Here is a 115052-nt window from a genome sequence, read left to right on the forward strand (position 1 = left end):
CGGCGCCTCGGCGTCCAGCCGGGCCAGCCGCGGCGCGAGGGCCGCCAGCAGCCCGACGGTGATCTGCTCGCCCGGGCAGCGGTGGTTGGTGCGCGGATCTCCTCCGCCCTGCGGCACGAACTCGAACGCGCCGATCTCGCGGTCGAGGAAGCGCTCGGGCCGGAATGCGTAGGGGTCTCCCCACAGCTCGGGGTCGTGGTTGGTGCCCCAGAGATCGAGCAGCACCATCGAGTTCTCCGGGATCCGGACGCCGTCCCACTCGGTCGCCTGCGGTGCGCGGCCCCCGATGAACGGCGCGAACGGGTAGAACCGGCGGACCTCGTGCGCCCAGGCCTCCGCGTACGCCGGGTCGCCGCCCGCCAGCCGCGCGCGGTGCTGCGGCCAGCTGATCAGCGCGTGCCCGGAGTAGGCGAGGAACCAGGCGACGGCGGTGGTCGGCCGGATGATGTTGAGCAGCTCGACGGCGGCCGTGTGCCCGTCCAACTGCTCGCCGTCTGCGTCGCGGTGATGGGCGACGACGTCGACGGCCGAACCGGTGGGGACGCTGCGCCTCCCGGCGCGGACGTCGTCGACCAGCGCGGCGAGCCACGCCTCGCGCCGGCCGCGGGCCCGCCGGGCGCGCCAGTGCCGGGGGCCGCCGGTGGCGAAGCCGTCGACCATCGCGGTCAGGTCGGCCGCCAGGGACGGGACCTCGTCATCGGTCACCGGGATGCCGGCCCACCGGGTCACGGACCCCGCCAGCACCTGGGCCGCCTCGTCGAACAGGACGATCTCGCGGCCGGCCCAGGTGGCTGCCGCGTCGTCCCAGGCCTGCGCGGTGCGCTCGACGAGGGCGGTGGCGCCGCCGCCCTGGGGGCCGTCCTCCATGAGCAGGGCGACGAACATGGCCTTGCGCATCCGGTGCAGGTCGCCGTCGAGGGTGTGCACCGCACCCTTGCCGAAGAGCGTGCCCTGCACCGGCTCGGGGAGGGCGTGCGACCGGCGCACGTGGGCCTCGTCGTAGAGGAAGCGGCCCGCGTCGGTGCCCACGATGCCGGTCGCCGGCAGCCCGCCGAGCCGGACGCCGACGGTGCGGCGCCCCCGCGCGCGGCGGGCGTCGGGCAGCCAGCCGTATCCCTTGGCGAACAGCAGCGGGGAGTTCTCCAGGCGCATGGGTGCGGTCTGCCCAGGGCGCTTCCACCTGACACGGGTTGTTCGTCAAGGGCTCATCGGAATCTGTGGACAGGTCGCTGAGCTGGGGAAATGCCTCGGTCGCCATGCTCCGATCCGTTAGAATCGAACACACATTCGAAGCGGTCAGGAGGGGTCATGGGTGAGCTGCAGTCGGCACTGGACGCCCTGTCCGGCGTGGACCTGGACGAGCTCTCCGACGGGCCGCTGCTGGACCACGTGCGGGAGCTGGTCGTCGCGCGGAACCGGATCACCGCCGCGCTGACCCGTGCCGTCCGTCGTGCCGATGTCCGGGCCGCGTGCGAGCACGACGGCGCGAAGACGATGCAGTCCTGGCTGCGCGGGCACCTGCGGATGGCGGCCCCGGCCGCCGGGCGGCTCGTCGGCCAGGGCCGGGCGCTGGACTGCCTGCCGCTGACCGAGGGCCTGTTCACCGACGGAGAACTGGACGCCGACTCCGTCGAGGTGATCGCGGCGATCACCGAGCCCAGGAACCGGGACAAGGCCGCCGCCCAGGGCATCGACCTGGCCTCGGTCGAGGCCGCGCTGCTGCTCGTCGCCACCCACGGCAGCCACCGGGACCTGCGCATCGCCGTGGCCGACTACCTGGCCAAGCTCGACCCCGACGGGCCCGAACCCGACCCCACCGAGGAACGCGCGTTCACGATGGTCCAGCACCCCGACGGCACCTGGACCGTGCACGGCACCCTCGACCCCGTCGGCGGGCAGAAGCTCGCCACCGCCCTGGAATCCACCTCTGCCGCCAGCCGCTGCGCCGGCGACACCCGCAGCCGCGCCCAGCGCGACGGCGACGCCCTCGTCCAGCTCGCTGACAACGCGCTGGCCACCGGGCAGCTCCCGGTGCTGCGCACCGTCAAGCCGCACGTGATCGTCACCATCGGCATCGACGACCTCGTCGACCCCGCCACCTGCCCCGGCGCCGCCACCACCGGTCTCGGCGCCACCATCTCCGCCGCCCGCGCCCGCTGGGCCGCGTGCGACTCCACGATCACCCGGATCGTGCTGGACCCCGACGGACTGCCCATCGACGTCGGCCGCGACCACCGCGTCGTCCCCGCCCACATCCGCAAAGCCGTCGAACTGCGCGACAAGAAATGCGTGTTCGCCGGCTGCGAAGCACCCCGCTGGTACTGCGACGTCCACCACATCATCGAGTGGATGAACGGCGGCCGAACCTCGGTCGGGAACTCCGCGCTGCTGTGCGAACGCCACCACGGCAAGGTCCACCACGGCTACCGCATCGAACGCGACGACACCGCCCCACCCGGCCGGCGATGGCGCACCTACCGCCCCGACGGCACCGAGATCCTCATCCGGACTCCGCTCCTGACCTGAACCCGCACCGGACCTGACACACCCCGACAACGCCACACCCCGCGGCCACACCCGGCCGCGGGGCACCGGCGCGCGCCCGCCCCGTCCTCCCATCGGTCCACGGGAGGGTGCACCGCCGAGCACCGGGGTCACGGTCCGCACCATGGCGGACGACTCCTCCTGGTCGGGCGTGCGGGCCAGGGCGCTACCGGCTCTCGTGGTCGGGCTAGTGGCCGCTGTCGGCCTGCGGGTGGCCGACGACCGGATCGGCACAGCGGCTCTGATCGCCGTATCCGTCCTCACGTTCCTGACCGCCACCCTCCTTCCGGCGCGATCGAGCCAGCGAGACCGCAGCGGGTGGCCGAGGCGGGCCAGGTCCAGGCAGACGCCGTCGGGCATCACGCGGCGACGATCTCCCGGGGGTCGAAGGTGACGCGGATGCGCGCGATCCGCCCACCGGACAGGTGCATCCAGTTGGCCACGGGGGTGGGCGGCGCGACGGTGGTCCGCAGCTCGAACCAGGTGAGGACGTCGTCCCCGTCGATCCAGCGGTGCAGCACGGCGACGTCGTCCAGGATGCGGGCCATCCCCACCAGGCCCGCGACACAGGCGTCCACACCTTCGGCGGTGCCCAGGGGGCCGGCGAAGTCGGCGTCGGGTGCCAGCACCGAGCGCAGGCCCTGCTCGTCGCGGGCGACCCAGGAGCGGAAGTACGTATCGGCCAGCGTGGCCGGATCGGACGTGCTCATGCCTCCACCCTCGGCCGCCACGAGGCAGAAGTCCAAGACGCGCTCACTACCCGTTGCATAACCTGACGTTGTGGAACTCCAGCAGCTGCGCTACGTCGTCGCCGTGGCCGAGGAGGGCAGCTTCACGGGCGCCGCGGCGCGCGAGCGGGTCGCCCAGCCGGCGGTGAGCGCTGCGGTCCGCCGACTGGAGCGGGAGCTCGGTCTGCCGCTGTTCGAGCGGGGACGGCACGGCGCCCGGACGACGTCCGCGGGCGCCGCGGTGGTCACCCGCGCCCGGGAGGCCCTGGCCGCCGTCGACGGCGTGCGCACGGCAGCCGGGGAGCTGACCGGGCTGCTCACCGGTCGGGTGGTCGTCGGCATGGTCGTCGGCTGCGTCTCCGAGGTGCTGGCCGACCTGCTCGCCGCATTCGCCCGCACCCACCCCGGGGTGGAGGTGGCGCTGGAGGAGGGCACCAGCTCCGGCCTGCTCGACCGCCTGGCCGACGGCACGCTGGACCTCGCCTGGGTCGGCCGCGCCGCACCTCCGCCGCCCGGCGTCGCCACAGCGGTCCTGCACGAGGAGGAGCAGGTCGCCGTCGTCCCCGCGGACGACCCGCACCGCGGGGACGTCCTGACGCTCGACGAGCTGCGCACGAGACGGCTGATCGCACTCCCCCGCGGCACCGGCGGCCGGACGGCGCTGGACGAGGCGTGCGCCCGCTCCGGCACGGCACCGACGGTCGCCCTCGAGGCGACCGGGCTGGACATGGTGCTGCGGCTGGCCGCCCGCGGGCTCGGCACCGGCCTCGTGCCCGCGTCGATGGCGGCCGCCGCGACGGTCCCGGTCCGGGTCCTCCGGATCGAACCGCCCGTGCGCTCGCGGATCGAGCTGGCCTGGCGGGCCACCGGCCCCCCATCACCCGCCGGGCGGGCGCTGCTGGCCATCGCCCGCGAGCACGTCAGCCGCGCGTCCGAGGTCTGACGGCGGCGCTCAGCTCAGGACGCCGCAGCCCCCGCCGGAGCAGGCGCAGCCGGCGCACCCGGCGGCCTGCGGCTTCGGCGGCACCGGGCGGGACGCCGCGGCCCTCAGCCCGGCGGACCCGGTCACCAGGACGACGCCGAACACCGCCACGAGGATCGCGGCCACCGAGGTCGCGCCGTTCCGCGCCCGCTCCCAGTCGGCGCCGAACCCGGTGCCGACGAGCAGCAGCGTCACCAGCGCCGACCACACGAGCGCGATGACCCCACCACGACGGGCCACCGGCCCGCGGGACAGCAGCGCGAGCGATCCGGCGAGGAGCCCGAGCGGAGCGACGACCAGCAGCACCCAGCCGGCCAGCGCCCCGGGCACCGCGGCGACCGCCAGCGCGGCGACGCCTGCCACGGCCGTGCCGATGCCGACCGTGCGCATCCGGCGGTCCCCACCGTCCCGGCCGGCGTCGCGGACCACGACCGCTCCGCGCACCGCGCCGAACAGCCCGACCGCGCCCAGCAGCAGCCGCGCACCGCCGTCGCTCCAGAAGGCGGCGACCGCCGCGACCCCCACGAGGGCCACCCCGAGCGCCAGCCACCGGGGCCAGGCCCGCCGGGCCACCTCCGGATCCGCCTGCGCCATCGTCATCGTCGCCGTACCGCTCGCCACGGAGCCAGTGTCCCCCACCGAGCGGCCGGCAGCGGCGCCGCCACCCGCCCGGATGGTCCGGCCGCGTCCAGCGGGCGTGACGATCACCGCTGTGCCAGATTCGACGCACACGGGGGCCTGAGATGAGGGGTACCGGGATGACAGTCGGGTCACCGATGAACGCGGCCGACCGAGCGGGCTCCAGCGACACCCTGGAGAACCTCGCCCGGGTCGGCCTGATCTCCTACGGCGTCGTCCACCTGCTGATCGCGTGGCTGGCGCTGCAACTGGCATGGGGTGGGGGCGGCGGCTCGGCCGACCAGTCCGGCGCCATGGCCACCGTCGCCGACTCCCCCGTCGGCAAGCCGCTGCTGTGGCTGATCGCCGTCGGCATGATCGCGCTGGCGGTCTGGCAGCTGGCCGAGGTGCTGCGCTGGCGACAGGGGCTGTCGGCCTCCGGCGACCAGCGGAAGAAGGCGGTGCAGAAGACGGCGAAGTCGATCGGCAAGGCGGTCGTCTACATCGCCCTCGCCGTCCTCGCGATCCGCTTCGCGACCGGGTCGGGCAGCTCCAGCTCCCAGCAACAGCAGCAGACGACCGCCGGCGTCTTCGGCTGGCCGGGTGGCCGCTGGTGGGTCGCCCTGGCCGGGCTGGCGCTCGTCGGGTCCGGGGTCTACCACGTCTACAAGGGCGTCTCGAAGAAGTTCCTCAAGCAGATCGACCTCGGGTCCGCCTCGCCCGGGACCCGTCGGCTGGTGGAGCGGGTCGGCCTCGTGGGCTTTCCCGGCAAGGGGGTCGCGCTCGCCCTGGTCGGCGGGCTGCTGGTCTACGCGGCCGTCACCTTCGACCCGGAGAAGGCGAGCGGGCTCGACGGCGCCATGCACACCCTGCTCGACGCACCGTTCGGCCGGTTCCTGCTGACCCTGGTGGCGCTGGGCATCGCGGCGTTCGGTGTCTTCTGCCTGATCCGGGCGCGGTACCCCGAGCGCACCTGAGCGGCGGCCCGCAGGATCGGGGGGTGCCCGTCGCCCGTGCCCTGCTCGATCGCGTCACCGGCGCGGTCGAGCGGGCACGGGACGTCACCGACCACCCCGTCCTCGAGGCGTTCGCCCGCGCCGGACTGGTCGCCTACGGACTGCTGCACCTGCTCATCGCCTGGCTGGCGGTCCGGCTGGCCGCCGGGGTGGGCGGGGCCGACGCCGACCAGACCGGCGCGCTGCAGACGGTCGCGGACGGCCCCGGCGGGCGGGTGCTCCTGTGGGTCATCGGCCTCGGGCTGCTGTCGCTGGCGCTGTGGCAGGCCGGCGAGGTGCTGTTGTGGTGGCGCGGCCTGCTCGATCCCCGACGCCGGCGGCGGACGGCGTTCGTGTGCGCGAAGTGCCTGGCCAAGGCCACGGTCTACGCGGCGCTCGGCGTCACCGGGCTGCTGTTCGCCGCCGGCGCGGGCTACGAGGCCGACGACCGGCTGCGCGACCTCACCGACGACGCGCTCGAGATCCCCGGCGGCACCCTCGCCGTCGAGACGGTCGCCGTCGCGGTGCTGGCACTCGGGCTCTACACGCTGTCCCGCGGGGTGACCGGCGGGTTCATGCGCGACATCGACCTGCCCGCTGCGCCCGACCGGTGGGAGCCCGTGATCGAGGTGGTCGGCCGGATCGGCTACCTCGCGAAGGGCGTGGCCTTCGGCCTCGTGGGCGTCTTGCTGTGGCGGGCCGCGCACTCGGCCGACGTCTCGACCGCCACCGGCCTCGACGGCGCCATGACGGCGATCGCGGGGGTGGAGGCCGGCCCGTGGCTGCTGGGCGCGGTCGCGGCCGGGTTCGCGGCGTTCGGGCTGTACGCCCTGGCCCGCGCGCGGTATCCCGACCGCGACCCCTCGAGCTAGGCCTTCGGGCCACCCGCGACGTAGAGCACCTGACCGGACACGAAGCCGGCGCCCTCGCTGACGAAGAACGAGACGGCGTGGGCGATGTCCTCGCCCTGGCCGACGCGCGCCACCGGGATGGCCTGGGCCCGCTCGGCGGCGTAGTCGTCCCACGACCGGCCGAGGCGCTCGGCGGTGGCCCGGGTCATCTCGGTCTCGATGAGGCCCGGTGCGATCGAGTTGGCGGTGACGCCGAACTTGCCGAGCTCGATGGCGAGGGTCTTGGTGAAGCCCTGCAGGCCCGCCTTGGCCGCCGCGTAGTTCGCCTGGCCGCGGTTGCCCAGCGCCGAGGTCGACGAGAGGTTGACGATCCGGCCCCACTTCGCGTCGATCATGTGCTTCTGCGCCGCCCGGGACATGAGGAACGACCCGCGCAGGTGCACCGCCATGACGACGTCCCAGTCGGACTCGGTCATCTTGAACAGCAGGTTGTCGCGGGTCACGCCGGCGTTGTTGACCAGCACCAGCGGCGGGCCGAGCTCGGCGGCGATCCGGTCGACGGCGGACTGGACCTGCTCGGCGTCGCTGACGTCGGCCCCCACGCCCAGGGCGCGGCCGCCGGCGGCCTCGATGGCCTCGACGGTGCCCTTGGTGGCCGCCTCGTCGAGGTCGACCACGGCGACGGCGAAGCCGTCCGTGGCCAGGCGCTTCGCCGTCGCCGCGCCGATGCCCCGTGCCGCACCCGTGACGATGGCGACGCGCTGGGAGGACTCGCTCATGCTGGCTCCTTCTCTCTCAAAGACAACACTAATGGACGCGCAGCGGGCCCCGGTGCAGGGTCCCGCCGCGAGCTTGCGAGCGGTGGGGGGCAGCGGGGCCCTTCGTCAGACGCGCTCGAACAGCGCCGCAAGACCCTGGCCGCCACCGATGCACATCGTCTCCAGGCCGTAGCGGGCCTCGCGACGCGCCATCTCGCGGGTCAGCGTGGCGAGGATCCGCCCGCCCGTCGCGCCGACGGGGTGGCCGAGGGAGATGCCCGAGCCGTTGACGTTCATCCGCTCGAAGTCGCTCTCGGTGAAGCCCCACTCGCGGGTGCAGGCCAGCACCTGGCTGGCGAAGGCCTCGTTGAGCTCGATGAGGTCGACGTCGGAGAGCTTCAGGTCGGCCTGGGCGAGCGCCTTGGCCGTGGCCGGGACCGGGCCGATGCCCATCGTCCTCGGCGGGACCCCGGCCACGGCCCAGGACACCAGCCGGGCCAGCGGGCGCAGGCCCAGCTCGGCGGCCTTCTCCGGCGAGGTGACGATGCAGACCGCCGCGCCGTCGTTCTGGCCGCTGGCGTTGCCGGCGGTGACGGTGGCCTCCGCGTCCTGCTTGCCCATGATCGGCCGCAGCTTGGCGAGGGTCTCGACGCTCGCGTCGGGGCGGATGTGCTCGTCGCGGTCGACGACGGTGTCGCCCTTCCGGCCCGTCACGGTGACCGGGACGATCTCGTCGGCGAACCGGCCGGCCTCGGTGGCCGCGGCGGCCTTCTGGTGGGAGCGGACGGCGAACTCGTCCTGCTCCTCACGGGAGATCTTGTACTCGGCGCGCAGGTTCTCGGCGGTCTCGATCATCCCGCCGGGCACCGGGTGGTTCACTCCGCCGGCGGTGACCCGGCCGCGGGCCAGGCCGTCCTGCAGCAGGACGCCCGGACCGGCCTTGACGCCCCAGCGCATGGCGGTCGAGTAGAACGGCGCGTTGCTCATCGACTCCGCGCCGCCGGCCAGCACGAGCTCCGCGGCCCCGGTCTGCACCGACATGGCCGCGTAGAGGACCGCCTGCAGGCCGGAACCGCAGCGCCGGTCGATCTGCAGGCCCGAGGCGGTGACCGGCAGGCCGGCGTCGAGTGCGGCGACCCGGCCGATCGCCGGGGCCTCCATCGTCGGGTAGCAGTTGCCGAGCAGGACGTCGTCCACCGACTCCGGCGGCAGGCCGGTCCGCTCGATCAGCGCCCGGACCACCGTGCTGGCGAGGTCCTGCACGGGGACGTCGCGCAACGACCCGCCGAAGCCCCCGACGGGGGTCCGCAGGGGCTCACAGATGACGGCATCACGCACGGGAGGACCTCCTCGACTGCGGCGACGCAGTCGGTCGCCTCGGCGACCCGAGTGTCCACCGGGCGGTCCGCGGCGCGGCGCCGGGTACCCGCGGCGCCGTGCTCGGAGGGGTCAGGCGGCGCCGGTCTCGGCGCCGGGCTGGACCCGCTCGACGCCGAGGAGGTCCTCCAGGCCGGTGACCTGGATGGGACGCAGGACCGCGCGGGTGGCGACGAGTACGCGCATCGGGACGCCGATCCGGCCGGCGTGCGCGTGGGCGGTGACGAGGGCGTGCAGGCCGGCGGAGTCCAGGAAGGAGACCTCGGTGAGGTCGATGACGAGCTCGGCCGGCGCGGACGCCAGCTCGGAGTCGAGGCAGGCGGTCAGCCGGGGGGCGGTCGAGCAGTCGACCTCACCGGCGACGGCGACGCGGCCGTCGCCGGAGGAGGTGATCGAGACGAGTTCGGGAGGGGATGTGCCGATCCAGGTTGCGGTCACGAGACGCCTAACGAGGGGCGGGCCCGTACGGAGAACCGTCACCCTCGTGGGGCGCGGCGCGGCGAGGAGCTCGGCTGCGATGCAGCGGCTGACTGTTGAACCGCGGAACCCAGGCTACGGCCGGATCTGCGGGCTTTCAAGGCCGGCCGCCGCTGGTCACCCGTCCGACACCGGCCGGACACCGACCGCGACGGGACGATACTGGAGGTCGTGAACAAGCGCCTGGTGCCCGCCGTGGTGGTGTGGGCGGCCGTCACGGGAGCCGCCTTCCTCCTCCTCGACCCCGTCCTCGCCGCCGCCGTCGCGATCTTCGGGGGCGCTCTGGCGGGCCTCGTCGTCCTCGCCGCCGACTGGGACCAGCACTCCACCTACGAGGACCGGGAGATGGCCCGCACCCTGCGGCGCAAGGAGAAGTGGGTCCGCAACGCCGACGTCCGCGCCCGCGACCGCGCGCGGTGGGAGGCCCACCAGGCGCGCCAGGCCGGACGGACCGATCCCGGCGAGCAGAGCTAGCTCGAAATCCGGTGGACGCGGCGGGAGCCGCGTCCCTACCGTCTCCTCCATGCGCTCCTGAGTCCCTCCCGGCAGCTCCCGCGGGTCGAGCACCGCTCCCCGCCGTCGCGTTCCGCGCGTCCCCCGCTCCTCGCATCCCCCCGTCGCCGGCTGCCCAGGCACCGGCGCGCACCTCCCCGGGAGGTCCCCTTGTCACGCCCTCTGCACGAACTCCCACCCGCCGCCACGGCCGCCCGCGACGGCCTGCCCGCCGCCGAGACCGCCGACTTCGAGCGCCTCGTGCACGCGGTGCTGTCCGCGCCGTCGCCCGCTCTGGGCCCGGTGCTCCGCGCCCAGCTGCCCGGCAACGCCGGGGTCCGCTGGCTCGCCTCGGTGGGGCTCTCCCCCACCACGCGCGTGTCCGCGCTGACGCCGGAGCTCTGGCTCTCGCTGCACCGCTGCTGGCAGGGCACCGCCCGGGTGCCCTCCGGCGGGCCCGGCGGCCGGCGGGGTGGCGGCCGGCCGGCCACCCACGGCCACGCGCCCGGCGCGCACGCCATCCCGCGCTGGCAGTAGACCCGCTACCGAGGGACACCCTCCCGGCTCCAGGAGCCGGGAGGGTGCTCGCGTCTCAGACGCCGTCCTCCGCGGCCAGGGCGTCGGCCCGGTCGGGCTCGGCGAACGCCTCGGCCAGGGCCTGCCGCAGCGGCCACGCACCCGCGCGCCAGGCCAGCGCGCGGCCGAGCGCGGCGGGGCTCCCGTCGATGTGATCGACCCCGTCGTCGCCGGGCCACCAGGGGATCGGGCGGCCCCCGGCGGTGAGCCGGTCGTGCACCGCCACCCGCCCGGTCAGCTCCGGGACCCCCAGCCGGGCCGCGGCGAGGGCCGCACCCGGCAGGTCCGCCCAGCGCAGCACCCGCGTCGGGGGGGCGTCGACCGCGGCCGACACCTCCTCGCCGGCCAGCGGGAGGTCGAGGAGGTCGGCGACCGGGCCCGGCGCACCCCCGGCCGGCACCAGTGCGGCGGTCACGAGTGGGTACAGCCACGGCACGTCGAGGACCAGCACCGGCTCGCGGCGCGGATCGGCCACCCGATCCGGCGCGACGCGCACCCCGACCGGGGGCGGCACGTCGAGGCCGTCCAGCGCTCCCGCCAGGCGCGCGTAGACGGTGCGGAGGACGTCGGTCCGCACCGTCCGACCCGGGTCCCCGAGCCGCTCGAGCAGCTCGGCCGCGGCCTCCGGATCCGCCAGGACGTCGGCCACGGTCGCCGCCGGCGCGAGCAGCTCCAGCACGTCCGGGGGCGCCTGCGCCGGTTCGTACAGTCCCTGTAACTCCGTGCTGCCGGGGGCCCGCAGCCGGTCCGGCCGGCGCCCGCCCAGGACGGGGTGGGTGCGCAGCCACCACCGCAGGTAGCCGGGCACGACGGTGTCGCCGAGCGGCACGTCCGCCCGGGCCTCCGCCGGCAGCGCGGCCAGCATCGGCAGCGCCCGGGCCCAGTCGGTGACCAGTTCGAGGTCTCGGACGGCGACCACCGGCGGCCACAGCGGCGGCGGCCCCGGCGGCAGCCGGTCGAGGACGGCGTCCAGCCAGTCCTCGACCCCGTCGACGTCGAGGTCCTCGGGATCCTCGGCGCGGACGACGGCGAAGGAGTCGAGCACCCCCACCGCCCGCAGGACGGCGGGGTCGTGCGCCGTCGCCGTCCCGGGGTCGAGCACCCCGAGCGCGCCCGGCTGGACGACCTCGGCGAACGGGGACCCGGGGAGCAGCAGCTCACCGGCGGGCGCCCAGCCGCCGGCCGCGTCGGGCAGCGCGAGGTCCGCCAGCCACGCCAGCTCGCCGGGCGCGGGTGACGCCGCGGCCACGAGGGCGAGCACGGCGTCGGCCAGCGGACCGGGGTCGCCGTCGATCTCCTCTGCCGCGTCGACCGACGCCTCGACGGCGGCCCGCACGGCCGGGTCGGCGAGCACCTGCGCCGCGGTGGCCGGCCGCGCACCGAGCCGTTCGAGCAGCCGCCGGGCCGCGGGCGGGCCCGCCACTGCCGGATCGGCCAGCCGCAGTCGCAGGGGGGCCAGTGCCGCCACCGGCAGGCCGGGCTCGGGCAGCAGGACGCCCGCCGGCCCGGGCGCCGTCCGGCCGTCCGCCAGCGGCACCGGCAGCGCGCCGAGCTCCTCGCGCGGCGCTCCGTCGAGCGCCGCGTACAGCTGCGCCCACCACGCGGCCGGACGGTCGATGCCGGTGACGGCGTCGGCGACCTCGGCCGTGTCCACCCGCCGCACGCCGAGCGCGGCCAGCGCCGGGGCGGCCGGCCGCCGCGACCAGGCGTCCGGCAGCAGCCCGGGGACCACCTCGGCCAGGGCGGCGACCCGCTCGGGCGTCGGCTCGGCGAGCACCGCGGCCCGGTCGGCCGGCTGCCGGTCGGCGGGCGCGGCGGCCACGGGGAGCCAGTCGGTCGCGCGCAGCCGGCCGAGCACCGCGGTGCCCAGCGCGGCGTCGAGCTCACCGCCGGCCAGCCCGACCCGCGGCACGAGCGCCAGGACCGCTTCTCCCCCCACCCGCCCGTCAGCCAGGCCGCCCACCAGGTCGGCATAGGCGTCGGCGGCGGCGTCCACCAGCGCGTCCGTGACCGGGCCGGGCAGCACGTGCCGGCGGTCCGGACCGAGCGGGAAGGGCGCGAGGAGCCGCACCGGCAGCGACAGCGGCTCGTCGCTGGGCGTCGGGGCATGCACCGCCTGCGGGAGGGGCAGGGGCGCCGGCGACCCGTCGTCGTCCAGCGGCACCGCCCAGGTGACGGTGAAGGTGCGCCGATCCCGTTCCTCGACGGCGCGGTCCAGGTCCGGCGGCAGCTCGCCGGAACGCTCGGCCAGCCGCCACGTCGTCGTCCGTCCGGCGTCGGTGAGGCGGGCGGTGTCGCCGTCGCGGGCGCAGGAGAGGGTGCGCCGTCCGCCGGCGACCACCTCGATCTCCGCGAGACCGGGGAGGGCGAGCAGCAGCTCGGGGGCCAGCGCGTCGAGCGCGGTCCGCACCGGCCCCCGGGTGCCGGCGCGCAGCGGCAGCACGACCTCGGTGTCGAAGCCGGGCGGGGGCGCCCCGCCGGCCGGCCACGGCAGCCGCAGCACCGGCACGCCGCCGTCGCGCCGCGCCACCTCCTCGGCCAGGACCGGGACGGTGAGCGCCTCGGCCCGGGTCCCGGCCGCGCTGAACCGCACCCCGCCGGAGGTGGAGACGACGGCCGGCTCGTCGGAGACCGCCAGCACCGCGGCGAACCCGACCCCGAACCGGCCGACGCTGCCCGGCTGATCCCGCTTGGCCGAGGCGCGCAGGGTGGCCAGGCCCTCCACCCCCGCCGCGTCCAGCGGGGCGCCGGTGTTCGCCGCCCGCAGCACCTCGCCGTCCGGTCCGTCGGTCAGCTCCAGCCGCAGCCGGCCGGGGACGCCGGCCCGGACCGCCGCGTCGGCGGCGTTCTGGGCGAGCTCCACCAGCAGCCGGTCGCGGTAGCCGCCGCGGACCAGGTCCTCCTCGGCGTTGGCGTCCTCGCGGAACCGGGCGGGCGAGGCCGACCACGCGGTGAGCACCCGCTCCCGGAGCTCGGCGGTCGCGAAGGGGTCGGGCACGCGGGTCAGCATGCCGGGATGAGGTGGCCGACGCCCGTGCGCGGGTACGCCTGCCCCGTGACCCCGACCGCGCCCTCCCTCGCCTCCGCCCTCGACCTGTCGCAGTACCGGCTGCAGGCCCTGCCCGAGGAGGGCTCCGACGAGGACTGGGACGACGACGGCGAGCTGTACGGCCCCGACGGGCGGCGGGTCGAGACCTGGCGGGAGGACTACCCCTACGACGAGCGGCTGGCCCGCCCGGAGTACGACCGGGAGAAGCGCCGGCTGCAGATCGAGCTGCTGCGCTTCCAGTACTGGGTGAAGGAGACCGGCCAGCAGGTCGTCGTCGTCTTCGAGGGGCGCGACGCCGCGGGCAAGGGCGGCACGATCAAGCGCTTCACCGAGCACCTCAACCCGCGCGGCGCGCGGGTGGTCGCGCTGGACAAGCCCTCGGAGCGCGAGCAGACGCAGTGGTACTTCCAGCGGTACGTCAGCCACCTGCCGGCCGCCGGCGAGATCGTGCTGTTCGACCGCTCCTGGTACAACCGCGCCGGCGTCGAGCGGGTGATGGGCTACGCGTCCGAGGAGCAGTACCAGCGGTTCATGCGCCAGGCGCCGGAGTTCGAGCGGATGCTCGTCGACAGCGGCATCACGCTGGTCAAGTTCTGGTTCTCGGTCTCCCGGCGCGAGCAGCGCACCCGGTTCGTCGTCCGGCAGCTGGACCCGGTGCGGCAGTGGAAGCTCTCCCCCACCGACCTGGCCTCCCTGGACCGGTGGGACGACTACACCGCCGCCAAGGAGGCGATGTTCGCCGCCACCGACACCCCGTGGGCGCCGTGGACGGTGATCAAGAGCAACGACAAGAAGCGGGCCCGGCTGGCGGCGATGCGCTTCCTGCTGTTCCGGTCGGACTACGACGGCAAGGACGACGCCGTCGTCGGCCGGCCGGACCCGGCGATCGTGGTCGCCGCCGCCGACGTGCTGGAGGCCGACCGTCAGGCGCTGGAGGCCGAGCCGGCCGCCGGCTGATCAGCCCGGGGCGCCCGACGTCGACATGCCCAGGAGCGCGCCGGCCTCGACCTTGAGCTGCAGGCCGGTGACGTAGCGGGAGGCGTCCGAGGCCAGGAAGAGCACGGCCTCGCTGATGTCGTTGGCGTCGAGCGTGGTCACCGGCATCTTGTGCATCGAGGCGAAGCCGGGCTCGGCGTCGGCCCGGGTCGGGTTCTCCAGGTCCGGCCGGAACATCTTGTACATCATCTCGTTCTGCAGCATCGGGGTGTCGATGTTGCCGGGGTGGACGGCGTTGACCCGGATGCTCTGCGGGGCCAGCTCGGCGGCCAGGTCGTGCACGAACCGGGCGACCTCGCGCTTGGCGAACGCGTAGCCCGCGCCGCCACCACCGCCGGAACCCACGCCGCCCATCATCGCGGCCATCGAGCCGGTGCAGATGATGGAGGCGCCGGCGGAGAGGTGGTCGAAGGCCACCTCCACGGTGGTGATGACCCCGACGAGGTCGACGGTGACCGCGTCGAACCAGGCCCGCGAGCCGTGGCTCGCGCCCAGCGGACTGATCCCGGCGTTGGCGACGACGACGTCGAGCCGCCCCAGCTCGGCGACGCCCGCGTCGACCGCGGTGGCAAGCTGCGCGCGGTCCCGGACGTCGGCCACCCGGGTGACCACCCGCCGGTCGAGGGCCTCGACCTGCCGCGCGGTCTCCGCGAGGTCGGCCTCGGTCGCCATCGGGTAGTCCACGGACCCCATCTGCGCGCAGATGTCCACGGCGATGACGTCGGCGCCCTCCCGTGCCAGCCGGACGGCGTGGCTGCGGCCCTGCCCCCGCGCCGCTCCGGTGATGAACGCGACCTTGCCCTGCAGGCTGCCCGCCATGGTCCGACTCCGCTCCGCTGCGTTTACGAGACGCGACGGATTGTTAGTCGGCGGGAATGCCGGTGTCCAGGCCCGACAGCAGCACGTCGACGAGCGCGTCGGCGTCGTCGGCGGTCATCGGGGCGGTGTGGGCCAGGGCGCGGTAGAGGAGGGCACCCACGAGGGCGTCGGCCACCGCCCCCAGCTCGGCGCCGGCCCGCAGCCGGCCCTCGGCGACCCCCGCCGCGAGCCGGGCGACCAGCGCCGCGTGGAAGGGGCCGGTGAACTGCTCGTACAGGCGGGCGGAGTCGGTGTCCCGGTCGGAGGCGGCCGCGGCCAGCGCCCGGATCACCGCCGCCCCGCCGGGCTCGGCCAGCCAGGCGGCCGCCGCGCGCAGCCAGTCGCGCAGATCGGTGACGACGTCGCCGGTGTCGGCCGGCTCGCGCCCGGCTGGGACGAGGTGGCCCGACAGCGCGGCCTCGGCGACGACCGCGGACTTCGACGGCCACCGGCGGTAGACCGTCTGCTTGCCGACCCCGGCCCGCGCCGCGATGGCCTCCATCGTGAGGCGCTCGTAGCCTCCGGCGACCACCAGCTCGGCGGCCGCGCGGAGGATCGCCTCGTGCGCCCGCGGGCTGCGCGGCCGGCCACGCTGCTTCGCAGGCACGGCGGGGAGCCTAGGGGTGGGCGGGCCGGTCGGTCGCCGGCCCTACGCGCCGGTAACTTCGGCGGTAACGTGCGGCACATGTCGCTCGCCGATGAGCTGGACACCGTCACCGCGTCCACCGCAGGGACTGTCGACCGGCACGCCACCGCCCAGACCTTCGAGTCCACCGACCCGGCCACGGGCGCCGTCGTGGGGGTCTTCCCCGTCCACGACGCGGCGGCCGTCGCCGAGACCGTGGAGCGCGCCCGCCCGGCCGCCCGCGCCTGGGCCGAGCTCGGGTTCGACGGCCGGCGCACCCGGCTGGCCGCCTACCGCGGCTATCTGGCCCGGCGGATGCACGAGCTGGCCGACCTCGTGCACCGCGAGAACGGCAAGACCCACGCCGACGCGATCCTCGAGATCACCCTCGCCATCGACCACCTGGCCTGGGCGGGCAACCACGCGAAAAAGGTGCTCGGCCCGCGTCGCGTCCCGGCCGGGATGCTGGCCGCCAACCACGCCGCCTACCTGGAGTACCAGCCCCTCGGCGTGGTCGGCGTCATCGGCCCGTGGAACTACCCGGTGTTCACGCCGATGGGCTCCATCGCCTACTCGCTGGCCGCCGGCAACGCCGTCGTCTTCAAGCCCTCGGAGCACACCCCTGCCATCGGCGCGTGGCTGGCCGCGGCCTGGCGGGCCGCCGTCCCCGACGCCGCCGACGTCCTCCAGGTGGTCACCGGGTTCGGCGAGACCGGGGCGGCGCTGTGCGGTGCCGGCGTCGGCAAGCTCGCCTTCACCGGCTCCGCGCCGACCGGCCGCAAGGTCATGGCCGCCTGCGCCGAGACGCTGACCCCCGTGCTCATGGAGCTCGGCGGCAAGGACGCGATGATCGTCGACGACGACGCCGACGTGGCCGCCGCCGCCGACGCCGCCGTGTGGGGAGCGATGAGCAACGCCGGGCAGACCTGCATCGGCATCGAGCGGGTCTACGCCACCTCCGCCGTGTACGACCGCTTCGTCGCCGAGGTCACCGCCCAGGCGCGCGACCTGCGCCCCGGCTCGGACGACGACGCCGCCTACGGGCCGATGACCATGGCCTCGCAGACCGACGTCGTCCGCCGGCACCTGGCCGACGCGACGTCCACGGGTGGACGGGTGCTGGTCGGCGGGACGGTCGACGGGCGCTACGTCTCCCCCACCGTGATCGTCGACGCCCCCGAGGACTCCGCCGCCGTCCGTGAGGAGACGTTCGGGCCGACCATCACCATCACGCGGGTCCGCGACGCCGAGGAGGCGCTGGAGCTCACCAACGCCAACGCCCACGGCCTGGCCGGCTCCGTCTACTCCGGCTCGCGGGCGAAGGCGATGGACCTCGCCCGCCGGATGAGAAGCGGCATGACCTCGATCAACTCGGTGCTGACCTTCGCCTCGGTGCCGGCACTGCCCTTCGGCGGCGTCGGCGAGAGCGGCTTCGGCCGGATCCACGGCGAGGACGGGCTCAAGGAGTTCACCCGCGCCAAGGCGATCACCCGCAAGCGGTTCTCGCTGCCGGTCGACCTCATGAGCTTCGGCCGGCCGGCGCAGGCCACCGACGCGCTCGCGCGGGTCATGGGCATGGTGCACGGACGGCACCGGTGAGGAACCTGACCGCCGAGTACGACGTCGTCGTCGTCGGGGCCGGGTCGGCCGGCTGCGCGCTCGCCGGGCGGCTGACCGAGGACCCGTCGCTGCGGGTGCTGGTGCTCGAGGCGGGCGGGTCCGACGACGTCCTCGAGGTGCAGATCCCCGCCGCGCTCTACAAGGTCTGGCGCACCCGGCGGGACTGGAACTACACGACCGAGCCGCAGCCGGGTCTGGGCGGCCGACGGCTGTTCTGGCCGCGCGGGAAGCTGCTCGGCGGCTCCTCGTCGATCAACGCGATGATCTACATCCGCGGTGCTGCGGCCGACTACGACGAGTGGGCGCAGCTGACCGGCGACCCGTCGTGGTCCTACGAGTCGGTGCTCCCGCTGTTCCGCCGGATGGAGGACAACTCCCGCGGCGCCGACGCCTTCCACGGCGCCGGCGGACCGCTGCGCGTCGAGGACCCCCGCTCGCCGCACGCCTGGTCGCGAGCGGCGGTCGAGTCGGCCGTGGCCGCCGGGTACCCGCGCAACGCCGACTTCAACGGCGCCGACCAGGAGGGCGTGGGCCTCTACCAGCTCACCCAGAAGCGCGGCCGGCGCTGGTCGGCGGCCGACGCCTACCTGCACCCGGTCATCGACCGCCCCAACCTGACGGTGCTGACGGGAGCGATGACCACCCGGGTGCTGGTCTCCGGCGGCCGGGCCACCGGCGTCGAGTACCGCCGGGGCGGGCAGCTGCACAGCGTGCACGCGGCCGCCGAGGTCGTGCTCGCCGGCGGGGCGACCAACTCCCCGCAGCTGCTCATGCTCTCGGGGATCGGACCGGGTGGGCATCTGCGCGACGTCGGCGTCGACGTGGTGCACGACCTGCCCGGCGTCGGCAGCGGTCTGCAGGACCACCCGCTGGTGCCCACGATCTGGCACACCCGGCACGGCAAGTCGCTGTTCCGGGCGGAGTCGCCGTCGGGGTACGCGAAGTGGTTCGGCGCCCGCCGCGGTCCGCTCACCTCCAACCTCGCCGAGGCCGGCCTGTTCACCCGGTCCCGGCCGGACCTCGACGCCCCGGACCTGCAGTACCACTTCCTGCCGGTCAAGTTCTGGCGCCAGGCGGAGGTCGACCCCGACGTCGACGCGTTCACCGCCGCGGCCGTGCTGGTGAGGGTTCACTCGCGGGGCTCGGTGCGGCTGCGTTCGGCCGACCCCACGTGGGCGCCGGCCATCGACGCGGGTTACCTCACCGACGAGCGCGACCTCGACGCGCTGGTGTGCGGCGTCGAGAAGGCCCGCGAGATCGCCGCGACCGGGCCGCTGGCCGACGTCCTCGCCGACGAGTGGTCGCCCGGGCCCGCCGTCCGGTCGAGGGAGGCGCTGCGGCAGTCGGTCCGCGACACCCTCGAGTCGCTGTACCACCCGGTGTCCTCGTGCCGGATGGGCACCGACGACCAGTCCGTCGTCGACCCGCAGCTGCGGGTCCACGGGGTCGAGGGGCTGCGGGTGGTCGACGCCTCGGTCATGCCGACGCTGGTCCGGGGGAACACCAACGCTCCGACGATCATGATCGCCGAGCGGGCGGCCGACCTTATCGCCGACCGCACCCTCACCCCCGCCTGAGTGGAGTGCCACAGCGCAGGTTTCCTGCGCTGCGGCACTCCGCTTCAGCCGTGGGCCTGGTCGGCGGCGGCGGTCTGCGGCTCGCTCGGCAGGGTCGAGGGGACGGCGGCGGGCGGCGGGATAGCGCGGGTGATCGACACCGACATCAGCGCCGCGGCCAGGCACAGTCCGCCGGCCAGCACCCAGGCCAGATCGTAGGAGCCGGTGACGTCGCGGATGACGCCGCCGCCGAAGGCCGCGAACGCCGAGCCGATCTGGTGCGAGGCGAACACCCACCCGAACACCACCGGCGCGCGGGACCCGAAGTTCTCCCGGCACAGCGCCAGCGTGGGCGGCACGGTGGCCACCCAGTCCAGGCCGTAGAAGACGATGAACACGACCATGCTCGCGTGCAGGTCCGGCCCGAACAGCGCCGGCAGCAGGAAGAGCGAGGCACCGCGCAGGCCGTAGTAGGCCAGCAGCAGCATCCGCGGGTCGACCCGGTCGGTGAGCCAGCCCGAGAAGATCGTGCCGGCGATGTCGAAGACCCCGACCACGGCGAGCAGCCCGGCCGCCGTGGTCACCGGCATCCCGTGGTCGTGCGCCGCCGGGATGAAGTGCGGCTGAACCAGCCCGTTGGTCGACAGCCCGCAGATGAAGAAGCCGCCGGCCAGCAGCCAGAAGACCCGCGACCGGGACGCCGCCACCAGCCCCTGGACGGCGGTGCGCGCGGCGCCGGAGCGGACCGGGTCGACGTCGTCGGCGGCGGTCCCGCCGTAGGGGACGGCACCGACGTCGCGCGGGCGGTCGCGCAGCAGCCACGCCACCAGCGGGACGACGGCCAGCGCCGCGGCGGTCGTGCCCAGCGATGCCGCGCGCCAGCCCCAGGTGCCGTCGATCCAAGCGACCAGCGGCAGGAAGACCAGCTGCCCGGCCGCGCCACCGGCGGTGAGGACGCCGGACACCAGCCCGCGTCGGGCGACGAACCACCGCCCGGTCACGGTCGCGACCAGCGAGAGCGCCATCGACCCGGCGCCGAGGCCGACCAGCACGCCCCACAGCAGCACCAGCTGCCAGCTCGCGGTCATGAAGACGGTCAGCCCGCTGCCGAGCGCGACCAGCAGCAGCGCGCAGATCACCACCCGGCGGATGCCGAACTTCTCCATCAGCGCGGCCGCGAACGGCGCGGTGAGCCCGTACAGCGCCATGTTCACCGCGACCGCGGCGGAGATCGTCGAGACCGACCAGCCGAACTCGTCGCGCAGGGGGTCGATGAGCACGCCGGGCACCGCGCGGAACGCGGCCGCCCCGACCAGCGCGAGGAAGGTGACCGCGGCGACCCCCCACGCGGGGTGGATGCGGCGGGAGGCCCGGACGGGGGCGATCGGGGGCAGGGCGGTGCTGGTCACGCCGGAGAGCATGACCGCCGGGGGGCGGTCCGACGAGTGGCCCGACAGCCAACATGTGCAAACATCCGGCCATGACCCCAGGCCCGAGTCCGGCCATGACAGGAACGCCGGCGCCGGAGCGGCACGAGGTCGTCGTCCTCGCCCTGCCGAACTGCGTGGCCTTCGAGCTCGGACTGCCCCACCGGCTGCTCGGCTCCGCCGTCGACGCCGACGAGCGCCCGCTCTACCGCGTGCGGGTCGCGACCCTCGACGGCGGCCCCGTCCGCACCTCGGCCGGCTTCAGCGTGCTGCCCGAGCACGACGCCACGGCGCTGGCGACCGCGCGGACCGTCGTCATCCCCGGGGTCTACGGCGGCCCGGCCATGACCGAGGGCCGGGTGTCCGAGGAGCTCGGCTCCGCACTGCGCGACGCGGCGGCCCGCGGCGCCCGCCTGATGTCGATCTGCACCGGCGCCTTCGTGCTCGCCGCCGCCGGGCTGCTCGACGACCGGCCCGCCACCACGCACTGGATGCACGCCGACGCCTTCCGCCGGCACTACCCCGGCGTGCGGCTGGACCCCGGCGTGCTGTTCGTCGACGACGGCGACGTGCTCACCTCCGCCGGCAACGCCGCGGGCATCGACCTGCTCCTGCACCTCGTCCGGCGCGACCACGGCAGCGAGGTCGCCAACCGTGCCGCCCGGCGCAACGTCGTCGCCCCGTGGCGCGAGGGCGGGCAGTCGCAGTTCGTCGAGCGGCCCCTCCCCGAGCCCGGCGGCGCCGGCACCGCGGCCACCCGGGCCTGGGCGGGCGAGCACCTCGGCGAGCCGCTCACCCTGGCCGAGCTCGCCGCCCACGCGCGGATGAGCGTCCGGACCTTCACCCGGCGCTTCCGCGAGGAGACCGGCGTCTCGCCGCTGCGCTGGCTGGCCGCCCAGCGGCTGGCGCTGGCCCGTCAGCTGCTGGAGTCCACCGACGCCTCGGTGGACCGGGTCGCCGCCGACGCAGGGTTCGGCACGCCGGCGTCCCTGCGCCAGCACCTCAGGGCGGCGATCGGCGTCGCCCCGCACGCCTACCGGCGCACCTACCGCGGCGCGACCGCCGGCGACATGTGACCGGACACTCCCCCGTCCGGGGGACGCGCTCGCGGCCCCGTCTGGTTGAGTAGGGGTATCCGGCGCCGATCCGCCGCCCAACCGGGGCAGCAGGATGCGACGTCGGGCCGAGGCTGCGCCACCGAGGTGCGCCCGGTCGTCCGACGTCCCGCTGAAGTCGTTCGCGCCGCCCTGCTCTCCGCAGGTGAGCCGGCGCGCGCCTCCCGCCGGGGATGTCGTGCGGCCACTCGATCGTCGAGGACACCGCTTCCATGAGCTCCCCCCAGAACACCCCCGCCCCCACCGGCTCCGCCGGGGACGGCCGCCCGCGCCGTCGCCGCGGCGGCCGCGGCCGCGGCACCCGCCCGGCCGGCGACCAGCCGCAGGGCACCACGACCACCGCGACCCAGGCCCCGCGCCCGGTGGCCGCGCCCGCACCCGCTCCCGTCGCGCCCGTCGTCCCCGTGGGTGACGTCGCCACCGTGCTGCCCACCGACACCACCTTCGCCGAGCTCGGCGTGCCCGCTCCGCTGGTCGAGGTCCTGACCGCCAGCGGCATCACCGCGCCGTTCCCGATCCAGGTCGCCACGCTGCCCGACACCCTCGCCGGGCGCGACGTGCTCGGCCGCGGCCGCACCGGCTCGGGCAAGACCCTCGCCTTCAGCCTGCCGCTGGTGGCCCGGCTCGCCGCCTCCGACAGCCGCCGGGCGCCGAGGAGGCCCCGGGCGCTGATCCTCGTGCCGACCCGCGAGCTGGCCAACCAGGTCGCCGCCGTCGTGAACCCGCTGGCCACCGCGCTGGGCATGCGCACGACCGTCGTCTTCGGCGGCGTGGGCCAGAACCCGCAGGTGCAGGCGCTGTCGGCCGGAGTCGACGTGCTCATCGCCTGCCCGGGCCGGCTCGAGGACCTCATCGGCCAGGGCCACGCCGACCTCTCCGCCGTCGAGATCACCATCCTCGACGAGGCCGACCACATGGCCGACCTGGGCTTCCTGCCCGGCGTCAAGCGGCTCCTGGACCGGACGCCGAAGGTCGGCCAGCGGCTGCTGTTCTCCGCCACGCTGGACAACGGCGTCGACGTCCTGGTCAAGCGCTACCTGTCCAGCCCGACGACGCACTCGGTCGACCCCGCGGTCGCGCCGGTGTCGACGATGACCCACCACGTCTTCCGGGTCGACGCCGCCGACAAGGGCGAGGTCGTCAAGCAGCTCGCGTCCGGCGAGGGCCGCAGCGTGCTGTTCATGCGCACGAAGCACCAGGCGAAGAAGCTCGCCAAGCAGCTCACCGCCGCCGGGATCCCGGCGGTCGACCTGCACGGCAACCTCAGCCAGAACGCCCGCGAGCGCAACCTCGAGGCCTTCAGCACCGGCGAGACCCGCGTGCTCGTCGCCACGGACATCGCCGCCCGCGGCATCCACGTCGACGACGTCGCGCTGGTCGTGCACGTCGACCCGCCGGCCGAGCACAAGGCCTACCTGCACCGCTCGGGCCGCACCGCCCGCGCCGGTGCCGGCGGCATCGTCGTCACCATCGCCACCCCCGACCAGGCCGGTGAGGTGCGGATGCTGACCCGCCAGGCCGGGATCACCCCCGAGGTGGCGGCCATCAAGCCCGGCGCCCGAGAGATCACCGCGCTGACCGGGCCGGCCGCGCCCTACGTGGAGCCGGCCCCCGCGCCGGCTCCCCAGCCCCAGGGCCAGGGCGGCGGCCGTCGCCGCCGTTCCGGCGGGGGCACCGGGACCACCTCCTCGGCCACGCCGGCCGGGGGCCGGGGCGGTTCCGCCCGGACCGGCGGCTCTGCCCGGAGCGCCGGACCGGCGCGCACCCGCGCCGAGCTGGCCGCCCGCGCGGGCACGCACTCGGCCGCGGCGGTCAGCAGCCGCTCGCGCCGCGCCCGCTGATCGCCGGTCGACCCCCCGGTGCTCCACCGGGGGGTTGACCAGCGGGCCCCGGGGCACAGCACGGTCGGCCGGGCCGCACGGCCCGCCGTCCGACTGATCAGCGAGGTGCCCCCATGGGTCTGCCCATCACCCTGTCCGAGATCGGCCCGCGGATCTCCGCCGGCGCCTTCATCCTCAACAGCGGGCTCGGCAAGCGCGGCGCCGACGAGGCGACCGCCGCCGGCCTGCACGGGTTCGCGGCCGGGACCTATCCGTTCCTCAAGAAGGTCGAGCCGGCGCAGTTCGCGCAGGGCCTGGCCGCGGCCGAGATCGGCATCGGCGCGGCGCTGCTGACGCCGTTCGTGCCGACGTTCCTCGCCGGCGCACTGCTCACCGGCTTCTCCGGCGGGCTGCTCGGGCTGTACCTGAACACGCCGGGCCTGCGGAAGGAAGGCAGCCTCGCGCCGACGCAGGAGGGGCTGGCCGTCGCCAAGGACGTGTGGCTGCTCGGCATCGGCGTCGGACTGCTCACCCGCGGCGCGATCGAGCGGAAGCCGCGGATCACGGTGAAGAAGGCGCGCAAGCAGGCGGACAAGCAGGCCAAGCAGGCCGCCCGCGAGGCCCGGCGCGCCGCCCGCGCGGCCTGACGCCGCACCCCGGGTCGAACCGTCCCGGGGTCGGCCGCCGAAGACCGGGTGACACCGAGGTGCTGCCTCCCGGATGATCGGCTGGACCGGACCCCGGTCTCGGCGAGGTCACGAGCTCCTGGGAGAACCCTGGACGAGGGTTCCGGCAACTGTTTCAAGGTTGCAGGATCTCGGTGGGACGGATGCCGCCCGGCATCCCGTCCGCCGTCCACGAGGAGGAACCCCGTGACCCGTCCGACCGGCAGCACCCGCCGAGCCCGCCGCGCGGGCGTCGGCCTGATCGCCGCCGCCCTCGTCACCCTCTCCGCCTGCGGGAGCGACGACGACGGGGGCGGCGGCGACGACAGCGCGGCGACGAGCAGCAGCTCGTCCTCCGGCGCCGGCTCGTCCTCCAGCCCCAGCGAGACCGCCAGCGGCGCGCCCGGCGCCGGCGCGACCGACGCCGTGCAGACCCTCGCCGTCACCTCCGTGGACTTCGACTTCGAGCTGGACTCGACCGACCTCGCGGCCGGCGACTACACGATCGAGCTCACCAACGGCGGCAGTGCCACCCACGACCTCGTGGTCGAACGCGACGGCGAGGACGTCGCCAAGACCGAGAACGTGAGTCCTGGACAGTCCAGCGCCGTCACCGTCACGCTGGAGCCCGGCGAGTACGTCTTCTACTGCTCGATCGGCAACCACCGCGCCATGGGCATGGAGGTGACGGTGACCGTCACGTGAGCGTGCCGGTGGCCGAGCGCCGCGGCAGCGGCGCCGCCGTCGCACTCCTGCGGATAGCCGGCGCCGGGCTGCTCCTCGCGATCGCCGGCATCCACCTGTACCTCTGGCAGGACGGTTACCGCGACATCCCGGACATCGGCAACGCATTCATGGCGCAGGCCGTGCTCGGGATCGGCGGAGCGCTGCTGCTCCTGGTCTCTCCGGCGCGCTTCGTGCGGGGCGCGGCCGTCCTCGGAGCTCTCTTCTCCGCCGGATCGCTGCTGGCGCTGTTGCTGTCGAGCGTGAAGCTCTTCGGACGCGACCCCGGGATGTTCGACTTCGTGGAGTCCCCGGCAGCGAACCTGTGGGGCGAGACGGTCCTGGTCGAGGTGGCTGGACTGGTGGTCCTCACGGTGCTCGCGGTCGTCGCTCCTCGACTGCGGCGGTGAGCCAGGGGGATCCGCCGGGTCGGGTACCGGCGGATCCCCCGGCCGTCAGTTGCCGCTGGAGAACGCGGCGTCGAAGGCCGCGGCCGGCGGGTCGAAGGCCAGCCGGCGGACGAAGGCCAGCGCCTCGGGCGCGCCGACCAGGCGGTCCATGCCGGCGTCCTCCCACTCCACCGAGATCGGGCCGTCGTAGCCGATCGTGTTGAGCATCCGGAAGCAGGCCTCCCACGGAACGTCGCCGTGTCCGGTGGAGACGAAGTCCCAACCGCGCCGGGGGTCGGCCCACGGCAGGTGCGAGCCCATCCGGCCGTTGCGGCCGTTGCCCACCTGCTTCTTCGCGTCCTTGCAGTCGACGTGGTAGATCCGGTCGCGGAAGTCCCACATGAACCCGACCGGGTCGAGGTCCTGCCAGACGAAGTGGCTCGGGTCCCAGTTCAGCCCGAACGCCTCGCGGTGGCCGATGGCCTCCATCGTGCGGACCGTCGTCCAGTAGTCGTAGGCGATCTCCGACGGGTGCACCTCGTGGGCGAACCGCACGCCGACCTCGTCGAAGACGTCGAGGATCGGGTTCCAGCGGGCCGCGAAGTCGGCGTACCCGTCGTCGATCATCGACTCCGGCACGGGCGGGAACATCGCCACGGTCTTCCAGATCTTGGACCCGGTGAAGCCGACGACGGTCTTCACGCCGAGCCGCGCGGCGGCGCGGGCGGTGGCCTCCATCTCGCGGGCGGCCCGCTGCCGGACGCCCTCGGGGTCACCGTCGCCCCACACCCGCGGGTTGACCATGCCGCGGTGCCGCTCGTCGATCGGGTCGTCGCAGACGGCCTGGCCGTTGAGGTGGTTGGAGATGGCCCACACCGACAGGCCGTGCTTCTCCAGCAGGCCGAGCCGGTCGGCGACGTAGGCGTCGTCCTCCGCGGCACGGACGACGTCGAGGTGGTCGCCCCAGCAGGCGATCTCCAGCCCGTCGTACCCCCAGTCGGAGGCGAGCCGGCACACCTCCTCGAAGGGCAGGTCGGCCCACTGGCCGGTGAACAGGGTGACGGGGCGGGGCATCGATGCTCCTTCAGATCCGGGTGAAGACGGAGTCGTTCGCGGCGCTGCGCTCGACGGCGTCGAGCACCCGCTGCACCTGCAGCCCGTCGGCGAACGACGGCGCCGGGTCGGCGTCCTTGGCGATGGCGGTGATCAGGTCCACGACCTGGTGGGTGAAGCCGTGCTCGTAGCCCAGGCCGTGCCCGGCCGGCCACCACGCGCCGACGTAGGGGTGCTCGGGTTCGGTGACGATGATCCGCCGGAACCCGGCCGTCTCCGCGGGCTCGGTGCCGTCGTAGAACTCCAGGACGTTCATGTCCTCGAAGTCGAACGCCAGGCTGCCCTCGGACCCGTTGAGCTCGATGCGGATCCCGTTCTTGCGGCCCAGGGCGAAGCGGGTGGCCTCGAACGTGGCGACGGCGCCACCGGAGAAGCGGCCGAGGAACAGCGCCGCGTCGTCGACGGTCACCTCGCCCATCCCCTCCCCCGCGACGCCGGACAGCCCGCTGCCGGACGCCGCGAGCGGCCGCTCCCGGACGAAGGTCTCGGTCAGCGCGCTGACGCCGGTGATGACCTCGCCGGTGATGTGCTGGGTGAGGTCGACGATGTGCGCGCCGATGTCGCCGAGCGCGCCCGACCCCGCCTTGTCCTTCTCCAGCCGCCAGGACATCGGCGCCGAGGGGTCGGCGATCCAGTCCTGCAGGTAGGCCGCGCGGACGTGCCGGATCCGGCCGAGCCGGCCCTCGGCGACCAGCTGGCGGGCGAGCGCGACGGCCGGCACCCGCCGGTAGGTGAACCCGACCATCGACCGGACCCCCCGGGCGGCGGCGCGGGCGGCCGCCTCGGCCATGGCCTCGGCCTCGGCCACCGAGTTGGCCAGCGGCTTCTCGCAGAGCACGTGCTTGCCGGCCTCGAGCGCGGCGATGGCGATCTCGGCATGGGTGTCGCCGGGCGTGCAGACGTCGACCAGGCCGACGTCGGGCCGCTCGACGACCCGGCGCCAGTCGGTCTCCACCGACGCCCAGCCCAGGCGGGCCGCGGCGTCGGTGACCCGGGCGCGGTCGCGGCCGGCGAGGACGGTCAGCTGGGGGCGCAGGGGCAGGTCGAAGAAGTGGGGGGCGGTGCGCCACGCCTGCGAGTGGGCCGCGCCCATGAAGGCGTGACCGATCAGGCCCACGCCGAGGGTCGGGCGGTCGGACGAGGTCATGAGGGTGCTCCCGGGGTGGGGTGGAGTCGCTCGGTGACGGAGACCGTCACCGAGCGACTCCGACGACGCGGGTCGGTCAGGACTCGAACGCGTTGTCGATGTACTGGTCGACGTTGTCCGCGGTCACGACGGGGGCGTTGAGGACGACGGTGCGCGGCACCTCGACCTCGACCAGGTCCGACATCGCCTTGTCCTGCGCGATGAGGCGGGCCAGGCGGATGCCGTCGGCGGCCTGGGTGTGCGGGTAGATGACCGTGGCCTCCAGCACCGACTCCCCGGACTGGATCTCCCGCATGGCGTTGGCCGAGCCGGCGCCGCCGACCATGAAGAACTCGTCGCGGCCGGCGTTCTGGATCGCGGCGAGGACGCCGACACCCTGGTCGTCGTCGTGGTTCCAGATCGCGTCGATCTGCGGTGCGGCCTGCAGCAGGTTGGAGGTGACCTCCTCGCCGGACTCGACCGTGAACTCGGCCGCGACGCGGTTGCTCACCTCGAGCCCGCAGTCGCTCAGCGCGTCGGCGAAGCCCTGGCTGCGGTCCTGGGTCAGCGGGAGGGAGTCGATGCCGGCGATCTCGGCGACCACCGCGTCGGGCTGGTCACCCAGCCGCGAGCAGATGTAGGTGCCGGCGGAGACGCCCATGCCGTAGTTGTCGCCGAGGACCGTCGCGCGGGCGGCGAACGGGCTGTCGAACTCGCGGTCGATGTTGATGACCGTGATGCCGGCCTCCATCGCCTCGAGCGCGACCGGCGTCAGGGCGGCGCCGTCGAAGGGCAGCAGCACGATCGCGTCGACGCCGTCGTTGATGAATGTCTCGACCTGGCTGATCTGGGCGGCCACGTCGTTGGTGCCCTCGGCGACCACCAGCTCGACGTCGTCGTAGTTGTCGGCCTCGGCCCGTGCGGCCTCGGTGATGCCGGCCATCCAGCCGTGGTCGGCGGCGGGTGCGGAGAACCCGATGGTGACGGTCTCGCCGGTGTCGTCGTTGTCGCTCACGGCCTGGGTGCCGCCGTCGGACCCCTCGTCGTCGTCGGAGTTGCCGGTGCAGCCGGCCACCAGGGCGCCGGCGCCGACGAGCGCGATAGCGGTGGACGTCAGCCGCCGGAAACGGCGCTGCCTCGTTGCAGACATGTCTTCTCCTCGGGTGGTGGCTCCCTGGCGCGGGACGGCCAGGTGGACGGTGGGGTGCGGGAGGGTCAGCCGGCGCCGGGGCGGTCGCCGCCGGGCGCGCCGGGCACGCTGCCGCCGGTGACGGCGCCGGCCGGGGAGCCGGTGAAGGCGCCCTGTTCGGCCGGCGGGGCGCCGCCGCGGCGGAAGCTGAAGCCGCCGGTGGCCAGCCGCTGCTGCAGGAGGACGGCGGCCACGATGATCACGCCGCGGGCGACGTCCTGCGCGGAGCTGGACAGGTCGTTCAGGGTGAAGACGTTGCCGAGCGTGGTGAAGATGAGGACGCCGAGCACCGAGCCGACGATGGTGCCGCGCCCGCCGATCAGCAGGGTCCCGCCGATGACGACCGCGGCGATGGCGTCGAGCTCGTACAGCTCGCCGTGGCTGGCGCTGCCGGTCGTCGTCCGGGCCATGAGCATGACCGCGGCGATCCCGCAGGTGATGCCCGACAGGACGTAGAGCTTGACCGTGTGCCGCTGCACGCGGATGCCGGCCAGGCGGGCGGCCTCGGCGTTGCCGCCGACGGCGAACGTGCGGCGGCCGAACGTCGTCCGGTTGAGCAGGATCCAGCCGGCGACCGCGACGACGGCGAAGACGATCACGATGACCGGGATCCCGAGCACGTCGGCGGTGAAGAAGTCGAGGAAGTCCCGGTCGCGGATGATCTGCGTCTTGCGGTCGGAGATGATCTCCGCGAGACCGCGCGCGGCGGCCAGCATGGCGAGCGTGGCGATGAAGGCCACGAGCTTGCCGTAGGCGATCACCACGCCGTTGACCAGCCCGGCGCCCGCGCCCACCGCCAGCGCGGTGAAGACCATGACGATCCAGTGGACGTCCTCGGCCATCTGCTGGGTCGCCACCGTCGTGGCCCAGACCGACGAGAGGGCGACCAGGGCCCCCACCGACAGGTCGATCCCGCCGCCGATGATCACGAACGTCATGCCCACGCTGACCACGCCGATGACGGCGGCCAGCCGCAGGATCGTGAGGACGTTGTCCACGTCGGCGAACCGGTCGCCGGCGGTGATGACGCCGACGATGCACAGGATGACCAGGGCGACGACGAGCCCCAGGTTCCGGCCGACCGGTCCGGCCAGGAAACTCCCGCCGCCACGCGTCGGGCCGGCCGGCCCCCCACCGGTCTGCACGGGTGCTGCCGTCGCGGTGCTGCCCTCGCTCATGCCACGTCCCCTTCGTGCTGCGTTGCCGGGACGCCGCCGTGCGTCGTCCCCTCCATGACCAGGTCGAGCACGCGGTGCTCGTCGAGCGCGCCGGCCGGTTCCTCCGCCAGGACGCGCCCCTCGGCGACGACCAGGACCCGGTCGGCCAGGCCCAGGACCTCCGGGATCTCGCTGGAGACGACGACGACCGCGACGCCGCGGTCGGCCAGCGCGCGGATCAACGCGTAGATCTCCGAGCGCGCGCCCACGTCGACGCCACGGGTGGGCTCGTCGAGCAGCAGCACGCGGCAGTCGCGCAGCAGCCAGCGGGCGAGCACGACCTTCTGCTGGTTGCCGCCCGACAGCGTGCGGACCTCGCGGGTGACGTCGCCGGGCCGCACGTCCAGCGCGGTGACCTGCTCCTGGGCGGCGGCGCGCTCGGCGCCCCCGGACAGGAAGCCGCCACGGGCGAAGCGGCTCAGGCTGGAGATGCTGATGTTGTTGGCCACGGACTCGCCGAGCAGCAGCGCCTGGCTCTTGCGCTCCTCGGGGGCCAGGCCCACCCCGGCGGCGACCGCGGCCCCGACGTCCCCGGCCCGGAGCCGCCGGCCGGCCACCCGCACCGACCCGGCGGTGGCGCGGCGGGCGCCGTAGAGGGTCTCGAGGATCTCCGAGCGGCCCGAGCCGACCAGCCCGGCGAGGCCGACGATCTCGCCGGGCCGCACCGTGAACGAGACGTCGGAGAACGACCCCCGCAGGGAGAGGCCCTCGACCGCGAGCAGGGGCTCCTGGCCGGCCGGCAGCGGCGCGGAGCGCTCCGGGAAGACGTACTCGATCGTCCGGCCGGTCATCAGCGTGATGACCTCGCGGGTGGGGGTCTCGCGGGCGGGCAGGCCGGTGGCGACCGTGGCGCCGTCCTTGAGCACGGTGATCCGGTCGCCGATCTGGCGGATCTCCTCCAGGCGGTGGGAGATGTAGACGACCGCCACGCCGTCGGCCGTGAGGTCACGGATGACCCGGAACAGCCGCTCGACCTCCTCGTTGTCGAGGACGGCGGACGGCTCGTCCATGATGATCAGCCGCGCGTCCTGGGACAGGGCGCGGGCGATGCTGACCATCTGCTGGGCGGCGGCAGACAGCGACCCCACCTCCGTGCCGGGCCGGATCTCCGGGTGGCCGAGCCGGGTGAGCAGCGCCGTGGCCGCGCGCGAGGCGTCCGCGGCGCGGGTGAAGCCGAACCGCGACCGCTCCCGACCGAGGAAGACGTTGTCGGCCACCGTCAGCCCGGGGACGAGGTCGAGCTCCTGGTAGATCGTGGCGATGCCCAGCTTCAGGGCCGCCTGGGGGTCCCCCAGGACGACGGGGCTGCCCTGCCAGGTGATCGTCCCTGCGTCGGGCTGGTGCGCGCCGGCGAGGACCTTGATGAGGGTCGACTTGCCGGCGCCGTTCTGGCCGAGCAGGCAGTGCACCTCGCCGGGGCGGACGTCGAGGTCGACGCCGCCCAGCGCGCGGACCCCGGGGAACGTCTTGACGATGCCGTGCATCTCCAGCAGCGAGGGCTGCGCCAGGGACGGGGTCACCGGGCCTCCAGCGGGTCGGGGCGTCAGCGGACGTCGGCCCGCGGATCGCTCCCGCGGCACTTCTGCTCAACGCTGACCATTAGTGCGTGCAGGCGTGAACATATGGGCGGCGTCACATTCCGGTCAAGCGCCGCGGGGACGGTTACCGAACCGCAACGTGCCCGCGCCCCGGGCGACGGCCGGAGATCAGGGGCGGACGGCCCCGGGAGGCCAGCTCAGCGGGCCAGGGCCTGGTGCACCGAGTCGTCGTCGAGGAAGCCCTCGATGGCCATGAGAGCGGCGCCGAGGCGACCGGAGAGGTCCGGCGCGGCGCTGACCGTGATCTCCAGGGACCGGGCGGCCAAGGGCATCGACCGCCGGTAGACCGCCTCGCGGATGCCGGCCAGGAGCGGGATGCCGGCCTGGGCGACCCCGCCGGTCATGACGATCCGGTGCGGGTTGAAGAAGTTGACCAGCGCGGCCAGCACGGTGCCGATCGTGCGCCCGGCGGCCCGCACCAGCTCCAGGGCCCGGCCGTCGCCACGCGCGGCGAGCTCGACGACGTCTCGGGCGCTGGAGACCGGCAGGCCGGCCTCGAGGGCGTCGCGCAGCAGCGCACCCCCGCCGGCCAGCGCCTCCAGGCAGTTGACGTTGCCGCACCGGCAGAGCACCTCGCGCCCGTCGGGCTGGGCGACGTGGATGTGCCCGATGTCGCCGGCGCTGCCCTGGGCGCCCCGGTAGATGCTGCCCTCGACGACCACCCCGCAGCCGATGCCGGTGCCCACCTTCACGACCAGGACGTCCTGGTCGGAGCCGGCCACCCCCATCTCGCCGAGCGCCATGACGTTCACGTCGTTGTCGACGAAGACCGGGCAGTCGTAGCGGCGGAACGCGTGCGGGATCGGGTGGTCGTGCCAGCCGGGCATGATCGGCGGGTGGGACGGCCGGCCGGTCGAGAACTCCACGGGGCCGGGGACGCCCACCCCGACGGCGCGCACGTCGGTACCGGGCAGGCCCGCCTCGGCGAGCACCTGCTCGGCCAGCCGCACGACCTCGGCCAGCACCGGCCCGGGCCCCTCGGCGATGTCGATGTCGTGCCCGGCCGACGCGATCACCTGGGCGGACAGGTCGGTGACGGCGACGTCGACGCTGGTCACCCCGAGGTCGACGGCGAGCACGCAGCCCGCCCGGCTGTTGAAGCGCAGCAGCGTCGGCGGCCGGCCCCCGGTGCTCCAGCCGCGGCCGCCCTCCTCCAGGAAACCCGCGGCGATCAGCTGGTCCACGCGGGCGCTGACGGTGTTGCGCGCGGCACCGGTCAGGGCCACCAGCTCGGCCCGGCTCCGCGCCCGGCCGGTGCGCACGTGGTGCAGCAACGCGCCGGCCGAGGCGGAGGTGGAGGCCATGGCGTCATGGTGACACGCCCGACGCCTCCTCCCCGCCCGGTGCGGGGTCCGCCCCGTCGCGGGCCGCGCGGAGGAGGCGGGCGACGGCGTCCGGGTGCGTCTGCACGGTCATGTGCGCCGCTCCGGGCAGCTCCACCAGCCGGCCGCGCGGCGCCGCGGCGGCCACGGCCGCGGCGAACGGCCCGGAGCAGAGCCGGTCCCGGCTCCCCCGGACCACGGTCACCGGGACGACGACGGCCGCCAGCCGGGCCGCGATCGGATCGGGCGCCGCGCGCCGCCAGAGCGCCGCCATCGCCCGCGGCCCGGTGGTCAGCCACTGGGCGAGCACCAGCGGGGCCTGCCACCACGGCTCGGCCCACGCCGTGGCCAGCCAGCGCCCGGTCAGGCCGCGCACCGAGCGCAGCCGCGGATCGGTGGTGGGCCCCAGCAGGACGACGGCGGCCACACGGACGTCCGTCGCCGCGGCGGCCACCACCTGGCAGCTCTGCGAGTGGCCGACCAGCACCACCGGGCCGGGGCCCAGCTCGGCGAGCAACCGGGCGGCGAGTCCGGCCGGAGGCGGCACCGGACCGCGCAGCCCCATCCCGGGGAGGACGACGACGTCGGCGCCGATCCGACGGCGCACCCGGGCCGAGGAGCGGTGGTCCAGGCCGAGTCCGGGCACGAGGACCAGGCGGGGCGCGGACATCCCCCCGGTCTACCGGCGACGACGTCCGATCGCGATCCGGCCGGGCCCGCGTGAGGACCGGTCCGGCGGGTAGGAGTCCCCACTGTGTCGTGGGTCGCCCGGGTCCCGGCGGTGCGGAACCGAGTGGAAGTGGGAGGATGAAGTCATCATGACGACATCACGAGCGGTCACCCGAACGGACGACAGCGTCGAGGCGACCCACACGTCCGGGCGACCGCGGGTCGTCATCATCGGCTCCGGCTTCGGTGGCCTCTTCGCCGCCAAGGCACTCAAGCGGGCCCCCGTCGACGTCACCGTCATCGGGAAGACGAGCCACCACCTGTTCCAGCCGCTGCTCTACCAGGTGGCCACCGGGATCCTCTCCGAGGGCGAGATCGCCCCGGCCACCCGCGAGATCCTGCGCGGGCAGGAGAACGCCCGGGTGGTGCTGGGCGAGGTCATCGAGATCGACCTGGCCGCCCGCACGGTCACCTCGACCGTGCTGGGCCGGGTCACCGTGCACCCCTACGACGAGCTGATCGTGGCGGCCGGTGCGGGCCAGTCCTACTTCGGCAACGACCGGTTCGCCGAGTTCGCCCCCGGCATGAAGAGCATCGACGACGCGCTCGAGCTGCGCGGCCGGATCTTCGGCGCCTTCGAGCTGGCCGAGATCGCCACCTCCCAGGAGGACATCGACCGGCTGATGACCTTCGTCGTCGTCGGCGCCGGCCCGACCGGGGTGGAGATGGCCGGGCAGATCGCCGAGCTGGCCCGCCGCACCCTGCGCAAGGACTTCCGCAACATCGACCCGACGCAGGCCCGCATCATCCTGCTCGACGGCGCTCCGCAGGTGCTGCCCAGCTTCGGCGAGAAGCTCGGTGACCGCGCCCGCCGCCAGCTCAACGGCATGGGCGTGGAGGTGCAGCTGGGCGCCATGGTCACCGACGTCGACGCCTACGGCCTGGAGGTCAAGGACCCCGACGGCGAGATCCGCCGGATCGAGGCCGCCACCAAGATCTGGGCCGCCGGCGTGCAGGCCTCGGGTCTCGGCCGTGTCCTCGGCGAGCAGTCCGGCGCCGATGTCGACCGCGCCGGGCGCATCTCGGTACAGCCGGACCTCACGCTGCCCGGCCACCCCGAGGTGCACGTCGTCGGCGACATGATGGCGCTGGACAAGCTCCCCGGCGTCGCCCAGGTCGCCATCCAGGGCGGCCAGTACGCGGCGAAGGCGATCACGAACCGGCTCCAGGGCAAGCCCGCGCAGAAGCCCTTCCACTACTTCGACAAGGGCTCCATGGCGACCATCTCGCGGTTCTCCGCGGTCGCCGACATCGGCAGGTTCAAGTTCGAGGGCTTCATCGCCTGGATGCTGTGGCTGGTCGTGCACCTGATGTACATCGTCGGCTTCAAGAGCCGCATCACGACCGTCTTCCACTGGCTGATCAGCTTCCTGGGCCGCGGCCGCTCGCAGCGGGTGGCCACCCAGCAGCAGGTCTACGCCCGGCTGGCGCTCGAGGAACTCGGGCCGGAGTTCTCCGCCTCCAAGACCGGCGGGCAGAAGGACGAGGCTGCCGCCGCGCAGGAGGACGTCACGGAGCGCCGGTCCGCCTGACGAACCCGCGAGCAGTGTGCGGCGAGGGCCCGTTCCGACTCCGGAACGGGCCCTCGGCGCACGGTGCCCGGCGCGCCGCCGGACGGAGCCACGTCAGGCGGAGCCGGGCTCGGCCATCTTCGCGTGCGCGGCGGACTTCACCCGGTCCGGCAGCACGCTGGTGGCCGCGGCCTGCGCCTTGGTCATCAGCGAGCCGGCGACCACCTTGTCCTTGCCGGCCATGAGCGCCTCGAAGCCCTGCTTCGCGACCTGCGCCGGGTCGTCCTTGGGGCCCGTGCCGATCTTCGTGTCCAGCAGGTCGCCGCGCTCGAAGAACTCGGTGTCCGTCGGTCCGGGCATCAGCGAGGTGACGGTGACACCGGTGTCGCGCAGCTCCTGGGCCAGCGCCTCGGACAGCGACTGCAGAAACGACTTCGACGCGTTGTAGACCGCCTGGTAAGGCCCCGGCATCGTCGAGGCGATCGACGAGGTGATCAGCAGCTTCCCCTCGTCACGGGCGGCCATGTCGCGCAGGAAGAGCTTGGCCAGCCGGAAGGTGGCCGTGACGTTCAGGTCGATGATCGCCTGCTCGTCCTCGATCGGGTTCTCCACGAACGGGCCGCCCTTGCCCACACCCGCGTTGAGCGCCACCGCCGCGACGGGCCGTCCGGTCGCGGCCACCGCGGCGTGGAGGCCGGCCACGCCGTCCCGGGTGCGCAGGTCCAAGCGGACGGCGGAGACGTCGACACCCTCGGCGCGGAGCTGGTCCGCGGCGGTGTCGAGTTCGGCGTCCTCGGCGTTGACCACGAGGTCGAAGCCGTGGGTGGCGAACTGGCGGGCGAGCTCGAGACCGATGCCGCTGGAGGCACCGGTGACGACGGCGAGGGGTCGTGAGGTCATGGCGGTACCGGTACCCCGCCGGTCTGCCAGGACACCCGCGATCCCGTGTTCGCCCACGGCGGACCGGCCCCCACAGCGGCTCCGACCGGCGTTCACTCGGAGGCGTAATCGCGTAATCAGGAGGGTCGCCATGGACCGGGACACCGCCGCGCTGGACGCCTACTCGGCGACCGTGACCGCCGTCGCCGCCGAGCTCGCGCCGCACGTCGCCGCCCTGCAGGTCACCGGCCCCGACGGGCGCGGCGGTGCGGGCTCGGCGGTCGTCGTGCCCGGCGACCGGCTGCTGGTCACCAACGCGCACGTGGTCGGCCGGGCGCGCACGGGGCTGGCCGTGTTCTCCGACGGCTCGGAGAGCGCGGTCGACGTGGTGGGCGCCGACCCGCTGTCGGACCTGGCGGTGGTCCGGGCGCGCGACGGCGTGCCCGAGCCGGCCGTCCTCGGGGACGCGGCGGCGTTGCGGGTCGGCCAGCTCGTCGTCGCCGTCGGCAACCCGCTGGGGCTGGCCGGCTCGGTCACCGCGGGCGTGGTCAGTGGCCTGGGACGCTCGCTGCCCACGCGGGACGGCCGGACGGCGCGCGTGGTGGAGGACGTCATCCAGACCGACGCCGCGCTCAACCCCGGCAACTCCGGCGGCGCACTCGCCGACTCCGCCGGCCGGGTGGTCGGCATCAACACCGCCGTCGCCGGGTGGGGCCTGGGACTCGCGGTGCCGGTCAACGACACGACGCGGCGGATCCTCGCCGCGCTGGTCGCCGACGGGCGGGTGCGCCGGGCCTACCTCGGCCTGGTCAGCACCCCCGCTCCGTTGCCCGCCGAACTGGCCGCGCGCACCGGGCGGCGGCGGGGGCTGCGGGTCGTCGACGTCGTCCCCGGCTCCCCGGCGGCGCGGGCCGGCCTGCGCGCCGGCGACTTGGTGCTCGAGGCCGGCCGCTCCCCCGTGGCCGAGGCGCAGAGCCTGCAGCGGCTGCTGTTCGCCGAGGCGGTCGGCACCCCGCTACCGGTGACGGTGCACCGCAACGGCGCGATGGTCGACGTGGTCGCCGTCCCCACCGAGCTCACCGGCTGATCCCGGCGCGTCCCCCCATGGGGGTGGGGCGACCTCCCGACCTGCAGGACCGCCGTCCCCCGGTCGATGCTGTGGGGGACGAGAGGCGGGGACGTGCACGGAGACCGGACCACGGGTGTGGGGCTGCTCGCGCTGCTCTACGGCGTGAGCGGCCTGCTGTGCGCCGTCGGCGCGCTGTGGCCGATGTCCCCGCAGTCGCCGGTCGCCCTGCTGGGCGTCCTGGCCGTCGTCGGCCTCGGCACGTCGGCCGCCCTGTGGCTGCGCCGCACCGACCTCCCCGACCGTGCCGTGCACGCGTCGCTGGCCTGGGTCAGCCTGCTCGTGGGTGTCCTGGCCTGGCAGTCGGCCTCCCCCGCGGGCGTCGTGGGTCTCGGCCCGGCCATGGTCGCCGTCGGCGTGTTCACCGGCCACTTCCTGCCGGCCCGCACCGCCCGCGCCCACGTCGCCCTCCTGCTGGTGAGCGCGACGGTCGGCGCCGTCGCCGCCGCGCCGACGGACTTCGCCTCCCCCTGGGTGACCACGCTGACCACGGTGGTGATCCTCAGCGAGGCCCAGCTCCGCATCTCCGCGCAGCTGCGGCACGCCGCCGGCACCGACCCGCTGACCGGGGTGGCCAACCGCCGCCTCTGGGAGGCCGAGGCCGCGCGGAGCCTGTCGCACGCGATGCGCTCCGGGGAGCCGCTGACCGTCGCCGTCCTCGACCTGGACCACTTCAAGGCCGTCAACGACGGGGACGGGCACTCCGCCGGTGACGAACTGCTGCGCGCGCTGGCCGCCGCCTGGGGGCGTGAGCTGCGCGGGGCGGACCTGCTCGGCCGCTACGGCGGCGACGAGTTCGTGCTCTGCCTGCCGGGTACCGACGGCGACTCCACCGACGAGCTGATCGCGCGCCTGCGGGCGGCCCACCCCGGCTCCTGGTCGGTCGGCACCGCCACCGCGGGCCCCGGCGACACCCTCGCCGACCTGCTGCGTCGCGCCGACCGCGAGCTGTACCGGCACAAGCGGTCCCGCGCCGGCTGACCGGCAGCAGGGTCGCAGGGCCCTGTCCGGACCCCCGCCGCGGACGCCAGGGTGGCCGCACCGCACGGGGCCGGAGGGCTGTGCCATGGGCCGGATCGTCGTCTGCGGGGGCAGTGTCATCGGGTCGTGCACCGCGGCCATGCTGGCCCGGGACGGCCACGAGGTCACGGTGCTGGAGGCCGATCCGGACGGCGCCCCGCCGAACCCGGCCGAGGCGTGGGGTGCCTGGCAGCGCCGCGGCGTGGCGCAGTTCCACCAGCCGCACAACCTGCACGCCCGGTTCCGCGAGGTCTGCGACGCCGAGCTGCCCGGGCTCACCGACCGGCTGCTGGCGGCCGGCTGCGCATCCGTCGACCCGCTCGCCGCCCAGCCACCCACCATCGCCGACCGCGCTCCGCGCCCGGGCGACGAGCGCCTCCGCTTCGTCACCGGACGCCGGCCGGTCGCGGAGTCGGTCGTGACCCGCGCGGCGGAGGAGACCGACGGCGTCGTCGTCCGCCGGGGCGTCCGGGTGGCCGGGCTGCTCACGGGGCCGTCGGCCCTCCCCGGCGTGCCGCACGTGACCGGCGTGCGCACGACGGACGGCGAGGAGCTCGCCGCCGACCTGGTCGTCGACGCCACCGGCCGGCGGACCCGGTTCCCCGAGTGGCTCGCCGCGATCGGCGCTCCCCCGCCGCGGCTGGAGGCCGAGGACCTCGGCTTCGTCTACTACACCCGCTACCTCAGCGGTCCGCAGCAGCCGGTCCGGATGGCGCCGGCGATCGTGCCGATGGGCAGCGTCTCGGTGCTGACCCTGAACGGCGACAACGGCACCTGGTCGGTCACCGTGTTCGGCATGGCCCACGACCCCGCGCTCCGGGCGCTGCGGGATCCCGCCGCCTTCGACCGGGTGGTCCGCGCCTGCCCACCGCAGGCGCACTGGCTCGACGGCCGGCCGCTGGACGGCGTCCTGGCCATGGGCGGCACGCTGGACGCCCACCGCGACCTCGTCGTCGACGGCCGGCCCGTCGTCACGGGGCTCGCCCTCGTCGGCGACGCCTGGGCCTGCACCAACCCCTCCGCCGGCCGGGGGCTGTCCATCGGGATGATCCAGGCGCAGCTGCTCCGGGCGGTGGTCGCCGCCCACCTCGACGACCCGGGAGGGCTGGTCACCGCCCTGGCGGAGGGGACGGCGGCCGCGGCCGAGCCCTTCTACCGCGACCAGGTCGCAGCCGACCACCGCCGGGCGGCGGAGATGCGGGCCCTCGCCGACGGCACGCCGCCTCCCGCGCCCGACCCGCTCGCGACCGCGTTCGCCGCCGCGGCCGGGCGGGACCCCGTGCTGTTCCGCGGGCTGCTGGAGATGGTGCTGTGCCTGGCCCCGCCGAGCGAGGTGCTGGCCCGGCCCGGGATCCGGGAGCGGCTGGTGCGGGCCGGCGCGCCGCCCGGCGACCCGCCCCCCGGCCCCGACCGGACCCGGCTCCTGGCGCTGCTGGCCGGGTGAGTCAGGGGTGGCGCCAGTCGTCCCGGCGGAGGTGCGACCCGGCCATGGGGCCCATCTGCAGCATCCCACCGTCGACCGGCCACGAGGCACCGGTGACGTAGCCGGCCGCCGGCGAGGCGAGGAAGGCGACCACCGCGGCGACCTCGCGGGCGTCACCGGGCCGGCGCAGCGGCACCCCCGGGCGGTCGTGGCCGGGATCGGTCGGGTCCTCGTCCTCCTGGCCGGTCATCGCGGTGGCGATCTCGCCGGGGGCCACCGCGTTCACGGTGATGCCGTGCTCGGCCAGTTCCAGCGCCGCCACCTTCGTGAGCAGCCCCAGCCCGCCCTTCGCCGCGCAGTACGCCGCCGCACCGACCCTGGGAGCGGTCTCGTGGACGCTGGTGATGTTCACGATCCGGCCACCGCGGCCGGCGGCGACCATGCGCCGGGCCGCGCGCTGCAGGCACAGGAACGCGCCGTCGAGGTCGGTGGCCAGGACCTCCCGCCAGGTGCCGAGGTCCAGCTCCAGCAGCGGTGTCGCGTGCCCGGTGCCCGCGTCGTTGACCAGGACGTCGAGGCCACCCAGGGCGTCGGCGAGCTCGTCGACGACGTCGGCGGCCTCGGGCAGGCGGGTCAGGTCCAGCCGGCGGAGCTCGGCCCGCCGCCCCGTCGCCCGCACCTCCTCCACGGTGGCCCGGCCCGCCGCCTCGTCCCGGTACCAGGTGACACCGATGTCGTGGCCCTGCTCGGCGAGCGCGACCGCGACCGCCCGCCCGATGCCCGACTCCGACCCCGTGACCACCGCGACGCGGTGGCTGTGCTCCGTCATGGTCCGACGCTAGGGACTGCCGGGCCCCCCTGCAGCGCGGGAGAAGCGCTCGCCCCACGCCCGCACGCGGTCGGCCAGCTCGGGCGGCTCGAGCACGGTGAACTCGGCCTCCGTGGACCCGAGCGCGAACACCGCCCACTCGAGCGCGTCGGACTCCATCGACACCCGGCTGCCGCCCTCGCCGTCGTCGGTGACGGTGGCCCACCGGCCGATCCGCCGGCGGACCTCGGCCGCCGGCGCCCGCACCACCGCGGTCACCGGCACCCCGGGGCGCATGCCCAGGCCGGCCTGGACGAAGGCGACGACGTCGTCGGCCGGCAGCCGGCGCGGCGCGAACCGCGCTCCGGTGGCCGCCGGCGCGCTCAGCCGGTCGAGGCGGAACGTGCGCCAGTCGCCGCGGCCGGTGTCGTAGGCGACGAGGTACCAGCGTCGGCGCAGCGGCACCAGGCGGAAGGGTTCGACGAGCCGCTCGGAGCGGTCCCCGCCGGCGGCGGTGTAGTCGAAGGAGAGCCGCACCGTGTCCCGGCAGGCCTGGGCGACCGTGGTGAGGGCGGCGGGGTCGACGACGGCGTCCGCGCCGCCCCACGGGACCGCGACCGTGGCCGCGGCGAGCGCGTCGACCCGGCGCCGCAGCCGCGCGGGCAGCACCGGCACGACCTTCGCCAGCGCCCGCACCGACGACTCGGCCATGCCGGCGACGGCGGCCTGCGCCGCGGCCTGCAGCCCGAGGGTCAGCGCCACCGCCTCGTCGTCGTCGAGCACCAGCGGCGGCAGGGACGCGCCGGGGGCCAGCCGGTAGCCGCCGGCCACACCCGGGGTCGCCTCGACGGGATAGCCCAGCTCGCGCAACCGCTCGACGTCGCGGCGCAGCGTGCGCAGCGAGACGTCCAGTCGCTCGGCGAGGGCCGGTCCGGTCCAGTGCCGGCGGTCCTGCATCAGCGAGAGCAGGCGCAGCGTGCGGTTGCCGGTGTCGGCCATGTCCGGAGATCCTCCGCCATCGCGGCCAGGATCTGGCACCGATGGCCGACAGAGTTCCCCCCATCGGATCCCGACGACGAGAGGCGCACCCCATGACCGACACCGTGAGCACCCTGACCCGCGAGCGCGCCGACCTGCTGGAGACGCTGCGCGCGCACCGCTTCTTCCTCCGCTACACCGTGCAGGGGCTGACCGAGGAGCAGGCCCGGCAGCGGACGACCGCCAGCGAGCTGACCCTCGGCGGGCTGCTCAAGCACGTCGCGCACACCGAGAGCGGCTGGGCCGACTTCATCCAGCAGGGTCCCTCGGCGATGGCCGGCCCGGACGACCCGGAGCAGATGGCCCGGTGGCAGGCGGAGTGGCACATGGCCGACGGCGAGACGCTGGCCGACGTGCTGGCCCACTACGCGGAGGTGGCCGCCCGCACCGACGCCCTGGTCGCCGAGCTCCCGGACCTCGACGCCGACCACCCGCTGCCGCCCGCCCCGTGGTTCGAGCCCGGCGCCCGCCGGTCGGCGCGGCGGGTCTTCCTGCACATCGTGGCCGAGACCGCCCAGCACGCCGGGCACGCGGACATCCTGCGGGAGTCCCTCGACGGCCAGAAGACGATGGGCTGACCCACCCACCCACCCACCCACCCTCCTGACGCACAGCGGATTCCCAGCCGCGCACGCTGCGCGACGCCGCGCGCCGCACCGGGCCCTCCGTCCTTGAGCCTCCGACGGCTGCAGGAGGAGCGTTCCGCCCGTCCTGCGCAGCTGAGACACGGGGGACGACTCGAGAGCGAGACGACCATGAGGCGATGGAAGGGCGCCGCGGTAGCCGCGGCGACGGTGGCACTGGTGGCACCACCGACCGCGGCCTATGCGGGCGGCGACGCGGCCGCAGCGGACGGCGGGGTGACGACGGTCATCGGGGGGCTCGAGGGTCCGCGCCAGCTCGACAGCTTCTACCCGGGACACCTCCTCGCGGCGGAGTCGGACTCCGGCGAGATCTCGGTCCTGGACCTCGCCGACGGCGGGGTGAAGACGCTCTTCGCGGTCGGCCCCGCGGGAACGGTCAACCCCCAGGGCATCGGGTACGGCGACGGCCAGCTCTTCATCGCCCTCGGCGAGACGGGCGACCCGGACAACCCCGGACCGCCGCCGGACACGACGCGTCCGCCCACGGCCCCGCGCTGTGAGCTCTCCTCGGCGCTGCCACCCGGCCCGGGACTGCTCGTGACCACTCCGGAGGGGAAGGTCCTCGCCCGGTGCGACCTGTTCGCCGCCGAGCTGTTCTTCAACCCCGACGGCCAGGTCTACTTCGACCCGGCCACCGGTGAGCAGGCGGACTCGATCTCCAACCCGTACGCGGTGCTCGTCCAGGACAGCCGGGTGCTGGTGGCCGACGCCGGCGCGAACACCGTCTGGTCGATCGACCGTCACAACGGCGAGATCGCGCCCTTCTTCGCACTGCCGGTCATCACGGGGGGCGTGTGCGGCCAGACGCCGAACAACACCGCGCCGCCGAGCAACAGCTGTGACCCGACGCCGACCGGAGTGGTCGAGGGCCCGGACGGGACGCTGTACGTCAGCGGCCTCAGCGGCCTGGCACAGGGTGAGGGCCGGATCTACGTGCTCGACCAGCGCGGCACCGTCCTCCGGACGATCGACCAGGGCCTCAACCCGCTCACCGGGATCGCGGTCGACGGTCGCGGCACGATCTTCGCGTCCGAGATCTTCGGGACCGTCGGAGCCGAGTCCTTCTTCACCGACCCGACCCAGGCGGCCGGCCGGCTGGTGCGGATCGACGGCTACGGCAACCGGACGTACGCGCCGGTGGGAACCCCGCAGGGGCTGGAGTTCGTGGACGGCTCGCTGTACGCAGCGGCACTCAGCCTCGGACCGCCGCCGCCGGCTCCGCCGATCGGCCAGGTGGTGCGGGTCGGGCGGGACGCGTTCACGCCCGGTACCTGAGCGGTTGACCTGGGTGCCCGGCGGAGCGATGCGGCTCCGCCGGGCACTCAGCCGCCGTCCTCGAGGTCACGCAGGTGGGCCTCGGCACGGTCACGGGCGGCCGCCGCGTCGCGGGCCTGCCGCTCGGCCGTGGTCCGGTGCCGCTCGGCCCGGCGGAGCTCGGCGGCGACCTCGGTCGCCTCCTCCTCGGCACGGGCGAGCTCGGCGGTCAGCTCCTCGACGCGGGCCTGGAGCCGCTCGTGCCGCTCGTCGAGCTCGCCGGCGCGGTTCCGCTCCTCCGCGGCGCGGGCGGCGGTCTCCTCGGCCAGCGCCGCGGCGGCGTCCGCCTCCTCCCGGGCCCCGGCCAGCTCCCGCAGCCGCTTCTCCTCCGCGGCGCGGCGGGCGGCCTCCTCGCGTTCCTGCCGCTGCTCCTCGCGCGCGCGCCGGTCCCCCTCCCCTGCCGGCGTGGACCGGCGGGCCGGTGCGGGCGCCGGGTCGCGCACGACCCGCAGCTGGGGCCGCATCCCGGTGACGCCGCCCATGCCGCTGTAGGACAGCGGCGAGGTCAGCCGGCCGGCGAGCACCGCCTCCCCGGCTTGCGGATCGGCCATGGCGGCCCGCAGGGTCTCCTCCACCTGGGTGGCGACGGCGGTGCTGATCGGGTGCCCGAGCTCCCGCGCCCGCGCCGAGGCCTGCCGGGTCAGCGCCGAGATCAGCTTGCCGCGCTGGGTGTTGAGCGCACGGAGCTCGTCGCCGGCCAGGGAGTCCTGCGCCTCCCGCAGCAGGCCGCCCAGCTCGATCAGGCCCTCGATCTCCTCGCGATGGGCCCGCACCAGGACGTTGACGGCCCAGGCGGCGGTCGACGGCTTGGGCAGCGCCCCGATGGTCTTGGCCAGTGCCCGGTCGCCGGCCGCACGGGCGTCGTCGACCCGGGCGGTCCGGGCCGCGATGAACTCCTCCGGCGGCACGCCGTACAGCTCGTCGGCGACGTCGTCCAGGCCCGGGTCCGTGTCGGAGTCGGCGTCCACGGGGAGCAGCCTGCCCTGCCGGCGTGGCGATGCCCACATGCCTCCCCCTCGACGCGGGTCGACTGCGAGACGGCGTCTCGGCATGCGACACTCGGCGACCGTGTCCGGACCTGTCGTCACCTCCTCCTCCGCCCGCGACTCCGCGCCGGGGGTCGCGTCGCCGGCCTCGCCCGCCCGGGAGATGTCGACCGGCCTGCGGCAGTGGCTGGTCGTCGTCCTGGCGGTGCTGAGCGGCGCCACCGACGCGATCGGCCTGGTCGCCCTCGGCGGGGCGTTCACCAGCGTCATGACCGGCAACCTGGTCATCCTGGGCGTCTCGGCCAGCACCACCGACGGTGAGCTGGCCACCGCGTCCGGCGGCGCGATCGTGGCCTTCTGCCTCGGCGTCTACGCGGGTGCCCGGCTGGCCGGCAGCGCCCGCGCCGGGGACGCGGTGTGGCCGCGGGCGGTGACCCTCGGACTCGTCGTGGAATTGGTGCTGATGACCGCCTACGGCATCGGCTGGTGGATCAGCGGCGGCGAGCCCGGCACGGTGCTCACTCAGGTGCTGCTCTTCACGATGGCCGCGGCGCTGGGCATCCAGAGCAGCACCGTGCAGCGCTTCGGCGTCAACGGGCTCTCGACGACGTACCTGACCGGCACGTTGACCACCGTGGTCATGAAGCTGGCGGGCGGCAAGGGTCTGCGCGAGGTGCGGGGCTCCCTGCAGATCCTGCTCGGCCTCGTCGTGGGCGCGGCGGCCGGTGCCGGGCTGGTCGAGGTCGCCCCGCTGCTGGCACCGGTGCTGCAGATCGGCTGCCTCGCCGCGGTGATCGTGGTCGCGGTCGTCGTCACCCGCCGTCGGCCGAGCTGACCGTCAGGCCCGGAGCCCGTCCAGGAACTCGAGCACCCGCTCCCAGAACAGCGCCGTCGCGGCGGCGTCGTGCTCGGCGGGCAGCGACGCGTCGGTGAACAGGTGACCGGCGCCGGGATAGGTGAAGCGGGCGACCGCCGCGCCCGAGTCCTCCACCGCGGAGACGAGGGCGGCCTCCCACTCGGACCGGGCGAACGGATCGGCCTCCGTGCGGTGCAGCTGCACGGGGACCGTGCCCGGCCAGGCCTCGGCGCCGAGGAGCTCCAGCGGCAGCGCACCGGCCACGAGGACCGCACCGGAGGTCCGGCGGCGGGTCGCCACGTACTCGGCCATCCCGGTGCCGTTGGACCACCCGAGGACGGCGAAGCCCTCCGGCAGATCCGCGACCGCCGCCTCGGCCCGGGCCATCAGCGCCGGGAAGCCGACCGCCTCGACGTGCCGGCCCGCGGTCTCGTAGTCGTCGAACACCAGGCCGTCGTACTGGTCGACGACGACGGCCTCGTGACCGGCGGACCGGAGCCGCTCGGCCGCATCGGTCACCCCCTGCCGGACACCCAGGGCGGAGTGGAAGAGGACGACGGTGCTCATGGCTGCTCCTCGGTTTCCGGACGGCATCGGCGGCTGGGGCTCAGCCGCAGCTCTCGGCGTCCTCCCCGAGGACGCCGGACAGCGAGAAGTCGCCGGCGAGCGTGTAGGTGCCCGGAGCCGGCGCCCGCAGGGTGATCCACCCGTCCTCGGTCGCCGTGAGGCAGGCAGCGACGTCGGGGTCGACGGCGCTGCGCGCGACGAGGTAGCGGTTGGGGCGCACCTGCACCCGGTGCGCCTCGGTGTCGGGCACCCGGACGACGAGCTCGGCGGGCGAGGCGGAGAGCAGCGCGAGCGGCGCGGCGACGATCGGGCTCGGGTCGGTGACCCGGTACAGCGTCCAGCGCTCGTCGGACCACACCCGCGTCAGGTACGGCAGGCCGGTGCGCACCAGGTGCTGCTCGGGACGGTCCCGCGTCACCGGGTCGGCCGCGACCACGACGTAGGCGACGGCGTTGTCGGCCAGCCACGCCCGGTAGTCGCCGGCGTCCTGCCCGCCCGGCTCGAAGAACTCCTCGTTGAGGTGGTTGTCGGTCTGGTCCTCCCAGCCCCGCGCCAGCGCGACCTCCGGGCCCAGCAGGTGCGAGCCGCCGCGGGACCAGTTGTCGACCAGCTCCACCCGGTGTCCGGTGAGGTCGGGTTGCTGCAGCAGCTCGGTCCGCAGCGCCGCGTAGTCCTCCTCCCGGTACCCGTCGTCGAGCGCGGCGTGCTCGTCGCGGGCGGCCGCGTAGACCGTCCACGCCAGCGCGGGGACCAGGACGAGCAGCAGCGGCCGGCGGTCCCACCGGGACCACGCCAGGACCACCGCCGGCAGCACGAGGTAGGCGAACCGCCCCATGTTCGCGCCCACGCCCGTGGGCACCAGGAACAGCACGAGGGCCGCGCCGGCGAGCAGGGGTGCCAGCCAGCGCTGCGGCGTCCGCCAGAGGGCCGGCCCCACGGCCGCCGCCGTCCCGACGGTCAGCGCGAGCGTCGTCCACGGGAACTGGTAGGCGCCCGGGGCGCCGAACAGGGCGAACGGCACGGCCACCCCGGCGACCGCCCCGGCCAGCGCACCGCGCAGGACCGGGGAGCGGGAGCCCCCGGCGACGAGCAGCGGGGCCGCGACGAGGCCGGCGAAGGCGGGCACCAGGGGGCTGGCCAGCCCGGAGAGCGCGAGGAGCAGTGCGCCGGGGACGGGCCGCCGGGCGCGCAGCGCCAGCACGGCGCCCAGCGCGATCGCCGCGCCGACCCCGAACGCGACCCGGCCGGCGAGCAGGTTGCTCACCGCCGCCGCCGCGACGGCCCAGCGGAACAGGGCGGGGTGCGGCAGGCCCCGGGAGAGCGGGAAGGCCAGTGCGACGACGGCCAGCGGCGCCACCAGCGCCAGGACGCGGGAGCCGACCAGCAGGGAGAGGAACGGGACCAAGGAGGAGTAGCTGCCCGGCGAGATGCCGCCGTACCAGCTGAACCAGTAGGTCAGGCCGACGCCGGAGTCGGCCGCCTGCTCGCGGGCCAGCGCCGCCTGCAGGTCGGCCAGGGGCGGGTCGAGCAGCCACACGACGGTGACCGCCGCGACGGCGACGAGCAGCGGGCCGAGGGCCGTCACCGGCCCCGGCCGCCGCTCCCCGCCGGCGGGCGGTCCGCCGAGCGCGGTCACGCCGCGGCGACCGGCGCCCGCCGGGTGCGGACCAGCCGCGCGACGAGGAGGACGACCGCACCGACGGCCGCGAGCAGGGCGAGGCCCGCGACGACGTCGAGCAGGTAGTGGTTGCCCGTGGCCATGACGGCCATGAAGGTCATGAGCGGGTACAGCACCGCCAGCACGCGCACCCAGGTGCGGCGGACCAGCAGGAAGACGACGATCCCGCACCAGGCCGCCCAGGCGCAGTGCAGCGAGGGCATCGCGGCGAACTGGTTGCTGATCGAGTTGGCGGCGGGCGAGCCGGAGGTGGGCCACCAGCCCCAGGACGACGTCTGCCGCATGACGTCGACGAAGCCCTCGCCCTGCATGAGCCGCGGCGGGGCGGTCGGGAGCAGGTAGAACCCGACGAGGGCGAAGAAGGTGGTCGCCATCCAGATGGTGCTGGCCACCCGGTAGGCGGCGCGGCGGTACCGGTAGAGCCAGATGAGGACCGCGGCGGTCAGGTACAGGTGCCAGGTGGCGTACTGCAGGGCCATGACCGCGGCGAAGAGGTCCGAGCCCTGCGCCCAGTCGTTGAGCCACCGCTCCCACGCCAGGAACGTGGCGTCCTCGAAGCGGAGGATCCAGTCGGCGTTGGCATAGGCCCGGTCGTGCACCTCGCCCACCCCGTTGCGGACGTGCGAGTAGAACTTGTAGAGGCCGTACAGCAGCACGAACTCGAACCACCACGGCAGGCCGGTCGGACGGCGCAGCAGCCTGGCGCGACGGGCCGGCGCCACACCGGGTGCGGTCTCGGGTGCGGCGGGACCCGGCGCGTCAGCGGTCGACCTCGCGCCGCTGACGGCGACTGTGTCGGTCACGCGCAGCCCTCCTCGCCTCGCCGTCCCCACTCCCCTATCGGCCGCCGGGACGCCGTCCGTGACCTTAGCGAGACCCGCCGACACCGGTGAGCGAGTTCCCGGGACCGCGGCAGGGGCGAAGCGGTCTCAGGCGGGGGCGGGCACGTCCCGCCGGGTCTGGATCTGCCGGGCGGCGAGCAGCACCACCCCGCCGACGACGACCAGCAGACCGGCGCCGGCGACCACGTCGAGCAGGAAGTGGTTCCCCGAGCCCATGACGACGAAGAAGGTGCTCAGCGGGTACAGCACGCCGACGACGCGGACCCAGGTACGGCGCACCATCACGAACAGCACCGCCCCGCACCACAGCGCCCACGCGCAGTGCAGCGACGGCATCGCCGCGAACTGGTTGCTGATCGCGTCGCTGGCCGGCGCACCGGAGGACGGCCACCAGCCCCAGCCCGCGGTCTGGCTCATCACGTCGACGAAGCCCTCGCCGCTCAGGAGCCGCGGCGGGGCGGTCGGCATCAGGTAGAAGCCCAGCAGGGCCACGGCCGTGGTCGCCATCAGCGTCGCGCTGACGACCCGGTACTGGTCTCGCCTCCGGCGGTACAGCCAGACCAGGACCGCGGGCGTGACGAGGAAGTGCAGCGTGGCGTAGTGGAGGGCGACCGCCCCGGCGAGCGTCGCGGAGCCCTGCACCCAGTCGTTGAGGCCGCGCTCCCAGGCGATGTCCCAGGCGTCCTCGAACCGCAGGACCGAGAAGGCGTTCCGGTAGGCGATCTCGCTGACGTCGCCGACGCTGTTGCGGACCAGCGAGTAGATGCCGTACAGCGCGGCGAGCAGCAGGATCTCGCACCACCAGGGGAGCCCGCCCGGACCGCGCAGCCGGGGCCGGCGGGTGCGCGCCTCGAGATCGACCGGGCGGACACGGCGCCCCGAGGCGAACGATCCGCCGACGGCCACGATGTCGGTCACGCGCCCCTCCTCGTCTGCCCGTCCAGCTGTCGTTCTCCCCATCGGCCGGTCGGGGGCCCGTCTTGACCCCCTGGACCCCGGCAGGGGCAGGACGACCGGCGACGCCCCTGGCGGTAGGACCCGCCGGATCGGTCGTCCTCATCGGTCGCCGGTGACCGATCCCGCGCCCGGCGACGCTGCGGACGGTCACGATACGCACCGACACCGACAGTCGTGAACAGGTCTTTCCCCCTCGGCGTGCCGCCCGGGGATGACGGACGGTGATCTCGCGACTGCGGGGCTCTCTCGCCTCGCCCGCATCCGTCCGTCGTCGCTGACCTGCCGTACGCCGGCTGAGCGGCGGGCTCGGAGGTCAGATCTCGATCTCGGCCTGCACCCGCGGGATCTCGGCCGGGAGCTCGCGGGCGAGGAACCCGAGCCCGCCGATCGCCGCGGCCAGCCGCTCCCCCGCCCGGCCGTGCAGGTGCGCGGCCCAGACGGCGGCCTGCTCCGGCTCGGCGCCCCGAGCCAGGAGCCCGGCGGTGACGCCGGCCCGGACGTCGCCGGAGCCGGAGACGCCGAGCCCGGCGCCACCGCTCTCGTCGCGCCACAGCCGGCCGTCGGGCGCGGCGATCCACGACACCACCCCACCGACGGCGACGGTGGCCTGCACCTTCGCGGCCAGCTCGAGCGCGGCGCCGGCGAGGTCGTCGTCGACCTCGTCCTGGTCGCGGTGCAGCGTGAGGGCCAGCTCGCTGGGGTTGGGGGTGAGGACGGCCCGCCCCTCCATGCGCCGCAGGCACTCCGCGTCGGCGGTGACGCTGGCGATGCCGAGGGCGTCGAGCACGACCGGGCACTCCAGGTGCGGCAGCAACCGGTCGGTGAGGCGCTGGGCCTCCTCGACGTCGGTCATGCCGGGGCCGACGAGGACGGCGGACGCGCCCTGCGCGAGCTCCTCCAGCCGCTCGACCCCCGACGCGGCCAGCGCGCCGCTCGGCGTCTCCTCCAGGGCGCGGACCAGCGCCTCGGGGAGGGCGACGGAGAGGATGCTCGCGACGCTGGCCGCCGTCGCCACCTGGAGCTTGCCGGCACCGGCGCGCATCGCGGCCTCCGCGGCCAGCAGCACCGCGCCGGGCACCTCGGCGCTGCCGCCGACGATCAGGATCCGGCCGCGGGACTCCTTGCCACCGGTCGGCGTGGGCAGCCGCCAGCCCCGCAGCAGCTGCGGGGTGACCAGCTCGTGGTCGTGGTCGCGGTCAGCCACGACCCACCCCGGGCTCTCCGGTCACGGGTTCCTCCTCGGTGACGGCCTCGTCGGCGCGGGTCAGGTGGGCGACCACGTTGGCCTCGACCAGGCGCAGCCTGCTGCCCTCGCCGGCCTCGTAGCGGGTCACGGAGCAGTTCGCGATCGGCTCGCGGCGGTCCAGGTCGAGCAGCTCCGGCTCGCTGAGCTCCTCCAGCACGTAGCGGAAGACCGTGACCACCGCCTGGTGCGAGGTGATCAGCAGCCGCTCGCCGGCGGCTTCGAGCTGCGCGGTCAGCAGGACGCTGCGCACCCGCAGCGCGACGTCGGCCCAGCTCTCCCCACCAGGTGGGCGGTAGTAGAACTTGCCGAGCAGGTCGCGGCGCGCCGCCTCCTCCGGGTACTCCTCGCGGATCCCGGCGCCGGTCATGCCGTCGAAGGCGCCGAAGTCCCGCTCCCGCAGGCGCTCGTCGTACCGGACCGGCAGGTCCAGCCCGGCCGTCTCGACGGCGATTCGGAGGGTCTCGGCGGCACGGGCGAACGGCGAGCTGAGCAGCGCGGTGGGGCGCTGGTCGGCGGGCAGCTCGCCGAGCCACGCGCCGAGGGCCTCGGCCTGGCCGCGACCGGTGTCGGAGAGGGGGACGTCGGGGTCGCGGACGTCCAGTTCCAGCCGGCCGGCGCCGCTCTCCCCCGCGCGGGCAGCCGACACGTTGCCCTGGCTCTCGCCGTGCCGGACCAGCCAGAGCGCGCTCGGCACAGCTGCCGTGACCATCCGGCCTCCCTCTGCCCGCAGGCGCGCGGGCGGGTGCCCGGCGCCGTGCAGCCCTAGCCGGACAGCGGGTGCGGCAAACGAGGGCCGCAGGTCAGCCGCGGTGCACGTGCTCCACGGCGACGCCGGGCGCGTGCAGCGCCGGGGCGTAGTGGTCGGCGAAGAGGGTCGCCACCAGCTCGCCCCGGCTGGCGACGCCGACCTTGGCGAAGACCGCCTTCAGGTGGTCGCGCACGGTGTGCGGCGACAGGAACAGCTGGGCGGCGATCTCGGGGTTGGACAGCCCACGCGCCACCGCCCGGGTGATCTCCTGCTCCCGCACGGTCAGGCGGTAGGCCTCGACGATGATCGGGGCGAGCTGTGCCGACTTCGCCGGCTCGATCGTGAGGGCCACGGGGCCCGGCTGGCCGTCCACCCCGCGCAGGCAGGAGGCGTGCAGGCTGAGCCAGCGGCCGGTGGCCGCGCGGACGCGGGCGGACGCCGGGCCGCGCTCCCTGCCCTGCTCGACGGCGAGGGCCTGCGCCAGGACCGCCGACACCGGCGTCATCGGCAGGGTCCGCGGCAACCAGCCCGGGCCACCCAGTTCCTGGAACAGCCGCTCGGCCGGTTCGTCCAGCGAGAGCAGCACGCCGTCGGGCCCGTAGAGCGCCGTGCCCGGTCCCAGGTCGGCCGGGACCGCCGCCGCGGTCCGCACCGCGAGCATCCGGAGCGCGTCGCCGAGCACCGGGGCGATGGCGCGGACGAGCTCGACGTCGCGCGCACCGAAGGGAGCACGCCCGCGCTCGCGCATCAGCGAGAGGACGCCCCACGTCGAGGTGCCCACGCGCAGCGCGGCGCGCATCTCGTCGCCGTAGCCCTGCGGGGCGCCGAACTCCCGGTGGCGGGCGCTGCGGCCCGGGTTCCCCCCGGTGACGTCGTAGAGGGTGCCGACGCCGGTGTCGGTGCGGGCGAGGTCGCGGAAGAGCAACGCGTCCTCGACCCGGAACTCGCGCTCCCAGTAGGTCTCGCAGTGCCCGTCCTCGACGTTCTCGATCCGGGCCGGCGCCGTGGCCAGCACCGTGGCCGGGTCGGTGGCGAACCAGAGGGCGCCGTCGAAGGGCACCAGGCGCTGCAGCCGGTCGGACATCTCCCCGAAGAGGCCCGTCGCGTCGTGCCCGCGGGCGCAGGACTCCTCGAGCCCGGCGATGCCTCGTTCGATCGTCGCTGAGTCCACGGCTGCCGCCTTCTCCGGCACCCACTCTGCCGGGATGCGCAGGAGCGAGTGTGGGCGCGCCCGGTGTCCGGCGACAACCCTCCATCTGTAGGGGATCGGGAGGTCGAGGGGTGTCGCGGCGGAGGGGCCCGGCCCGGCAGGTGCCTCCCGGTCGCGGGATGGGCCGGGGACGACGGCGGCCCGAGGGTCGTCCCCAGCGCCGCGGCGACCGCCGCCGGCAGCCCCCAGCTCCCACCGGAGGACCCGCCATGACCACCACCCTGCCCACCACCGTCGTCCCCCGCGCCACCGAGTGGCTGGTGTCGCTGGCGGCCGACCTGGACGGCTCGCTCGTCCTCCCGGGCGACCCGCGGTGGGACGCCGTCCGCGCCGCCTGGCAGGTGGCCGTCGACCAGCAGCCGGCTGCCGTCGCCCTCGTCGGATCGGCGCGCGACGTCGTCACCGTGGTCCGTGCCGCCCGGGCGGCCGGGCTGCGGGTGGCCGCCCAGTCGACCGGGCACAACGCCGGCCCCCTGGGCGACCTGTCGGACACCGTGCTGGTCCGCACCGGTCTGCTCCGCGACGTCACCGTCGACCCCGTCGCGCGCACCGCCCGTGTAGAGGCCGGCGCCGAGTGGGGCGACGTGACCGTCGCGGCGGGCCGGCACGGGCTGGCCGCCCTCGCCGGCTCCTCGCGCGACGTCGGCGTGGCCGGGTACACGCTGGGCGGCGGGCTCAGCTGGCTGGCCCGCTCGCACGGCCTGGCCGCCAACAGCGTCGTGGCGCTCGAGGTGGTGACGGCCGGCGGCCGGCTGATCCGGGTCGACGCCACGCACGACCCTGACCTGTTCTGGGCCCTGCGCGGCGGTGGCGGCAGCTTCGGCGTCGTCACGGCGCTGGAGCTCCGGCTGTTCCCGATCCGGGAGGTGCACGCCGGCATCCTGTTCTTCCCGGTGGAGCGGGCGGCAGAGGTCCTGCAGGCCTGGCGGGAGTGGCTGCCGGGCGTGCCGGAGACCGTCACGTCGGTCGGGCGCATCCTGCGCTTCCCGCCGCTGCCGGACCTGCCCCCGCACCTGTCGGGCCGGTCCTACGTCGTCGTCGAGGCCGCCTGCCAGCTCGACGCCGAGGAGGCCGACGCCCTGCTCGCGCCGCTGCGCGCCCTGGGCCCGTCGCTGGACACCTTCGGCCCCACGCCGGTGACGGAGCTGGGCCTGCTGCACATGGACCCGGACGGGCCGGTCCCGGCGCACGGCGACGGCATGCTGCTGGACGACCTGGACGAGGGCGCGATCGCCGCCTTCACCGGCGCCTCCGCGGCGGCGGGACCGGCGCTGCTGTCGCTGGAGCTCCGCCACCTCGGCGGGGCCGTCCGGCGGGTCGACCTGGCCGGCGGGGCGGTGTCGGCCATCGACGCCGGGTTCGCCCTGTTCGCGGTGGGCATCACGCCGACACCCGAGGCGTCCGCCGCCGTGCGCGGGGCGGTCCGATCGGTCCGGTCCGCCATGGCGCCCTGGTCGACGGGCGGGTGCTACCTGAACTTCGCCGAGGTGGCGCGCTCCGGCGACGAGCTCTTCGGCGCCGCGACCCACGACCGGCTCCGCGCCGTGAAGGCCGCGTACGACCCGGCCGACGTCATCCGGTCCAACCACCCGGTGCGTCCCGCCCGCGGGGAGTGACCCGGCCTGCACGTTGCGGGTGTTCCTCGTGCTCTGCGGGTCCTGCAGGACCCGCACGGCGCGGGGAACACCCGCGTCGTCCCCGGTCAGGCCGAGGCGGCAGTCGCCCCCAGCCGCTGCGGCGTCTCGTCGTCCATCGCGGCGAAGAACCCGCCGACGACGTCGAGCAGGTGGTCCAGCGACTCCGCGCGGTAGAGGACCGGCTGGAAGTGGGTGATGTCGTACTCCGCGGTGCCCATCTCCCGCAGGTCCAGCGGGCGGATGTCGGCCGAGCGGAACTGCTCGATCTCCCCGTAGGAGGAGAGCAGCCCGGCGCCGTAGCAGCGCAGCTCACCGTCCTCGACGATCACGCCGAACTCGCACGAGAACCAGAAGACCTTGGCGAGGAAGCGCAGCGCCGCGTCGTCGGTCAGCCGGCGGGCGGCCTCTCCGGTCAGCCGGTGCAGCTCGGCGAACGGCGGCGACGCGAGTGCCACCCCGTGTCCGATCACCTCGTGCACGAGGTCGGGCTCCGGGGTGTACAGCGGCTGGGACGCGTGCCGGATGTACTGCGTGGAGTGGAAGGTGCGCTCGGCCAGCGCCCCGTAGAACTGCCGGAGCGGCACCAACCCGGGCGCGGGGTCGAAGGTGAACCCGGTGCGGGCGCCCACCCGCGCGGAGACCTCGGTGAGCTGCGGGATCCGGTCGGTCGGCAGCGCGACGTCGTCCCAGGCCTGCAGGTACGCCGAGTGCGCCAGCCGCCGGTGCTTGGCGGTGAGCTCCCGGCAGACCGTGCGCCAGACGGCGTTCTCCTCGTCGGTGTACTCGACGGCCGGCACCGGCTCCCCCGGCCGCCAGTCCAGCGCCACCCGCGCGATCGCGCCCCGGCGGGCGAGGTAGGCCGGGTCGGCGACCCCCGGGTGGTTCGGGGCGAGGTGGACCGTGACCGTCCCGTCGCCGTGCTCCTCGACCGGGGAGTAGAGCTGCGCCTCCTCGAACATGGTCCTCACTCCTCCCGCATCGGATCGGGGACGACGCGGCCGGTGACCTCGCCCAGGGAGATCCGGCTGCCGTCGGTGCCGGGGGCGGTCCCGCTGATGGTGACCTCGTCGCCGTCCTCGAGGAAGGTGCGCGTCGTCCCGCCGGCGAGCGTCAGCGGCTCCGTCCCGCCCCACGAGAGCTCCATGAGCGAGCCGCGCTGGTCGCGCCGTGGCCCGCTGACCGTGCCGGATGCGACGAGGTCGCCGGTGCGCAGCGCGGCGCCGTTGACCGTGAGGTGCGCCAGTTGCTGCGCCGGCGTCCAGTACATGCCGGCGAACGGCGGGCAGCTGACGAGCGCGCCGTTCAGGCGCACTTCGAGGGAGAGGTCCAGGCCCCAGGGGTCGTCGCCGTCGTCGAGGTAGGGCAGCAGCGGGACGTCGCGCGGCGGCGCCGGGACGCGCGCCGCCTCCAGCGCGGCCAGCGGCACGACCCACGGCGACACCGACGTCAGGAAGGACTTGCCGAGGAACGGTCCGAGCGGCGCGTACTCCCAGGCCTGCAGGTCGCGCGCGGACCAGTCGTCGACCAGGCAGACGCCGAAGACGTGCTCGGGGAAGGCACCCAGCGGCACCGGCGTCCCGAGCTCGGACGGCGCGCCGACCACGAAGCCGACCTCGGCCTCGATGTCCAGCCGCCGGGTGGGGCCGGCGGACGGCGGCCCCTCGGGCTCGGCCCGCTGACCGTGTGGGCGGACGACGGGGGTGCCGGAGACGCGCACGGTGCCGGAGCGGCCGTGGTAGCCGACCGGCAGGTGCCGCCAGTTCGGCAGCAGCGGCGGGGAACCCGGGCGCAGGATCCGGCCGAGGTTCTCCGCGTGGTGCCGGGAGCTGTAGAAGTCGACGTAGTCGGCGACCTCGACCGGCAGGTGCATGGTCACGTCGCCCCGCGGGATCAGGTGCGGCTCCACCCGTGCCCGGTACACCTCGTCGGTGAGCCAGTCGGTGACCCGCGCGCGCAGCTCCCGCCACGCCGTCGGCCCCTGGGCGAGGAACGCGTTCAGCGAGCCGGTGGCGTGCACAGGGTCGCCGGTCACGGCGGCGAGGTCGAGGACGGAGTCGCCGATCGCGATCCCGGACCGGGGCGCGGTGCCGGGGGTGGAGAAGACGCCGTGCGGCAGGTTGGCCAGGCCGAAACCGGTGCCCGCCGGCAGGTCGACCCAGCTCATGAGGGCCCCCGGCCCGACCAGCTCCACGCGTACCGGCCGTCGTCGCTCGCGGTGCCGCCCTCCCCCAGGTCCAGCGGGCGGAAGGTGTCGACCATGACGGCGAGCTCGTCGAAGTACTCGGCGCCCAGCGTCGCCTCGACGGCCCCCGGCTGCGGGCCGTGCGGGTGCCCGCCGGGGTGCAGCGAGACCGATCCCCGGCCGATGCCCGAGCCCTTCCGGGCCTCATAGTCGCCGTCGACGTAGAACATGACCTCGTCGCTGTCGACGTTGGAGTGGTAGTAGGGCACCGGGACGGCCAGCGGGTGGTAGTCGACCTTGCGCGGGACGAACGCGCAGATCACGAAGCCCGCGCCCTCGAACACCTGGTGCACCGGCGGCGGCTGGTGCACCCGCCCGGTGATCGGCTCGAACTCGGCGACGTCGAACGCGTAGGGGTAGAGACAGCCGTCCCAGCCGACGACGTCGAACGGGTGCTCGGGCACCACGTGCACCGTGCCGGCCGGACCGCGGTGCTTCACGTAGACCTCGACGTCGGTCCCCTCGGCGAGCAGCGGCTCGGCCGGCGCGCGCAGGTCGCGCTCGCAGTAGGGCGCGGTCTCCAGGAACTGTCCGTACCGCGACAGGTACCGCTTCGGCGGCGCGATGTGCGAGCTCGCCTCGATCACGTAGGTGCGCAGCGGCTCCTCGCCGGTGGGGACCCACCGGTGGGTGGTGGCCCGTGGGACGACGACGAAGTCGCCCTGCCCGACCGCCAGCGCGCCGAACGTCGACTCCAGGGTCGCCGTCCCGCGCTCGACGAAGACGCACTCGTCCCCGATCGCGTTGCGGTAGTAGGGGCTGGTCAGCGAGCTGACGGCGTAGGAGATGCGGACGTCGGGGTTGCCGAGCACCAGCCGCCGGCCGGTCACCGGGTCGGTCCCCTTGTGTTCCTCGCCGGGGAAGAGGTCGTGCAGGCGCAGGTGCCGGGGCAGCAGCGGGGCGTTGGCGGTCAGCGACTGGTCGGGCAGCTCCCACGGGCGGGCGTCGACCAGCGCCGAGGGCAGCCCTCGGTGGTAGAGCAGCGAGGAGTCGGCCGAGAAGCCCTCCTCCCCCACGAGCTCCTCGGCGTACAGCCCGCCGTCGGGACGGCGGAACTGGGTGTGCCGCTTCGGTGGGACCTGTCCCACCCGCCGGTAGTGGGCCATCGCCGGTTCCTCAGAAGTTCCCGCGCCGGGCCTGCTCGCGCTCGATCGCCTCGAACAGCGCCTTGAAGTTGCCCTTGCCGAAACCGAGCGAGCCGTGCCGCTCGATGAGCTCGAGGAAGACGGTGGGCCGGTCGCCGGTCGGCTTGGTGAAGATCTGGAGCAGGTACCCGTCCTCGTCGCGGTCGACCAGGATCCCGCGCGACTGCAGCGCCTCGATCGGTACGCGGACCTCGCCGATGCGGGCCCGGAGCTCGGGGTCCTCGTAGTAGGAGTCCGGGGTGGCGAGGAACTCGATGCCCTCGGCGCGGAGCGCGTCGACCGTGCCGAGGATGTCGCCGGTGGCCAGGGCGACGTGCTGGGCGCCGGGCCCGCCGTAGTACTCCAGGTACTCGTCGATCTGCGAGCGCTTCTTGCCCGGCGCCGGCTCGTTGAGCGGGAACTTCACCCGGTGGTTGCCGTTGGCGACGACCTTGCTCATCAGCGCGGAGTACTCGGTGGCGATGTCGGCGCCGACGAACTCGGCGAGGTTCGTGAAGCCCATGACCCGGTTGTAGAAGGCGACCCACTGGTCCATCGCGCCGAGCTCGACGTTGCCGACGACGTGGTCGATGGCCTGGAACAGCCGGGCCGGTGCGCCGGGGCGCTTGACGTGGGTGGAGGTGCGGGCGACGAAGCCGGGGAGGTGCGGGCCGGAGTACCGCGACCGGTCGACCAGCGTGTGCCGGGTGTCGCCGTAGGCGGCGATGGCCGCGAGACGGACGGTGCCGTGCTCGTCGGTGACGTCGTGCGGCTGCTCGAGGACCGTGGCGCCCATCGCCGCGGCGTGCGCGATGCACTTGTCGACGTCGGGCACGGTGAGCGCGATGTCGACGATGCCGTCGCCGTGCCGCCGGTGGTGGTCGGCGATCGCGCTGGCCGGGTCGTAGGCGCCGGTGAGGACGAACCGGGCGGCGCCGGACCGCAGGACGTAGGCGACGGAGTCGCGGTTGCCGGTCTCCGGGCCCGAGTAGGCGATCAGCTCCATGCCGAACGCCGACTGGTAGTAGTGCGCGGCCTGCGTCGCGTTGCCGACCACCCACACCAGCGAGTCCCAGCCGGAGACCGGGAAGGGGTCGGTCGACGGGTCGTGGTCGACGAGCCCGACGAGCTGCCGGAGCTGCTCGGGGGTCAGCTGCGCCGCGCGCTCGTCGTCGAGGAACTGGTCGAGCGTCATGCGGGTCCCTCCGTCGGGGATGGTCTGTTGCGACGCAGGACACACCGCGGGCACGCTGTTGGGCAACTGGCGTCCCGGATGCTGTGCGGGCTGACCAGCCAGCCCATCTGGGGGCGCTCCGTGCTGGTCTTCCTGACCAGCGGCTGGAGAGGAGACGGCATGGCGCCCGGCGGTGTGCTCGACGCGCTGGACCTGGCGTTGCTGGAGGCGCTGCGGGAGCACCCGCGGGCCGGCGTGCTGGAGCTGTCGCGGCTCACCGGGGTGGCGCGCGGGACCGTGTCGGCCCGGCTGCAGCGGCTGGAGGACGCCGGGGTGGTCACCGGCTACGGGCCGGAGATCGACGTCCGCGCCGCGGGCTTCGGCGTGGAGGCGTTCGTGACCCTGGAGATCGCGCAGGGGGCGATCGAGGCGGTGCAGCGCGACCTGGAGGCGATCCCGGAGGTGCTGGAGGCGCACGCCACGACCGGGCGCGGGGACGTGCTGTGCCGGGTGGCCGCGAGCTCACACGAGGCGCTGCAGCGGACGCTGGTGGAGCTGGACCGGTCCTCGAGCGTGGTCCGGTCGACCAGTGTCATCGCACTGTCCCGGCTGGTGCCGCTCCGCGCCTTGCCGCTGCTGCACACCGAGGCGGCTCCCGACGCCGGACGCTCCGGCCACCGCCGCGACGCCGATCGCTGATCGCTGACCGCCGGCGGCGGTTGCGGTCGGCGCGAGCAGCGGCTCATCCGCTCCAGGTGGCCCGCGCGGCCGGCCCCGCTGCGCAGGATGGTGCGGCCGACACGGATCGATCCGAGACGGCCACCGGCGGCGCAGAGGAGAGACGCAGTGACCGCTCATCCCTCCCAGCGGGACACGTCGACGTCGGACGACGAGGAGCGAGCCTTCGCGTCCGCCTGGCGGCGGCAGCGCCTCGGCGTGGAGGACAGGACGGCGCGCGGCCGGGCGGCCCGCCGGATCACTCCCCGGTTCGTCCACGCAGGGTGGACCCCCGCGCTGGACCGCCCCGACCCCGTCGCGCTCCTGGAACAGCAGGCCCGCACGCGGCTGCCGGAGCTCGTCCCCATCCGCCACGGCCGGATGCTGGCGTCCCCGTTCGCCTTCTTCCGCGGGGCGGCGCTGATCATGGCCGGGGACCTCGCCAGGACGCCGCGGTCCGGCGTCACCGTGCAGTTGTGCGGAGACGCCCACCTCGCGAACTTCGGGTTGTTCGGGACGCCCGAGCGGCGGCTGCTCTTCGACCTCAACGACTTCGACGAGACGCTGCCGGGACCGTGGGAGTGGGACGTCAAGCGGCTCGCGACGAGCTTCGAGGTCCTCGGCCGCGACCGGGGGTTCTCCGCGGCCGACCGTTCCGCGATCGTGACTGCCGCTGTACGGGAGTACCGGGACCGCATGAGGACCGCGGCGGGGATGGGCGGGCTGCAGGCCTGGTACGAGCACCTGGAGGCCGGTGAGCTGCTCCGGATGGTGCGCAAGGAGGTCTCCGTCAAGCGCGTCGGCAAGCGGGTGGCCCACGAGCACGAGGAGATGGTGGCCAAGGCCCTCTCGCGCGACAGCACCCGCGTGCTCGCCAAGCGTGCCGGCACGGTCGACGGCGAACTGCGGATCGTGGCGGACCCGCCGATGATCGTCCCGATCGAGGACCTGGTGCTGGCCGGGACACCCTGGGCCGACCCGGGGCCGATGATCAAGAAGTTGTTGGCGTCCTACCGGCGGACGCTCACGCTGCACCACCACCCCCTCGAGGAGTACCGCTACCAGCACGCGGCGCGGAAGGTCGTCGGCGTCGGCAGCGTGGGGACCCGCTGCTACATCGTGCTGCTCGTCGGCCGGGACGACGGGGACCCGCTCTTCCTGCAGGTCAAGGAGGCCGGCCCCTCGGTCCTCGAGTCCCATCTGAGGCCGAGCACCTACCGGCACCACGGTCAGCGGGTGGTGGCCGGTCAGCGGCTGATGCAGGCCGCGACGGACATCTTCCTCGGCTGGCAGCGGATCAGCGGGCTGGACGGACGGACGCGAGACTTCTACGTGCGGCAGTTCCACGACTGGAAGGGCAGCGCCGACGTCGACACGATGGACGTCCGCGGGGCCACCCTCTACGCGCGGATCTGCGGAGCCACGCTCGGCCGGGCGCACGCGCGCTGGGGCGACCGCATCGCCGTCGCTGCCTACCTGGGGAAGGGGCCGGCGTTCGACGACGCGATCGCGAGGTTCGCCGTCGCCTACGCCGACCAGAACGAGCGCGACCACGCCGTGTTCAGCGCGGCTGTCGCGTCCGGGCGGGTGCCGGTGCTGGCCGGGCAGTGACGCGGTCGGCTCGCCGACGCGGGCCGGCCCGGGCACAGGCGCGGTCCGCACCCCGGAATGGGTGAGATCCCGGATCCTCTGGCCGGGCGGCGGCGCTAGCGTTCGGTCATGAGCGCATCTCCGCCGCGTGCCTCCCGCTCGCTGCTGGCGTCCCTCGTTCTGGGCGCCGCGCTGGTCGCCGCGGTGGGCGTCGTGGGCTGGCTGCTGCTGCTCCTCGTCAAGGGCACCGTCGTCGTGGTGGGCTGGGCGCTCGGCCTGGCGCTGATCGCGCTGCCCCTCCTGCTGGCCCGGCGCATCCTGGGCGGGCACACCGGCGCCGAGCGGCGACAGCGGCTGTGGACCATCGCCCAGGCAGTGGCCATCGGCGTGGCGCTGTGCGCGATCGCGTACTTCGTCGGCGACCACGGCTGGCTGCTGATCGTCGTCCCGGCCGCGGTGATCGCGGTGCTGCGCGGGGTCCGGGGCGTGCAGGCGTACCGAGAAGAGCGCGCCGTCCGCTGATCCGGCCGGACCTGCCGTCCTCGTCACGACCTCCAGCGACCGACCGCGGGAGCCTGGGTTGCCGCCTGTCGGCCATCCGCTCCCGAGCGACCGGGGCGCATCCGGTGCGCAATTGCCGACCGCCGGCAAGCTCTGCGCGCCGAGGTGACCGGCCGCGCCCCTGGGCCGGCCCCTGGTCCGCAGGGATCCTGGAGGCCAGGAGGTGGACTGTGCTGAGCAGTCATGAACGACGGGTCTGGCACGAGATCGAGCGGTCCTACAGGGGGGAGGTCGCCGAGCTCCTGCCGCCCCGCCCGCCCGCGCCGCACCGGGGAACTGCGGCCGGGCATCCCGTGGAGGATGCGCCTGCCGTACTGGTCGGCGGTGCCTCGGCTGCCATCCTGCTGATCCTCCTGGGCGCTCCGCTCCCGGGCATCGCGGTCGCCGCTGCCACGACGCTGGCCTGGCTGCTGTGGTGGAGGTGGCCGCGGCTGCGTGGGCGCGATGCCCGGGCGGGAGTCACGCCCGCCGCCGAGGACTCGGAAGCGCTCGGCCAGGACCACGCGGACCGGCGCTCACCGGCCGGCCGCGCCTGAGGCTGCCGCACCCCGATGCCACCGGCCCGGCACCGCGAGGGCGGTACCGGGCCGGTGGACGGACCTAGGTCAGCTGCAGCCGCTGGTGGAGCCGCAGCCCTCGCAGACGTAGCAGCTGCCGGCGGGGCGCATCTTCGTGCCGCAGGTCATGCACAGCGGCGCGTCGGTGGCGGTCCCGGTCACCAGCTCCAGCAGCTCGGCGGAGCTGTGCGCCTCCTTGATGCCCTTCTTGCCCTCGGCCTTGGCCCCTGTCTGGGCCTCGGCCTGGGCGGGCGTCTCGGTCGGGACCGAGTTGCGCAGCGCCTCGACGTCGACCTCGTCCTCCTCGACCACCGCGGCGGTCGAGGCGGGGGTGTCGTAGCCCGACACCTGCGCCGCGCGCTCCTCGGCGGTGAAGATGCCGAGGTTGGCCCGCTTGTCGACCGACAGGTGGTCCAGCGCCAGGCGACGGAAGATGTAGTCCATCACCGACTGGGCGATCCGGATGTCCGGGTCGTCGGTCATGCCGGCCGGCTCGAAGCGCATGTTGGTGAACTTCTGGATGTAGGTCTCCAGCGGCACACCGTGCTGCAGCGCGATCGAGATGCCGATCGAGAAGGCGTCCATGACACCGGCCAGGGTCGAGCCCTGCTTGCCGAGCTTGAGGAAGACCTCACCGAGGCTGCCATCCTCGTACATGCCGGCGGTCATGTAGCCCTCGGCACCGGCGACGCTGAACGACGTCGTCATGCTGGTGCGCTTCTTGGGCAGGCGCTTGCGCACCGGGTGGGACATGGCGGCCGGTGCCGCGGCGACCTCTGCCGCCTTGGCCTCGGCCTGCTTGCCCTCGTTCTTGCCCTTGCCGTCGGACAGCGGCTGGCCGACCTTGCAGTTGTCGCGGTAGATGGCCAGCGCCTTGAGGCCCATCTTCCAGCCCTGGAAGTAGATGTTCTCGACCTCTTCGACGGTCGCCGTCTCCGGCATGTTGACCGTCTTGCTGATCGCGCCGGAGATGAACGGCTGCACCGCGGCCATCATCCGGACGTGGCCCATCGGGGAGATGGCCCGCTCGCCCATCGCGCAGTCGAACACCTCGTAGTGCTCGGGACGCAGGCTCGGCGCGTTGACGACGTGGCCGTGCTCGGCGATGAACTCGACGATCGCCTCGACCTGCTCGTCCTGGTAGCCCAGGCTGCGGAGGGCCCGCGGCACCGTCTGGTTGACGATCTGCATGGAGCCGCCGCCGACCAGCTTCTTGAACTTGACCAGCGAGAAGTCCGGCTCGATGCCGGTCGTGTCGCAGTCCATCATGAAGCCGATGGTCCCGGTGGGGGCCAGCACGGAGGCCTGGGCGTTGCGCCAGCCGTTGTCGGCGCCGATCTCCAGGCACTCCTGCCACTGGGCGGTGGCGGCCTTGAGCACGTCGGCGTCGTCGGCGCCGACCGGGCGGATGGCGTCGTTGGCCGCCGAGTGCTTGCGCATGACCCGGGCGTGGGCGTCGGCGTTGCGGGCGTAGCCGTCGTAGGCGCCGACGATGCCGGCCAGCTCGGCCGAGCGGCGGTAGGCGGTGCCGGTCATCAGCGAGGTGATGGCGGCGGCCAGCGTCTGCCCGCCACGGGAGTCGTAGGCGTGGCCGGTCGCCATGAGCAGGGCGCCGAGGTTGGCGTAGCCGATGCCCAGCTGGCGGTAGGCGCGGGTGGTCTCACCGATCGGCGCGGTCGGGAAGTCGGCGAAGCAGATGGAGATGTCCATCGCCGTGATGACCAGCTCGACGGACTTGACGAAGTTCTTGGAGTCGAACGTGCCGTCGTCCTTCAGGAACTTCATGAGGTTCAGCGACGCCAGGTTGCACGAGCTGTTGTCCAGGCTCATGTACTCCGAGCAGGGGTTGGACGCGTTGATCCGGCCCGTCTCGGGGTTGGTGTGCCAGTCGTTGATCGTGTCGTCGTACTGGATGCCCGGGTCGGCGCACTCCCACGCGGCCTGGGTGACCTTGCGGAACAGGGTCTTGGCGTCGACGATCTCGAGGACCGAGCCGTCCATGCGGGCGCGCAGGCCGAAGTCGGTGCCCTCCTCGACCGCACGCATGAACTCGTCGGAGACCCGGACCGAGTTGTTGGCGTTCTGGTACTGGACGCTGGTGATGTCCTTGCCGCCGAGGTCCATGTCGTACCCGGCGTCACGCAGCGCGCGGATCTTGTCCTCCTCGCGCGCCTTGGTCTCGATGAACTCCTCGATGTCGGGGTGGTCGATGTCGAGGACGACCATCTTGGCCGCGCGGCGGGTGGCGCCACCGGACTTGATGGTGCCGGCGGAGGCGTCGGCGCCGCGCATGAAGGAGACCGGGCCGGAGGCGGTGCCACCGGAGGAGAGCAGCTCCTTGGAGGAGCGGATGCGGGAGAGGTTCAGGCCGGCGCCGGAGCCGCCCTTGAAGATCAGCCCCTCCTCGCGGTACCAGTTGAGGATCGAGTCCATCTCGTCGTCGACGGCGAGGATGAAGCAGGCGCTGACCTGCTGCGGCGCGCTCGTGCCGACGTTGAACCAGACGGGGCTGTTGAAGCTGAAGTACTGGTGCAGCAGCATCCAGGTCAGCTCGTTCTCGAAGATCTCCGCGTCGCCCTCGGTGGCGAAGTAGCCGTGCTCGCGCCCGGCCGCGCCGTAGGTCAGCACGACCCGGTCGATGAGCTGACGGAGGCTGGTCTCCCGCTGCGGGGTGCCGACGGCGCCACGGAAGTACTTCGTCGTGACGATGTTGGTGGCGTTGATGCTCCACTCGGCGGGGAACTCGACGCCGCGCTGCTCGAAGTTGATCGAGCCGTCCCGCCAGTTGGTCATGACGACGTCACGACGCTCCCAGGTCACCTCGTCGTACGGGTGCACACCGGCGGTGGTGAAGACCCGCTTGACCTTCAGGCCCTTCCCCCGGGTCGGTGCCTTGGCGGCACGACGCGTACGGCCCGACAGGCGGTCCTCGGTCTCGGTCACTGAGCTCTCCCTTGGTGTCTGGAGTGCGGCGGGGGAAGCGCCTTCTCCGGTACTGCTGGTTGGTTGTGTACCCGCTGGTGCTGACAGTTCTCAGGTGGTGCCCGGACGGGCGTCCGGTGTCATCCGTTCGGTCCGGCGTCGGCCGCTGCCGGGCCCCGCGACCCGCCCCGCCGGCGCGTGGCCGGCGGGTCCGGCTGCATGCCGGGCAGCGGCAGCGTCCCGGCGGTGAGGTGCCGGGAGCGCAGCTCGGAGATCTCCTTCTCGAAGTCCTCGATCGAGGTGAAGGCCCGGTAGACGCTGGCGAAGCGCAGGTAGGCCACCTCGTCGAGTTCCCGCAGCGGACGCAGGATCGCCAGCCCGACCTCGTGGGCCGGCACCTCCGCCGCCCCGGTCGCCCGGATCGCGTCCTCCACCTGCTGGGCGAGCTTCTGCAGCTGGTCCTCGTCGACCGGCCGGCCCTGGCAGGCACGGCGCACGCCGGCGACGACCTTGCTGCGGTTGAACGGCTCGCTCACCCCGCTGCGCTTGACGACGGCGAGGACCGCTTCCTCGACCGTGGTGAAGCGACGTCCGCAGGCGGGGCAGGACCGGCGACGACGCGTCGTGGCCCCCTCCTCCGCCTCCCGGGTCTCGATGACCCGGCTGTCCGGGTTGTGGCAGAAGGGGCAACGCACGGCGGTACCTCCTCCTCCGGACTGCACACCTCCCCCGCTGCCCCCGGGACGACCTCCGGCGGTCTCCGGGCGGGGTCGCTGTGGACCCTGCTGGGGACAACCGGTGCACTTCCGGGGGATGGACTGGGGACGCCCTGTGGACGGACTTACATCGGTGCAACTACTAGATGTAGGGGAACCCTAGGCAGGCCTCCACTAGATGTGCAAGAGCGACGCGGCGTGGCGTGTTCCCGTCCCTCGCGCGGATGGCCAGCAGCAGTCAGACACCCCAGCCGTCACACGGACACGCCGGGCAGAGCCGCGCGCAGCGTGCGCATCGGCCCTCGGAGGGTGTAGTGCGTGTCGCCGGACCCGACGGCGGCCGCCCCGTGGCGGGTCAGGCCGAGACGTCGCTCCACGGCCAGCCGGCGACGTCGTCCATCCGGATCGGACGCGTCGACAGGTCGGCCTCTCGCCCCCCGGAGCGGGCTCCCGGGACGGAGGCCGGCCGGCGGGTCTCGTCGGCGGCGCGGTGCCGGCCCACCACCGCCGTCGGAGCAGTCGCCGGCGCGCGGTGCCGCCCCGGGTCGGCCTCGGCGCACCGGATCACCGGGAGCTCCGCAGTGAGGTCGGCGGCGTGCCGGCGGCGGCGACCGGTTCCCGGTGAGGCAGACCCCGAGGGGCCCGACGCCAGCAGCCCGCGCAGCTCGGAGCGGCTCATCATCACGGTCTCGGCCGGCACCTCGGCCCGCCCGGCAGGCGCAGCCGGCGGGAGCGACGTCGGCTCCGGCAGGCGGACCGAGCGCAGGTCGACCCAGCGCACCTGCGGACCGCCACTCCGGACGACGCGCACCTGTGCCTCGCAGCCGCCCGACTCGTCGTGCCGCCACCCGAGGACGGCGCCGGGCCACCAGGCGCCGTCGGCGAGGACCTCGGCGTCGAGGGGCTGGGTGATGGAGGCCGCTGCTCGGCCGCGGGCGTCGACTGGCACGGGCAGAACGGTAGGTCGGACTCCCCACCCCACCCGGGGAGGACGTCGCCGGGAGGTTTGACGAAGATGCGCAGCAGGATTGTGCAGCCCGTCGCGCCGCGACGCCGGCCTCACGGGACCTCCAGCACCTGGCCCGGGACGACCGCGGAACTCTCCAGGTCGTTGAGCCGCTCGATGGCGTCGACGACCGCCCGGACGTCCTCCCCGCGCCCGGTCACCTCGGTGGCGATCGACCACACCGTGTCGCCGGGCTGGACCACGACCTCGGTGCGGCCCGCCAGTTCCAGCTCCCCGCCGCCGCCCAGGACCGCCGACAGCACCAGCACCGCCAGCGCCGCGCCCGCACCGAGGAGCGCCGCGAGGGCGCGCCAGCCGCGTCGGGTGAGCCGCAGCGACACCGGAGCCGCATCCGGCCGGCGGCTGCCGGCGGGACGGGACGTACTCGCACGCACCGGGCGCAGCTCTGGGCGCACACCCCGCCCGCCGGGGCGCGCCGGGTCGCGGCGCGGCGGCGGCCCACCGGCCACCGGACCACCGGCACGCGCCGGGCGAGCGCCCGCCCGTTCCGCCACCGGGCGACCCGGTTCGGCCACCCGCAGCCCCGTGCCACCCCCGGAGAACCCGACGACCCCGCGCTCCGTGCCCGCCACCCCAGCACCTCCTCCACGACGGCCGCCGGCGACACCGGCGACCGAACACGCATTCGAATCGAACGTCTGTGCGATGTCTACCGCACGCCGCCGACAGGATCGACCCGACACGGGCAGTTCGAACATGTGTTTGAGGAAGTGCCGCCGACGCGCTACGGTCCGACCGGGCACCGCCCGAGGTCCACCGCAGCGGCTGCGACCGGGACCAGGGGGTGGACGGACGAGTCGTGGGGACACGACCGGCGAGGAGGAGACGTGGCGGGCACGAGCGGGACGTCGGGGGGACGCGGCGGAGCACGCCGTGCGGGCGGTACGGCCACGGGCACCACAGCGGCCGGCACGTCCGGGACGACCGGGGAGGTCCGCACCTTCCCCGACCGGAGCGAGGCCGGTGACGGGCTGACCCAGCGGCAGCGGCGGGTCCTCGAGGTCATCCGCGACTCGATCGACCGCCGGGGCTACCCGCCGTCCGTCCGGGAGATCGGCGAGGCCGTGGGGCTCTCCTCCGCCTCGTCGGTCGCACACCAGCTGTCGGTGCTGCAGAAGAAGGGCTGGCTGCGCCGGGACCCGAACCGGCCGCGGGCGCTCGACGTGCGCCTGCCGGGCGAGACGGTCGTCGGCAGCGCCGGGGCGGTCCCGCCGCCCGTGGCCGAGGACTCCGCGAGCCCCGTGCCCACCTACGTCCCGCTGGTCGGCCGCATCGCCGCCGGTGGTCCGGTGCTGGCCGAGCAGGCCGTGGAGGACGTCTTCCCGCTCCCCCGCGAGCTGGTCGGCGAGGGCACCCTCTTCATGCTGAAGGTCACCGGTGACTCGATGGTCGAGGCGGCGATCTGCGACGGCGACTGGGTCGTCGTCCGCCAGCAGCCCACGGCCGAGAACGGCGAGATCGTGGCCGCCATGATCGACGGCGAGGCCACGGTAAAGACCTACAAGCGCCGGGACGGCCACGTGTGGCTGTTGCCGCACAACCCGGCGTACGAGCCGATCCCCGGCGACGACGCAACCGTCCTCGGCCGCGTGGTGACGGTGCTCCGGCGGATCTGACCGCCCGCACGGCCGGCGGGTCCGCAGGGACGCGCCGGCCGTGCGGCCTCAGACCCGGGGCGGCGATCCGCGCCGGAGGATGCGGCCCAGGATCCACACCACCACGGTCGCCACGATCGCGGCGACGAGGCCGGCGGCGACGGGCGAGACACCGTCGTCGCTGTCGGTGAGGACGTCGGTGAGCGACCCGTCCGGTGCCCCGGTGGCACCCGCCGGAGCGGGTGCGGCCGGTAGCGGCACCACGGTGACGGCGCTGGGCAGGCCCTCGCTGGCGACGACCAGGGCGGAGCCGTCGGCGGAGAAGCTGACGGCCTCCCCCTGCGGGGACTCCGGCAGCGCGATCCGCAGCGGCGTGCCCGCCAGGGCCGCCGCCACGTCGGAGCCGGCCAGTGGCCAGACATAGGCGTCGGTGTAGGTGCGCAGCGCCAGGGCGTGCCCGTCGGCGGCCACGGCTCCCCCGGTCACCAGCAGCTGCCCGGCCCGGCCCACCGGCCCACCCGGGGTCCCGGTGAGGGTGAGCTCCACGGAGGCGACCTCGACGAGGCCCACCGTCCCGTTCTCCTCCAGCGCGGCGACCGGCCGGTAGACGTCGCTGGCGCCGAAGACCTCCTTGGTCACCACGTACGGCGTGCCGTCGGGCGCCAGGAGCAGTGCCTCGGCGTCCCGCGGCCCGTCCGGGTAGGCGAGCCGGTAGACGCCGGTCGAGCCGTCCGGCCGCAGCGCGATCAGGGCGACCGTCTCGCGGATGGCGTTGTTGTCGCCCGTGTCGGCCAGCCAGACCGTGCCGTCCGGTCCGACGGCGAGGTCCTCGGGGTCGTAGGGATCGACGGCCGCCCGGTGCACGTTCGTGGTCTGGCACGCGGGGTCCAGCGCGTACACGGCGACCTCGTCGCCGCCGTCGTTGATGGCCAGCATGCTGCCGTCGGCGCCGACCACCAGTCCCGAGAGCTCGGTCAACGTGGGGTCGGTGATCTCGCACTGGACCGTCGCGGCGGGCGGTTCCTCCGCGGCGGCCACCGGAGCGGTCAGCGGCAGCGACAGCCCGGCCAGGGCCGCGACGCCCGCCGCGGCACGGGCCCGGCCGCCGACGTGCGGGACCGCCATGCGGTCACGCCAGCGGACGGCCTGCTCGGACACGCACCCAGCGTGACAGGATGAGTGCGTCCAGTGCGTGAACCACGCCCAGCAGCAGAACGCCGAGTGCCGCGCCGACGACGGCGTCACTGAACCAGTGGAAGTCCAGGGCGATCATCGCGAGGGCGCAGACGACCGGCCCGATCACGGCCAGGCCCCAGAGGACGCGCTGCGCGGTGGGCGGCATCCCGAACTGGACGGCCTGCCAGCGCGCCACCCCCCAGAGCAGCACCGCGTTGGCCACGTGCCCCGACGGGTACGAGGCGCCCTCCTCGTGGTGCAGGTACAGGCCGGCGTGCCCGGGGGCGGTCCGACCGATGCCCCACTTGACGCTGTACACGGTGACGCTGAGCAGCAGGAGGGCGACGAGCACCCGGGGCAACGGCAGCAGGGTGTGGCGGCGGACGGCCAGCCAGATGATGAGGCCGGCCAGCACGACGAGCATGGTGCCGCGGCCGCCGATCTGGGTGACCACCCACAACGGCGGGTAGGCCGCGGAGTCGCGCAGGTCCCACTCCGCCACCCAGTCCGACACCCGGACGTCGATCCGCTCGGTGACGCCGCGGCCGAGGACGTCGACGGTGACCACCACGGTGATGAGGGCGGCCAGCAGGAGCGCCCACCACGGCGGGCGCCCCACCGAGACCACCGCGGGGGAACCGGCGACCGGCTCCCCCAGGAACGACGGCCCGGCGGACCGTCGCTCCACGCCGCTGGTCACCCGGTCACGGTACCGGGGCGTGACCGCATCGTGACCTCGGCCGGGCGGGGCCGGCGCGGACCCCGTCAGGCGACCGGGGCGCCGAAGTCCTCGAGCGCCGCCGCCAGGGCGCCGTCCACCCGGGCGGACAGCCGCGTCCCGTCGGCCTCGTGGCTCTCGGTCAGCACCTCGCCGTCGCGGTGCACGCGGGCGACCAGGTCACCGCGGTCGTAGGGCACGAGGACGTCGACCTCGACGTCCGGGTGCGGCAGTCGGGCCGCCAGCACCTCCCGCAGCTGGTCGATCCCCTCGCCGGTGCGGGCCGAGACCCAGACGGCGCCGGGCAGGGCCTGGCGCAGCGTGAGCACGTCCTCCTCGCTCATCGCGTCGACCTTGTTGACGACGATGAGCTCGGGCACCGACCGGGCGTCGATGTCGGCGAGGACCACCCGCACCGCGTCGATCTGGCCGAGCGGGTCGGGATCGGCGCCGTCGACGACGTGCAGCAGCAGGTCGGCGGCGGCCACCTCCTCCAGCGTGGAGCGGAAGGCGTCGACGAGCTGGTGCGGCAGGTGCCGCACGAAGCCGACGGTGTCGGTGAGGGTGAACTCGCGGCCGTCGGGTGACTCCGCGCGCCGGACCGTCGGGTCGAGGGTGGCGAACAACGCGTTCTCCACCAGCACACCCGCGCCGGTCAGCCGGTTGAGCAGGCTCGACTTGCCGGCGTTGGTGTAGCCGGCGATCGCGACGCTGGGCACGGCGTTGCGGTCGCGGTTGGCCCGCTGGGTCTCCCGCGCCGTCGCCATGCCGGCGATCTCGCGGCGCAGCTTGCTCATGCGGGACCGGATGCGCCGCCGGTCGGTCTCGATCTTGGTCTCACCCGGACCGCGGGTACCGATGCCGCCACCACCGGCGACACGGCCACCGGCCTGCCGGGACAGGGACTCACCCCAGCCGCGCAGCCGCGGCAGCATGTACTGCATCTGCGCCAGCTCGACCTGGGCCTTGCCCTCCCGGCTGCTGGCGTGCTGGGCGAAGATGTCGAGGATCAGCGCGGTCCGGTCGACCACCTTGACCTTGAAGATCTTCTCCAGCGCGTTGAGCTGGCCGGGGGTCAGCTCGCCGTCGCAGATGACGGTGTCGGCGCCGGTCGCGGCGACGATGTCGCGGATCTCGTTGGCCTTGCCCGAGCCCACGTAGGTACCGGCATCGGGGGTGGAGCGGCGCTGGCTGACCGCCTCCAGCACCTGGGAACCCGCGGTCTCGGCCAGAGCGGCGAGCTCGGCGAGGGATCGGTCGGCGTCGGCCTGAGTGCCCTCGGTCCAGACGCCCACCAGCACGACGCGCTCCAGGCGCAGCTGGCGGTACTCGACCTCGGTGACGTCGGCGAGCTCGGTGGAGAGCCCGGCGACGCGCCGCAGACCGCCACGCGCCTCGAGGTCGTAGGACCCGGCGGTGTCGTCGGGCTCGTCCCACTGGCCGGCCGGCGCCGGGCGCGGAGTCTGCTCGACAGCGGGGGCGGGGGCGGGCGGGACGGAGCCGCTGGCGCGGTCGGCGCGCTCCTGGGCGTCGGCGAGCACGGCGCGGTTCTGTGCGGTCGTCATCGTCTCCAGCGTGGCATGCCCGTCGAGTCCGGGCACCTGAGTTGTGGCTGCTGCTCGTGTCATCGCCGGGTACAACACCGGCGGAGCCCGCATGCATCCCGGCCGGGCGGGGGTAGGGGTCCCGGCACCGGCATCCCCCGCCGGTCGACGAGGAGGCAGCCGTGAGCACCAGCAGCACCGAGGGCGTCGAGGACCCGGGCGCGGACCCGAGGGGGCTGAACCCGCCGCGGAACCCCTTCGGCGGCGCCGACCAGGACACCGGCCGCGGCGAGCCCCGCGGGACCGGCAACGTCGGGCCGGGCGACAAGCCGGAGGCCCCGACCGACGAGCCGGAGACGCGCGCGGACACGCCCGACTCCCCCTGAGCCAGGTGCACCGGCCGGTCCTCAGACGGCGGGGCTAGCCTCTCGCCGCGATGACGGACGGACGAGACACGGCGGTCGCCCTCCTGACGGCGACCGGTCTCGTCGTCGGGCACGGTGACTCGGCGGCGTGCGCTCCCGTCACCCTCGCCCTCCTGCCCGGACGGGCACTGGCGGTGGTGGGGCCCAACGGTGCGGGCAAGTCCACGGTGCTGCAGACCCTGGTCGGGCTCCTGCCGGCCCTGGACGGCGAGGCGGAGTTCGACGGGCAGCCGGTCGACGAGCGCCGAGCGCAGTACCGCCGCGACGTCGTCGCCGTCCTGGACGAGGACGCGTTCTTCCCGTCGCTCACCGGCCGCGAGCACCTGCTGCTCACCGCGCGCGGCCACGGGGTCGGCGACGCCGAGGACGTCGTCGACCGGGAGATCGCGGCCTTCGGTCTGGCCGAGCGGGCCGACGCCCTGCCCTCGGCACTGTCCTCCGGGCAGCGCCGCCGGCTCGCCCTGGCCGCCGCGTTCGTCCGGCCCGCGCGGCTGATGGTGCTCGACGAACCGGAACGGCGCCTGGACGCCGCCATGCGGACCACGCTGGCGGAGCGGCTGGCGACCCGCCGGGACGACGGCGCGGCGGTGCTCTTCGCCAGTCACGACGCCGCGGTCGTGGCCGCGGTCGCCGACGACGTGCTGCTCGTGGGCGACGAGGAGTGCCGCCTCCTCCCGCCGGACGCGGCCGCCGCGGCGATGGAGCGGTCCTGACCGCCCTGCCCGTCGGGGAGCCCGCGGCGGAGCTGACCGGCCGGGAGGTACGCCGGCTGGTGCGCCGGGCCGAGGCGGCGCTGGCGGACACGACCGTGTGGAGCCGGCTGGGCAGCGCTCTGGACGCGGCGACGACGACCGGCGTGCTGGTCGCCGTGCTCGGTGGGGTGCTGGCGTCCCTCCGGGAGGACATCGCCGCCCGCCCACCCGCGTCCGGCGGTGTGCTGAGCGGCGCTGCCACCGGCACGCTCCTCGGGCTGGTGGCCGTGGCCGCGGCGGTCCTCGTGCTCGACCGGCTGGGTCCGGTCAGCGCCACCCCGGCGGCGGCCGCGTGGTGGCTGCCCCTGCCGGCCTCCCGCCGGGCACTCCTGCGGGGCGAGCTGGTGCGGCTGACCGCCGGGTGCGCCGTCGTGGGGGCGGGACTCGGACTCGTCGGAGCGCTGCTGGGCGAGGCGACCCCGTCCTCCGTCGCGGGCGGGATCGCCGCCGGCGCGGTCGCGGGCGCGGGCCTGGCCGCGGCGACGTCGGTGCTGCAGGCGCGCGGCGGCGCGGGCCGCGCCGGCCCGGTTGCCGGCACCGTGCTGGTGGCGAGCGCGACCGTCGCGGCGGTGCTCGCGACGGCCGCCGCGCGCGGGGTCCTGGACGCCCCCGCGCACGGCCTCTCGCTGGGCGGCGGCGGGTGGGCGCCGCTGGTCCTCGTGCCGCTCGTCGCGGCGCTCGGGGTGGCGGCCGACCGGGGGCTGCCCCGGCTGCGCACCGGGGAGCTGCGGGTGCTCGGCGGCACCGCCGCGTACGCCGGCGCCTCGGTGCTCTCCCTGGACACGCGAGACCTCGGCCGGGCGTTGGCCGGGCGGCGCGAGCGGGCCCCCCGCCGGCCGTGGACCTTCGCGGCCGTCCGCAGCCCGTGGCAGGCGCTGGTCGCCGCCGACCTCGCCACGCTGGTCCGCGGCCGCTGGCAGGCCGGGCAGGTGCTGGTCGGGATCGCGCTGCCCGTCGTCGCCTGCCGCACCCAGGGGCTGAACCAGCTGCCGGTGGTCGTCTGGCTGACCTTCCTCGTCGGCTGGACGCTCGTCGCCGTCGCCGCCGGCCACCCGTCGCGCCAGGCGCAGGCCGCCCCGGCCGTCGACCGGCTCCTCCCGCTCGGCCCGGCGCAGGTGACCTGGACGCGCGCGGTCGTGCCGCTGGCCGTGGCCGCGGTCGCGTGCACGCTCACCGGCCTGCTGGTCGGCCTGGGCAGCGGTGCGCCGGGCTCGTGGACCGCCCTGGCGGCCGCCGGTGCGGCGGGGTGGGCGGCCGCGGCGGTGCGGGGCGCCTACCGGCCGGAGCTGGACTGGGCGGGGCCGGTCATGGCCACCCCGATGGGTGCGGTGCCGGTCGGTGTGGCGGCCACGCTGCTGCAGGGCCTGGACGTCGCCCTGGTCGCGAGCGTGCCGCTGCTCGTGGCGCTGCTGGTGGGCGGGGCGCCGTCCGCGTCACTCGTCGGCGTCCAGCTCCTGTGGGCGCTCGCCGTCGGCAGCGGCGGGATCGCGCTGACCGCCCGGCGGCGCTCGAAGGCCGGCTGAGCGACGGTCAGCCGGCCAGCCACTCGGGAGTGAGCTCACCGGCCGCGACGACGACCGCCGGGCCGCGCAGCACGGTGGTGTCCGGCCCGACGTCGACGGTCAGCCGGCCGCCAGGGACGTCGACCACGACCGTCCCGGCGGACGTGCCCCCGGCCACCAGCGCGGCGTAGGCGGCGGCGCAGGCACCCGTCCCGCACGAGCGGGTCTCCCCCACACCCCGCTCGTGCACCCGCAGCCGGATGTGCGCGTCGGCCCCCTCGGACGCGGCGCGCAGCACGGTGATCAGCTCGACGTTCACGCCCTCGGGGAACAGCGCGGCGTCGAACCGCGGAGGGGTGGCGAGGTCGAGCGCGTCGAGGTCGGCGTCGGTGAGGCAGGCCAGGTGCGGGTTGCCCATCGACACCGCGAGCCCGTCGAACCGCCGGCCGGCCAGCTCGGCCGAGCCGGAGCCGAACTCACGGGCCGGGCCCATGTCGACCCAGTAGACGCCGTCGGCGCCCGCGCCCACCCGGCGGGGACCGCCCCGCGTGCCGACCCAGACGCCGTCGGTGCAGGCGCTGCGGTCGAGCAGGCCCTCGGTGACCAGGACGTGCAGGAACAGCCGGATCCCGTTGCCGCACATCTCGGCCAGCGACCCGTCGGCGTTGCGGTGGTCCATGAACCACTCGCAGCGGGCGAGGTCGTCGCCGAGCACGGCGGGCGCGTCGGGCACGTGCACGCTGCGCACCACCCGCAGGACGCCGTCCCCGCCGAGGCCGGCGCGGCGCTCGCACAACCGGGCGACCATGGCGGCGTCCAGCCGGCTCTCCGGCCAGAGGACGCCGTCCGGATCGGGCAGGACGACGAAGTCGTTCTCCGTGCCGTGCCCGATCAGCACCCGGTTGCTCACGTCCCGATCGTACGGGCGGTGATCGACGCGCCGACCGCGTCGGCCAGGTCGGGGCGGGCCGCGTCGAACCAGGTGGTCGCGACGTCCCGGCGGAACCAGGACCGCTGCCGCCGGACGAAGCGCCGGGTGGTCGTGACCGTGCGCTGCCGCGCCTCCTCGGGGCTCAGGACGCCGTCGAGCTGGTCGAGCACCTGCGCGTACCCCAGCGCGCGGGAGGCGGTCGGCCCCTCGCGCAGGCCGTCGGCGGCGAGGGCCTCCACCTCGGCGACGAACCCGCTCGCCCACATCCGGTCCACCCGCGCGGCGATCCGGTCGTCGAGCTCGGCCGGCTCCCGGTCCAGGCCCACGACGACCGCCGGGTAGTGCGGCCGCGGCTCGGGTAGCGACGCGCGGAAGGGACCGCCGGTCAGCTGCACGACCTCCAGCGCCCGCACGATCCGCCGTCCGTTGCCCGGCAGGATCGCCGCGGCGGCCGCCGGGTCCACGGTGGCCAGCCGCGCGTGCAGCGCGGCGGGGCCGACGTCGGCCAGCTCGGCCTCCAGCCGCGCCCGCAGCTCCGGATCGGTGCCGGGGAAGTCCAGCTCGTCGAGGACGGCGCGCACGTACAGGCCCGAGCCACCCACCAGCAGCGGCACCACCCCGACCGCCCGCAGCCGGTCCACCTCCGCCCGGGCGCGCCGGCGGTACTCGGCGACCGACGCCGGCTGCCGCACGTGCCACAGGTCCAGCAGGTGGTGCGGCACGCCGTCCCGCTCCGTCGCGTCGGGCTTGGCGGTGCCGATGTCCATGCCGCGGTAGAGCTGCATGGAGTCGGCGTTGACCACCTCGCCGCCCAGCCGGTGCGCCAGCGCCACCGCCAGCGCGGTCTTGCCGGTCGCGGTCGGACCCACGACGGCCACGACGGGCGGCGGGGCCGCAGGGGTCACGGTGCCGTCCGGTCGGCCGACCAGGAGGCGACCAGGTAGCCCACGCCGAACGGCGCCTCGTCGAGGCGGAGCTCGGCGACGACGGGGCGACCGGCCAGCGCCCGGCCGACGGCCCGCCACACCGGGACGCCGGCGGCCAGCAGCCGCTCCCCCTCCGCGGCGTCGAGGGCGGCGAGGCCGGCAGCGTCCCCGGCGGCGAGCGCGGCCGCGACCGCGGCGTCGAACGGCTCGGCGGCGTCGTCGAGGTAGCCGGGCGCCTTGACGCTGCGGCGGGCCGACCCGTCGCCGAGGGCGAGCACCCCCACCCCTCCGGGCAGGCCGGCCAGGGCCTCGTCGAGGTCGCCGGGGCCGACGCCGAGCCGCAGCCCCGACCAGCCGGCCTCGTCCAGCAGCCAGGCGCCGACGGTCAGGGCGAGCGGCGTGCGCCGTCCGCCGGGCCGGACCCCGCCGGCGAACGGCACCTCCAGGTCGACGCCGACGCCGCGCAGGTCCCCGGCGTCGCCCGGGCCGTACCGGCCGGTGCCGCCCGGCCCGACGACGACGACGGCCTCCGGTCCCGTCGCGAGCAGCGCCTCGACGGCTTCGGCACAGGCGCGCCGCAGCGCCGTCGTCTCCGGTGTGGCCCGCCCCTCGACCGCGGGGAGGAGCAGCGGCGGGCACGGGCAGAAGGCGACCGACAGCGGCGCGGACGGGGCCGCAGGGGAGGAACCGGCCTGATCAGTCGTCACGTCAGCAGTGTCGCCGATGCGACGTGGGACACTGCGGTGCGTGTCGAGCACGGAGAGCACCGTAGACGGTTCGCAGCAGGTCCCCCCGCCCGCCGAGGCCGGTGAGCCGGCTCGTTCCGAGGCCGTCGCGCCCGAGGCCGGGACCGCGGCCGCACCCAGTCCGGAGGACGCCGGACTGGCCGATCCGACGGGCGCGGAGCAGGTCCCCGCGGAGCCGGTTCCCGCTGAGCCGGCGGCCGAGGAGCCGGTCTCCGAGGAGCCGGTGAGCGAGGAGCCGACGGCCGCCGAGCCGGTCTCCGCGGAGCCGGCGGCCGCCGAGCCGGGAACGGAGGAGCCGGTGACCCCGGGTCCCCTCCCGGAGGAGGCCGCTGCCGTCGTCGCCGCCCCGCCGGCGCCCGGTTCGGTCCCCCCGCACCCCGTCGGCGACAGCTCGGCCGCTCCGGTCACGGCCCCCGCCTCGGACCCCACCCTCTGGGGCCGGGTCGACGAGGAGGGCACCGTCTACGTCCGCACCGCCGAGGGCGAGCGCGCCGTCGGCTCCTGGCAGGCCGGGGAGCCGGCCGCGGGGCTGGCGCACTTCGGACGCCGGTACGACGACCTCGCCACCGAGGTGGGACTGCTCGAGGCCCGCCTCAAGGCCCACACCGGCAACCCCGGCGAGATCAAGACCAAGGCGACCGCGCTCGCCGAGCAGATCCCCACCGCGACCGCGGTCGGCGACCTCGACGGTCTCGCCGCCCGAGCCCGCGCCATCCTGGAGACGGCGGAGGCGGCGGCCGCCGAGTACCGCGCGGAGAAGGCCGCCCAGCGGACGGTGCAGATCGCGCGCAAGGAGGCGCTGGCCGTCGAGGCGGAGCAGATCGCCGCCGAGTCCACCGCGTGGAAGGCCGCCGGCGACCGGCTCAAGGCCATCGTCGAGGAGTGGAAGACCATCCGGGGCATCGACCGGAAGACCGACGAGGCGCTGTGGCAGCGCTTCGCCGCCGCCCGCGACGCCTTCGGCCGGCGCCGGGGCGCGCACTTCGCCTCCCTCGACGCGCAGCGCGGTGAGGCCCGCGCGGCCAAGCAGGAGCTGATCGCCGAGGCGCAGAAGCTGTCGACCTCCACCGAGTGGGGGCCGACCAGCGCGGCGATGCGGTCGCTGATGGACCGCTGGAAGGCCGTTCCCCGCACCGGACGCGACGGCGACGACGACCTGTGGAAGCAGTTCCGCGCCGCCCAGGACGTCTTCTTCGCCGCCCGCACCGAGTCCGACAAGGCCCGCACCAGCGAGGAGCTGGCCAACCAGCAGGCCAAGGAGGAACTGCTGGCCGAGGCGGAGAAGCTCGACCCGGGCAAGGACCTCCGCGGTGCCCAGAACGCGCTGCGCAAGATCCAGGAGCGCTACGACGCGATCGGGCACGTGCCGCGCGGCGCGATGCGCACCCTCGAGGACCGCATGCAGGCCGTCGAGCAGAAGGTCCGCGGCGCCGCCGACGCCGGCCGCGTCCGCACCGCGCCGGAGAACCCGATGGTCACCTCGATGCGGGCCGCGGTCGCCAAGGCCGAGGACCAGCTGGCCAAGGCCGAGGCCGCCGGGGACCAGCGGCGGATCGACGAGGCGAAGGCCAACCTGGCCACCCGCCAGGAGTGGCTGGCCGAGGCGGAGAAGTCCGCCGCGCGCCGCTGAGCTGGGTCAGCATCGAGGCATAGGAGGCTCTCCCCACGTTCTGGCCGCCCTAACGTGGGGATTGCTTCCTATACCTGGCGTGGCGCCTCAGCAGCCGGTGGACACCGGGAGCGGGTCGGGGACGCCGATCCGCGGCATGCCCAGCGAGACGCCCGGGGTGGTCGGCCGGGTGCCTGCCTCGTGCGCGTCGCCGGCTCGCGTGCGCCGGTGGGACAGCAGGGCGCAGTCCGCGACGAGGAAGTGCGGCTTGGCGTCGGTGACCACGGTCTCGACGACGTCGCCCGGACGGACACCGGCCGTGGACGTGAAGTGCACCAGGCGGCCGTCGCGGGCGCGGCCGGACGACCGTCCGGTGGCGGCGTCCTTGCTGCCCTCGCCCGCGGCCACCAGCAGCTCGACGGTGCGGCCGACCTGTGCCCGGTTCTCGGCCCAGCTGATCTCGTCCTGCAGGGCGGTCAGCCGCAGGTAGCGCTCCTGGACGACCTCCTTGGGCAGCTGGCCGTCCATCGTGGCGGCGGGCGTGCCGGGGCGCTTGGAGTACTGGAAGGTGAAGGCGCTGGCGAAGCGGGCCTGCCGGACGACCTCGAGCGTCTGCTCGAAGTCGGCCTCGGTCTCGCCGGGGAAGCCGACGATGATGTCGGTGGTGATCGCCGCGTCGGGCATCGCGGCCCGCACCCGGTCGATGATCCCGAGGTAGCGGTCCTGCCGGTAGCCGCGGCGCATGCGCCGCAGGACGTCGTCCGACCCGGACTGCAGCGGCATGTGCAGCTGGTGGCACACCGCCGGCGTCCCGGCCATGGCCTCGATGACGTCGTCGGTGAACTCGCGCGGATGCGGGCTGGTGAACCGCACCCGCTCCAGGCCGTCGATCGCACCCGTCGCGCGCAGCAGGTCGGCGAAGGCGCCGCGGTCGCGGAACTCCACGCCGTAGGCGTTGACGTTCTGGCCGAGCAGCGTCACCTCGAGCACGCCCTGGTCGACCAGGGCCTGCACCTCGGCCAGGATCTCGCCGGGACGGCGGTCCTTCTCCTTGCCGCGCAGCGCCGGGACGATGCAGAACGTGCAGGTGTTGTTGCAGCCGACGCTGATCGACACCCAGCCGGCGTAGGCCGAGTCCCGCTTGGCCGGCAGCGTGGAGGGGAAGACCTCGAGCGACTCGACGATCTCGACCTGCGCCTCGGCGTTGTGCCGGGCCCGCTCGAGCAGCGCCGGCAGCGACCCGACGTTGTGGGTGCCGAACACCACGTCCACCCACGGCGCCCGCCGCACGATCTCGCCACGGTCCTTCTGGGCGAGGCAGCCGCCGACGGCGATCTGCATCCCCGGCCGGGCGTCCTTCACCGGCCGGAGGTGGCCGAGGTTGCCGTAGAGCCGGTTGTCGGCGTTCTCGCGGACGGCGCAGGTGTTGAGCACGACGACGTCGGCGTCCTCGTCCTCCGGGGCGGCGGTGTAGCCCGCCGCCTCCAGGAGGCCGGAGAGCCGCTCGGAGTCGTGCACGTTCATCTGGCAGCCGTACGTGCGCACCCGGTAGGTGCGGGTGCTCGTGGGGGCCGTGGTTGCGCTGTCCATGTCGCCGACGAGGGTACGGCGCGATCCCGGCCGGCCGAGTCGTTACCGCTTCGTAACGGCATCGGTCACCCGGGGTGATGGCGGACCCCTAGGGTCCGGAGTGTGACCGGCCCCACAGTCGAGCGTCCGCTCGTCCAGCTCACCGGCGTGCAGAAGTGGTTCGGCGACCTGCACGTGCTGCAGGACGTCGACCTGTCGATCGACGCGGGCGAGGTCGTGGTCGTCATCGGCCCCTCCGGCTCGGGCAAGTCGACGCTGTGCCGCGCCATCAACCGCCTGGAACCCATCCAGGAGGGCGAGATCCGGATCGACGGGGAGCTGCTGCCGGAGGAGGGCAAGGCGCTGGCCCGCCTGCGGGCCGACGTCGGGATGGTGTTCCAGAGCTTCAACCTCTTCGCGCACAAGACCGTGCTGCAGAACGTCACGCTCGGCCCGGTCAAGGTGCGTCGCAGGTCCAAGTCCCAGGCAGAGGAGCGGGCCCGCGAGCTGCTGGACCGGGTGGGGGTCGGCAACCAGGCCGACAAGTACCCCGCACAGCTGTCCGGCGGTCAGCAGCAGCGGGTGGCCATCGCGCGCGCCCTGGCGATGGACCCCAAGGTGATGCTCTTCGACGAGCCCACCTCGGCGCTGGACCCCGAGATGATCAACGAGGTCCTCGACGTCATGACCGCGCTGGCGCGCGACGGCATGACCATGGTCGTCGTCACCCACGAGATGGGCTTCGCCCGCCGCGCGGCCAACCGCGTCGTGTTCATGGACGGCGGCCGGATCGTCGAGGCCGCCGAACCGGAGACCTTCTTCACCCGGCCGACGTCGGACCGCGCGAAGGACTTCCTCTCCAAGATCCTCACCCACTGACCTCGCCCTGATCCGAGAGGAGCACGTCCATGAGGTTCCGCCGCACGACGACCGCCGTGACCGTCGCGATCGCCGCCCTCGCCCTCGCCGCCTGCGGTGACGACGGGGACGACGGCGGGAGCAGCGGCAGCTCCGCCGAGCCCTCCGTCGCCGAGACCCCGGACTTCGAGGCCGGCACCACGATGGCGCGGCTGGCCGACCAGGGCACGATCCGCGTCGGCACCAAGTTCGACCAGCCCGGCTTCGGCCTGGAGAACCTGGACGGCGACGTCGAGGGGTTCGACGTCGAGGTCGCGAAGATCATCGCCGGCGCCCTCGGCATCGAGGAGGGCGACATCGAGTTCGTCCAGACCCCGTCGGCCGTCCGCGAGGAGGTCCTCGAGGGCGGTGAGGTCGACATGGTGGTCGCGACGTACACCATCAACGACGCCCGCCGGGAGCGGATCTCCTTCGCCGGCCCCTACTACGAGGCCGGCCAGCAGATCATGGTGGCCTCGGACAACGACGACATCACCGGGCCGGACTCCCTCGCGGACAACCCCGACGCGAAGGTCTGCTCCGTGACCGGCTCGACGCCGTCGGAGAACATCCGCGAGTACCTCGCCAGCGACGACCAGCTGGTGCTCTTCGACGAGTACTCCCAGTGCGCCGACGCCCTGGGCAACGGGCAGGTCGACGCCGTCACCACCGACAACGTGATCCTGCTGGGCTTCGTGTCGGAGTCCGACGGGGAGTTCAAGCTGGTCGGCGAGCAGTTCACCGAGGAGCCTTACGGCATCGGCATCCCGAAGGGCGACGTCGCCTTCTGCGAGTTCATCAACCAGACGCTCGCCGACAACGAGGACGCCTACGTCGCGGCCTGGGAGAGCACGGCCGGCCAGGTCGAGGGCACCGAGACACCGTCGCTGCCCGAGCCGCAGCCCTGCTCCTGACGTCCTGACGTACCCGGGCCGGCCGCCGCGGCGGCCGGCCCGGGGCACGCCGCCTCGACCCGGCCGCCGGCCGGGAGGGAGAGCCCGTGAGCCCGGTGTTCGACAACCTCGACCTCTTCGTCGAGGGCTTCCTGACCTCCCTGGGCATCTGCCTCGTGGCGATGGTGGGGTCGCTGGTCCTGGGGGTGGCGATCGCCGCCTGCCGGGTGTCACCGGTGCCCCCGCTGCGGGCGCTCGGCGCGTTCTGGGTGACGACCTTCCGCAACACGCCCCTGTCGCTGATCCTCTTCTTCTGCGCCTTCGGCCTGCCCGAGCTCGGGGTCAACCGCAGCTTCTGGTTCTTCGGCGTCCTCGGTCTGATCCTCTACACGTCGGCGTTCGTCGCCGAGGCGGTCCGTGCCGGCATCAACTCGGTGCCGGCCGGCCAGGCGGAGGCCTCCCGCTCCCTGGGACTCACCTTCGGTCAGGGCCTGCGCACCGTGGTGCTCCCCCAGGCGCTGCGCACCGTGGTCCCGCCGCTGGGCAACGTCATCATCGCCATGTTCAAGAACTCCGCGGTCGTCGGCGCGTTCGGGGTGGGCGGCGACCTGTGGAGCACGGGGCAGACGCTGACCAGCGCCCGGGGCCTGGAGACCCTGCCGATCTTCACCGGCGTCGCGATCGGCTACCTGCTGATCACGCTGCCCGCCGGGGCACTGCTCCAGGTCCTCGAGCGCAGGGTGGCGATCGTCCGATGAGCGAGCCGGTGCTCTACGACGCCCAGGGCCCGCGAGGACGGCGGCGCACGCGGATCGGCACGGCCGTGGCGGTGGTCCTGCTCGCGGGGCTCGCCTTCCTGGTCGTGCGGCGTCTGGCCGACGCGGGCCAGTTCTCCATGGAGCTGTGGGGGCCGCTCATCGACCCCGGCAACGAGGCGTTCGACGCGGTCTGGCGACTGATCCGCGTGGGCATCCTCAACACCCTCAAGGCCGCGGCCGTGGCGATGGTCCTGTCCGTGGTCCTCGGCACGCTCATCGCCGTCGCGCGCCTGTCGCTGGGCCGCGTCGGCCGGATCCCGCTGACCGGCCTCGTCGAGGTGCTCCGCGGGCTGCCGGTGGTCGTGCTCGTCTACTTCGGCGTGCGGGTGCTCGACGACGTCGGGGTCGACCTCGGCGGTCTCCCGGGCGGCCAGGTGTTCTGGGGCCTCGTCCTCGGCCTGACCGCCTACAACATGGTCGTCTTCGCCGAGGTGATCCGGGCCGGGGTCGCCTCCCTCCCCCGAGGCCAGCGCGAGGGGGCCCTCGCCACCGGCCTCACCCCCGGCCAGACCATGCGGATCATCCTGCTGCCGCAGGCCTTCCGCGTGATGTTGCCGGCGCTGATCAGCCAGCTGGTGGTCGTCCTCAAGGACACCTCGCTGGTCACGTTCGTCGCCAACTACGACGAGCTGCTCAGCCAGGGCAGGAGCATCCAGCGGAACCTGGACAACCCGATCCAGACGTTCACCGTGATCGCCCTCATCTACATCGCCATGAACTACACGCTCGGCCGCCTGGCCCAGTGGGTGCAGGCCCGCCAGGCCCGGGCCGGCCGGGTGTCGCGGGCGACCACTGCCACAGCTGTCACGGCGGCCGCGACCGGGCCGGCCCACGTGGCCGGTGGCGGGGCATGACCGATCCCGGTGGCCGTCGCCGGAGGCCGGCGCAGGGCCAGATCGACCGCCGCACCGGATCGTCGCGGGGCGGGTGGGGTCCGCGGGACCCCTGGGACGACGGGTGGTCACTGGCCCCGGGAGAGGTGCCGAGAAGTCGGTTGTGGACACCGCACTTCGCCCCGCCGTTCCGCTGCCGGCGGTGACGCCCAGCATCGACGGCCAGCCCGACGCGGCCCAGGAGTTCGTCACCCGGCTCCGCTCGGCCGCGCCTGCGTTCGCCGTCGCCGCCGGTGCGGAGACGGCGGTCGTCCGCGAGGTCGTCCCGCCGGCCCGGCACCGCCGGTCCCGCTGCCGCCTCGTGCTGCGCTTCCCCGGCGAGGTGGAGGTGGACCTCACCTTCCTGGGCTCGGTCAGCCGCGGCCCCGCTGTCTCCTCCGACCTCGACGCACTGATCGAGAACTGGCTGGCCAGTGACCGCAGCAACGAGTCCGCGTGGCTGGTCTCCGACGACGAGTCACCCGACGGCCTGGCCATCGACGTCACCGCCTGGGCGGAGCTCCAGCGCTCCCAGGCCGTCTGAGCCGGCCTCTCCGGCCTCCTCGGCGCCCGCACACCACCACGACGGCCCCGCACCCCCGGTCAGGGGCGCGGGGCCGTCGTCGTCCGTGCGGAGGGCGGGGCTGCCTCAGGGCAGCAGCGCGTCCAGCCCCAGGTCGGGATGGCCGGCGGTGGCCTCCTCGTCGGCCCAGTCGGCGTCCAGGGCCTCCCGGACGACGATCGCGGCCAGGCCCGAGCCGTAGCCCTTGCGGGCGAGCATGCCCACGAGCCGGCGGGTGGCGGTCTCGCGGTCGACGCGGCGCAGCCCCGGTACCCGGCGGGCGACCAGGCGCCGGGCGGTGTCCCACTCGTCCTGGTCGTCGACGAGCTCGAGGGCCTGCTCGGCGTCCTCGCCGTCGACGCCCTTGGCGCGCAGCTCGGACTTGAGTGCCCGCTTGGACAGCCCCCGGCCGGCCTGGCGGGAACCCACCCAGGCGCGGGCGAAGGCGGCGTCGTCGATCAGGCCGACCTCGGCGAGGCGGTCGAGGACCGCCTCGGCCACGTCGTCGGGGATCTCCTTGCGGACCAGCAGCTCCTCGAGCTGCCGGCGGGTCTTGGCGGTGCCGGTCAGGGCGCGCAGGCAGAGATCGCGAGCCACCTCCGCCGGGTCGCGCTGGGGGCCGGCCGAGTCGTCCGGCGACTCCGGGCCGGCCGCATCCCCGTCGGGGGATGCGGCCGCCCGGCGACGCCCGCGAGGAGCACCGAAGCCACCGCCGCCCAGACGGTTCCCCACCGGCTCAGAAGTCGGGGGCGTCGAGCGCGGCCGGCGCGTCGACCCGCGGCCCGATGCCCAGCTTCTCCTTGATCTTCTTCTCGATCTCGTCGGCCAGGTCGGGGTTGTCCCGCAGGAAGGTGCGGACGTTCTCCTTGCCCTGGCCCAGCTGGTCGCCCTCGTACGTGTACCAGGCGCCGGACTTCTTCACGAAGCCCTGCTCGACGCCGATGTCGATGAGACCGCCCTCGCGGCTGAACCCGGTGCCCCAGATCAGGTCGAGCTCGGCCTGCTTGAACGGCGAGGCCACCTTGTTCTTGACGACCTTGACGCGCACCCGGCTGCCGACCGCCTCGGTGCCCTGCTTGAGGGTCTCGATGCGGCGGACGTCGAGCCGGACCGACGAGTAGAACTTCAGCGCCCGACCACCGGTGGTGACCTCGGGCGAGCCGTAGACGACGCCGACCTTCTCGCGCAGCTGGTTGATGAAGATCGCGGTCGTGCCGGAGTTGTTCAGCGCACCGGTGATCTTCCGCAGCGCCTGGCTCATCAGGCGGGCCTGCAGGCCGACGTGGCTGTCGCCCATCTCGCCCTCGATCTCGGCGCGGGGCACCAGGGCGGCCACCGAGTCGATGACGATCAGGTCCAGCGCACCGGACCGGATCAGCATGTCGGCGATCTCCAGCGCCTGCTCACCGGTGTCGGGCTGGCTGATCAGCAGCGCGTCGGTGTCGACGCCGATGGCCCGGGCGTAGTCGGGGTCGAGCGCGTGCTCGGCGTCGATGAACGCCACGATGCCGCCGGAGGCCTGGGCGTTGGCCACCGCGTGCAGGGCGACCGTCGTCTTGCCGGAGGCCTCGGGGCCGTACACCTCCACGACCCGGCCGCGGGGCAGCCCACCGACGCCGAGGGCGATGTCGAGGGCGATCGACCCGGTGGGGATGACCTTCATCGCGACCTCGGGCGAGTCGCCCAGCCGCATCACCGAGCCCTTGCCGAACTGCTTGTCGATCTGGGCCAGGGCCATGTCGAGGGCCTTGTCGCGGTCGAGCGTTGCCATGGTGTTCACCTTCGGGGGAAGTCACGTGGGTGTGTGTCGAACGGGTCGGTGCCGACGCTAGGTACGGGGTCTGACACTTCGAGCGGATCGACCGGACCTGTGGAGGAACACCCGGCCTGTGGACCCACAGTAGGGCGAACACGTGTTCGACCGCCACCCTGACACGCGGTCCGTCCCATCCGTCCCACCGATGTCCCGTGGAGGTGCCGGCGCGCCCGGACGGGTCGCGGCGCCGGCGCCGTCGGCGACGGGCTCAGCGGTCCTTGCGCGGCACGTCGTACTCCTCGCAGATGGCCAGCCAGATCCGGCGGGTCGGCACCCCGGCCTCCAGCGCGTCGAGCGCCGTCCGGCCGCCGAGGGCCGAGAAGACGTGGTCCCGGGTGAGGCTCTGGGCCCGCATCGGGCCGAACTGCTCGTCGAGCCGGGCCCAGAACTCCTGCAGACGCACGACCCGACGCTAGCGCGCCGGCGCAGCCCTCCGCCGCCGGCCACCGGCCTAGCCTGGCCACGTGCTCACCACGGGCTCCACCGCGCTCGACACCGTGCTGGAGATCGGCATCGCCGCCTGCCTGCTGCTGTCGCTGGTGCTGCTCTGGCGCAACTACCGCGGTCGCTGACCCGTCAGCCCGGCGCGGCCGCGGGCGGACGGCCGAGCAGCCACACGACGGCCAGCGGGACCAGCAGCGCCGCGCTGACCGCCGCGACCAGGCCGTAGCCACCGAGGGCCAGCAGCGGGCCCCCGACGACGCCGGCCAGCGCCGCGCCCAGCCCCATCAGCAGGTCGGTGCCGCCCTGGGCGGTGGGTCGCTGCTGCGGCCCCACCGACTCGGTGACCAGCGTCGAGCCCGCGACCAGACCGCACGACCAGCCGAGGCCCAGCAGCAGCAGGCCGGCGCCGAGCTGCCCGGCGTCCTCCGGTCCGGCCGTGCCCGCCAGTGCCGCGGCGGCCAGCAGCAGTCCCGCGCCGAGGGCCACGACGGTGCGCCGTCCCGCCCGGTCGGCCAGCCAGCCGACCGCAGGCGAGAACAGGTACATGCCGGCCACGTGCACGCTGATGACCAGGCCGATCAGCCGCAGCGTCGTCCCCTCCGGGCCGTGCGCGTGGCCCATGTGGACCGGCGTCATGACCATGACCCCGACCATCACCGCGTGGGAGACGACGACGGCGGTCAGCCCGAGGCGGCCGCCGGGATCGGCCCACACCACGGCCAGCGCCGCCCGGGTCGCCCGCCGCGGGCGGGGCTCCGCGACGTCGGCACCGCTGCGCAGCCGGCGGGCCAGCAGGAGCGGGTCCGGCCGCAGGAAGGCCAGGAGCAGGGCGGCGACGAGCAGGAACGCGGCCGCCGACAGCGCGAACCCGCCGCCCAGCGGGGGCAGGCCCAGCCGGACGCCGAGGTCCGCGCCCGGACCGGCGAGGTTGGGCCCGAGCACCGAGCCGATCGTCGTCGCCCAGACGACGAGCGAGAGGTCGCGGCCGCGGCGCTCGGGGAGGGCCAGGTCGGCCGCGGCGTAGCGGGCCTGCAGACCGCACGCGGTGGCGGCCCCGAAGGCGAACAGCCCGGCAAGCAGCAGCGGCAGCGACGACAGCGCTGCCGCCACGACGGTCAGCAGCGCGCCGGCCACGGCGACGGCGAACCCGGTCGCCAGGCCGGTGCGGCGGCCGGACCGGTCGCTGATCCGCGCCAGCGGGACCGCCAGGACCGCGGAACCGAGCACCCCGGCGGTCTGCCCGAGACCGGAGACGGAGTCGCTGCCGGCGACGTCCCGGGCCAGCAGCCCACCCAGGGTGATGCCGATCGTGACACCCAGGCCGCTGAGCGCCGTGCCGCTGCCGAGGACGGTGAGCGTGCGGCGCTGGACCCGGGCGAGGTCCGGTGGGGCCTGGGTCTCCACCGCGCTCAGAGACCGATCGAGCGGCCGATGATCTCCCGCATGATCTCGTTGGTGCCGCCGTAGATCGACTGCACCCGCGCGTCCCGCCACGCCTTCGACACCGGGTACTCGTCCATGTAGCCGTAGCCGCCGTGCAACTGCAGGCAGCGGTCGGCGACCCTGTTCTGCAGCTCCGTCGTCCAGTACTTCGCCATCGAGGCGTCGACCGCCGACAGCTCGCCGGCGTTCAGCCGCCGCACGCACTCGTCGACGAACGTCCGCGCGATCGTCGTCTCGGTGTGCAGCTCGGCGAGGACGAACCGGCTGTTCTGGAAGGTGCCGACCGGCCGGCCGAACGCCGTCCGCTCGGTGACGTACTCCAGCGTCTGTGCCAGCACGGTCTCGGCGGAGGCGACGGCGGTGACCGCGATCGACAGCCGCTCCTGGGGGAGGTTGTCCATGAGGTGGGCGAAGCCGCGGTTCTCGGCGCCCAGCAGGTTCTCGGCCGGCACCCGCACCTCGTCGAAGAACAGCTCGGCGGTGTCCTGCGCCTTCAGGCCGACCTTGGCGAGGTTGCGGCCACGCGTGAAGCCCGGCATGTCGCGCTCGACGACGAGCAGGCTGGTGCCGCGCGAGCCGGGGGCGTCGGGGTCGGTGCGGGCGACGACGATCACCAGGTCGGCGTTGATGCCGTTGGTGATGAAGGTCTTCGCGCCGCTCAGCACCCAGTCGGTCCCGTCGCGTCGCGCGCTGGTCGTGATCGCCTGCAGGTCGCTGCCGGTGCCCGGCTCGGTCATCGCGATGGCGGTGATCAGCTCGCCGCTGCAGAAGCCGGGCAGCCACCGCTGCTTCTGCTCGTCGGTGGCCAGGTCGCGCAGGTAGGGCCCGGTGACGTCGTTGTGCAGGGTGAACCCGACCCCGCTGGCACCGACCCGGGCGAGCTCGGAGTCGACGACCGCGTTGTAGCGGAAGTCGCGGACCCCGCCGCCGTACGGCTCGTCCATGTCCATGCCGAGCAGGCCCTGCGCGCCGCCGGAGGTCCACACCTCGCGCGGCACGATGCCCTCGGCCTCCCACTGGTCGTGGAAGGGGACGACGACCTTCTCCGCCCAGGCGCGCACCGTCGCCCGGAAGTCCTCGTGGTCGGGCTCGAAGAGCGTGGAGCGCATGGCCGCAGTCTGCCTCAGCGGCCGGCGGTCACGGGACGACGTCGGGGACCATGTGCTGGCTCTCCTTGGGCGGCCGGACGTAGTCGTCGTGCACCGGCGGCCGGGGCGGGAGCGCCGGCGGCGGGTTCGGGCTCAGGTCCTCGTAAGGCACCTGGCCCAGGAGGTGGGTCATCACGTTGAGCCGGGCCCGCTTCTTCACCTCCGCGTCCACCACCCACCACGGCGCCTCGGGGATGTCCGTCGCGGCGAGCATCGCGTCCTTGGCCCGGGAGAAGGCGACCCAGCGGTTGCGTGCCTCGAGGTCCATCGGGCTGAACTTCCAGCGCTTGGTCGGGTCGGTCAGGCGGGCCTGGAACCGCCGCTCCTGCTCGGTGTCGCTCACCGAGAACCAGTACTTGACCACCCGGATCCCGCTGCGGACGAGCATCCGCTCGAACTCCGGGCACGACCGCATGAACTCGACGTACTCGTCGTCGGTGCAGAACCCCATGACCCGCTCGACGCCGGCGCGGTTGTACCAGGAGCGGTCGAACAGGACCATCTCCCCGGCGGCCGGGAGGTGCGCGACGTAGCGCTGGAAGTACCACTGCCCCTTCTCGCGCTCGGTCGGCGCCGCGAGCGCGACGACGCGGGCGGCGCGGGGGTTGAGCCCCTCGGTGATGCGCTGGATCGCCCCGCCCTTCCCGGCGGCGTCACGGCCCTCGAACACCACCACGACCCGCAGCCCCCGGGCGCGGATGTACTCCTGCTGCGTCACCAGCTCGATCTGCAGGCGAGTCAGCTCCCGTTCGTAGAACTTCTTGCCGACCTTGGTGCGCGCCGGCGGCTCCGCCTCGAGCGCCCCCGCCGCGTGGTGGTCTCCTGCGCTCCGCGAATGGGCCATCCCCGGAGGGTCGACCTCCCCGCCGGGCGCGGCAAGACCCCCGCTCCCGGGGGAACGTGCCGCCTCGGCCCGGCGGAGTGTCGTACCCCGGGGTGACACTGGCGACGTGTCCGCTCTCGACCGGTTCTCCGAGGCCACCCGCGCGTGGTTCACCGGTGCCTTCGCCGAGCCCACGGCGGCCCAGGAGGGCGCCTGGACGGCGATCAGCTCCGGTGGGCACGCCCTGGTCGTCGCGCCCACCGGGTCGGGCAAGACCCTCGCCGCGTTCCTCTGGTCGCTGGACCGGCTGGCCAGCAGCCCGCCGCCGGAGGAGCCGATCCGCCGCTGCCGGGTCCTCTACGTCTCCCCCCTCAAGGCGCTGGCGGTCGACGTCGAGCGCAACCTGCGCGCCCCCCTGACGGGCATCGGCCAGGCGGCGCTGCGGCTGGGCCTCCCCCGGCCGGAGATCACCGTGGGCATCCGCTCGGGCGACACCTCCGCCGAGGAGCGCCGGGTCTTCGCCCGCCGTCCGCCCGACATCCTCATCACCACACCCGAGTCGCTGTTCCTCATGCTCACCAGCCAGGCCCGCGAGGCGCTGCGCGGGGTCGAGACGGTGATCGTCGACGAGGTGCACGCCGTCACCGACTCCAAACGGGGCGCGCACATGGCCGTCACCCTCGACCGGCTCGACGAGCTGCTGGAGCGCCCGGCGCAGCGGATCGGGCTGTCGGCCACCGTCCGGCCGATCGAGGAGGTCGCCACCTTCCTCGCCGGTGGCCGGCCGGTGGAGGTGGTCGCACCGCCGTCGGTCAAGCAGTGGGACCTCTCGGTCGTCGTCCCGGTCGAGGACATGAGCACCCTCGGCCAGCCGACCGGCGAGCTCGACGGCTCGGCCGCCGGCAACCAGCCCCGGACGTCGATCTGGCCCGCCGTCGAGGAGCGGGTGCTCGACCTCGTCGAGGCCTCGCGCAGCACGATCGTCTTCTCCAACTCCCGCCGGCTGGCCGAGCGGCTGACCAGCCGGCTCAACGAGCTGGCCTACGAGCGGCAGACCGGCGAGCCGGTGCCCGCGGGGTCGACGCCGGCCCAGCTGATGGCCCAGGCCGGCGCCGGAGGTGGCCTGCCGGAGGCCTTCACGCCCGTCGCTGCCGCGCACCACGGCTCGGTCTCCCGCGAGCAGCGCGCCGTGGTCGAGGAGGCGCTGAAGTCCGGGCAGCTGCCGGCCGTCGTCGCCACCTCCAGCCTCGAGCTGGGCATCGACATGGGCGCGGTCGACCTCGTCGTCCAGGTCGAGGCGCCCCCCACCGTGGCCGCGGGCCTGCAGCGGGTCGGCCGCGCCGGGCACCAGGTCGGCGCGGTCAGCCGCGGCGTGCTGTTCCCGAAGTACCGCGGCGACCTCGTCCAGTGCGCCCTGGTCGCCGAGCGGATGAAGGCCGGCGCGATCGAGTCGATCCGCTACCTGCGCAACCCGCTCGACGTGCTCGCCCAGCAGATCGTCGCGATCGTCTCGGAGCGGCCGCGCACGGTGGAGGACGTGGGCTCGCTGGTCCGCCGGTCCGCGCCGTTCGCCGCACTGCCGGAGTCCGCGTTGCACGCCGTGCTGGACATGCTGGCCGGCCGCTACCCCTCCGACGCGTTCGCCGAGCTCCGCCCGCGGCTGACCTGGGACCGCGTCACCGACACCCTCACCGCGCGCGGCGGTGCCCAGCGGCTGGCGGTCACCAGCGGCGGCACCATCCCCGACCGCGGCCTGTTCGGCGTCTTCATCGTCGGCGCCGAGGGCACCGGCGGTCGCCGGGTCGGCGAGCTCGACGAGGAGATGGTCTACGAGTCCCGGGTCGGCGACGTCTTCCTGCTCGGCTCGTCGTCGTGGCGGATCGAGGAGATCACCCACGACCGGGTGCTGGTCTCCCCCGCGCCCGGCCAGCCCGGGAAGATGCCGTTCTGGCACGGCGACGCCCCCGGCCGGCCGCTGGAGCTCGGCCGGGCACTGGGTGCGTTCCTCCGCGAGGTCGGGTCGGCCGGCCCCGAGGCGGGCGCGGAGCGGGCCCGCGCCGCCGGACTGGACGAGTGGGGGACGGCGAACCTGCTCGCCTACCTGGCCGAGCAGAAGGCGGCCACCGGCCACCTGCCCGACGACCGCACGCTGCTGGTGGAGCGCTTCCGCGACGAGCTCGGCGACTGGCGGCTGGTCGTGCACTCCCCCTTCGGCGCCCAGGTCAACGCCCCGTGGGCCCTGGTCCTCGCCTCACGCCTGCGCGAGCGGTACGGCGTCGACGTCGCCTCCATGCACTCCGACGACGGCATCGTGCTGCGGCTGCCCGACACCACCGGCGAGCCACCGGAGGCCGACCTCGCGGTGCTCGACCCCGACGACGTCGAGCGCGAGGTGACCGCCGAGGTCGGGGGCTCGGCGCTGTTCGCCAGCCGCTTCCGCGAGTGCGCCGCGCGGGCCCTGCTGCTCCCCCGCCGCGACCCCCGCCGGCGCACCCCGCTGTGGCAGCAGCGCCAGCGCGCGGCCCAGTTGCTGTCGGTGGCCAGCGAGTACCCCGGCTTCCCGATCACGCTGGAGGCCGCCCGCGAGGTGCTGCAGGACGTCTACGACGTGCCCGGCCTGGTCGAGCTGATGCGCGACGTGCAGGCCCGCCGCGTGAAGGTCGTCGACGTCCAGACCCAGACCGCGTCGCCGTTCGCCACGTCGCTGCTGTTCGGCTACGTCGGGCAGTTCCTCTACGAGGGCGACGCGCCGCTGGCCGAGCGCCGCGCGCAGGCACTCGCCCTCGACACGGCGCTGCTGTCGGAGCTGCTGGGGCGTTCCGAGCTGCGCGAGCTGCTCGACGCCGAGGCGCTGGCCGAGGTGGAGTCCGAGCTCCAGCGGCTGCCGGTGCCCCGGCACCCCCGCGACATGGACGGCGCGGGCGACCTGCTGCGCGTCGTCGGCGACCTCACGTACGCCGAGGCCGCCGTCCGCGGCGTCCCGGCGGAGTGGCTCGACGAGCTGGTGGCGGCCCGCCGGGCGATCGTCGTGCGGATCGCCGGCGAGGAGCGGCACGTCGCCATCGAGGACGCCGGCCGGCTCCGCGACGCGCTCGGCACGGCGCTCCCCGTCGGGGTGCCCGAGGTGTTCACCGAGCCGGTGACCGACCCGCTCGGCGACATCATCGGCCGCTACGCCCGCACCCACGGTCCGTTCCAGCCCGACGAGGTGGCCCGCCGCCTCGGGCTCGGCGTCGCCGTGGTCACCGCGACGGTGCAGCGACTGGTCGGCACCGGGCGGCTGGTCACCGGCGAGTTCCGCCCCGGCGGCACGGGCCAGGAGTGGTGCGACGCCGACGTGCTGCGCTCCATCCGCCGGCGCAGCCTGGCCAAGCTGCGCCAGGAGGTCGAGCCGGTCCCGATCGGGACGCTGGCCCGCTTCACCCCGGCCTGGCAGTCGGTGGGCAGCCGGCTGCGCGGCACGGACGGCGTCCTCGCGGTCGTCGAGCAGCTGGCCGGGGCGCTGGTACCGGCCAGTGCGCTGGAGTCCCTGGTCCTGCCGTCGCGGGTGCGCGACTACTCCCCCGCGATGCTCGACGAGCTGACCAGCGCCGGCGAGGTGCTGTGGGCCGGCGCCGGCGCGCTCCCCGGCAACGACGGCTGGGTGAGCCTCGTGCCGGCCGACGTCGCGCCCCTGCTCCTGCCCGAGCCGCTCGAGCTGCCGGCGGAGGGCGGCCACGGCGCCGCGGTCCTCGAGGGGCTGTCGGGCGGGCAGGCGATGTTCTTCCGCGGCCTCTCCGACCTCGTCGGGGCCACCGACGACACCGCGCTCGCCGACACGGTGTGGGACCTCGTGTGGTCCGGCCACCTCACCAACGACACGCTCGCGCCGCTGCGCACACGGCTCGGGGCCGGCGGCACCCACAAGCGCACGCCGGCGCCGCCGCGCGCACGGGTCTCCCGCTACGGCCGGCCTCGGCTGGGCCGGCCGGAGATGCCCACCCGCAGCGGGCCACCCACGGTCGCCGGCCGGTGGTCGCGGCTGCCCGCGCGCGAGGGCGACCCGACCCGCCGGACCACCGCCCGCGCCGAGGCCCTCCTGGAGCGGCACGGCGTGCTCACCCGCGGCGCCGTCATGGCCGAGCAGGTGCCGGGGGGCTTCTCCGCCGTCTACCCGGTGCTGCGCGCGTTCGAGGAGAACGGCCGGGCCCGCCGCGGCTACTTCGTCGAGACCCTGGGCGCCGCACAGTTCGGTACCCCGGGCTCGGTGGACCGCCTCCGGGGCTTCGCCGCCCCCGACCGTGCGCCGGCGGGCACCGTCGTCCTCGCGGCCACCGATCCGGCCAACGTCTACGGCGCGGCGCTGCCCTGGCCCGACCGCCCGGACCCGGCGGCGACCGCCACCGACGACGCCCCCGCACCGGTCGACCTGGGCGAGGGCACCGGCACGAAGCGGGCCAGCGGTCACCGGGCCGGCCGGAAGGCCGGGGCGCTGGTGGTCCTGGTCGACGGCGACCTCGTGCTCTACGTCGAGCGCGGCGGCAAGACGCTGCTGTCCTGGACCGACGACGAGGTGGTGCTCAAGGAGGCGGCCACGGCGCTGTCCGGCGCGGTCAGCGCCGGGGCGCTGGGCCGCATGATCGTGCAGAAGGCCGACGGCGCCTCGGTGCACGAGTCCTCACCCCTGTCCTCCGCGCTGCAGGCGGCCGGCTTCGCCGCGACCCCGCGCGGCCTGCGGCTGCGCGGCTGATCCGCCCGGCCCCGATCCGTCCGGTGCCACCGGAGCGGGGAAGAGACGTTCCGGCCCAGCTCCGCCCCGCCCACGAGGGCCGGAGCGGTCGCCGGCCGGCGGGCACGACGCCGCGGGGCCCTGCCCGAGCGGCTACCGTCCGGTCCGGGCCGGCCCCGGCCCGGTTCCCCCGGTGACGGCGCGCCGTCCTGGTCGAGAGGCGCTCATGTCGCAGACCCCCGTCGAGACACCGCCGGTGCTCTCGAGCCCCGAGGCCGTGGCGGACGCTCTGCGCGCCGCGGGATACCTGCCGGACGAGACGATCGCCGGAACGGTCCACCTCGCCGCGGCGCTGGAGAAGCCCGTCCTGGTCGAGGGCCCGGCCGGCACGGGGAAGACCGAGCTGGCCAAGTCGATCGCCCTGGCCACGGGCGCGCGGTTGATCCGGCTGCAGTGCTACGAGGGCCTCGACGAGGCCAAGGCGCTCTACGAGTGGGACTACCGCAAGCAGTTGCTGCGCATCCAGGCCGGAGGCACGGGCGGATCGGGCACCGAGGGGTGGGAGGACGTCGAGGGCGACATCTTCAGCGAGCACTACCTCCTGCGCCGGCCGCTGCTGGAGGCGATCCGCGCCGAGGACGACGTCGTCCTGCTCATCGACGAGGTCGACCGGCTCGACGTCGAGACCGAGGCGCTCCTGCTCGAGGTGCTGTCGGACTACCAGGTCTCCATCCCCGAGCTCGGCACCGTCACCGCCCGCCGCCGTCCGCTGGTCTTCCTGACCTCCAACAACAGCCGCGAGCTCTCCGAGGCCCTCAAGCGCCGCTGCCTGTTCCTGCACGTCGACTACCCCTCGCCCCAGCGGGAACGGGAGATCGTCCTCGCCCGGGTGCCGGGGTTCTCCGACAAGCTGGCCGGCCAGGTCGCGAACTCGGTCGCCGCCCTGCGCCAGATGGACCTCAAGAAGCGGCCGTCGGTGTCGGAGACGATCGACTGGGCGCGGACGCTGCAACTGCTCGGCGTCACGGAGGTCGACGGCGACGCGCTGCTGCGGCACCTGCACGTGCTGCTCAAGCACCAGAGCGACATCGAGACCGCGCGCACGCGGCTCACCCGGTGAGTTCGGACCTCCCGCCGGTCCTGCTCGTGCACGGTCTCGGGTCGTCGTTCGAGCACAACTGGCAGCGGACCGGCTGGGTCGACGTGCTGCGCTTCGAGGACCGCACCGCCCTCGCGTTCGACCTGCCCGGACACGGCACCTCGACCGCACCGGTCGACGGCGCCGCCGCCCGCGCGGCGCTGGAGGAGCTGCTGGACGAGGTGGGCACCGTGGACGCCGTCGGCTTCTCCGCCGGCGCCGTCCTGCTGGCCGGTGTGGCCGCCACCCGGCCGGGCGCGTTCCGCCGGCTCGCGCTGCTGGGCGTCGGCGACGGCTGGTGGCGCGGCGGGCCGTCCGCCGCCGAGCCGCTCGCCTCGGCGCTGGAGACCGGCTCCGACGTCGAGGACCCGGGCCTGCGGGTGTTCCAGCGGCTCGCCCGCTCGGCGGGCAACGACCCGGCGCGGGTCGCGGCCTACCTGCGCTCGGCGCCGACTCCGCCGTCGCCCGAGGAACTGGCCGCCGTCGACTGCCCGGCGCTCGTCGTCCTCGGCGACCGCGACCCGGTCGGGCCGGCGGACCGGCTCGCGGCCGGGCTGCCCGATGCCCGCGTCGCGGTGCTCCCGGGGGTCGACCACATGGCCACCAGCAGCAACGTCCGCTGCCAGGACCAGGTGGCCCGCTTCCTGGCCGGGGAAGCCGTCGGGACCGCGGGGCGACCGGCGTGCTGACCGCCGTGGAGGGTCTGGTCGCCGAGCTGCGCCAGGTGGGCGTGCCGGTCCCGGTGAGCGCGGTCGTGGACGCCGCCCAGGCGATGACGCGCATCGACGTCCTCGACCGGGGCGCGGTGCGGGTCGCGCTCCGGGCGGTCCTGGTGAAGGACGCCGGACACCTCACGACCTTCGACACCGTCTTCGACACGTTCTTCGCACTGCAGGGGCAACCGGGCGAGGTCGAGGAGGCCGACCGGGGACCCGTCGGAGGCGACGACGGAACCGAGACCTACGGCGACGGCCACGGCGACGGCGGCGGCCGGGGCGGTGCCCCGCGAGGCCTCCAGCACCTGGACGACGACGCCCTCCGCGACCTGCTGGTGCAGAGCCTGCGGGACGAGGACGCGACCCTGCTGCGGGCACTCGCCCGCGTGCTGGTCGACCGGCACGCCGCCGTGAACCCCGCCCGGCCGCAGGACGTCGGCTACAACCTGTACCGGGCCCTGCGCATGATCGACTCGAGCGAGATCGTGGCCCGCCTCGCAGCCGCGGCGGACCCCGGTCCCGGCGGGGAGGGCGTGCCGTCCGAGGTCGCCGTGCTGGCGGCCGAGGCACGGGTACAGGCGCTGGGCCTGGCGCTGGAGACCGAGATCCGCCGCCGCCTGGTGGTCGACCGGGGAGCCGACGACGTGGCGCGGACGCTGCGGACGCCGCTGCCGGAGAACATGGCGTTCCTCGGGGCGTCGGCGCTGCACGTGGCCGCGATGCGCTCGGTGCTGCGCCCGCTCGCCCGCTCCCTCGCCGCCCGGATGGCCGAGCAGCGACGGAAGCACCGCCGCGGCGCGCTCGACGTCCGCCGCACCGTGCGCAGGGCCATGAGCACCGGCGGCGTCCCCGTGACACCGGTGTTCCGCCGGCCGCACCCGGCCAAGCCGCAGCTCGTCGTCCTCGCCGACATCTCCGGGTCGGTGTCGACCTTCGCCACGTTCACGCTGCAGCTGATCCACGCGCTGCGGTCGGAGTTCACCTCCATCCGCAGCTTCGCCTTCGTCGACGGCATCGAGGAGGTCACCGACCTGATCGACCGGGCCGAGGACCCCACCGAGATCGCGCGGCTGCTCAACGAGGCCGGAGCCGGCGTCTGGCTCGACGGGCGCAGCGACTACGGCAACGCCCTGTCCGGTTTTGCCGAGCGGTGGGCATCCCAGCTCACCCGCCGCACGACGGTCCTGGTGCTCGGGGACGCCCGCGGCAACGGCCACGACCCGCAGGTCGACGCGCTCGCCACCGTGCGGCGGTCGGCGGGAGCGGTGCACTGGCTGAACCCCGAGCCCCGGGACTCGTGGAACACCGGCGACTCGGACATCGGCCGGTACGCCGCGCACTGCGACACCGTCGTGGAGTGCCGCACCCTCCGCGACCTGCGGGGCTTCACCGAGCGGCTGGCCGCACCGGGCGCCGTGGTCGCTCCCGGGGTGCAGCCGGCCGCGGAGGGTGTGGGACAGCGCCGGCACGACCACGGGGACGGCCACCACCATCACCACCACTGACCGCAGCGGTCGCCCCGTGCTGGCTGCGCCTACGCGACGGACGCGCCGCCGCTGACGGCCTGCCGGACCACGACCACGCGGCGGCGGACCACCGTGCCGTCCGGCAGCCGGACCTCGGCGGTGACGACCCCCTGCGGGGGGTTCCCCTCCGGCGGGTCCACCGGGTCGAGCACGCGGACCACCTCCACCCCGTCCGGCTCACCGGACCCGGCCCAGCTGCCCGTGACCGTCGGGTCGGCGGTGTCGCTGCGGGTCTGGTGGGCGGCGATGACCTGACCGGTCAGGAGCGCCGCCAGCTGCGCCACGGCCACCGGGTCGTGCGCCCCGTCGTAGAACCACCGCGTGCCGAGGACCCCGTGCTCGGAGGTGCCGACCAGGGCCCGGTCGTCCTCCAGCGGAGCGCCGCGGTAGGCAAGCGGCACCGCGTACGTCGTCCCGCCCGCCGTGTCGGTGACGAACAGGACCTCGATGCCGACCTCCCCCGCGGGGTCGTCGAGCCGGAACCCGCCGGCGCGGACCAGCGCCGGCGGACCCTCGTGGTCGCGGTACCAGGGCTGCCGGGGCAGCCAGGCCGTCAGCAGGTCGAGCTTGCCCGGGATCAGCGTGGTGTCGTGGATCGTGGCCATCGCCGACCACCCTGGCACGGCTGCCCGCTCCTCGGCAGGTCAGCGCCCCGGCTGTAGCCAGCGGCGGAACAGCCGGGTGAGCGCCGGCATGACGACGAAGCCGAGCAGCAGCACGACGACGACCGCCGACAGCAGCAGCCGGGCCGGCAGCGGCCAGCCGGACACGTGCGGGGTCACGAGCAGCTGGAAGCCCAGGGTGATGGCGAAGACGCCGAGCACCGTGAGCACCGTCGACCGCCAGCGCGGCCCCGGCTGCGCGGGGCGGGTGAAGAAGCTGTCCAGGCCAGAGACGCGCGAGACCCGCTCGCCGTCGACCATCTCCTGCATCCGCGCCAGCGCGGCGCGACGCTGCGGGGAGCGCTCCCAGGCGGCGAGGGCTGCGTCGTCGCGGAAGCGGTAGACCAGGTGGTACTCCGAGCTGCCCGGGCCCGGCTTGAGCAGCGTGCCGCCGAGGTTGCCGGGGAACGCGGCGGCGACGTCCAGCACGTCCGCGGCCCACTCCTCGAACGCCTGCCGCCGGTGCGGACGCACGACGCGGGCGGCGGTGACCGTCACCGGCTCGGGACGGGGCCCGGTGACCTCAGGACGGGCCAGCCGGGCGCGGAGCGGAGCGAGAGCCTGCACGTCCCGGTGCAGCGTCGCGACCGCCCGTGACCATCCCGGTGTCGGCGGGCTCACACCGATCCTGAGCAGCGCCGATGCGGGGCAGGGACACTGGGGACGTGCCCGAGGGAGACACCGTCTGGCTGGCGGCGAAACGGATGGACCAGGCGCTGGCCGGCGCGACGCTGCGCCGTGGCGAGCTGCGCGTGCCGCAGCTGGCCGCCACCGATCTCGCCGGCCGCACGGTCAGCGAGGTGGTCCCCCGCGGCAAGCACATGCTCATCCGGCTGGCCGACGGCTGGACCCTGCGCACCCACTACCGGATGGACGGCAGCTGGCACGTCTACCGGCCGGGCACGAAGTGGCGCGGCGGGCCGGCCTTCTCCGTCCGCGCGATCCTGGCCACCGACGAGTGGGAGTGCGTCGGCTACCGGCTGCACGACATGGCCTTCGTGCCGACCGCGCAGGAGGACCAGCTGGTCGGCCACCTCGGCCCCGACGTCCTCGGCCCGGACTGGGATCTCGACGAGGCGCTGCGCCGGCTGCGCGCCCACCCCGACGAGCAGGTGGGTGTGGCGGTCCTCGACCAGCGCAACCTGTGCGGCCCCGGCAACCTCTACAAGGTCGAGGCGCTGTTCCTGACCGGCCTGCACCCGTGGGTGCGGGTGGCCGACGTCGACGACCGGCTCGAGCCGCTCGTCACGCGGGCCCGCATGCTCATGCTGGCCAACCGCGACCACCCGGAGCAGAGCACCACCGGCGACACCCGCCGGGGCTTCGACCACTGGGTCTACGGCCGCAAGGGCAAGCCCTGTCGGCGCTGCGGCACCCCGATCCTGATGGGCGACCAGGGTCCGGAGCTGCAGGAGCGGGTGACCTACTGGTGCCCGAACTGCCAGGCGGCCCGGTCACCGGTCGACCCGCAGGCCCGCACCGGCGAGCCCGGCCGCCCCCGCCCGCGAGCCACCCCGGGCTGACGGGCGGGAACGGCGCGGCCGTCAGGCGGGGTCGGGGCGCTGCACCGGCTCGGCCACCGGCGCGGCGTCGGGCTGCTGGACGGTCTGGCCCTCCTCGAGCGCCGGCGCCGCCTGCCCGCCGGTCACCGCCGGGGTGCCGCCGCCCATGGAGGCGCGGATCTGGTCCAGCCGCGAGGCGCCGGCGACGTCGAGCGTCGCCTTCTGCACCTCGATCATCCGGCCCTCCACCGAGTTCTGCGCCAGCTCGGCCTGGCCCAGGGCGTTGGCGTACCGCGCCTCGATCTTGTCGCGGACCTCCGACAGGCTCGGGGTGTTGCCCGGCGCCGACAGCTCGTTGACCTGGCGCATCGAGGCCGCGACGTGCTCCTGCATCTTGGCCTGCTCGAGCTGGCTCATCAGCTTGGTGCGCTCGGCCAGCGTGGTCTGCAGCCGCATCCGGCTCGTCTCGACCGCGCCGCGGGCCTGCTCGGCGGCCTGCAGCGCCTCGTCGTGGCTGCGCTTCAGGTCCTCCATCGACTGCTCGGCGGCCACGAGCTGCGTGGCGAACGCCTGCGCGGCGTTCTCGTACTCGGTGGCCTTCGCCGCATCGCCCTTCGCGCGGGTCTGGTCGGCCAGCACGAGCGCCTGGCGGGCGGATGCCTGCAGCTTCTCGACCTCACCCAGCTGCCGGTTGAGCCGCATCTCCAGCTGGCGCTGGTTGCCCAGCACCGCGGCGGCCTGGTTGGCCAGCGACTGGTGCCGCTGCTGCTCGGCCTCGATGGCCTGCGCGATCTGGATCTTCGGGTCGGCCTTCTCGTCGATCTTCGCGTTGGCCGATGCCGTGAGGTACTTCCAGAGCTTCACGAACGGGTTGGGCATGAGTCCTCCGCTGTCGATCGCCGGCTGCGCCCCGCCCCGGGCCCGGAGCCCGGCGGACGTCGTCGTGGCCATCGTCCCAGGTATGCACGCCCGTCAGCCACCACGGGCCACCGGCGCGCGACGCGGATACGCTCCGGCGATGGTCGACGGAGAGCCGAACCTGACCGTGCTCGGCGAGCTGGTCGTCGACCTGCTGCCCGATCCGGACGCCGGAGCCGGCCCGCGGGGCACCGCGCCGCGCTACGTGGCGAACCCCGGCGGGAACGCGCTCAACGTCGCGGTCGCCGCCGGGCGGCTGGGCGCCCCGGTCACCCTGCTGGCCCGCCTCGGCACCGGCCCGCTGGCCGCGGCCCTGCGCCGGCACGCCGAGCAGTCCGGCGTCGACGTCAGCCGGTTCGTGGCCGCGACCGAGCCGGTGAGCCTCGCCGTCGTCGGCCTGGGAGCCGACGGCTCCGCCGACTACGGCTTCCACGTCGCGGGCGCCGCCGACTGGCAGTGGACCGACGACGAGCTGGCCGCCGCGCTCCCGGAGACGACGGCGGTGCTGCACGTCGGGTCGATCTCCAGCTGGACGCCACCCGGCTGCGAGGCGATCGCACGCCTGGTGGAACGGGTCAGCGGCCGGGTGCTGGTCAGCGTCGATCCCAACATCCGCCCGGCGCTGGCCGAGGGGCCGGTGGGGGCCTCGCTGGGCAACGACGCCGACGCCGTCCGCACCCGGCTGCAGCGCCTGATGGCGCACGCCGACGTCGTCAAGGTCAGCGCGGAGGACTTCGCCTGGCTGCACCCGCGCGCCGACCTCGACCTCGGGACGTCGGTCTGGGCGGAGCGCGGCCCGGCGCTGGTCCTCATGACCGACGGGGGCGCGCCGCTGCGGGTGGGCCGCCCTGGGCGGCCGTTGATGCGCCGGGACATCCCGCAGGTGTCCGTCGTCGACACCGTGGGCGCCGGCGACTCGCTCGCCGCCGGCCTCTTCGCCGGGCTGCTGCGCCGCGGGGTCGCCACCCGGGAGGCGCTGACGGCGCTGTCCGACGACGAGCTGGGCGAGGTCGTGGACGAGGCGGCACTGGTCGCCGCGCTCAACTGCACCCGGGCCGGCGCCGATCCGCCGACCCGGGCCGAGCTGGACGCAGCCCGGAGCCGCTAGGTGTACTGCCCAGTCAGGTTGGTGACACGGCTGGCTGGTGGTCGCCCTCTGAGTGCGGTGTGGCCGCGGTGGTGGTTATACCGGTGCAGCCAGTCCGGGTAGGCCGCTTCCCGTTCGGCGTTGCTGGCATAGGGGCGGGCGTAGGCCCATTCCTCGACCAGGGTGCGGTGGAAGCGCTCGACCTTGCCGTTGGTCTGCGGCCGGTAGGGCCGAGTCCGCTTGTGCGTGATCGCCGGTCCCAACGCGGCGGCGAAGGCTCCGGAGCGGTAGCAGCTGCCGTTGTCGGTCAGCACTCGGGCCACGGTGATGCCGCAGTTGGCGAAGTAGGCGTTGGCCCGGGTCCAGAAGGCCGCGGCGGTTTCCTTCCGTTCGTCGTCGAGCAGCTCGGAGTAGGCCAGCCGGGAGTAGTCGTCGATCGCGGTGTGCAGAAACGAGTAGCCCTGGCCGCGGTGCCGGTTGGGGCGGTGCTGGCGACCGTGAACGCGCCAGCCACCGCCGTCGGGAATGCGGCCGAGCTTCTTGACGTCGACGTGCACCAGCTCGCCGGCGGTCGCGCGCTCGTAGCGGCGCACCACCCGGCCGGTACTGCGGTCTAGCCAGGTCAACCGCGCCAGTCCGTAGCGGGAGAGCACCCGGTGCACGGTCGAGGGATGCACGCCGAGCAGGAACCCGATCCGGGCCGGGCCCCAGCGGCGGACGACCCGGACCTTGATGATCCGCCGCTCGAGGCGGGTGGGTGTGCGGCGAGGTGAACGCAGTGGCCGGCTGGAGCGGTCGACCATGCCCGCCTGGCCCAGTTGCCGGTAGCGGCGCGCCCAGCGCTCGGCAGTGGTCGCCGAGGTCTGGAATCGCTCGGCCGCCCGGCGCAGGGTCCAGCCTTGATCAACGACGCAGCGGGCCAACATGAGCCGACCGCGAGGGGTCAGGGTGGCATTAGCGTGGGACACGAAGACCTCCGAGTTGAGGAGCGGTTCCTAGACAGCTCCACACCTCACTCGGAGGTCTTCCTCATGTCACCTGCCGGCGTCACCAACGTCCATGGTCAGTACAGCTAGGCCGCCCCGGCGCGGGTGGCCCCGCTGCCGCCGCCGTCACTGGTGCCGCCACTGACGGTCTGGCCGGTGGTCTGCGCGTGCTCCACCTGCTCCAGCCGGTCCTCGTTGGCCATCTCGGTGAGCCGCGCGCCGGCCTCGGCGTCGCGGGTGAGGTTCTCGCCGGTGTGCGGGTCGAACACGTGCACCTTGCGGCTGTCGAGCCAGAACTCCGCGTCCCGGCCCTCGCGGATGCGGCTGGTGGAGTCGATCGACACGATCGCCTGGGTGCGCAGCTCCTCGGAGTCCAGCTCGCGCGACAGCTCGCGCAGCTGCTCGCGGATCGAGTCCGGCGCCTCGTAGGGGATGTAGGCGAACTGCGAGTCGCCCAGCCACTCGGTGACGTCGACGCGGGCGGTGAAGACCGACCCCATCGGCCGCTTCGCCTCGTCCACCAGCGAGGCGTCCTCGAAGTACTCCGGCCGGATGCCGACCAGCAGCACGTCGCCCTTGCCCGCGACCTTGGCCGCCCGCTTCTCGTCCAGCTCGACCGGCCCGAACGGCGTCGACAGCCGGTTGCCGCCCTCGAGCGTCGCGGGCAGGAAGTTCATCGGCGGCGAGCCGATGAACCCGGCGACGAAGAGGTTCACCGGCTGCTCGTAGAGCTCGCGCGGCGAGGCGACCTGCTGGATCTTGCCCTTGCGCAGCACGCAGACCCGGTCGCCGAGCGTCATCGCCTCGGTCTGGTCGTGGGTGACGTACACGGTGGTGATGCCCAGGCGCCGCTGCAGGCGCGAGATCTCGGTGCGCATCTGCCCGCGGAGCTTGGCGTCGAGGTTGGACAGCGGCTCGTCGAAGAGGAACGCCTCCGCCTGGCGGACGATCGCCCGGCCCATCGCCACGCGCTGGCGCTGACCACCGGAGAGGTTGGCGGGCTTGCGCTCCAGGTGCTCCTTCAGGTCCAGCACGTCGGAGGCCTCGGTGACACGGCGGCGGACCTCGTCGTCGGGGGTCTTGGACAGCCGCAGCGGGAACGCGATGTTCTCGTACACCGTCATGTGCGGGTACAGCGCATAGTTCTGGAACACCATCGACAGGTTCCGCTCGCGCGGGGCCAGGTCGTTGACCCGCTTGCCGCCGATGACCATGTCGCCACTGGTGATGTCCTCGAGGCCGACGATCATCCGCAGCAGCGTCGACTTCCCGCAGCCGGAGGGGCCGACCAGGATCATGAACTCGCCGTCGGCGATGTCCAGGCTGACGTCGTTCACGGCCGGGAAGCCGTCGCCGTACTTCTTGACGATGTTGCGCATCTCGATGGAAGCCATCAGTTGTCGTCCCCTCGGGAGGTCGGTGCGCTGGGGGGCAGTACGTGGACAGACATGGCGCCGGTCAGCCCTTGACCGCGCCGTTGGTGAGGCCGGCGACGATCCGCCGCTGGAACAGCAGGACGAGGATGACGACCGGGATGGTGACGAGGACCGCGGCCGCGGCGATCGCACCGGTCGGGTCCTCGAACTGCGAGGCGCCGGAGAACAGGCCGAGCGCCGCCGGGACCGGCCGGGCCGCGCTCGTCGAGGTCAGCGAGATGCCGTAGACGAAGTCGTTCCAGGCGATGAAGAAGGCGATGATCGCGGTGGTGAAGACGCCGGGGGCGGCCAGCGGCACGATCACCTTGCGGAACGCCTGCCAGGTGGTGGCGCCGTCGACCTGGGCCGCCTGCTCCATCTCCCACGGGATCTCGCGGAAGAACGCCGACATCGTCCAGATGCTGATCGGCAGGGTCAGCGACAGGTACGGGATGATCAGCCCGAGCCAGGTGTCGTAGAGCCCGATCTGGCGCCACACGTTGAACAGCGGCGTGACGATCGAGATGACCGGGAAGATCGCCACCACCAGCGCGGTGGAGAGGATCAACTTCTTGCCGGGGAAGTCCAGCCGGGCGATCGCGTAGGCGGCGAACATGGCCAGCAGGCACGAGATCGCCGTGGCGATGAGGCAGATGCCGAAGCTGTTGCGCAGCGCCGGGAGGAACAGGTCGCTGGCGTCCCCGGTGAGGATCTGCTTGTAGTTGTCCCAGGTGGCGCCGTTGGGGAGGAACTGCCCGTTCGCCAGGTCCGACGGCGCCTTCAGCGACACCGAGACGATCCAGGCGATCGGGAAGAGGCAGTAGAGCAGGATCGCGACCCCCGCGACGATCCACCAGATCTTCTCTCTGCGGGACATCAGCCCTCACCCCTCGCCGACGACAGGTCCACCTTGAAGCCCTTGATGAACAGGGCCGCCAGCAACATCACGCACAGGAAGAGCAGGACCGAGACCGCCGAGCCGAGGCCGATCTCCAGCCGGCTGATCGTCTGCCGGTAGGCGAGGAACGACACCGACTCGGTGTTGTTGGCCCCCGCGGTCATGATGAAGATGCTGTCGAAGACGCGGAACGCGTCGAGCGTGCGGAAGAGCAGGGCCACCATGATGGCCGCCTTCATGTTCGGCAGCGTCACCTTCCACAGCCGCTGCCACCAGGTCGCCCCGTCGACCTTGGCGGCCTCCTGCAGCACCTCCGGCACCTGCGCCAGGCCGGCGAGGAGCAGCAGCGAGATGAACGGCGTCGTCTTCCAGATCTCGGCCAGGCAGATGACCAGCAGCGAGGTGCCCTGGCCGCCGAACCAGTCGGTGTCCCCCGACACGCCGGGCAGCCAGGCGAACCAGCTGTTCACGAACCCGGTGTTGATGTCGAAGGCGAACTGCCACGCGAATGCCGAGACCACGGTGATGACGGCGTACGGGATGAGGATCGCCGCCCGGATGAGCGGGCGGATCGACCGGAGCATCTTGGCCATGACCATCGCGAGGGCGAACCCGAGGACGAGTTCCACCACCACGGTGACGACCGTGATGAGCAGCGTCACGCCGAGCGCGGTCCACCACAGCGAGTCGGTGAGGATGACCCAGTAGTTGGTCAGCCCGTTGAACGACTTGTTGTCCGGGTCGGTGAGCCGGTAGGAGAACAGCGAGTCGTACGTGGCCTGCACGATGGGATAGGCCGTGACGGCCAGCATGACGAAGAACGCCGGGCCGGCCAGCATCCAGCCGAGCTTGCGCTCGGCCCTCGACCGGTCACTGATCGTGTTGCGGGGGGCACCGACCGGCTGGGTCTTCTCCACCGGGGGGAGCGTCGTCTGGCTCATAGCAGCTGGTCTCCTGCCAGGACGGCTTCGATGAGCTCGGTGGCCGATTGCGGTGTCGAGTCCGGATCGACCGACGCCGGCGGGTGGTACTCGCGCTGGATGCCGCCGGAGACCTCGCTGTAGTACGGGGTCTGCGGTCGCGGCGCGGCCAGCTCGAGCGAGTCCCGGATGACCGGGGCCTGGGGGAACGCCTCCAGGACGTCCGGGTCGTCGTACACCGAGGCCTTGGACGCGGGGTTCCCGTTGGACGTGAAGTAGTAGGCCTGGTTCTCCTCGCTGACGATGCACTCGGCCGCGTCGAACGCGAGATCGGTGTGCTCGCTGTAGGCCCCGATGCCGAGGTTGATGCCGCCGTAGGGCGGCGCGGCCGGGGTGTCCGCGTCGACCCGCGGGTAGATCGCGGCCGCGTAGTCGTCGACCACGGACTGGTCGAGCGTCCCGGCCTCCGCTGCGGCGAGGCCGCGCGGGTAGACGAACGGGTAGTTGACCTGGAAGCCGCCGCGGTCACCCTCGAAGCCGGTGGCCGAGGCGTCCTCGTTCTCGGTCGAGAAGGCCGCGCTCACCTGGCCCGAGTCCGCGACCGCGCGCATGACCTCGGCGGCGCGACGGCCGGCGTCGCTGTCGAGCCCCAGCTGGACGTCCTCGGGGTTGTCGGCGTTCTCCGCGATGATGTGCCCGCCGGCGGACTCGATCAGGGCGTTGAGCCAGACCGTGAGCGACTCCGCCCGGGTGCCCTGGGCGCCGATCAGCACGTCCTGGCTCTGCGCCGCCTCGATGATCTGGTCCCAGGTGACCGGCTGCGTCATGTCCAGGCCGGCCGCCTCGGCCACCGACTTCCGGTACCAGAGCAGCTGCGTGTTCGCCCAGAACGGGATCGCCACGATCTCGCCGTCCCAGGTGGAGCCCTGGATGGCGCTGTCCACGACGTCCTCGGTCACCCGCTGCTCCACGTCGTCCGGCACGTCGGCCAGGAAGCCGGCCGCCGCGAACTCCGGGATGAACGGCGGGTCGAGGCTCATGATGTCGATGGACGAGTCCTCGGCGGCCAGGCGCCGGATCAGCTGCTCGCGCTGGCCGGCGGCGTCCCGGGGCAGCACCTCCGTGCTGATCTCGTAGGCACCCTCCGCCGCATCGGTGCAGCGCGCGGCGATCTCCGCCTGCCCGCCGGAGTCGGGGTTGGTGTACCAGGTCAGTGTCGGGGGCCCGCCCGAGTCACCGCCGCAGGCGGCCAGTGACGAAGCCAGGACCAGCGCCGCCGCGCCGCCTCCGAGGCCTCTGCGTCTACCGATGGGCATGTCCACGCCTCCGTCTCGGCGAGCTCCGTCGATCGCCCCGTCCCCGTACCGTGGCCCCGGTCACAGCAGTGCGCAAGTCGGTCGTCACCGGGCCGTGACCGGCACGTTCACGGCCGGTTCACGATGACCGACGGCGTGGTGAGCTCCGCGGGCGTGCGGGGCAGCACGGTCGCGTAGTAGGAGCGGGCGGCACCGGTCGTGCCGACGTCCCGCCCGGCGTGCTCGGACAGGAACCAGCGGTGCTCCAGCACCTCGTGGAACACCTCGGCCGGCGCCAGGCGGCCGGCGAGCTCGGGCGGGATCGCCTCGACCACCGGCTGGTAGACCTCGGCCAGCCACCGGTGCGCGGCCACCGTCTCCGGCACCGGCCCGCCGGTCTTCTGCTCCAGGTAGGCGCGGAAGGCGCGGATGTCGTTGAGCAGCCGGCGCGCCTGACGTTCCTGCACCTCCAGGCCGGTCAGCCGGAAGAGCTCCCGCCGGTTGCCCCCGGGCTCGGACACCCGGGTCTCCACCCGCAGCCGGACGCCGTCCGGGGTGTCGAGCAGCTCCATCTCGCCGACGTCGAAGCCGAGGTCGTTGAGCCGCTGCAGCCGCTCGGCGACGCGGTACCGCTGCTCGTCGCGGGAGAACACCTCCTCGCGCGTCACCTCCTCCCAGAGCGCGGCGTAGCGGTGCGGGAGTCCCTCGGAGACCTCGATCGGGTCGATGCCCTCGGGCAGCAGCCCGCCGAACTGCAGGTCCAGCAGCTCGGCCCCGACCCGCTCGCGGGCCAGCTCCACGTCGTACAGCCGGCGCCCCGCCGACAGCGACGGCTGCCGGTCCGCGGTCTCGGCGTCGACCAGGTAGGCCGACAACGTGCCGGCGTCGAGCCGGAAGAGCGTGTTGGACAGCGAGCAGTCGCCCCAGAAGATGCCCGCCAGGTGCAGGCGGACGAGGAGGACCACCATCGTGTCCAGCAGCTGGTCGGCGGAGTGGTCACCGGTCGGCCGCGAGAACAGGTACCGGTAGGACATCGAGTACTCGAGGTAGCGGGTGACGAGGACGGCCTGCTGGTCGCCCGGCCGGTCCACGCAGATGCCGAGGACCGAGACCGCCGGCAACCCCTCCTCCTCGAACTCCCCCAGCAGGGCGTACTCGTGCCGGGCCAGCGGCTCGGCGATCTCCTTGAGCGCGTAGACGCGGCCCTCGGCGGCGACGAAGCGCACGACGTGGCGGGAGATGCCGCGCTGCGGGACGTCGATCGTGAGCTCGGGGTCCCACTCCTCCAGCGGCTGGTGCCAGGGCAGCGGCAGGAGAGCGGCGCCGTCCGTGGCCGGGGGTCGGAAGAGGTACCGCAACGCGAGCTCCGCAGGGCCGGGCCTGCCGTGCCGCTCCGTTGCGGCCGGCGGGAGGTCCCCAGCCTGGCACGGCGGCCGGGCCGCCGCACGGCTCAGCCCGGCGGCGGGAGGACGGCGGCCAGGCGGCGCGCCTGCCGCCGGCGGGCCGGTGGATCGGCGGGCTGGAGGACCAGGCCGAGCAACCAGCGGCCGGTGGTGCCGGCGCCGTCCGCGTCGGTCTGCAGCACCTCGGCCAGGGCAGCGCCGACCTCGGCCCACCGCTCGGGGCCGGCGCCGAGCAGCGCCACCAGGTCGGCAGGGTCGGTGACGGCCATCGTCCGCAGCACGGGGTGGTCGGCCACCTCGTCGGCGAGCAGGACCAGGGCCTCGACCGGTGGCCGGCCGGTGGCGGCCTCGGTCAGCCGCCGCAGCTCGGCCGACAGCAGGGCACGGACCACGTCGTCCTTCGTGCGGAAGTGGTTGTACAGGGTCCCCTTCGCCACGCCCGCGGCCGCGGCGACCGCCTGCATCGTCGTGGCGCGGACGCCGGTCGCCGCGAAGGCGTCCGCCGCTCCGCGCAGCAGCCCGGCCCGCGTGCGGCCCATGACCGCGCGCGGAGCGGGCACGGGGAGCGGGCCTGCCTCAGGCGGCGAGCGAGACCGCCTCGCCGCGGCGCAGGCCGGAGCGGGCGGGCTGGCCGGCGCCCACGAGCGCCAGCGCGGGCTCCGCGGCAGCGGACTCGAGGGCCGCCTCGACGTCGGGATCGGCGGCCGGACGGGCGGATGCGGCGGCCGGCGGGACGGGCCGCAGCCCGCCGTCGGCGCCGCGCATCTCCTGGCTCACCTCGGCGAGCAGGTCGGCCAGCTCCAGGTCGAGGGCGTCGCAGATCGAGGCGAGCAGCTCGGAGGAGGCCTCCTTCTGACCGCGCTCCACCTCGGAGAGGTAGCCCAGGCTCACCCGGGCGACGCCGGAGACGTCGCGCAGCGTGCGTCGCTGCCGCAGCCGGTGCCCGCGCAGGGTGTTCCCCAGCTGGGTGCGCAACAGCGTCATGGCCGTCTCCTGTCCTGCCTGTGCGGAAGCGGCGGCGCCCCGGGGGGCGCCGTGCGCTCACGGTACGCGGCGCCGGGGACAGGACTGCGCCCATCCCGGTCGCGTCCGCTCATGGCGTAACGCCGAGGTCGACCCCGCCCTTCCCGCGTCATGCGGCGGTGTCGGTCCGCTCTCCCGTGCCTCCGGCCGCGGCCCGGCGGGCGGCGGCCGCGCGCATGGCGCGGGCGCTGGTCCGCCGCAGGGTGAGGGCGCGGACCACGTAGTCCAGCCCGGTCAGCAGCGTGAGGACCAGCGCCGCGGCCATCACCCACCAGCGCGCGGTGGCCAGGACGCCGGTCAGCGGGAGGATGTACAGCCCGATCGCGAGCGACTGGACGACGGTCTTCGCCTTGCCGCCGCGGCTGGCGGCGATCACGCCGTGCCGGATGACCCAGAAGCGCAGCAGGGTCACCCCGATCTCGCGGACGAGGATCGCGACGGTCACCCACCACGGCAGCAGCTCGAGCACCGAGAGGCCGATGAGCGCGGTGCCGGTGAGGGCCTTGTCGGCGATCGGGTCGGCGAGCTTGCCGAACTCCGTCACCTGGCCGGTGCGGCGCGCGATCAGCCCGTCGTAGCGGTCGGTGATGATCGCGACCGCGAAGAAGAGGGTCGCCCAGTAGCGGCGGTTGTCGTCGAGCCCGCCGTCGCTGAGCAGCAGCACCGCGAAGACGGGGACCACGGCCAGGCGCAAGACGGTGAGCGCGTTCGGGACGTTCACCAGCCGCACCGACTGGACCGGCGTGGCAGCCGGGTCCGGAGCGACGTCGCTCACGGCGCTCAGCGTCCTGCCTCGACGAGGGCGGGCACCACCGCGTCGGCGACCAGGTCCACGCCCTCGGTGGCCACGACCACCGCCCGGACCAGCTGGCCGGCGACGGCGCCCGCGGGGACGCCGGTCACGGTCGTCGTCCCGTCGGCGTCGGGGTCCTGGTGCGCGGCGTGACCGGCCCACGTGCCGACGCCGTCGCTGGCCGAGAGGTCCTCGGTGAGCAGCACCTCCACGGCCTCGCCGACACGGTCCTCGGCGCGCTGCGCCGTCAGCTCCTCGACCAGGTCGGTGATCCGCCGGACCCGGTCGTCGATCTCGTGCTGGTCGAGCTTCCCGGGCAGTCCCATCGCCTCGGTGCCCTCCTCGTCGGAGTAGCCGAACACGCCGACCGCGTCCAGGCGGCCCTCGACGAGGAAGCGCTCGAGCTCGGCGACGTCGTCCTCGGTCTCCCCCGGGAAGCCGAGGATGACGTTCGTCCGGAAACCCGCCGTGGGGGCCAGCTCCCGTGCCCGCTCGATCAGGCGCAGGAAGTCCTCGGTGCCCCCGAAGCGGCGCATCCGGCGCAGCAGGGACGGCGAGGAGTGCTGGAAGGAGAGGTCGAAGTACGGCGCGACACCCGCGGTGCCGGCGATGACCTCCACCAGGCCCGGCCGCAGCTCGGCGGGCTGGAGGTAGGCGACCCGGATCCGGGCGATGCCCTCGATCGACGCGATCTGGGGCAGCAGCTTCTCCAGCGCCCGCAGGTCGCCGAGGTCCTTGCCGTAGGAGGTGTTGTTCTCGCTGACCAGCACCAGCTCGGTGACGCCCTGACCGGCCAGCCAGCGCGCCTCCTCGAGGACCTCGGCCGGCGTGCGCGAGACGAAGGCGCCGCGGAAGGTGGGGATGGCGCAGAAGGCGCAGCGGCGGTCGCAGCCCGAGGCGAGCTTGAGCGCGGCCGAGGGACCCGACGCCAGCCGCTTGCGCTGCAGCCAGCCGTGGCCGGGGATCGCCGGGGCGTCGTCCGCGACGACGGCCGCGGTCCGCTCCACCGGGCTGATGGGCAGCAGCGTGCGGCGGTCGCGCGGGGTGTGCGGCACCAGCGGGCGACCGGCGAGCACGTCGTCGAGCCGGTCGCCGATGGCCGAGTAGTCGTCGAAGCCCAGGACCGTGGCCTCGGGCAGCGCACCGGCGAGCTCGGAGCCGTAGCGCTCGGCCATGCAGCCCACCGCGATGACCTCGGCGCCGGAGTCGGTGGCGGCGAGGATCGCGTCGACCGAGTCCTTCTTCGCGGACTCGATGAAGCCGCAGGTGTTGACCAGGACGGCGTCGGCGCCCTCGGCGTCCTCGACGAGGGTGTAGCCGTCGGCCGCCAGCCGACCGGCCAGCTCCTCGGAGTCGACCTCGTTGCGGGCGCACCCGAGGGTCACCACCGCCACCGTGCGGGCAGGGCTGGGCGGGGGTGTCACCCGGCCATCGTAGTCGCCGCCGGGGCTCCCGTCGGGCGAACGGGAGGTGACGCTCAGCCCTCTCCCCCGCTGCCGTTACGAGGAGCTGTCGGGGACGGCCGCCGACCGGCGCCGCGCATCAGCCCTCTCCCCCGCTGCCGTTGCGCAAGAGGAACAGCGTGCCCTCGAGCTCGTCGGGCTTCACCAGCACGTCCCGGGCCTTGGAACCCTCCGACGGCCCGACGATCCCGCGGGTCTCCATCAGGTCCATGAGCCGGCCCGCCTTGGCGAAGCCGACCCGCAGCTTGCGCTGCAGCATCGACGTCGAACCGAACTGGCTGGTGACGACGAGCTCGACCGCCTGGACCAGCAGGTCCAGGTCGCCGCCGATGTCCTCGTCGATCTCCTTCTTCTCGCCGGCCGCGGCGGTGAAGACCTCCTCGCGGTACTCCGGCTCGGCCTGGCGCTTGGTGAACTCGACGACCGCCTCGATCTCGGCGTCGGAGACGTAGGCGCCCTGCACGCGGACCGGCTTGCCGGCGCCGATGGGCATGAACAGGGCGTCGCCCATGCCGATCAGCTTCTCCGCGCCCGGCTGGTCGAGGATGACCCGGCTGTCGGTGAGGCTGGAGGTCGAGAACGCCAGCCGGGAGGGCACGTTGGCCTTGATGAGGCCGGTGACGACGTCGACCGAGGGCCGCTGCGTGGCCAGCACGAGGTGGATGCCGGCCGCACGCGCCTTCTGGGTGATCCGGACGATCGACTCCTCGACGTCGCGCGGGGCGACCATCATGAGGTCGGCGAGCTCGTCGACGATCGTGAGGATGTACGGGTAGGGCTGGTAGATGCGCTCGCTGCCGGGCGGGGCGGTGATCTCGCCGCGCTCGACCTTGCGGTTGAAGTCGTCGATGTGCCGGACGCCCGTGGAGCGCATGTCCTGGTAGCGCTGCTCCATCTCCTCGACCAGCCAGGCCAGCGCGGTGGCGGCCTTCTTGGGGTCGGTGATGATCGGCGTGATCAGGTGCGGGATGCCGTCGTAGGGCGTGAGCTCGACCATCTTCGGGTCGACCAGGATCATCCGCAGCTGGTCCGGGGTCGCCCGCAGCAGCAGCGACGTCAGCAGCGAGTTGATGCAGCTGGACTTACCGGCACCGGTGGCACCGGCCACCAGCAGGTGCGGCATCTTCGCCAGGTTGGCGCAGACGAAGCCGCCCTCGATGTCCTTGCCGAGGCCGACCAGCATCGGGTGCGGGTCCTGCTTGGCCGCGGTGGAGCGCATGACGTCGCCCAGGCTGACCGTCTCGCGGTCGGTGTTGGGCACCTCGACGCCGACCGCGGACTTGCCCGGGATCGGCGCGAGGATCCGGATGTTGTCGTTGGCGACGGCGTAGGCGAGGTTCTTGGTGAGCGCGGTGATCTTCTCGACCTTGACCGCGTTGCCCAGCTCGATCTCGTAGCGGGTGACCGTCGGGCCGCGGGTGAAGCTGGTGACCGCGGCGTCGATGTTGAACTGCTCGAGCACGCCGGTGATGGCCTCGATGGCGGCGTCGTTGGCCGCCGACTTGGCCCGCGGCGGCGTGCCGGGGCGCAGCATCGACAGCGCGGGCAGCACGTAGTCGCCCTCGACGGGCTGGATGACCAGCTGCTGCGGCTCGTCGATGGGCGGCAGGTCCTCGGGCGGGGCGGTGCGGTCGACGGGCTTCGGCTTCGGCGCCGGCACCGGCGGCAGGCCGGTCGGCACCTCGACGTGGTCGGGGCCGGTGACCCGCGTCGCCTCGGCGGCCTCGGCCATCGCGGCGTGGTCGATGACCGGCCCGGTGGCGAGCATGTCCTCGGCCAGCGCGGCCTTGCGCCCGCGGCGGCCGGTCGGCGCGAGCTCCTCCTCGTCGTACTCGTCGTCGTCGTACTCGTCGTCGTCGTACTCGCGGCCGCTGACGCGGTCCATCCACCCGCGCAGGCGCTCGGGCACCTGGTGCACCGGCGTCGCGGTGATGACGAGCAGGCCGAAGACGGCCAGGAGCACCAGCAGGACGACGGCGACCACGCGGCCGACCCCGGCGGCGACCGGCGTGCCGATCGCCCAGCCGAGCAGGCCACCGGACCCGGGGTCGGTGGCGGCCATGTCCGCGTCGGCCCCGACCACGGAGGCGACGCCGACGACGGCGAACAGCGCGCACAGCCAGCCGATGACCAGCCGGCCGCGCGCCTCGGGGCTCGGGCCCCGGCGCAGCAGCCGCAGCGCGGCGAAGAACAGGACGACCGGCAGCACCATCACCAGGGCGCCGACGAGGAACCGGACGCCGTCGGCCAGGCCGGTGCCGACCGGGCCGATGCCGTCGCTCCAGGCCGCCGCCCCGAGGACGACGGCGAGCCCCAGCACGGCCAGGCCGACGCCGTCCCTGCGGTGCTCGGGAGCGAGGGGCTCGGTCTCCTCCGGTCGCGCCACGGAGCGGGCGAGGCCGCCGGCGCCGCGGGCCAGGAGCCCCCAGCCGCCGCTGACCACGCGCCAGACCGAGCCGGCCACCCCTGGGCCGGCGGGCTGCCGCGCGGGGGCGCGCCGGCCCGCCGTGGACCGGGTGGCGGGCTTGCGGCCGCCCTTGACCGGCGGCCGCTTCCGGCTCGCCGTGGACCCCGAGCGGCCACGGGTGGAACCGCGACCGGCCGCGGGGCGGGTCGTCGTTCCGCGTGCAGGCATGCGTCAGACGGTAATCCCGCGAGGGCCGCCGTCCGGGCAGGCGGACGCACGTGTTGCCGCCCTACGGTCGGGCCATGGCTGATCCCACACCGGTCCCGTA

105 protein-coding genes (2 of these 105 cut by a window edge) are annotated in these 115052 nt (G+C 74.5%); 42 read left to right on the forward strand and 63 right to left on the reverse strand.

Annotated features, from left to right (window positions below; translation table 11 throughout):
• Positions 1 to 1152: the 5' portion of a cytochrome P450 gene (locus N555_RS0119710; RefSeq protein ID WP_029433213.1), read on the reverse strand. Its footprint begins 78 nt before the window's first position; only the first 1152 of its 1230 coding nucleotides appear in the window; its start codon is at positions 1150 to 1152; its stop codon lies off the left edge, out of view.
• Between the two features lie 156 nt (positions 1153 to 1308).
• Between N555_RS0119710 and N555_RS0119715 the strand changes: the two genes are divergently transcribed.
• The gene (locus N555_RS0119715) at positions 1309 to 2526 is read left to right on the forward strand and encodes an HNH endonuclease signature motif containing protein (RefSeq protein WP_029433214.1); all 1218 of its coding nucleotides are present in this window, start codon (positions 1309 to 1311) and stop codon (positions 2524 to 2526) included.
• A 377-nt stretch (positions 2527 to 2903) separates the two neighbouring features.
• Here the strand turns inward: N555_RS0119715 and N555_RS0119720 are convergent, their stop codons facing one another.
• Positions 2904 to 3254: a nuclear transport factor 2 family protein gene (locus N555_RS0119720; protein ID WP_029433215.1), complete on the reverse strand. Its 351-nt coding sequence runs from the start codon at positions 3252 to 3254 to the stop codon at positions 2904 to 2906.
• Positions 3255 to 3324: 70 nt separating this feature from the next.
• On the opposite strand from N555_RS0119720, the gene N555_RS0119725 reads away from it, so the two are divergent.
• A complete protein-coding gene (locus N555_RS0119725) occupies positions 3325 to 4215 on the forward strand; it encodes a LysR family transcriptional regulator (RefSeq protein WP_029433216.1) in 891 nt (296 codons plus the stop codon).
• A 9-nt stretch (positions 4216 to 4224) separates the two neighbouring features.
• Here the strand turns inward: N555_RS0119725 and N555_RS0119730 are convergent, their stop codons facing one another.
• Entirely contained in the window at positions 4225 to 4875 is a 651-nt protein-coding gene (locus N555_RS0119730) for a hypothetical protein (RefSeq protein ID WP_156036463.1), read from the reverse strand.
• Between the two features lie 137 nt (positions 4876 to 5012).
• Between N555_RS0119730 and N555_RS0119735 the strand changes: the two genes are divergently transcribed.
• Both N555_RS0119735 and N555_RS0119740 read left to right on the forward strand, forming a co-directional pair.
• Positions 5013 to 5849 (forward strand): DUF1206 domain-containing protein, encoded by an 837-nt coding sequence (locus N555_RS0119735; RefSeq protein WP_029433218.1) that lies wholly within the window; start codon positions 5013 to 5015, stop codon positions 5847 to 5849.
• A 23-nt stretch (positions 5850 to 5872) separates the two neighbouring features.
• Positions 5873 to 6739, forward strand: coding sequence for a DUF1206 domain-containing protein (locus N555_RS0119740; RefSeq protein ID WP_029433219.1), 867 nt, complete (start codon positions 5873 to 5875; stop codon positions 6737 to 6739).
• Here N555_RS0119740 and fabG read toward each other — a convergent pair.
• From fabG to N555_RS0119755, 3 genes are all read right to left on the reverse strand, one after another.
• Positions 6736 to 7497, reverse strand: coding sequence for a 3-oxoacyl-ACP reductase FabG (gene fabG, locus N555_RS0119745; RefSeq protein ID WP_029433220.1), 762 nt, complete (start codon positions 7495 to 7497; stop codon positions 6736 to 6738). The two genes, N555_RS0119740 and fabG, sit on opposite strands and share 4 nt — an antisense overlap.
• 105 nt (positions 7498 to 7602) lie before the next feature.
• Positions 7603 to 8814 (reverse strand): acetyl-CoA C-acetyltransferase, encoded by a 1212-nt coding sequence (locus tag N555_RS0119750; RefSeq protein ID WP_029433221.1) that lies wholly within the window; start codon positions 8812 to 8814, stop codon positions 7603 to 7605.
• Between the two features lie 111 nt (positions 8815 to 8925).
• Positions 8926 to 9291 (reverse strand): STAS domain-containing protein, encoded by a 366-nt coding sequence (locus N555_RS0119755; protein ID WP_051684273.1) that lies wholly within the window; start codon positions 9289 to 9291, stop codon positions 8926 to 8928.
• 210 nt (positions 9292 to 9501) lie between these two features.
• Here N555_RS0119755 and N555_RS0119760 point away from each other — a divergent pair, with 210 nt between their 5' ends.
• The gene (locus tag N555_RS0119760; protein ID WP_029433223.1) at positions 9502 to 9804 is read left to right on the forward strand and encodes a hypothetical protein; all 303 of its coding nucleotides are present in this window, start codon (positions 9502 to 9504) and stop codon (positions 9802 to 9804) included.
• 189 nt (positions 9805 to 9993) lie between these two features.
• Positions 9994 to 10359: a hypothetical protein gene (locus tag N555_RS0119765; protein WP_029433224.1), complete on the forward strand. Its 366-nt coding sequence runs from the start codon at positions 9994 to 9996 to the stop codon at positions 10357 to 10359.
• 55 nt (positions 10360 to 10414) lie between these two features.
• Here the strand turns inward: N555_RS0119765 and N555_RS0119770 are convergent, their stop codons facing one another.
• Entirely contained in the window at positions 10415 to 13396 is a 2982-nt protein-coding gene (locus N555_RS0119770) for a sacsin N-terminal ATP-binding-like domain-containing protein (protein ID WP_156036464.1), read from the reverse strand.
• Positions 13397 to 13453: 57 nt separating this feature from the next.
• Here N555_RS0119770 and ppk2 (N555_RS0119775) point away from each other — a divergent pair, with 57 nt between their 5' ends.
• Positions 13454 to 14404, forward strand: coding sequence for a polyphosphate kinase 2 (ppk2, locus tag N555_RS0119775; protein WP_231503021.1), 951 nt, complete (start codon positions 13454 to 13456; stop codon positions 14402 to 14404).
• Here the strand turns inward: ppk2 (N555_RS0119775) and N555_RS0119780 are convergent, their stop codons facing one another.
• Together N555_RS0119780 and N555_RS0119785 are read right to left on the reverse strand one after the other, a co-directional pair.
• Positions 14405 to 15262, reverse strand: a complete 858-nt coding sequence (locus tag N555_RS0119780; protein WP_029433227.1) for a mycofactocin-coupled SDR family oxidoreductase — start codon at positions 15260 to 15262, stop codon at positions 14405 to 14407.
• A gap of 43 nt (positions 15263 to 15305) precedes the next feature.
• Positions 15306 to 15908 carry a TetR/AcrR family transcriptional regulator gene (locus tag N555_RS0119785; protein WP_029433228.1) on the reverse strand — a complete coding sequence of 201 codons (603 nt, stop codon included), beginning with the start codon at positions 15906 to 15908 and terminating at the stop codon, positions 15306 to 15308.
• Positions 15909 to 15986: 78 nt separating this feature from the next.
• Between N555_RS0119785 and N555_RS0119790 the strand changes: the two genes are divergently transcribed.
• Positions 15987 to 17525, forward strand: a complete 1539-nt coding sequence (locus N555_RS0119790) for an aldehyde dehydrogenase family protein (protein WP_029433229.1) — start codon at positions 15987 to 15989, stop codon at positions 17523 to 17525.
• Positions 17522 to 19123, forward strand: coding sequence for a GMC family oxidoreductase (locus N555_RS0119795; RefSeq protein ID WP_231503022.1), 1602 nt, complete (start codon positions 17522 to 17524; stop codon positions 19121 to 19123). The genes N555_RS0119790 and N555_RS0119795 overlap by 4 nt, the downstream gene beginning before the upstream one ends.
• Positions 19124 to 19167: 44 nt before the next feature.
• Here N555_RS0119795 and N555_RS0119800 read toward each other — a convergent pair whose 3' ends face one another.
• Positions 19168 to 20511 (reverse strand): MFS transporter, encoded by a 1344-nt coding sequence (locus tag N555_RS0119800; protein WP_231503023.1) that lies wholly within the window; start codon positions 20509 to 20511, stop codon positions 19168 to 19170.
• Positions 20512 to 20606: 95 nt separating this feature from the next.
• Here N555_RS0119800 and N555_RS0119805 point away from each other — a divergent pair, with 95 nt between their 5' ends.
• The 5 genes from N555_RS0119805 to N555_RS0119825 all read left to right on the forward strand — a co-directional run bounded on the left by N555_RS0119805 (position 20607) and on the right by N555_RS0119825 (position 25262).
• On the forward strand, positions 20607 to 21605 hold the full coding sequence (locus tag N555_RS0119805; RefSeq protein WP_029433232.1) for a GlxA family transcriptional regulator: 999 nt from the start codon (positions 20607 to 20609) through the stop codon (positions 21603 to 21605).
• 251 nt (positions 21606 to 21856) lie between these two features.
• A complete protein-coding gene (locus N555_RS0119810; RefSeq protein WP_231503024.1) occupies positions 21857 to 23485 on the forward strand; it encodes a DEAD/DEAH box helicase in 1629 nt (542 codons plus the stop codon).
• Positions 23486 to 23598: 113 nt separating this feature from the next.
• The gene (locus N555_RS0119815) at positions 23599 to 24111 is read left to right on the forward strand and encodes a hypothetical protein (protein ID WP_029433234.1); all 513 of its coding nucleotides are present in this window, start codon (positions 23599 to 23601) and stop codon (positions 24109 to 24111) included.
• Positions 24112 to 24336: 225 nt separating this feature from the next.
• Positions 24337 to 24834 (forward strand): cupredoxin domain-containing protein, encoded by a 498-nt coding sequence (locus tag N555_RS0119820; RefSeq protein WP_051684274.1) that lies wholly within the window; start codon positions 24337 to 24339, stop codon positions 24832 to 24834.
• Positions 24831 to 25262, forward strand: coding sequence for a hypothetical protein (locus N555_RS0119825; protein WP_081866371.1), 432 nt, complete (start codon positions 24831 to 24833; stop codon positions 25260 to 25262). Before N555_RS0119820 ends, N555_RS0119825 begins: the two co-directional genes overlap by 4 nt.
• 45 nt (positions 25263 to 25307) lie before the next feature.
• Here N555_RS0119825 and N555_RS0119830 read toward each other — a convergent pair whose 3' ends face one another.
• From N555_RS0119830 to N555_RS0119860, 7 genes are all read right to left on the reverse strand, one after another.
• Entirely contained in the window at positions 25308 to 26315 is a 1008-nt protein-coding gene (locus tag N555_RS0119830; protein ID WP_029433237.1) for a sugar phosphate isomerase/epimerase family protein, read from the reverse strand.
• 10 nt (positions 26316 to 26325) lie between these two features.
• A complete protein-coding gene (locus N555_RS0119835; protein WP_029433238.1) occupies positions 26326 to 27501 on the reverse strand; it encodes a Gfo/Idh/MocA family protein in 1176 nt (391 codons plus the stop codon).
• Positions 27502 to 27577: 76 nt separating this feature from the next.
• Positions 27578 to 28630: a substrate-binding domain-containing protein gene (locus N555_RS0119840; RefSeq protein ID WP_029433239.1), complete on the reverse strand. Its 1053-nt coding sequence runs from the start codon at positions 28628 to 28630 to the stop codon at positions 27578 to 27580.
• Between the two features lie 65 nt (positions 28631 to 28695).
• On the reverse strand, positions 28696 to 29847 hold the full coding sequence (locus N555_RS0119845; protein WP_029433240.1) for an ABC transporter permease: 1152 nt from the start codon (positions 29845 to 29847) through the stop codon (positions 28696 to 28698).
• The gene (locus tag N555_RS0119850; RefSeq protein WP_231503026.1) at positions 29844 to 31406 is read right to left on the reverse strand and encodes a sugar ABC transporter ATP-binding protein; all 1563 of its coding nucleotides are present in this window, start codon (positions 31404 to 31406) and stop codon (positions 29844 to 29846) included. The genes N555_RS0119845 and N555_RS0119850 overlap by 4 nt, the downstream gene beginning before the upstream one ends.
• A 215-nt stretch (positions 31407 to 31621) precedes the next feature.
• Entirely contained in the window at positions 31622 to 32788 is a 1167-nt protein-coding gene (locus N555_RS0119855; RefSeq protein ID WP_029433242.1) for an ROK family protein, read from the reverse strand.
• Between the two features lie 4 nt (positions 32789 to 32792).
• Positions 32793 to 33476: an alpha/beta fold hydrolase gene (locus N555_RS0119860; RefSeq protein WP_029433243.1), complete on the reverse strand. Its 684-nt coding sequence runs from the start codon at positions 33474 to 33476 to the stop codon at positions 32793 to 32795.
• Between the two features lie 148 nt (positions 33477 to 33624).
• Between N555_RS0119860 and N555_RS0119865 the strand changes: the two genes are divergently transcribed.
• Positions 33625 to 35067: an NAD(P)/FAD-dependent oxidoreductase gene (locus tag N555_RS0119865; protein ID WP_029433244.1), complete on the forward strand. Its 1443-nt coding sequence runs from the start codon at positions 33625 to 33627 to the stop codon at positions 35065 to 35067.
• Positions 35068 to 35160: 93 nt separating this feature from the next.
• Here the strand turns inward: N555_RS0119865 and N555_RS0119870 are convergent, their stop codons facing one another.
• Positions 35161 to 35946 (reverse strand): SDR family NAD(P)-dependent oxidoreductase, encoded by a 786-nt coding sequence (locus tag N555_RS0119870; protein ID WP_029433245.1) that lies wholly within the window; start codon positions 35944 to 35946, stop codon positions 35161 to 35163.
• 130 nt (positions 35947 to 36076) lie between these two features.
• Between N555_RS0119870 and N555_RS0119875 the strand changes: the two genes are divergently transcribed.
• The 3 genes from N555_RS0119875 (at position 36077) to N555_RS0119885 (ending at position 39515) form a co-directional block, all read left to right on the forward strand.
• Positions 36077 to 37012: a S1C family serine protease gene (locus tag N555_RS0119875; protein ID WP_029433246.1), complete on the forward strand. Its 936-nt coding sequence runs from the start codon at positions 36077 to 36079 to the stop codon at positions 37010 to 37012.
• Positions 37013 to 37105: 93 nt separating this feature from the next.
• Positions 37106 to 38032 (forward strand): GGDEF domain-containing protein, encoded by a 927-nt coding sequence (locus N555_RS27065; RefSeq protein WP_197029096.1) that lies wholly within the window; start codon positions 37106 to 37108, stop codon positions 38030 to 38032.
• An 85-nt stretch (positions 38033 to 38117) separates the two neighbouring features.
• Positions 38118 to 39515, forward strand: a complete 1398-nt coding sequence (locus N555_RS0119885; protein WP_029433248.1) for an FAD-dependent oxidoreductase — start codon at positions 38118 to 38120, stop codon at positions 39513 to 39515.
• A gap of 1 nt (position 39516) precedes the next feature.
• Here N555_RS0119885 and N555_RS0119890 read toward each other — a convergent pair whose 3' ends face one another.
• Entirely contained in the window at positions 39517 to 40323 is an 807-nt protein-coding gene (locus tag N555_RS0119890) for an SDR family oxidoreductase (protein ID WP_051684275.1), read from the reverse strand.
• 9 nt (positions 40324 to 40332) lie between these two features.
• On the reverse strand, positions 40333 to 41301 hold the full coding sequence (locus tag N555_RS0119895) for a helix-turn-helix transcriptional regulator (RefSeq protein WP_029433250.1): 969 nt from the start codon (positions 41299 to 41301) through the stop codon (positions 40333 to 40335).
• Positions 41302 to 41393: 92 nt separating this feature from the next.
• Here N555_RS0119895 and N555_RS0119900 point away from each other — a divergent pair, with 92 nt between their 5' ends.
• Both N555_RS0119900 and N555_RS0119905 read left to right on the forward strand, forming a co-directional pair.
• A complete protein-coding gene (locus N555_RS0119900; RefSeq protein WP_029433251.1) occupies positions 41394 to 41918 on the forward strand; it encodes a DinB family protein in 525 nt (174 codons plus the stop codon).
• Positions 41919 to 42095: 177 nt separating this feature from the next.
• A complete protein-coding gene (locus N555_RS0119905; protein ID WP_156036465.1) occupies positions 42096 to 43259 on the forward strand; it encodes a ScyD/ScyE family protein in 1164 nt (387 codons plus the stop codon).
• Between the two features lie 47 nt (positions 43260 to 43306).
• Here the strand turns inward: N555_RS0119905 and N555_RS0119910 are convergent, their stop codons facing one another.
• Positions 43307 to 44266 carry a hypothetical protein gene (locus N555_RS0119910; protein WP_029433253.1) on the reverse strand — a complete coding sequence of 320 codons (960 nt, stop codon included), beginning with the start codon at positions 44264 to 44266 and terminating at the stop codon, positions 43307 to 43309.
• Between the two features lie 100 nt (positions 44267 to 44366).
• On the opposite strand from N555_RS0119910, the gene N555_RS26270 reads away from it, so the two are divergent.
• Positions 44367 to 45119 (forward strand): YoaK family protein, encoded by a 753-nt coding sequence (locus tag N555_RS26270; protein ID WP_197029097.1) that lies wholly within the window; start codon positions 44367 to 44369, stop codon positions 45117 to 45119.
• A gap of 3 nt (positions 45120 to 45122) precedes the next feature.
• On the opposite strand, the gene N555_RS0119920 is transcribed toward N555_RS26270, so the two are convergent.
• The 7 genes from N555_RS0119920 to N555_RS28850 all read right to left on the reverse strand — a co-directional run bounded on the left by N555_RS0119920 (position 45123) and on the right by N555_RS28850 (position 52349).
• On the reverse strand, positions 45123 to 45707 hold the full coding sequence (locus N555_RS0119920; RefSeq protein ID WP_029433254.1) for a dienelactone hydrolase family protein: 585 nt from the start codon (positions 45705 to 45707) through the stop codon (positions 45123 to 45125).
• 40 nt (positions 45708 to 45747) lie between these two features.
• Entirely contained in the window at positions 45748 to 47343 is a 1596-nt protein-coding gene (locus tag N555_RS0119925) for a hypothetical protein (protein ID WP_197029098.1), read from the reverse strand.
• Positions 47340 to 48188, reverse strand: coding sequence for a phosphatase PAP2 family protein (locus N555_RS0119930; RefSeq protein ID WP_051684276.1), 849 nt, complete (start codon positions 48186 to 48188; stop codon positions 47340 to 47342). Before N555_RS0119930 ends, N555_RS0119925 begins: the two co-directional genes overlap by 4 nt.
• A gap of 126 nt (positions 48189 to 48314) precedes the next feature.
• Positions 48315 to 49145: a phosphatase PAP2 family protein gene (locus N555_RS0119935; protein ID WP_051684277.1), complete on the reverse strand. Its 831-nt coding sequence runs from the start codon at positions 49143 to 49145 to the stop codon at positions 48315 to 48317.
• A 352-nt stretch (positions 49146 to 49497) separates the two neighbouring features.
• The gene (locus N555_RS0119940) at positions 49498 to 50388 is read right to left on the reverse strand and encodes an NAD(P)H-hydrate dehydratase (protein WP_029433258.1); all 891 of its coding nucleotides are present in this window, start codon (positions 50386 to 50388) and stop codon (positions 49498 to 49500) included.
• Positions 50381 to 51139: a histidine phosphatase family protein gene (locus tag N555_RS0119945; protein WP_029433259.1), complete on the reverse strand. Its 759-nt coding sequence runs from the start codon at positions 51137 to 51139 to the stop codon at positions 50381 to 50383. The genes N555_RS0119940 and N555_RS0119945 overlap by 8 nt, the downstream gene beginning before the upstream one ends.
• A gap of 91 nt (positions 51140 to 51230) precedes the next feature.
• Positions 51231 to 52349 carry a helix-turn-helix transcriptional regulator gene (locus N555_RS28850; protein ID WP_051684278.1) on the reverse strand — a complete coding sequence of 373 codons (1119 nt, stop codon included), beginning with the start codon at positions 52347 to 52349 and terminating at the stop codon, positions 51231 to 51233.
• Between the two features lie 248 nt (positions 52350 to 52597).
• On the opposite strand from N555_RS28850, the gene N555_RS0119955 reads away from it, so the two are divergent.
• Entirely contained in the window at positions 52598 to 54004 is a 1407-nt protein-coding gene (locus N555_RS0119955) for an FAD-binding oxidoreductase (protein WP_029433261.1), read from the forward strand.
• Positions 54005 to 54090: 86 nt separating this feature from the next.
• Here the strand turns inward: N555_RS0119955 and N555_RS0119960 are convergent, their stop codons facing one another.
• The 4 genes from N555_RS0119960 to hppD are packed head-to-tail and all read right to left on the reverse strand — an operon-like array spanning position 54091 to position 58586.
• Complete coding sequence (locus N555_RS0119960) at positions 54091 to 54984, reverse strand: phenylalanine 4-monooxygenase (RefSeq protein ID WP_029433262.1); 894 nt, start codon at positions 54982 to 54984, stop codon at positions 54091 to 54093.
• A 5-nt stretch (positions 54985 to 54989) separates the two neighbouring features.
• Positions 54990 to 56189 (reverse strand): fumarylacetoacetase, encoded by a 1200-nt coding sequence (gene fahA, locus N555_RS0119965; RefSeq protein WP_029433263.1) that lies wholly within the window; start codon positions 56187 to 56189, stop codon positions 54990 to 54992.
• The gene (locus N555_RS0119970; protein WP_029433264.1) at positions 56186 to 57373 is read right to left on the reverse strand and encodes a homogentisate 1,2-dioxygenase; all 1188 of its coding nucleotides are present in this window, start codon (positions 57371 to 57373) and stop codon (positions 56186 to 56188) included. The genes fahA and N555_RS0119970 overlap by 4 nt, the downstream gene beginning before the upstream one ends.
• Positions 57374 to 57383: 10 nt before the next feature.
• The gene (hppD, locus tag N555_RS0119975; RefSeq protein ID WP_029433265.1) at positions 57384 to 58586 is read right to left on the reverse strand and encodes a 4-hydroxyphenylpyruvate dioxygenase; all 1203 of its coding nucleotides are present in this window, start codon (positions 58584 to 58586) and stop codon (positions 57384 to 57386) included.
• Between the two features lie 78 nt (positions 58587 to 58664).
• Here hppD and N555_RS0119980 point away from each other — a divergent pair, with 78 nt between their 5' ends.
• From N555_RS0119980 to N555_RS28025, 3 genes are all read left to right on the forward strand, one after another.
• Complete coding sequence (locus N555_RS0119980; protein ID WP_231503028.1) at positions 58665 to 59264, forward strand: Lrp/AsnC family transcriptional regulator; 600 nt, start codon at positions 58665 to 58667, stop codon at positions 59262 to 59264.
• Positions 59265 to 59411: 147 nt separating this feature from the next.
• On the forward strand, positions 59412 to 60893 hold the full coding sequence (locus N555_RS0119985; protein ID WP_231503029.1) for a DUF2252 domain-containing protein: 1482 nt from the start codon (positions 59412 to 59414) through the stop codon (positions 60891 to 60893).
• A gap of 108 nt (positions 60894 to 61001) precedes the next feature.
• The gene (locus N555_RS28025; RefSeq protein ID WP_029433268.1) at positions 61002 to 61394 is read left to right on the forward strand and encodes a hypothetical protein; all 393 of its coding nucleotides are present in this window, start codon (positions 61002 to 61004) and stop codon (positions 61392 to 61394) included.
• 644 nt (positions 61395 to 62038) lie between these two features.
• Here N555_RS28025 and N555_RS0120000 read toward each other — a convergent pair.
• From N555_RS0120000 to N555_RS28030, 4 genes are all read right to left on the reverse strand, one after another.
• Positions 62039 to 64933, reverse strand: coding sequence for a vitamin B12-dependent ribonucleotide reductase (locus tag N555_RS0120000; protein ID WP_029433270.1), 2895 nt, complete (start codon positions 64931 to 64933; stop codon positions 62039 to 62041).
• A 119-nt stretch (positions 64934 to 65052) separates the two neighbouring features.
• Entirely contained in the window at positions 65053 to 65607 is a 555-nt protein-coding gene (nrdR, locus tag N555_RS0120005; RefSeq protein ID WP_029433271.1) for a transcriptional regulator NrdR, read from the reverse strand.
• Positions 65608 to 65983: 376 nt separating this feature from the next.
• Positions 65984 to 66577, reverse strand: coding sequence for a hypothetical protein (locus tag N555_RS0120015; RefSeq protein WP_029433272.1), 594 nt, complete (start codon positions 66575 to 66577; stop codon positions 65984 to 65986).
• Positions 66578 to 66687: 110 nt separating this feature from the next.
• On the reverse strand, positions 66688 to 66975 hold the full coding sequence (locus N555_RS28030) for a LysM peptidoglycan-binding domain-containing protein (protein WP_034511541.1): 288 nt from the start codon (positions 66973 to 66975) through the stop codon (positions 66688 to 66690).
• A gap of 507 nt (positions 66976 to 67482) precedes the next feature.
• Between N555_RS28030 and lexA the strand changes: the two genes are divergently transcribed.
• Positions 67483 to 68271: a transcriptional repressor LexA gene (lexA, locus tag N555_RS0120030; RefSeq protein ID WP_029433274.1), complete on the forward strand. Its 789-nt coding sequence runs from the start codon at positions 67483 to 67485 to the stop codon at positions 68269 to 68271.
• 48 nt (positions 68272 to 68319) lie between these two features.
• Here lexA and N555_RS0120035 read toward each other — a convergent pair whose 3' ends face one another.
• The 3 genes from N555_RS0120035 to hflX all read right to left on the reverse strand — a co-directional run bounded on the left by N555_RS0120035 (position 68320) and on the right by hflX (position 71709).
• On the reverse strand, positions 68320 to 69408 hold the full coding sequence (locus N555_RS0120035; RefSeq protein ID WP_231503031.1) for an NHL repeat-containing protein: 1089 nt from the start codon (positions 69406 to 69408) through the stop codon (positions 68320 to 68322).
• On the reverse strand, positions 69380 to 70126 hold the full coding sequence (locus N555_RS0120040) for a phosphatase PAP2 family protein (protein ID WP_231503033.1): 747 nt from the start codon (positions 70124 to 70126) through the stop codon (positions 69380 to 69382). Before N555_RS0120040 ends, N555_RS0120035 begins: the two co-directional genes overlap by 29 nt.
• 65 nt (positions 70127 to 70191) lie before the next feature.
• On the reverse strand, positions 70192 to 71709 hold the full coding sequence (gene hflX, locus N555_RS0120045) for a GTPase HflX (protein ID WP_034511694.1): 1518 nt from the start codon (positions 71707 to 71709) through the stop codon (positions 70192 to 70194).
• A gap of 161 nt (positions 71710 to 71870) precedes the next feature.
• Between hflX and N555_RS0120050 the strand changes: the two genes are divergently transcribed.
• The 3 genes from N555_RS0120050 to N555_RS26275 are packed head-to-tail and all read left to right on the forward strand — an operon-like array spanning position 71871 to position 74388.
• Positions 71871 to 72074 carry a hypothetical protein gene (locus tag N555_RS0120050; protein ID WP_029433278.1) on the forward strand — a complete coding sequence of 68 codons (204 nt, stop codon included), beginning with the start codon at positions 71871 to 71873 and terminating at the stop codon, positions 72072 to 72074.
• Positions 72075 to 72124: 50 nt separating this feature from the next.
• Positions 72125 to 72826, forward strand: coding sequence for an ABC transporter ATP-binding protein (locus N555_RS0120055; RefSeq protein WP_029433279.1), 702 nt, complete (start codon positions 72125 to 72127; stop codon positions 72824 to 72826).
• Complete coding sequence (locus N555_RS26275; protein ID WP_034511544.1) at positions 72775 to 74388, forward strand: DUF6297 family protein; 1614 nt, start codon at positions 72775 to 72777, stop codon at positions 74386 to 74388. Before N555_RS0120055 ends, N555_RS26275 begins: the two co-directional genes overlap by 52 nt.
• A 7-nt stretch (positions 74389 to 74395) precedes the next feature.
• Here N555_RS26275 and dapF read toward each other — a convergent pair whose 3' ends face one another.
• Genes dapF through N555_RS0120075 form a run of 3 tightly spaced genes read right to left on the reverse strand, consistent with a single transcriptional unit; the run spans position 74396 to position 76931 of the window.
• Positions 74396 to 75277, reverse strand: a complete 882-nt coding sequence (gene dapF, locus N555_RS0120065) for a diaminopimelate epimerase (RefSeq protein WP_231503035.1) — start codon at positions 75275 to 75277, stop codon at positions 74396 to 74398.
• On the reverse strand, positions 75274 to 76203 hold the full coding sequence (miaA, locus tag N555_RS0120070; RefSeq protein WP_029433282.1) for a tRNA (adenosine(37)-N6)-dimethylallyltransferase MiaA: 930 nt from the start codon (positions 76201 to 76203) through the stop codon (positions 75274 to 75276). The genes dapF and miaA overlap by 4 nt, the downstream gene beginning before the upstream one ends.
• Positions 76200 to 76931, reverse strand: a complete 732-nt coding sequence (locus tag N555_RS0120075) for a class III extradiol ring-cleavage dioxygenase family protein (protein ID WP_051684279.1) — start codon at positions 76929 to 76931, stop codon at positions 76200 to 76202. The genes miaA and N555_RS0120075 overlap by 4 nt, the downstream gene beginning before the upstream one ends.
• Before the next feature lie 40 nt (positions 76932 to 76971).
• Between N555_RS0120075 and N555_RS0120080 the strand changes: the two genes are divergently transcribed.
• Entirely contained in the window at positions 76972 to 78600 is a 1629-nt protein-coding gene (locus N555_RS0120080) for a DUF349 domain-containing protein (protein ID WP_197029099.1), read from the forward strand.
• Positions 78601 to 78687: 87 nt separating this feature from the next.
• Here the strand turns inward: N555_RS0120080 and miaB are convergent, their stop codons facing one another.
• Positions 78688 to 80169, reverse strand: a complete 1482-nt coding sequence (gene miaB, locus N555_RS0120085; protein ID WP_029433285.1) for a tRNA (N6-isopentenyl adenosine(37)-C2)-methylthiotransferase MiaB — start codon at positions 80167 to 80169, stop codon at positions 78688 to 78690.
• A gap of 102 nt (positions 80170 to 80271) precedes the next feature.
• Between miaB and N555_RS0120090 the strand changes: the two genes are divergently transcribed.
• The 5 genes from N555_RS0120090 (at position 80272) to N555_RS0120110 (ending at position 84172) form a co-directional block, all read left to right on the forward strand.
• A complete protein-coding gene (locus N555_RS0120090) occupies positions 80272 to 81027 on the forward strand; it encodes an amino acid ABC transporter ATP-binding protein (protein ID WP_029433286.1) in 756 nt (251 codons plus the stop codon).
• 29 nt (positions 81028 to 81056) lie between these two features.
• Entirely contained in the window at positions 81057 to 81959 is a 903-nt protein-coding gene (locus tag N555_RS0120095; RefSeq protein WP_029433287.1) for a glutamate ABC transporter substrate-binding protein, read from the forward strand.
• A gap of 86 nt (positions 81960 to 82045) precedes the next feature.
• Positions 82046 to 82696, forward strand: coding sequence for an amino acid ABC transporter permease (locus tag N555_RS0120100; protein ID WP_029433288.1), 651 nt, complete (start codon positions 82046 to 82048; stop codon positions 82694 to 82696).
• Complete coding sequence (locus N555_RS0120105; RefSeq protein WP_029433289.1) at positions 82693 to 83610, forward strand: amino acid ABC transporter permease; 918 nt, start codon at positions 82693 to 82695, stop codon at positions 83608 to 83610. The genes N555_RS0120100 and N555_RS0120105 overlap by 4 nt, the downstream gene beginning before the upstream one ends.
• 181 nt (positions 83611 to 83791) lie before the next feature.
• Entirely contained in the window at positions 83792 to 84172 is a 381-nt protein-coding gene (locus N555_RS0120110) for a hypothetical protein (protein ID WP_231503036.1), read from the forward strand.
• Positions 84173 to 84277: 105 nt separating this feature from the next.
• Here N555_RS0120110 and N555_RS0120115 read toward each other — a convergent pair whose 3' ends face one another.
• The 6 genes from N555_RS0120115 to ppk2 (N555_RS0120145) all read right to left on the reverse strand — a co-directional run bounded on the left by N555_RS0120115 (position 84278) and on the right by ppk2 (N555_RS0120145) (position 89885).
• Entirely contained in the window at positions 84278 to 84787 is a 510-nt protein-coding gene (locus N555_RS0120115; RefSeq protein WP_034511546.1) for a regulatory protein RecX, read from the reverse strand.
• Between the two features lie 139 nt (positions 84788 to 84926).
• Positions 84927 to 85961 carry a recombinase RecA gene (gene recA / locus N555_RS0120120; RefSeq protein ID WP_029433292.1) on the reverse strand — a complete coding sequence of 345 codons (1035 nt, stop codon included), beginning with the start codon at positions 85959 to 85961 and terminating at the stop codon, positions 84927 to 84929.
• Positions 85962 to 86214: 253 nt separating this feature from the next.
• Entirely contained in the window at positions 86215 to 86409 is a 195-nt protein-coding gene (locus N555_RS0120125) for a DUF3046 domain-containing protein (RefSeq protein ID WP_029433293.1), read from the reverse strand.
• 173 nt (positions 86410 to 86582) lie between these two features.
• Complete coding sequence (locus N555_RS0120135) at positions 86583 to 87854, reverse strand: MFS transporter (RefSeq protein ID WP_197029100.1); 1272 nt, start codon at positions 87852 to 87854, stop codon at positions 86583 to 86585.
• A gap of 5 nt (positions 87855 to 87859) precedes the next feature.
• Positions 87860 to 89002: an acyl-CoA dehydrogenase family protein gene (locus N555_RS0120140; RefSeq protein WP_029433295.1), complete on the reverse strand. Its 1143-nt coding sequence runs from the start codon at positions 89000 to 89002 to the stop codon at positions 87860 to 87862.
• A 28-nt stretch (positions 89003 to 89030) separates the two neighbouring features.
• Entirely contained in the window at positions 89031 to 89885 is an 855-nt protein-coding gene (gene ppk2 / locus N555_RS0120145) for a polyphosphate kinase 2 (protein ID WP_051684281.1), read from the reverse strand.
• Between the two features lie 106 nt (positions 89886 to 89991).
• Here ppk2 (N555_RS0120145) and N555_RS0120150 point away from each other — a divergent pair, with 106 nt between their 5' ends.
• The 4 genes from N555_RS0120150 to N555_RS0120165 all read left to right on the forward strand — a co-directional run bounded on the left by N555_RS0120150 (position 89992) and on the right by N555_RS0120165 (position 97931).
• Complete coding sequence (locus tag N555_RS0120150) at positions 89992 to 94593, forward strand: ATP-dependent helicase (RefSeq protein ID WP_029433297.1); 4602 nt, start codon at positions 89992 to 89994, stop codon at positions 94591 to 94593.
• Between the two features lie 205 nt (positions 94594 to 94798).
• Positions 94799 to 95692 carry an AAA family ATPase gene (locus N555_RS0120155; RefSeq protein ID WP_029433298.1) on the forward strand — a complete coding sequence of 298 codons (894 nt, stop codon included), beginning with the start codon at positions 94799 to 94801 and terminating at the stop codon, positions 95690 to 95692.
• Positions 95689 to 96399 (forward strand): alpha/beta fold hydrolase, encoded by a 711-nt coding sequence (locus N555_RS0120160; protein WP_051684282.1) that lies wholly within the window; start codon positions 95689 to 95691, stop codon positions 96397 to 96399. Before N555_RS0120155 ends, N555_RS0120160 begins: the two co-directional genes overlap by 4 nt.
• The gene (locus N555_RS0120165) at positions 96393 to 97931 is read left to right on the forward strand and encodes a VWA domain-containing protein (protein WP_051684283.1); all 1539 of its coding nucleotides are present in this window, start codon (positions 96393 to 96395) and stop codon (positions 97929 to 97931) included. Before N555_RS0120160 ends, N555_RS0120165 begins: the two co-directional genes overlap by 7 nt.
• A 29-nt stretch (positions 97932 to 97960) precedes the next feature.
• On the opposite strand, the gene N555_RS0120170 is transcribed toward N555_RS0120165, so the two are convergent.
• Positions 97961 to 98575, reverse strand: coding sequence for a maltokinase N-terminal cap-like domain-containing protein (locus N555_RS0120170; RefSeq protein WP_231503037.1), 615 nt, complete (start codon positions 98573 to 98575; stop codon positions 97961 to 97963).
• A gap of 21 nt (positions 98576 to 98596) precedes the next feature.
• A complete protein-coding gene (locus N555_RS0120175) occupies positions 98597 to 99181 on the reverse strand; it encodes an antibiotic biosynthesis monooxygenase (protein ID WP_081866384.1) in 585 nt (194 codons plus the stop codon).
• 98 nt (positions 99182 to 99279) lie between these two features.
• Here N555_RS0120175 and N555_RS0120180 point away from each other — a divergent pair, with 98 nt between their 5' ends.
• Positions 99280 to 100137 carry a DNA-formamidopyrimidine glycosylase family protein gene (locus N555_RS0120180; RefSeq protein WP_029433303.1) on the forward strand — a complete coding sequence of 286 codons (858 nt, stop codon included), beginning with the start codon at positions 99280 to 99282 and terminating at the stop codon, positions 100135 to 100137.
• Between the two features lie 21 nt (positions 100138 to 100158).
• Here N555_RS0120180 and N555_RS0120185 read toward each other — a convergent pair whose 3' ends face one another.
• The gene (locus N555_RS0120185) at positions 100159 to 101067 is read right to left on the reverse strand and encodes a PspA/IM30 family protein (RefSeq protein WP_304412927.1); all 909 of its coding nucleotides are present in this window, start codon (positions 101065 to 101067) and stop codon (positions 100159 to 100161) included.
• 67 nt (positions 101068 to 101134) lie between these two features.
• Between N555_RS0120185 and N555_RS0120190 the strand changes: the two genes are divergently transcribed.
• On the forward strand, positions 101135 to 102142 hold the full coding sequence (locus N555_RS0120190) for a carbohydrate kinase family protein (protein ID WP_034511548.1): 1008 nt from the start codon (positions 101135 to 101137) through the stop codon (positions 102140 to 102142).
• Here the strand turns inward: N555_RS0120190 and N555_RS0120195 are convergent.
• The 11 genes from N555_RS0120195 to N555_RS0120250 all read right to left on the reverse strand — a co-directional run bounded on the left by N555_RS0120195 (position 102139) and on the right by N555_RS0120250 (position 114952).
• Positions 102139 to 103089: an IS481 family transposase gene (locus tag N555_RS0120195; RefSeq protein ID WP_029433306.1), complete on the reverse strand. Its 951-nt coding sequence runs from the start codon at positions 103087 to 103089 to the stop codon at positions 102139 to 102141. The two genes, N555_RS0120190 and N555_RS0120195, sit on opposite strands and share 4 nt — an antisense overlap.
• A gap of 104 nt (positions 103090 to 103193) precedes the next feature.
• Positions 103194 to 104501, reverse strand: a complete 1308-nt coding sequence (locus tag N555_RS0120200; protein WP_029433307.1) for an ABC transporter ATP-binding protein — start codon at positions 104499 to 104501, stop codon at positions 103194 to 103196.
• Between the two features lie 64 nt (positions 104502 to 104565).
• Positions 104566 to 105399: a carbohydrate ABC transporter permease gene (locus tag N555_RS0120205; protein ID WP_029433308.1), complete on the reverse strand. Its 834-nt coding sequence runs from the start codon at positions 105397 to 105399 to the stop codon at positions 104566 to 104568.
• Complete coding sequence (locus N555_RS0120210) at positions 105399 to 106361, reverse strand: carbohydrate ABC transporter permease (protein ID WP_029433309.1); 963 nt, start codon at positions 106359 to 106361, stop codon at positions 105399 to 105401. The genes N555_RS0120205 and N555_RS0120210 overlap by 1 nt, the downstream gene beginning before the upstream one ends.
• The gene (locus N555_RS0120215) at positions 106358 to 107656 is read right to left on the reverse strand and encodes an extracellular solute-binding protein (protein WP_029433310.1); all 1299 of its coding nucleotides are present in this window, start codon (positions 107654 to 107656) and stop codon (positions 106358 to 106360) included. The genes N555_RS0120210 and N555_RS0120215 overlap by 4 nt, the downstream gene beginning before the upstream one ends.
• 107 nt (positions 107657 to 107763) lie before the next feature.
• The gene (locus N555_RS0120220; RefSeq protein ID WP_029433311.1) at positions 107764 to 108993 is read right to left on the reverse strand and encodes a DUF4032 domain-containing protein; all 1230 of its coding nucleotides are present in this window, start codon (positions 108991 to 108993) and stop codon (positions 107764 to 107766) included.
• Positions 108994 to 109085: 92 nt separating this feature from the next.
• A complete protein-coding gene (locus N555_RS0120225) occupies positions 109086 to 109598 on the reverse strand; it encodes a helix-turn-helix domain-containing protein (RefSeq protein WP_231503038.1) in 513 nt (170 codons plus the stop codon).
• A 16-nt stretch (positions 109599 to 109614) separates the two neighbouring features.
• Complete coding sequence (locus tag N555_RS0120230) at positions 109615 to 110022, reverse strand: helix-turn-helix domain-containing protein (protein ID WP_029433313.1); 408 nt, start codon at positions 110020 to 110022, stop codon at positions 109615 to 109617.
• A gap of 148 nt (positions 110023 to 110170) precedes the next feature.
• Positions 110171 to 110836, reverse strand: a complete 666-nt coding sequence (gene pgsA, locus N555_RS0120240; RefSeq protein WP_231503039.1) for a CDP-diacylglycerol--glycerol-3-phosphate 3-phosphatidyltransferase — start codon at positions 110834 to 110836, stop codon at positions 110171 to 110173.
• 5 nt (positions 110837 to 110841) lie between these two features.
• Positions 110842 to 112278: a 30S ribosomal protein S12 methylthiotransferase RimO gene (rimO, locus tag N555_RS0120245; protein ID WP_029433315.1), complete on the reverse strand. Its 1437-nt coding sequence runs from the start codon at positions 112276 to 112278 to the stop codon at positions 110842 to 110844.
• 118 nt (positions 112279 to 112396) lie between these two features.
• Positions 112397 to 114952, reverse strand: a complete 2556-nt coding sequence (locus tag N555_RS0120250; protein ID WP_029433316.1) for an FtsK/SpoIIIE family DNA translocase — start codon at positions 114950 to 114952, stop codon at positions 112397 to 112399.
• 74 nt (positions 114953 to 115026) lie between these two features.
• Here N555_RS0120250 and N555_RS0120255 point away from each other — a divergent pair, with 74 nt between their 5' ends.
• On the forward strand, positions 115027 to 115052 hold the 5' end (the start) of the coding sequence (locus tag N555_RS0120255; protein ID WP_029433317.1) for a S9 family peptidase. The gene runs 1918 nt beyond the window's last position; the window shows 26 of its 1944 coding nt (coding positions 1–26); it begins with the start codon at positions 115027 to 115029; the stop codon falls past the right edge of the window.

Origin of the sequence: Blastococcus sp. URHD0036 (genome assembly GCF_000701365.1) — a bacterium.
In the GTDB taxonomy this organism is placed as follows: domain Bacteria; phylum Actinomycetota; class Actinomycetes; order Mycobacteriales; family Geodermatophilaceae; genus Trujillonella.

Bases quoted from the DNA above. Each gene is read 5' to 3' on its own strand.
- N555_RS0119900 (WP_029433251.1), top strand. From the start codon at position 41,394: ATGACCGACACCGTGAGCACCCTGACCCGCGAGCGCGCCGACCTGCTG.
- N555_RS0119870 (WP_029433245.1), bottom strand. From the start codon at position 35,946: ATGACCTCACGACCCCTCGCCGTCGTCACCGGTGCCTCCAGCGGCATC.
- N555_RS0120140 (WP_029433295.1), bottom strand. From the start codon at position 89,002: ATGCGCTCCACGCTCTTCGAGCCCGACCACGAGGACTTCCGGGCGACG.
- N555_RS0119895 (WP_029433250.1), bottom strand. From the start codon at position 41,301: ATGGCCGACACCGGCAACCGCACGCTGCGCCTGCTCTCGCTGATGCAG.
- N555_RS0120095 (WP_029433287.1), top strand. From the start codon at position 81,057: ATGAGGTTCCGCCGCACGACGACCGCCGTGACCGTCGCGATCGCCGCC.
- recA (WP_029433292.1), bottom strand. From the start codon at position 85,961: ATGGCAACGCTCGACCGCGACAAGGCCCTCGACATGGCCCTGGCCCAG.
- N555_RS0119875 (WP_029433246.1), top strand. From the start codon at position 36,077: ATGGACCGGGACACCGCCGCGCTGGACGCCTACTCGGCGACCGTGACC.
- N555_RS0119970 (WP_029433264.1), bottom strand. From the start codon at position 57,373: ATGGCCCACTACCGGCGGGTGGGACAGGTCCCACCGAAGCGGCACACC.
- N555_RS0119830 (WP_029433237.1), bottom strand. From the start codon at position 26,315: ATGCCCCGCCCCGTCACCCTGTTCACCGGCCAGTGGGCCGACCTGCCC.
- N555_RS0119840 (WP_029433239.1), bottom strand. From the start codon at position 28,630: ATGTCTGCAACGAGGCAGCGCCGTTTCCGGCGGCTGACGTCCACCGCT.
- N555_RS0119835 (WP_029433238.1), bottom strand. From the start codon at position 27,501: ATGACCTCGTCCGACCGCCCGACCCTCGGCGTGGGCCTGATCGGTCAC.
- N555_RS0120200 (WP_029433307.1), bottom strand. From the start codon at position 104,501: ATGGCTTCCATCGAGATGCGCAACATCGTCAAGAAGTACGGCGACGGC.
- N555_RS0119890 (WP_051684275.1), bottom strand. From the start codon at position 40,323: ATGACGGAGCACAGCCACCGCGTCGCGGTGGTCACGGGGTCGGAGTCG.
- N555_RS0119855 (WP_029433242.1), bottom strand. From the start codon at position 32,788: ATGGCCTCCACCTCCGCCTCGGCCGGCGCGTTGCTGCACCACGTGCGC.
- N555_RS0120250 (WP_029433316.1), bottom strand. From the start codon at position 114,952: ATGCCTGCACGCGGAACGACGACCCGCCCCGCGGCCGGTCGCGGTTCC.
- N555_RS0119720 (WP_029433215.1), bottom strand. From the start codon at position 3,254: ATGAGCACGTCCGATCCGGCCACGCTGGCCGATACGTACTTCCGCTCC.
- N555_RS0120210 (WP_029433309.1), bottom strand. From the start codon at position 106,361: ATGAGCCAGACGACGCTCCCCCCGGTGGAGAAGACCCAGCCGGTCGGT.
- N555_RS0119845 (WP_029433240.1), bottom strand. From the start codon at position 29,847: ATGAGCGAGGGCAGCACCGCGACGGCAGCACCCGTGCAGACCGGTGGG.
- N555_RS0120185 (WP_304412927.1), bottom strand. From the start codon at position 101,067: ATGGCCACGACGACGTCCGCCGGGCTCCGGGCCCGGGGCGGGGCGCAG.
- N555_RS0119715 (WP_029433214.1), top strand. From the start codon at position 1,309: ATGGGTGAGCTGCAGTCGGCACTGGACGCCCTGTCCGGCGTGGACCTG.
- N555_RS0120230 (WP_029433313.1), bottom strand. From the start codon at position 110,022: ATGACGCTGTTGCGCACCCAGCTGGGGAACACCCTGCGCGGGCACCGG.
- N555_RS0119860 (WP_029433243.1), bottom strand. From the start codon at position 33,476: ATGTCCGCGCCCCGCCTGGTCCTCGTGCCCGGACTCGGCCTGGACCAC.
- N555_RS28025 (WP_029433268.1), top strand. From the start codon at position 61,002: ATGAGCGCATCTCCGCCGCGTGCCTCCCGCTCGCTGCTGGCGTCCCTC.
- N555_RS0119885 (WP_029433248.1), top strand. From the start codon at position 38,118: ATGGGCCGGATCGTCGTCTGCGGGGGCAGTGTCATCGGGTCGTGCACC.
- N555_RS0120155 (WP_029433298.1), top strand. From the start codon at position 94,799: ATGTCGCAGACCCCCGTCGAGACACCGCCGGTGCTCTCGAGCCCCGAG.
- hppD (WP_029433265.1), bottom strand. From the start codon at position 58,586: ATGACGCTCGACCAGTTCCTCGACGACGAGCGCGCGGCGCAGCTGACC.
- fabG (WP_029433220.1), bottom strand. From the start codon at position 7,497: ATGAGCGAGTCCTCCCAGCGCGTCGCCATCGTCACGGGTGCGGCACGG.
- N555_RS0120055 (WP_029433279.1), top strand. From the start codon at position 72,125: ATGACGGACGGACGAGACACGGCGGTCGCCCTCCTGACGGCGACCGGT.
- N555_RS0119790 (WP_029433229.1), top strand. From the start codon at position 15,987: ATGTCGCTCGCCGATGAGCTGGACACCGTCACCGCGTCCACCGCAGGG.
- N555_RS0120105 (WP_029433289.1), top strand. From the start codon at position 82,693: ATGAGCGAGCCGGTGCTCTACGACGCCCAGGGCCCGCGAGGACGGCGG.
- N555_RS0120215 (WP_029433310.1), bottom strand. From the start codon at position 107,656: ATGCCCATCGGTAGACGCAGAGGCCTCGGAGGCGGCGCGGCGGCGCTG.
- N555_RS0119980 (WP_231503028.1), top strand. From the start codon at position 58,665: ATGCTGTGCGGGCTGACCAGCCAGCCCATCTGGGGGCGCTCCGTGCTG.
- N555_RS0119865 (WP_029433244.1), top strand. From the start codon at position 33,625: ATGACGACATCACGAGCGGTCACCCGAACGGACGACAGCGTCGAGGCG.
- N555_RS0119735 (WP_029433218.1), top strand. From the start codon at position 5,013: ATGACAGTCGGGTCACCGATGAACGCGGCCGACCGAGCGGGCTCCAGC.
- N555_RS0119920 (WP_029433254.1), bottom strand. From the start codon at position 45,707: ATGAGCACCGTCGTCCTCTTCCACTCCGCCCTGGGTGTCCGGCAGGGG.
- fahA (WP_029433263.1), bottom strand. From the start codon at position 56,189: ATGAGCTGGGTCGACCTGCCGGCGGGCACCGGTTTCGGCCTGGCCAAC.
- N555_RS0119805 (WP_029433232.1), top strand. From the start codon at position 20,607: ATGACAGGAACGCCGGCGCCGGAGCGGCACGAGGTCGTCGTCCTCGCC.
- N555_RS0119810 (WP_231503024.1), top strand. From the start codon at position 21,857: ATGAGCTCCCCCCAGAACACCCCCGCCCCCACCGGCTCCGCCGGGGAC.
- N555_RS0119905 (WP_156036465.1), top strand. From the start codon at position 42,096: ATGAGGCGATGGAAGGGCGCCGCGGTAGCCGCGGCGACGGTGGCACTG.
- hflX (WP_034511694.1), bottom strand. From the start codon at position 71,709: ATGACGACCGCACAGAACCGCGCCGTGCTCGCCGACGCCCAGGAGCGC.
- N555_RS0120205 (WP_029433308.1), bottom strand. From the start codon at position 105,399: ATGTCCCGCAGAGAGAAGATCTGGTGGATCGTCGCGGGGGTCGCGATC.
- N555_RS0119815 (WP_029433234.1), top strand. From the start codon at position 23,599: ATGGGTCTGCCCATCACCCTGTCCGAGATCGGCCCGCGGATCTCCGCC.
- N555_RS0119945 (WP_029433259.1), bottom strand. From the start codon at position 51,139: ATGGTCACGGCAGCTGTGCCGAGCGCGCTCTGGCTGGTCCGGCACGGC.
- ppk2 (WP_051684281.1), bottom strand. From the start codon at position 89,885: ATGGCCCATTCGCGGAGCGCAGGAGACCACCACGCGGCGGGGGCGCTC.
- N555_RS0119955 (WP_029433261.1), top strand. From the start codon at position 52,598: ATGACCACCACCCTGCCCACCACCGTCGTCCCCCGCGCCACCGAGTGG.
- N555_RS0120190 (WP_034511548.1), top strand. From the start codon at position 101,135: ATGGTCGACGGAGAGCCGAACCTGACCGTGCTCGGCGAGCTGGTCGTC.
- miaB (WP_029433285.1), bottom strand. From the start codon at position 80,169: ATGGACAGCGCAACCACGGCCCCCACGAGCACCCGCACCTACCGGGTG.
- N555_RS0119780 (WP_029433227.1), bottom strand. From the start codon at position 15,262: ATGGCGGGCAGCCTGCAGGGCAAGGTCGCGTTCATCACCGGAGCGGCG.
- N555_RS0119960 (WP_029433262.1), bottom strand. From the start codon at position 54,984: ATGTTCGAGGAGGCGCAGCTCTACTCCCCGGTCGAGGAGCACGGCGAC.